This window comes from Bradyrhizobium sp. 179 (assembly GCF_023073535.1).
Classification (GTDB): domain Bacteria; phylum Pseudomonadota; class Alphaproteobacteria; order Rhizobiales; family Xanthobacteraceae; genus Bradyrhizobium.
In genome coordinates this window covers 173,015-287,622 of record NZ_JADPJR010000116.1, presented here as the reverse complement: position 1 = coordinate 287,622, position 114,608 = coordinate 173,015, and the positions used below count along the sequence as shown (strand labels likewise).

The following is a 114,608-nucleotide window of genomic DNA, read 5'->3' as shown; positions in this document are numbered from 1 at the left end:
ATGACGAAGTCGAGGATGATCGTGAATTGCGTGAACGCGAGCAGCGCGATGAGGAGCGCCTGATAGCGCGAAAAGCCGCGTTGGCGTTCCTGGGGGTCGTTGACGGCCGCGGCGAGCGTCTGTTCGGTCATGGCACCTGATTCAGCGTAAGCGCGGCGGGGCGCGCGAAACTGGCAGATAGGGTGGACGGCGACGATGTCCACGGGTGCAGGCAAAAGCTCTGCCGTAAGGGGAGGCGCGGAGCAGGTTGTGGGATCCGGGCAACAGGGCGCCCGCGCGAACCGCCCGCTCCTGTCTGGGGGAATTAAGCCGCCCTTAGCGAATGCTCCTCTAGGCTCGCGAGCATCCATTTCCCCTGCTCCCCGGCCTTTGGGCCGGTCATTTTGCGGCAAGTAAGAGCGTTTCCGGATGGAGCAGCCTGCCTGGCAAGATTCTGGCGCCCCAACACCGTCCGCAATTGCGGCGGCTGGGCCGACGCTTGTGATCGATCTGGAAGGCGCGCTGCTGCGTTCCGAACTGCTGATGGAAGCGCTGTTCAGTGCGCCCGGCCGCATGATGGCCCGCTTCGGCGCCGGCGGACGCCCGGGTATGGCCGCGCTCACGGACATCCTGGCGCAGGCCGAGATCGACTATGCCCATCTGCCCTATGATTCCGATGTGCTGAATCAGGCGCTGGCGGCGCGGGCGCAGGGCGCGAAGATCTATCTTGTCGCCGGACGCTTCGCCGATCATGCGGCGGGCATTGCCGCACATCTTGGCTTTGACGGCGTCGTGCCGCCGGCCGATCTGGCTGCGGGCCATACGCTGCCGTTCGATCGCGGCGCGATCGAGCGGATCGAGAGCCGCGGCCACAGCCACGTCAGCTGGAAAACCTGGGCCAAGGCCCTGCGCGTCTATCAATACGCCAAGAACACGCTGGTGTTCGTGCCGGCGCTCACCGCGCATCAGATGAACCTTGCAACGCTCGGCTATGCATTGCTGGCGTTCATGGCGTTCTCCGCCTGCGCGTCGGGCGCCTATCTGATGAACGATCTCCTGGATCTTTCGGCCGACCGGCAGCATCCGACCAAGCGCCATCGCCCGCTCGCGGCCGGCGATTTGCCGATCTCCGCGGCGCTAGCAGCGATTCCTGCGCTGTGGCTGTTCGCGCTCGTCGCCAGCCTCTGCATCTCGCCTCTCTTCCTGGGCGTGCTCGGCGCCTATCTCGTCACCACGATCGCTTATTCGCTCGCGCTCAAGCGCAAGATGCTGGTCGACGTCGTGACGCTGTCTGGCCTCTACAGCTTGCGCATCATTGCCGGCGCCGTCGGTGTCGGGGTGGTGCTGTCGGAATGGCTTTTGATCTTCTCGCTGTTCGTGTTCACCTCGCTGGCGCTCATCAAGCGTTTCAGCGAGCTCAGCATGCGCGAGAGCGCGGGCCTCGCCGATCCTTCCAACCGCGATTACAGGATCACTGATCTGCATGTCATCGCCGCGATGGCGGCGGCGAGCGCGATGAACGCGGCAACCGTGTTCTCGCTTTACGTCTCCTCCTCCGCGGTGACGCCGCTCTACAGCCGTCCCTGGATGCTGTGGCTGCTCAACCCGCTGCTGCTGTACTGGTTCGGCCGCGCCCTGATGATGGCGCACCGCCGCGAGATGCCTGACGATCCGATCATCTACGCTTTCCGCGACGGCCCCAGCCGCATCGCGGTGGCGGCGATGATCTGCATCATGCTGGCGGCGATCTGACCGGACCCGTAAGGTCACGGCCGGCGCTTGCGCGGCCCGCCGTGAGTGGATACATCGCGGGTAATCCCGATTAGCCTATTCTGCCGACAGACCATTCGAGGTTTTGAAACGCCATGACCGTACGCCTGCATCGCGGCGACCTGCCCGACCTGTCCCGCTACACCGCAGCGGTGGCGATCGACACCGAGACCATGGGCCTCAACCCGCACCGCGACCGGCTCTGCGTGGTGCAGCTCTCGCCCGGCGACGGCAGCGCCGACGTGGTGCAGATCCCCAAGGGGCACACCGACGCGCCGAATTTGAAGGCGCTGCTGGCCGATCCCGCCATCACGAAGATCTTCCATTTCGCGCGGTTCGATATCGCGGTGCTGTATCAGACCTTCGGCGTCATGACCGGGCCGATCTACTGCACCAAGATCGCCTCCCGCCTGACCCGCACCTATACCGACCGCCACGGTCTGAAGGACCTGGTGCGCGAGGTGCTCAACATCGACCTCTCCAAGCAGCAGCAGTCCAGCGACTGGGGGTCCGACAGCCTGAGCGAGCCGCAACTCGCCTATGCCGCCTCCGATGTGCTGCATCTGCACGGCCTGCGCGAGCGGCTCGATGCCATGCTGGTGCGGGAAGGCCGCTCCGCGCTGGCGCAAGCTTGTTTCGACTTCCTGCCGACCCGCGCCCTGCTCGACCTCCAGGGCTGGGCGGAAGAGGACATTTTCGCGCATTCCTGATGCCGCTCGTGGCCGCTAGGGTCAGGGCTGCCGCCCCGTTTCGGACACTTTCGTAACGGCCTGTCGCCGGCTGCATATTTTGGCGGCGCCGGGTACAATGGGGCGTCGTTCCACCGGACAAGGCGAGCGCCACTTCAGGAGCCCAGGTGAATCAGGAGTCCAGGTGAATTCGGCCCAGAATCCCACCTACGACGCCGCGCTTGCGGCGAAGTTTGCCAGCGCGGCGCGCCACAGCCGCTTGGTGCGGATTCTGCGCGTCGCGGTGCCGGGCGCGGTGCTGCTGTCCATGGCCGCCATCGTCGGCGTGTCGGTCTTCAATCCGTTCCGCATGCTGATGCCGAAGCTGCCGCTCGACTCCGGAAACCTGGTGGTGTCGGGCACCAAGATCACCATGGAAACGCCGCACCTCGCCGGCTTCACGCCGGACCAGCGGCCCTACGAGCTCTGGGCCAAGACCGCGACGCAGGACATCACCGACCCTGATCATGTCGACCTTTCGGATCTGCGCGCGAAGGTGCTGATGGAGGATCAATCCACCCTGTTCCTCGACGCCCGCACCGGCCGTTTCGACAACAAGCAGCAGCAGCTCGAACTGCACAAGGACATCTTGCTGCGCACCTCGACCGGCTACGAGGCGCGGCTGAACTCGGCCTTCGTCGACATGAACAAGGGCACGGTCACCTCCGACGAGCGCGTCGACGTCAAGCTGACCAACGGCACGCTGACTGCGGACCGGCTGCGGATCACCGAGGGCGGCGATCTCATCCGCTTCGAAGGCAATGTGGTGATGCACCTGGATAAGCTGGACGATCCCGCCGCCGCACAGCCTGCGCCCCCGGCCGAGCCTGCGCCACCTGCAAAGACGCGTATGCCTCAGAACAAGTCTGCCAATTCAAAGTGATTTCAATGATCAGTTTTTTTTCGCCCAGCGACAAGAAGCGGAGCGCCGTCCTCGGCACAGCCGTGCTTGTCGCCGCCGTCATAGCGGTGGTCGCTGGCGGGGCCGCCATTGCACAGAGCACGATGCAAGGCGTGCCCAACGCGATGCAGGGCTTTTCGCAAAACCGCGACCAGCCAATCCAGATCGAGGCCGCCTCGCTCGAGATGCGCGACAAGAAGAAGGAGGCGACCTTCGCCGGCAATGTGAAGGTCGTGCAGGGCGACACCACCATGACCTCGAAGACGCTGGTGGTGTTTTACGAATCGGGCGGCGGCGACAAGCCGGCCGCGCCGCAGCCGGCGGCGAAGGGCGCGAAGGCGGCACCGATGCAGTCGGCAACGCCCGGCCCAGGCGGCAGCTCCGCGATCAAGCGGCTGGAGGCGCGCGGCAATGTCGTGGTCACTCAGAAGGACCAGGTGGTAACGGGCGAGACCGCCGTGTTCGACACCAAGACCAACCTCATCACCATGCTCGGAGGCGTGGTCTTGACGCAATGCAAGAACGTGCTGCGCGGCGACCGCCTGATGGTCGACATGACCACGGGCGTGTCGCGCGTGGAATCCGAGAGCGGCCGGGTCCAGGCCCTGCTGCCGCAGGGCGGCGGCAATGATTGCGGCCAGGGCGCCAAACCCGGCAACGCGCCGCCTCTGCAGTTGCCAGGCGCAAGTAAACAAAAGTAAATTCAATCACTTGTCTCGGATGCTCCCGAGACGAGGTTGAAGCTTGCCCAGCAAGACTGTATCTAGCGCGAAGGGCTTTCGAAGCGGGGTTCGCCGCTTTTCGGGCGTGTTTCACTGGGCATGAGACATCCCTCACTCAGGCTGCAGCGGCGGATCGCAAAGGCCGGTGCGGCAGATCGCGGGATCACGCGCGGATCATCGTGCAGGATTGTCGTGCAGGATCGTCGTGAAAGGCTAGAAGGCGGGGATGGTCGATCTCTTCAGCATGTTCCGTCGGCGACCCGCCAAACGCGGCCGGCCAGGATTTGCGCGTCAGGACATCACCGCGCTCGGTGACAATGTCGGCGGTCTCGTCACCAGCCCGGTGCGGGATGCGCCGCCGACCGCCCGGAGCCAGCCGATGCGTGCGCCCGACCAGTTCCAAGGAGACCATCAAGCCGACTATCAAGCCGAGCCGCCGCGTCCACAGGCGGTTCACCCGGTCACGGCTGGCAGCAGATCCACTGGTACAGGCGGGCAGCTGCTGCGGCGGCCTGGCTTCCTGGCTGTGCACAGTGTGGAAAAGGCCTTCGGCAGCCGTCAGGTGGTGCGCGGCGTCAGCATCTACGTGCGCCGCGGCGAAGCGGTCGGCCTGCTCGGCCCGAACGGCGCCGGCAAGACCACCGTGTTCTACATGATCACCGGCCTGATCAAGGCCGATCGCGGCGCGATCGAGCTCGACGGGCACGATGTCACCAAGCTGCCGATGTATCAGCGCGCGCGGCTCGGCATCGGCTATCTGCCGCAGGAGGCCTCGATCTTCCGCGGCCTCACCGTCGAGCAGAACATCCGCGCGGTGCTCGAAGTGGTCGAGCCCTCGCGCAAGAAACGCGAACACCAGCTCGATTCGCTGCTCGACGAGTTCAACATCACGCGCCTCAGGAAATCTCCGTCGATCGCGCTATCAGGCGGTGAGCGCCGGCGCGTCGAGATCGCGCGCGCGTTGGCGACGCGGCCAAACTACATGCTGCTCGACGAGCCCTTCGCCGGCATCGATCCGATCGCGGTCGGCGATATCCAGGACCTCGTCCGCCATCTCACCAATCGCGGCATCGGGGTCTTGATCACCGACCACAATGTGCGCGAAACGCTCGGCCTCACCGATCGTGCCTACATCGTCTATGCCGGTGAAATCCTGACCGAGGGTACCCCGGATGAGATCGTCGCCGATCCGGACGTGCGCCGGCTTTACCTTGGCGAGGAATTCCGCCTCTAGTTTGTTTTTGCGCGGCGTCAAGGCGTGTACATCGGGCCCGGACTAGGATAAGCAAAAATCGGACCAATTTTGGGAACGGTTCTTGCTTCATGGCGCTTACGCAGAGATTAGAGTTCCGGCAATCGCAGTCGCTGGTCATGACGCCGCAGCTGATGCAGGCGATCAAGCTGCTGCAATTGTCCAATCTCGATCTCACGACCTTCGTGGAGGAGGAACTCGAGCGTAACCCCCTGCTGGAGCGGGCCAATGACGAGGCCGGCGGCGCTGAAGCGCCCGCGGAGGTCAGCCAGTTCGGCGATGGCGACGAAGGCGGCCAAGGTGAAGGAGTTGGTGACGACGGCTTTGGCGGCAGCGCGGAGGCGTTCGAGCCTGGGCAGGAAGAATGGATGAGCAAGGATCTCGGCACCCGCGCCGAGATCGAGCAGACCCTGGACACCGGCCTCGACAACGTCTTCTCCGAGGAGCCGGCCGAGGCGGCCGCGCGCAATGCCCAAGATGCCGCGCCGACCACTTACACCGAGTGGGGCGGTGGTGCCTCCGGCGATGAACCCTACAATCTCGAAGCGTTCGTCGCGGCAGAGAGGACCCTGTCGGACCATCTTGCCGAGCAGCTCTCGGTTGCCTTCACCGCGCCGGCGCAGCGCATGATCGGCCAGTACCTGATCGACCTCGTCGACGAGGCCGGCTATCTGCCGGGCGATCTCGGCCAGGCCGCCGAGCGTCTCGGCGCATCGCAACAGGACGTCGAGGAAGTCCTTGCCGTGCTGCAAAAATTCGATCCACCCGGCGTCTGCGCGCGCAATTTGAGCGAATGCCTGGCGATCCAGCTCCGCGAGCTCGACCGCTACGATCCGGCGATGCAGGCCCTGGTCGAGCATCTCGATCTTCTCGCCAAGCGCGACATCGCGTCCTTGCGCAAAGTCTGCGGCGTCGACGACGAGGACATCGCCGACATGATCGGCGAGATCCGCCGCCTCAATCCCAAGCCCGGCATGAAGTTCGGCTCGGCGCGGCTGCAGACCATGGTGCCCGATGTCTATGTCCGCCCCGGTCCCGACGGTGGCTGGCATGTCGAGCTCAACAGCGACACCCTTCCGCGCGTGCTTGTCAACCAGACCTACTATTCCGAGCTGTCGAAGAAGATCGGCAAGGACGGCGACAAATCCTACTTCACCGATGCGCTCCAGAACGCGACCTGGCTCGTGCGCGCACTCGACCAGCGCGCCCGCACCATCCTGAAAGTTGCAACCGAGATCGTGCGCCAGCAGGACGGCTTCTTCACCCATGGCGTGGCACATTTGCGGCCGCTCAATCTGAAGGCCGTCGCGGACGCCATCCAGATGCATGAATCCACGGTGTCGCGCGTTACCGCCAACAAATACATGGCGACCAATCGCGGCACGTTCGAGCTGAAATATTTCTTTACGGCCTCGATCGCCTCGGCTGACGGCGGCGAGGCGCATTCCGCCGAAGCGGTGCGGCACCACATCAAGCAGCTGATCGATTCGGAAGCGCCTACGGCAATCCTGTCGGATGACACCATCGTGGAACGCTTGCGCGCTTCGGGCATTGATATTGCCCGCCGCACGGTCGCGAAGTACCGCGAAGCCATGCGCATTCCCTCTTCGGTGCAACGCCGCCGCGACAAGCAGAGCGCTCTTGGTAACGTCCTCGCCACCGCAATGTCCGATCGCCCCCGCAACACCGAGCCGGCCTGATTGCGCTGGCGCGAAATCGCGCTACTCTCGATGTCCCATCGAGACCGATCCAAGCTAGGCACTTGAACCAAGCGAGGCATCACATGACTCTTCGAATTTCGGGAAAGAGCATCAGCGTCGGCGAGGCCCTGCGCGGCCGCGTTGCCGAGCGCACGGATGAGGTGCTGCGCAAATATTTCGACGGCAATTATTCCGGTCACATCACGCTGAGCAAGGACGGCTTCGGCTTCCGCACCGATTGCGCGCTGCATCTCGATTCGGGAATCACGCTGGAGGCCGATTCGAACGCGCCGGATGCCTATGCCAGCGCCGACCAGGCGCTGGTGATGATCGAGAAGCGGCTGCGCCGCTACAAGAATCGCCTCAAGGACCGTTCCGCCCGCAAGGCCCATGCCGCCTCCGAGGCGATGGCGGCGCTCGATGCCACGAGCTATGTGCTCGAGGCGCCCGAGGGCGAGGACGAGGTCGCCGGCTACAGCCCCGTCATCATCGCCGAGCAAACCACCTCGCTGAAGCGCCTCTCGGTCAGCGAGGCCGTCATGGAACTCGACCTGAGCGGGGCGCCCTGCCTGGTCTTCCAGCACGGCTCCTCGGGCCGGGTGAACATCATTTACCGCCGGGCGGATGGCAATGTCGGCTGGATCGACCCGCCGGGGGCCAAGGGGGACGGTAAGTCCGATGTTTAGGGCCGAGACCCGGGCTCCGTACCATCCCGGGCCTTTAACAATGTCCGTGGCAAAGCCGCACGCGGGAGTTGGCACCGGGATTGCGTTGGAGTAGAAGCGCCCCACATCAGGACCGGGGCTAAGTCCGCCTCCTGCTTCATGTTATTGACGTCGGCGCAGCTTGGTCTATCAAGCTGGCCAAATCGGAACCTGACGGCTTAATTCACCTCGGAAAGCTTCCATGCCGATTACCGATCTGGTCGCACCCGAGGCGATTCTCCCGGCATTGAAAGTCAACAGCAAGAAGCAGGCCTTGCAGGAACTCGCGGCCAAGGCCGCCGAGCTGACCGGGCAGAACGAACGCTCCGTGTTCGAGGTGCTGCTTCAGCGCGAAAAGCTCGGCACCACCGCAGTCGGCTACGGCGTCGCCATTCCCCACGGCAAGCTGCCCAAGCTCGAAAAGATCTTTGGTCTGTTCGCGCGCCTCGATCGCCCGATCGATTTCGAATCGATGGACGGCCAGCCGGTCGATCTCGTCTTCCTGCTACTCGCCCCCGAAGGCGCCGGCGCCGACCATCTCAAGGCACTCGCCCGCATCGCTCGCCTCTTGCGCGACCAGGACATCGCCAAAAAACTCCGCGCCTCGCGCGACGCCCAGGCGATCTATTCGGTGCTGGCCCTGCCGCCGGCGACGGCGGCGTAACAGACCGAGTGTTCAAGTTGTCCCGCACCTGCCGACGTAAGTGCGAGTCTAGCTGGGCGAATACGCCCGCGATCTGCCCCGTGGTGATCTTGAGCGGATCGCCCCTCTCTGTGAGATCGTCGCCGGAGCTGGTAAGCACCCGGGCCCCGCGCTCGATCAGCGCGATGATGCCGACCTCTTGGACGATCAGCTGGCCCAAACCTTGACGCTTCCTCGACCACAACGGTCCGCACGCCATTTGACTCAATCCGGTCCAGCAAGGCGGAAAACCCCCCGGCCGACTCTCGATCGGGTCCGCCCTGCTGACGCCCTGGCCGCTGCTCTTGTTTCGATTTCTTGAGCGTGATCGGCTGCCTCTGCTGCAGCCAGCTGGCCTGGTCTTGCTCGAAACGCAAAACGGGCACCTCTTCGCGTGAAGCCATATTTCAGAGAAGGGCGACGATCTTTTCGAGGGTGATGGGCGATGCCACTGATGCGTTCTTGTCTCGGTGGTGAAACGTGCTCGTCCACGGATCGAACGTAGGCACTCCTGCTTCGACAAACTCGCTTACATCGCGCGTCACGACAGCCAGATCTTGCAAGGCTGCAATTGTCGCGATGAACAAGTCCGGTTGACCGAAAGTGCGTCCGCGTTTCCGTCCATCGGCGACCATCGTCTTCCATCGAATGATCACTTCTTCGGTGATACCAAGAACTCGTCCACTGAAGAACGGTCGAAGAGAGTTATCGAGCCACGAGCGAAGATCGGCCCGTCGGGCCGGATCACCCAGCTGCTCGATGCCGTAGACGATCTCGGCAAAGGTGACGTCCGTGACGAACAGCGTTTCGCCTCGTTGAGCATTGATGAAGCCTACAACGGCGGGGTTGGCATTGGGCTTGCGCAGCTCAGAAACGACATTGGTGTCGAGCAGCCAACCTCTCAAAGTTCGATGTCCCGAACCCTGGACTTCACGGTAAGCCGGTCAAATTCGATGTCCGCCAAGGGAGAGTCCGCGAGCATCTTCACGAGATCGCGGCCGCTCGGGGGATTCTGAAGACGGTCAAAATCGTCGGCCCCGACGATTACCGCTGCGTCCTTGCCATGCAGGGTAACCCGCTGCGGTCCCGTGCGTTGAGCTTCCCTCACGACCTCGCTGAAATGCGCTTTCGCGTCCTGAAGGCTCCATCGCCCAGATCGGGAGCCCCTCTTGGAGGCGTTGCGCTTGACTGGGGGCATGTGGCTCTCGCATCTAGTCAGAACGACCAGAATCTAAAAGGTTTGAATTCATCCGTCAAAGCGAAATGGGCATGCTCTCGTGCGAGAGCATGCCCATTCGAATCTCTGCTGCTGTGCTTGGTCAGCTCACCGCTCAGTGCACGCTCACCGCTTGCAGCTCGTTGCTCCAGGCATTGGCGATCGCGGCTTCGCGGCTGTCGGTCAGCATGATCGGCGTGCCGTCGGCGGCGTGAAGCGCGAACAGCTTGAGGCCCGGCGCGATTTTCGGCGCTTCGGGAAACAGGCCCGGCACGTCCTCGGAGCGGATCTGCTTCACATAGGCGATATGGCCTTCGCCGAGGGTTGCCAGCGTCTCCGGCGAGACATTCTTGGCTTCGTATTCGAACGCAACGTGACCTTCACTCATGGTCTCGACTCCTCTGGAACACTAAGCGGTCGAGTCCGCTACTCGTTCCATTATTCGTGCTCATTGATAGCGATTGTCTTAACGATCCGCTCCGGCTCAGGCCGGGCCAGATCGACCGACAACAGCCCGTTCTTCAGATCCGCACCCAGCACCAGCATCCCCTCCGCCAGCACGAAGGTGCGCTGGAAGTGGCGCGCGGCGATCCCGCGGTGGATGTATTGCCGGGTCTTGTCGTCCTGCTGCCGCCCGCGGATCACGAGCTGGTTTTCCTCAATGGTTACATCGAGTTGGTCGCGGGTGAAGCCGGCGACCGCCAGCGTGATGCGCAAACGCTCGGGCTGGCCGTCCGACCGGTCGCACCTCTCGATATTGTAGGGAGGATAACCGTCGGCGCCTTTGACGACGCGATCGAGCACGCGCTCGATCTCGTCGAAGCCCAGCAGGAAGGGACTGGAGAGCGTTGGAACACGAGACATAGTTTACAAAGTCCTCGCAGAAGCGACTTTGGTGTGTCGGAGCCCGCAAGCGGCACCCCTTGGTCAGCAATATGGGCATATCCCCGTGTGGGTTCAAGCAGGTAGCACGAGCCCTGCACAGGTGGCATTCCCGCATGTGGTGCGGTTTGCTTCGCGTAGAGCGTTTGCGCATTGTCATGGCTGGGGCATGGCCGTCCGTAAGACGGCGCCGCTTCCGCTCGCCGATATTCCCACGACCGTTCTCTCGACACCAGGAGCAATGCCCGGGACAAGTTCGGGGACGGCAAAATGCAGGGCGATTTATGTCAATGAAAACAAGCCCCTTCTACTGTGCATGGGGTTGTTTTCGCACTTTTTGTTAGCTGCCCCTTCGGAACCCGGTCAGGCTTCCAACCGCTTCCGCCCATCGCCGCTGAACAAATGCAGCTTTTGGCGAACCGCTGCGACGCGGATCTGCTGACCGATGGCTGGCGCCTCGGTTCCGGGAAGGCGGACGATGACCTCGCCGGGCGGCAGCTCGCCGGGCGTGGCGGCGACGCGCTGGTCTTCCTGAGCCCGCGAGCCGTAGACGAAGGTTTCGGCGCCGACGCGTTCGATCGCTTCAACGGTGAGGGGCAGCGCGACGCCGCCGGCGGGCGCCTGCTCGGTGATGACGAAGTCTTCCGGGCGGATGCCGAGGATGCCGGCCTCGCTGCCGCCGAGCTGCGACTTGATCTCGTCGGGACGGGTGGACATCAGGTTCATCGGCGGCGCGCCGATGAAAGAGGCGACGAAGGTCGTAGCCGGCTGCTGGTAGATCGCGAGGGGATTGCCGACCTGCTCGACCTGGCCGCCATTCATCACGACCAAAATGTCGGCGAGCGTCATCGCCTCGAGCTGATCATGGGTGACGTAGATCGACGTCGTGTTGAGCCGGCGCTGCAATCTGCGGATCTCGACGCGCATCGCGATGCGCAGCTTGGCATCGAGGTTGGAGAGCGGCTCGTCGAACAGAAACACCTTCGGCTGGCGCACGATGGCGCGGCCCATGGCGACGCGCTGGCGCTGGCCGCCGGAAAGCTGGCGCGGCTTGCGCTCCAGCATGGCGGAGAGCTCGAGCACGCGCGCCGCTTCCCCGACGCGGGTCTTGATCTCGGCTTCCGCCATTCCGCGGTTGCGCAGACCATAGGCCATGTTGTTGTAGACGCTCATATGCGGATAGAGCGCGTAGTTCTGAAACACCATCGCGATGTCGCGATCGGCGGGCTCGACCTGGTTGACGATGCGGCCGCCGATGTCGATCTCGCCGCCGGTGACGGTCTCCAGCCCCGCGACCATGCGCAGCAAGGTCGACTTGCCGCAGCCGGAGGGGCCGACCAGCACGCAGAACTGGCCGTCGCCGACATCGACGTCGATGCCCTTGATGGCTTCGAAGCCGCCGGGATAGGTCTTGCGAACGTTGCGCAGGGTGACGTTAGCCATTGCTCGCTCCGCTCGCGCGAATGGCGAATCGTGAGTGGCGAGTAGTGGGGCTGTGTGGAATGCCGCAGCCATTCAATCGTCGGCGGACCATTCGCCATTCACTATTCGCCATTCGCCCCTCACTTTTCCGTCTCGACTAGGCCGCGCACGAACAGCTTCTGCATGGCGACGACGACGAACACCGGCGGCAGCATGGCCAGCACGGCAGTTGCCATCACGATCGGCCATTCGGTCAGCGCGTCGGTGGTGGTGATCATCTTGCGGATGCCGATCTGGATCGTCTGCATGTCGTCGCGGGTGGTGATCAGCAGCGGCCAGAGGTATTGGTTCCAGCCGAGGATGAACAGGATCACGAACAGCGCCGCCATGTTGGTGCGCGACAGCGGCAGCAGCGTATCCCAGAAGAAGCGCAAGGGGCCGGCGCCGTCGATCCGCGAAGCTTCCAAAAGCTCGTCCGGCACGGTCATGAAGAACTGGCGGAACAGCAGCGTTGCGGTGGCCGACGCGATCAGTGGCAGCGACAGGCCGGCATAGCTGTCGAGCATGTGCAGATCGGCGACGATCTTGTAGGTCGGATAGATGCGCACCTCGACCGGCAGCATCAGGGTGATGAAGATCAGCCAGAAGATCGGCATCCGGAACGGAAAGCGGAAATACACGATCGCATAGGCCGAGATGATCGAGATCGCGATCTTGCCGACCGCGATCAAGAGCGCCATCACCAGCGAGTTCAGCATCATGTTGCCGACCGGTTCGCGAGTCGAGCCGCTCGTGCCGATGAAGATCGTCTGGTAGTAAGTTTTGAAGAACTGACCGCCGGGCAGCAGCGACATCTGTCCGTTCGCGATCAGCGCGTTGTCCTGGGTCGAGGCGACGATCGCGATGTAGACGGGGAAGGCGACGATCGCGATCCCGATCCAGAGGATGATATGAGCGACGTAGCGCCGAAAGCCTTCTTCCTCGACCATCAGTAGGTCACCTTGCGTTCGACGAAGCGGAACTGGATTCCCGTCAGCACGATCACCATGATCATCAGGATCACCGATTGCGCCGCGGAGCTGCCGAGATTGCCGCCGAGCAGGCCGTCGGAATAAACCTTGTAGACCAGCGTCTCCGTCGACTTGCCGGGACCGCCGCGGGTCATGGTGTCGATGATGCCGAACGTGTCGAAGAAGGCGTAGACGATGTTGACGACCAAAAGGAAGAAGATGGTCGGCGACAGCAGCGGGAAGGTCACGGTCCAGAACCTGCGCATCGGGCGCGCGCCGTCGATCGCGGCGGCCTCCAGCACGCTTCGCGGGATGCTCTGCAGGCCCGCGAGGAAGAACAGGAAATTATAGGAGATCTGCTTCCAGGCGGCGGCGAGGATGATCAGCGTTGCTGCCTGGTCGCCGTCGAGCAGCGGATTCCAGTCGATGCCGAGGACGCGCAAATAGCGCGAGAGCACGCCCAGCGAGGGATGCAGCATGAAAATCCAGAGCACGCCGACGACCGGCGGCGCCACCGCATAGGGCCAGATCAGCAGCGTGCGGTAGAGCATCGAGCCGCGCAGCGGCTTGTCCGCCATCACGGCAAGGAGCAGCGCAAACGAGAGCGACGAGACCGCGATGGCGAACGAGAAGAAGAAGGTCCGCACGATCGCTTCGAAATAGGCGCGGTCCTGCAGAAGCTCGAGATAGTTGTCGAACCAGACGAAGCTCGTCGAAAGACCGAAGGCGTCCTGGAGCAGGAAGGACTGGATCACTGCCTGCAACGCCGGCCAGTAGAAGAAAATCAGGACGATCGCGAGCTGCGGCGCAACCAGCGCGTAGGGCAATAGCTTCGATTGGAAAATGGCTTGTTTTTGCATGATGCGCGCAGGAGCGGCAGGCCGGGTAACCGGCCTGCCGCCGATCGCCTTCACTTCACGGCGGTCTTTTCGAACTGCCGCAGCATCGTGTTGCCGCGTTCGACGGCGGCATCGAGCGCCTGCTTGGCGGTCTTCTTGCCGGCGAGCGCCTGCTCGATCTCTTCCGACCAGACGTCACGGAGCTGCACCATGTTGCCAAGGCGCAGGCCGCGGGAATTCTCGGTCGGCTCCTTGTTGGTCAGCTCGAGCAGCGGGGTCTCGAGATAGGGCTGATCCTTGTAGAAGCCTTCCGCCTTGGCCTTCTCATAGGCCGCTTTGGTGATCGGCAGATAGCCGGAGGCCTTGTGGATATAGACCTGGCGGTCGGTGTCGGAGAGGAAGCCCAGGAACTTCGCGACGCCCTTGTACTCGTCGGCCGACTTGCCGCCCATCACCCAGAGCGAGGCGCCGCCGATGATCGAATTTTGCGGTGCGCCCTTCACGTCGGGATAATAGGGCATCGGCACGGCGGTGAAGGCGAACTTGGCCTGCGCCTTGACGTTGCCGAAGAACGCCGAGGAGGTCAGATAGAGCGGGCATTCACCCGACGTGAAGCGGCCTTCGCCGGTGTTGGTGCGGCCGGCATAATCGTAAGTCTTGTCCTTCTGGAGCTCGACCAGCTTCTCGAGGTGCTTGACCTGAAGCGGGCCGTTGAATTCAAGCACGGTGTCGAAGCCGTCGAGGCCATTGGCCTTGGTCGATAGCGGCACGTTGTGCCAGGCGGAGAGCTGTTCGAGATTGACCCAGGTGACCCAGGAATTGGAGAAGCCGCAGGTGGGGTGGCCGTTGTCGTGCAGCTTCTTGGCGGCGTCGAACACTTCAGGCCAGGTCTTCGGGATTGCGACGTTCGCCTTCTTCAGCTCGTCGAGGTTGACCCACATCACCGTCGACGACGAGTTGAACGGGAAGGACAGCATCTCGCCCTTCGAGGTCGAGTAATAGCCGGTGATCGCGGGCAGGTAGGCCTTGGGATCGAACTTCTCGCCGGTCTCGGCCATCAGCTTGTAGACCGGCTTCACCGCGCCGGTCGCCGCCATCATGGTGGCGGTGCCGACCTCGAACACCTGCATGATGTGCGGCGCATTGCCGGCGCGGAAGGCCGCGATGCCTGCGTTCATCGTGTCGGGGTAGTTGCCCTTGTAGGTCGGGATCACCTTGTAGTCGCTCTGCGACGCGTTGAAGTCGGTGGCGAGCTTGACGATGACGTCGTTGTTGGCGCCGGTCATCGCGTGCCACCACTGGATCTCGGTCACGGCCAGGGCCGGCGAGGCCATCATGCCAACCGTGGCCGCGACAGCCGCAGCCGCACCAAAATGTCGAAGAGCCATCAAGAAAACCTCCCTTGCCCGTCAATAAAGAAGCGCTTGCGCTAGCAGTGCCATATGACGTTCACATGACTGTGTAAGCGGCCGAAACGAAAGCGGCAAGCGCTGGAAAAGGGAAGCCGGAAAATAGGCGAAGGCGTGCGGGAGACCGCGCCGTGCGTTCGCGCTGCACACGCGTGCTCGCGCCGCAGTGCGGCATTGGATGACGTGAGTTGTCTATCAGGCGGCGGTCTCGAACACCTCTCCCGCTTGCAAGCGGGGAGGGTGCGCACCGCCGTTGCGGCAACGCTGAGGTCTATTTCACGAGGCCTCAGCGCTTGCGCTCGGGGCCGCAGACCACGCCCTTTTCGACCATCGCGTCGATCTCCGCCCTGGAGTAGCCGAACTCGCCCAGCACCTCCGCCGCGTGCTGGCTGAATTTCGGCGGCAGGCGGCGCAGGCTCGGCTTGCTGCGGTCGAGCCGGATCGGCGAGGCGACGCCCTTGTACCAATCCTTCTCGATGATATCGCCGCGCGCGATCGTGTGGGGATTCGTGAGTGCCTGGTCGATTTTCTGCACCGGGCCAGCGGGCAGGCCCGCCGCGAGCAGGCGGTTGCACAGCGGTTCGGCCTCGTGCTGGCTGAACACCGCGGCGAGCTCGGCGCGCAGCGCCTCGCGATTGGCGATGCGGTCCTTGTTGCGGGCAAAGCGCGGATCGGTGCCGAGCTCGGGCTTGCCGATCTCCTTGGCGAGCTTGCGGAAAGTGCCGTCATTGCCGACGCCGATGAAGATGTTGTCGGTTTTCGTCGGGAAGATCGCGTAAGGCACGAGGTTGGGATGCTCGTTGCCGGTGAGCGCAGGTGGCTTGCCATGCATGAAATAATTGGCGGTGTGCGGATGCATGATGGCAAGGCCGGTCTCGTACAGCGTCGTCTCCAGGAACTGGCCCTTGCCGGAGCGCTGGCGCTCCGATAGCGCCATCAGGATGCCGATCGCCGCGTACAGGCCAGTGGTGATGTCGACCAGCGGCACGCCGATCCGCATCGGGCCGCTCTCCGGAGAGCCGGTCGCCGCGATCATGCCGGTCATGGCCTGGATGATGGCGTCATAGCCGGGATTGCCGCCGCGCGGACCGTCGGCGCCGAAGCCGCAGATCCGGCAGTGCACGAGGCGCGGGAATTCTGCGCGCAGCACCTCGTTGCCGATGCCCCATTTCTCCAATGTGCCCGGCTTGAAGTTCTCGATCAGGACGTCGGCCGTCTCCAGCATCTTCAGCAGCACGGCGCGGCCCCCTTCGGAGGCGAGGTCGAGGCCGATCGAGCGCTTGTTGCGGTTGATGCCGACGAAATAGGCCGCATCCTCCTCATGGAAGGGAGGGCCCCATTCGCGCACCTCGTCGCCCGCCGGCGGCTCGACCTTGATCACGTCGGCGCCGTGGTCGGCGAGGATCTGGGTGCAGTAGGGACCGCCGAGCACGCGCGTGAGATCGATGACGCGCAATCCACTCATGGCACCCAGACCGGCTTCAGAACCCGCGGCTTCAGAATTCATGCCTTCGCTTCCCCTGTGTCGATGCTTGATCACAGGCCTAGCGAGGTTCGTGCATCCCAGCAATGGCTCCGCCCGTGGGGCCGTATGCGCCGCCGCAGCGCAATCCCGCGGAACGGCAAACCAATGGAAAGCAGCCAGCCCGAGGGGGATCTCGGGCCAGCCAATCCGCAATTGCGGTCAGACGACCGTCAGGCGAACGTCGACATTGCCGCGCGTGGCGTTGGAGTACGGGCACACCTGGTGCGCCTTCTCGACCAGCGCCTCAGCCTCGGCGCGAGCCAGGCCCGGCAGCGAGACGGCGAGATCAATGTCGAGACCAAAACCGCCCTCGGAGCGCGGGCCGATGCCGACAATCGAGGTGACGGACGCGTCATTGGGAACCTTGGGGCCGCCCTGCGACGCCACGAACTTCATCGCGCCGATGAAGCAGGCGGCATAGCCCGCCGCAAACAGCTGCTCGGGGTTGTTGCCGGCGCCGCCTCCGCCGCCGAGCTCCTTCGGCGTGGTCAGCTTGACGTCGAACGCGCCGTCGAGCGTTGCAGCATGGCCGTCGCGGCCGCCGGTCGCCTTGGCACTGGTCTTGTAGAGGACGTTCACGGACATTTTCATCTCCCTCGGGTTCGGGTGGACGCGATCTGTATCGCAGACAATTAGATTGCGCGCAACTCAAATTGCAATGCCTCACATTTAATTGTTTGCAATTGAATTTACGGCCGCCCGGCCCCACAATACGGGCAAATCCCGCGAGAGTCCCCATGGCCCGGAAACCATCGGCAGCGGACGCGCCGCTGCGGCTCGACAATCAGATCTGCTTCGCGGTCTATTCGGCCGCGCATGCTTTCAATCGTGTCTACAAGCCGCTGCTCGACCGGCTCGGCCTGACCTATCCGCAATATCTGGTGATGCTGGTGCTATGGGAGCGCGACGACGTACCGGTCAGGGATATCGGCGAGAAGCTGTTCCTGGATTCCGGCACGCTGACGCCGCTGCTCAAGCGGCTCGAGGCCGCCCATCTCGTGAGGCGCACCCGCTCGAGCGAGGACGAGCGTCAGGTGCTGATCGCCCTGACGCCGCAGGGCCACGCGCTGAAGGACAAGGCACGCAGCGTGCCGCAATCCATTCTGGCGGCGTCGGATTGCTCGGCGTCGGAACTGGTCGCAATGAAGGACGAGATCGTCGCATTGCGCGACCGGCTCAATGCGGTGATCGGGGAGTAGGGAAGTTCGTCAGAGCCTAGGAAAGCCGCTTCTTCGTGAAGGCGCGGCCGGAATGAGACTTCAGGTACTTTTCAAACGCCAGAGCTTTGTACTTGTCGGGGAAGGCGCAGTACCAGATCAGTTTCCAAGGCTTATACTTAGCGGTGTGGCTAGATTTGCCGGCATTGTGTTCCGGAATTCGCCGCTTCAAATCTTCCGTGGCGCCGATGTATTCCTGATCAGGAAAGTCAACGCTTTGGAGAATGTAGACGTACCACATTGACGGCTATCGCCTGGGTAGTCGTTAAGTGGGCGTCGCACCAGTCCGTCTTCGCCCCTTCGGGCTACGCCGGACACCACGCTTCACCCTTCGGGCTCTGCGTGGCTGCGCCACGCAGAGCCCGAAGGGCGAAGCGTGGTGGAGCCAGGCGGGATCGAACCGCCGACCTCTTGCATGCCATGCAAGCGCTCTCCCAGCTGAGCTATGGCCCCTTAACTTAGACCGGATGAACCTGGTGGATCACCCCAACCGGCGAGCCCTGGTGACTCGCGCGGTGCACCCTTTTTCACAGATCAGGGCTGATCTCAAGTCTCTTCATCACCTCCGACATCACCAATGATGTCGGTCACGTCCTCATCGCCCTCTTCGTCGTCGGCAATGAAGGTCGAATCGTCGTCATCGTCGTCCTCGATGGTCTCGTCGACCTCGATGTCGTCCTCGGACTCCGGCACGACGGCCTTGACCTTGCCGGTGTTCTCCTCGGCGTCAGCCTCCTCGAGCGAGACCAACTCCTCGGCCTCTGCCGGCTCCGGCGTCGTGTCCGGGGCCATGCTGCGGGCCTCGGCGCCGCGCGACGCACGTGCGGGCGCAACCGGGGCGATCGGCACCACTTCGCCGGTATAGGGCGAGATCACCGGATTCTTGTTGAGGTCATAGAACTTCTTGCCCGTGGTCGGGCAAATACGTTTAGTTCCGAGTTCGGACTTGGCCACGGCAGGAATCCTGGGAATGTCTGAAAAGCGGTGCTTCACTTGGCTAGTTGGCGGCCCGCTGTCAATAGCGCATTACGGGAGAACGACATCCCCGTGACGGGGCACGGACCATGTGGTACCTGCCCCCAGCCCCTTAGGGGCGCATCCAAGGACACAATCTTGACCCATTCCGACCAACCGCGGCCGCTGCAGTCTCGCGCCAGCGGCCCCCTGACCGGGAAAGTACGGGTACCCGGTGACAAGTCGATCTCCCACCGCGCCCTGATCCTGGGGGCGCTCGCGGTCGGCGAGACCCGGGTTTCGGGCCTGCTCGAGGGCGAAGACGTCCTCAACACCGCCAAATCCATGCAGGCGCTGGGCGCCAGGGTTGAGCGCACCGGCGATTTCGCCTGGACGGTGAACGGCGTCGGCGTCGGTGGCTTCGCCCAGCCCAAGGCGGCGCTGGATTTCGGCAATTCCGGCACCGGCTGCCGCCTGGTCATGGGCGCCGTCGCGGGATGCCCGATCTCGGCGGTGTTCGACGGCGACGCCTCGCTGCGCAGCCGCCCGATGCGCCGGATCCTCGATCCACTCGAACAGATCGGCGCCAGGGTCGTGTCGGGCAGCGAGGGCGGCCGTCTGCCGCTGGCCCTGCAGGGCGCGCGCGATCCGCTGCCGATCACCTACAAGACCCCGGTCGCCTCGGCCCAGATCAAATCGGCCGTGCTGCTCGCGGGCCTGGCTGCGCCGGGCACGACCACGGTGATCGAGACCGAGGCGAGCCGCGACCATACCGAGCTGATGCTGCAGCATTTTGGTGCCGCCATCACCTCCACGAAGGAAGGGCAGCACAGCCGCCGCATCACGCTTCAAGGCCAGCCAGAGCTGCACGGTGCCAACGTCATCGTGCCGGCCGACCCGTCCTCGGCGGCCTTCCCCGTCGTTGCCGCGCTGATCGCCGAGGGCTCCGACGTCGTCCTGTCGGACGTAATGACCAATCCGCTGCGCACCGGCCTGTTCACCACGCTGCGCGAAATGGGCGCCTCGATCGAGGAGAGCGACGTGCGACGCGACGCCGGCGAGCCGATGGCCCAGCTGCGCGTGCGCGCGTCGAAGCTGCGCGGTGTCGAGGTGCCGCCGGAGCGCGCGCCCTCGATGATCGACGAATACCTCGTATTGGCCGTCGCGGCCGCTTTCGCCGAGGGCACGACCATCATGCGCGGCCTGCAAGAGCTGCGCGTCAAGGAATCCGACCGGCTCGAGGCCACGGCCGACATGCTTCGCGTCAACGGCGTCAAGGTCGAGGTCTCCGGTGATGATCTGATCGTTGAAGGCCGCGGTCACGTGCCCGGCGGGGGCGTTGTTGCCACCCACATGGACCATCGCATCGCGATGTCCGCGCTGGTGATGGGTTGCGCGTCCGACCAGCCGGTCGGCGTCGACGACACCGCCTTCATCGCCACCAGCTTTCCGGATTTCATTCCGATGATGCGTTCGCTAGGGGCCGAGTTTTCATGATCATCGCCATCGACGGGCCCGCAGCCTCGGGCAAGGGGACGCTCGGCAAGCGCCTCGCCCACCATTACGGTTATCGTCATCTCGATACCGGCGTCATCTATCGCGCAGTGGCTTACGAGCTGATGCAGTCCGGTCACGATCTCCGCGACGAGGCAGCCGCGGTCGCGGCGGCGCTGGAACTCGACCCCGAAAAGTTCGGCAATCCCGTCCTCAAGACCCAGACGGTCGGCGAGGGGGCCTCCATCGTCTCGGCCATTCCGAGAGTCCGCGAGGTCCTGGTCAATTTCCAGCGGCAATTCGCCGCCGATCCGCCCGGCGCCGTGCTCGATGGCCGGGACATTGGAACCGTGATCTGCCCCCATGCCGACGTGAAGATTTTCGTCGTCGCCGACCCCAGGGTCCGCGCTCACCGCCGGACCATGGAGGCGCGGGCGCGGGGGGAAGAGGCGGACGAGGCGGCCGTGCTCGCCGACATCATCCAGCGCGACGAGCGCGACAAGAACCGGCCGATTGCGCCTTTAAAGCCGGCGCCGGATGCTTACTTGCTTGATAACTCCCAACTGGATATAGAAGGCGGCGTCCGGGCCGCCATCGACATTATCGAGGCCGTCCGAGCGGGCCGGTCGCGGGGTTAAGCCGCAGCCGTCATTGGAGGAAGCGCCCGCTCCCGCTCTTTGAGGTCGATAACCTTCGGTCCCTATTTGGGGCCGACGCGATCCAGGCTCCGGACAAGAATTTCCACGTATCGAACGCGCGGGCCTCAGCCGGCCCGCTTCCGCTGCTCCAGCACCGAGCCGGAGCCGCGAGCGGTCGCTCGAAGGTCTTGCGGACCTTCCGACACTGCGTGTGCGATGCGCCCATGAACCCAACGGCCGGCAAGACTTCCGCAACTGGAGAACAAATGGCTTCGACTTCTGCTGATACCTATAGCCCCTCGCGCGACGATTTCGCCGCGATGCTCGACGAGTCCTTCGCAGGCGGCAACCTGCAGGAAAGCTCCGTCGTCAAGGGCAAGGTGGTTGCAATTGAAAAGGACATGGCCGTCATCGACGTCGGCCTGAAGACCGAGGGCCGCGTTGCCCTGCGCGAATTTTCCGGCCCCGGCCGTGACAGCGAGATCAAGGTCGGCGACGAGGTGGAAGTGTTCCTCGATCGCATCGAGAACGCCCTCGGCGAAGCCGTGCTGTCGCGCGACAAGGCGCGCCGCGAAGAGAGCTGGGGCAAGCTCGAGAAGGCGTTCCAGAACAACGAGAAGGTCAACGGGGTCATCTTCAACCAGGTCAAGGGCGGCTTCACCGTCGACCTCGACGGTGCCGTGGCCTTCCTGCCGCGCTCGCAGGTCGACATCCGTCCGATCCGCGACGTCGCGCCGCTGATGAACAATTCGCAGCCGTTCCAGATCCTCAAAATGGACCGCCGTCGCGGCAACATCGTCGTGTCCCGCCGCACCGTGCTGGAAGAGACCCGCGCCGAGCAGCGTCAGGAGCTGGTGCAGAATCTCGAAGAGGGTCAGGTCATCGACGGCGTGGTCAAGAACATCACCGACTATGGTGCGTTCGTTGATCTCGGCGGCATCGACGGCCTCCTGCACGTCACCGACATCGCCTGGCGCCGCGTCAACCATCCGACCGAGGTGCTCTCGATTGGCCAGACCGTGAAGGTCAAGATCATCAAGATCAACCACGAGACGCACCGCATCTCGCTGGGCATGAAACAGCTCTTGGATGATCCGTGGCAGGGCATCGAAGCCAAGTACCCGCTGGGTGCCCGCTTCACCGGCCGCGTCACCAACATCACCGACTACGGCGCGTTCGTCGAGCTCGAGCCGGGCATCGAAGGCCTGATCCACGTCTCCGAGATGTCGTGGACCAAGAAGAACATGCACCCCGGCAAGATCGTTTCGACCTCGCAGGAAGTCGACGTGCAGGTGCTGGAAGTCGATTCCGTCAAGCGCCGCATCTCGCTCGGCCTCAAGCAGACCATGCGCAATCCCTGGGAGGTCTTCGTCGAAGCTCACCCGACCGGTTCGGTGGTCGAAGGCGAGGTCAAGAACAAGACCGAGTTCGGTCTGTTCCTGGGTCTCGAAGGCGACGTCGACGGCATGGTCCACCTCTCCGACCTCGACTGGAAGCTTCCGGGCGAGCAGGTGATCGACAACTACAAGAAGGGCGACATGGTCAAGGCCGTGGTGCTCGACGTGGACGTCGAGAAGGAGCGCATCTCGCTCGGCATCAAGCAGCTCGAAGGCGACCCCTTCGCGGAGCCCGGCGATGTCAAGAAGGGCGCGGTCGTGACCTGCGAAGTGCTCGAAGTGAAGGAGAGCGGCATCGAGGTGAAGATCGCCGGTACCGACTTCTCGACCTTCATCAAGCGCTCGGAGCTCGCCCGTGACCGCAACGACCAGCGCGCCGAACGCTTTGCCGTCGGCGAGAAGGTCGATGCCCGCGTGATCCAGTTCGACAAGAAGGCCCGCAAGGTCCAGGTGTCGATTAAGGCGCTCGAAGTCGCCGAAGAAAAGGAAGCCATCGCGCAGTACGGCTCCTCCGATTCGGGTGCGACGCTCGGCGACATCTTGGGCACCGCGCTCAAGAACCGCGACAACAAGTAAGCGAAACGCACGTTTCGCTGCATCGAAGCCCCGGCGCGAGCCGGGGCTTTTTGTTGCGTGCTCGCGGCCCGGATGGAGCGCAGCGTCACCCGGAAAGTCCTTCCTCGGCCGACGATCCCGGATTGCGCTTCGCTCCATCCGGGCTCGGACGGGCCTTGTTTTCTTCAAATTGCGCCGCAATTGATGTATCGAGAATAAGCCGATGGTTACGCTGTGACGGCACAACGCGCTCCGTCTTTCATTTTGGAGATATTCCGATGTCGCTCGATTCGGACATCATCGTCGATCGCCGCAGGATCCGCCGCAAGCTAACGTTCTGGCGCGTGATGGCCGCGTTGATCGCGGTCGCGGCGATTGCGAGCTTTGCACTGATCGCGACACCAGGTGCGCGCGGCACGTTCGCGTCTGCCGGTTCGATCGCGCGCGTCCACATCGAGGGCCTGATCCGCAGCGATTCCGATCGCACCCAGGCGCTGGAGCGGCTGGAGAATTCGCAGGCCGCTGCCGTCATCGTTCACGTCAACTCCCCGGGCGGCACCACCGCCGGCTCCGAGCAGCTCTACGATTCGCTCACCCGGTTGAAGGCGAAGAAGCCGCTCGTCGTCGTGGTCGAGGGCCTCGCCGCCTCCGGCGGCTACATCACCGCGATCGCCAGCGACCACATCATCGCCCAGCAGAGCTCGCTGGTCGGCTCGATCGGCGTGCTGTTTCAATACCCCAATGTCTCCGAGTTGCTGAAGACCATCGGCGTCAAGGTCGAGGAGGTGAAGTCGTCGCCGCTGAAGGCCGCGCCCAACGGTTTCGAGCCCACCAGCCCCGAGGCGCGGGCCGCGCTCGATGCGCTGGTGAAGGATTCCTACGCCTGGTTCAGAGGCCTGGTGAAGGAACGGCGTGGCATGGATGACACGCTGCTCGAGAAAGTGGCCGATGGCCGCGTCTTCACCGGCCGTCAGGCGATCGATCTCAAGCTGATCGACCAGATCGGCGACGAGAAGACGGCGGTGACCTGGCTGGTCGAGCAGAAGGGCGTCAAGAAGGGGCTCAGCGTGCGCGATTACAAGCTCGAGCCGCGCTTCGGCGATCTGCCATTCCTCAAGACGGCCGCCGCTGTGACGCTGGAAGCGCTGGGTTTGAGCTCGATTGCGCATCAAATCGGGCAAACCGGCGTCGCGCAGGCGGTCGATCGGTTCGGAATGGATGGAATGCTGGCCCTGTGGCAGCCGGCCGCGTCAAACTGACTGGAACCGAGGCGAGCGTGCGGGGGTTTTCCCGCGTGACGGGTGCCGGCACAGCCTGCTTTTTCGGCATTTGTCACGTATTTTCACGACGCTCAATCTTGATTTAGCGTCTTGACAGATCAAGGTATTTTCACGGAAATGGTCATCCGCACGCTCCCGGGTCCTATCTCTCGATGATCAAATCCGAACTTGTTCAGCGTATCGCCGAGCACAACCCGCATCTGTACCAGCGGGATGTCGAGAACATTGTGAATGCGATTCTCGAAGAGATCGTAGCGGCCCTCGCACGCGGTGATCGCGTCGAGCTGCGCGGCTTCGGTGCCTTCTCGGTCAAGCATCGCCCTGCACGCGCCGGGCGTAATCCGCGCACCGGCGCTCATGTGCCTGTCGACCAGAAGAGCGTTCCGTTCTTCAAGACCGGCAAGGAAATGCGCGAGCGGCTGAACCGCGACCATCCGGATCCCGGCGCGGCAGATTGAGCCCGGCGTCAGGATTTTCTGCGGTCGCGCATGATGCGGCCGCAAGCTTGATTCAAGGCGAGCGAAGCGAGATGCGAAAGTTCCTGACCGCGCTGATCGTGATTCCGCTGGGCCTGCTCCTGCTGGTTTTCGCCATCGCCAACCGGCATTTCGTCACCGTCTCCTTCGATCCCTTCATGTCGGCCGACCCGTCGCTGTCGGTCACCTTGCCGCTGTTCCTGCTTTTGATCCTGGTCGCTGCCCTTGGCGTGCTGACGGGTGGATGCGCGGCCTGGCTCGGCCAGTGGCACTGGCGGCGCGCGGCGCGCCGGAATGAGGCGGATGCACGAGCTGCCAAGGGCGAACTGGCCGATCTGCGGGCCCAAATGGCCGCGGCAAGGGCCGAGTCCCAGCGCCTCCCCGTCCCCTCGGGGGTCGGCCTTTACGGGCCCATCGGGCGAGACAAGCAGCGCGCGACGTTGTAGAAGCGGCCGCAACCGAAGCCCTGTTTTCCGGCCGCGGGCCCGCGGCCTCCATCCGCTTTGAGACCATGTCCCTGCTCGTCAAAATCTGCGGCCTGTCCACGCCCGAGACGCTTGAGGTGGCGCTCGAGGCGGGTGCCGACATGGTGGGGTTCGTGTTCTTTCCGCCGTCGCCGCGGCACCTGTCGCTGGAAGCGGGACGCGATCTCGGCCGCCAGGTGAAGCGCCGTGCGCTCAAGGTCGCGCTGATCGTCGATGCCGACGATGCCATGCTCGACAACATCATGGACGCGCTGTCGCCGGACATTCTGCAGCTCCATGGCAAGGAGAGCGTGGCGCGGCTGCGCGACATCAAGCAGCGGTTCGGCCGTCCGGTGATGAAGGCGTTGCCGGTCGCCACATCTGCCGATCTCGCGGTGCTGCCCGGCTACGCCGCAGTCGCCGACCGCATCCTGTTCGATGCGCGCGCACCGAAAGATGCAACCCGCCCCGGTGGTCTCGGCGCCCCCTTCGACTGGCACCTGCTCCAAAATCTCGATGTGAGCCTGCCCTATATGGTCTCGGGCGGGCTTCACGCCGATAACGTTGCGGAAGCCATCCGCGTCACCGGAGCCGGCGGCGTCGACGTCTCCTCCGGTATCGAGAGCGCTCCGGGCGTGAAAGATCCGGAGATGATCAAGGCCTTCATCCGCGCCGCGCGCGCCAGCCAAGATACGAGCCAAGAGTTGAGTGTCCGATGAACGTCGCCAAACCCAATTCCTACCGTAGTGGCCCCGACGAGCGCGGCCATTTCGGCATTTTCGGCGGCCGCTTCGTCGCCGAAACCTTGATGCCGCTGATCTTCGATCTGGAGAAGGCCTATACCGAAGCCAAGGCCGATCCGGCGTTCCAGGCCGAGATGAACGGCTACCTCAAGAACTATGTCGGCCGGCCCTCGCCACTTTATTTCGCTGAGCGCCTGACCGAGCATCTCGGCGGCGCCAGGATTTATCTCAAGCGCGAGGAGCTCAACCACACCGGCTCGCACAAGGTGAACAATGTGCTCGGCCAGATCATGCTGGCGCGGCGCATGGGCAAGAAGCGCATCATCGCCGAGACCGGCGCCGGCCAGCACGGTGTTGCCACCGCGACGCTATGCGCTCGCTTCGGCCTCGAATGCGTGGTCTATATGGGCGCTGTCGACGTCGAGCGGCAGCAGCCCAACGTCATCCGCATGGAGATGCTGGGCGCCAAGGTGATGCCGGTGCAGTCAGGCACGCGCACGCTGAAGGACGCCATGAACGAGGCGCTGCGCGACTGGGTCACCAACGTGCACAACACGTTCTATTGCATCGGCACGGTGGCGGGCCCGCATCCCTATCCGACGCTGGTGCGCGACTTCCAGTCGATCATCGGCAACGAGACCAAGACGCAGATGCAGGAGATCGAGGGCCGCTTGCCGGACTCGCTGGTGGCCTGCATCGGTGGCGGCTCGAATGCGATGGGCCTGTTCCATCCGTTCCTCGATGATCCCTCCGTCGAGATCTTCGGCGTCGAAGCCGCCGGCCACGGGCTCACGCAGCTGCACGCCGCCTCGATCGCGGGCGGCCGTCCCGGCGTGCTCCACGGCAACCGCACCTATCTTCTCATGGATGCGGACGGTCAGATCCAGGACGCGCATTCGATCTCGGCCGGTCTCGACTATCCCGGCATCGGCCCCGAACATTCCTGGCTGCACGAGGTCGGGCGCGTCAAATATCTCTCCGCGACGGACGACGAAGCACTCGCTGCGTTCCAATTGCTGTCGCGGCTGGAAGGCATCATTCCCGCGCTCGAGCCGGCGCACGCCATCGCCAAGGTGATGGAGCTCGCGCCGAAGCGGCCTGGGGATCACCTGATGGTCGTCAATCTCTCCGGCCGCGGCGACAAGGACGTCCCGCAAGTCGGCGACATCCTGAGGGGCAAGAAGTGACCACGCGTATCGACACCCGTTTTGCCGAGCTGAAGAAGCAGGGCCGCCCGGCGTTCGTGACCTTCCTGATGGCCGGCGACCCTGATGCGGCGACGTCGCTCGAGATCATCAAGGCGCTGCCGAGGTCGGGTGCCGACGTGATCGAGATCGGCATGCCCTTCACCGATCCGATGGCGGATGGTCCGTCGATCCAGGCCGCGGGTCTGCGCGCGCTCAAGGCCGGCATGACGCTGAAGAAGACGCTCGAGCTCGTGCGCGGCTTCCGCAAGGACGACAACGCGACGCCGATCGTGCTGATGGGCTATTACAATCCGATCTACATCTACGGCGTCGACAAGTTCCTGGCTGACGCGAAGAGCGCAGGTGTCGATGGCCTCATCATCGTCGATCTGCCGCCGGAGGAAGACGACGAGCTGTGCCTGCCGGCGATGAAGGCCGGCCTCAACTTCATCCGCCTGGCGACGCCAACCACCGACGACAAGCGCCTGCCGGCCGTGCTCGCCAACACCTCGGGCTTCGTCTACTACGTCTCGATCACCGGTATCACCGGAGCGGCGGCTGCGGACTCCTCGGCGGTGGGCGAAGCCGTTGCCCGCATCAAGCGACATACCAAGTTGCCGGTCTGCGTCGGCTTCGGCATCCGCACGCCGGAGACAGCCAAGGCGATCGCCTCGCATGCCAATGGCGCCGTAGTTGGCACAGCGCTGGTCGATGCGCTCAAGAACAGCCTCGACGCCGAGGGGCGAGCGACCGATAAAACCGTTGACGCCGTCGCCGAGCTGACGGCGGCCCTGGCCCGGGGCGTCAAGGGGGCGCAGCAAGCGGCGGAATAGGCCATAGTTCCGCTTTAGCTCTTAAGTTTGAGCATGATCTTGTCGGAAAACCGCTTCACACTTTTCCGGATCATGCTCTAAGGCAGGCGATACGGCGGCTTGCCGGGCAGCGGCCCGGCCGCCATATATTCTTCAGGCGACCCGCGAGGCGGTTCGCGCATCGGAGCAAAGCATGAACTGGCTTACCAATGTGGTCCGGCCGAAGATCCGCAACATGCTGCGGCGGGAGACGCCGGAGAATCTGTGGATCAAGTGTCCGGATTCCGGACAGCTCGTGTTCTACAAGGACGTCGAGGCCAACCAGTTCGTCATCCCCGGCTCGAACTACCACGTGCGCATGGGCGCGGTGGCGCGGTTGAAGTCGATCTTCGACAACGAGACCTGGTTCGACGTCGCGCTGCCCGAGGTCACGCCCGATCCGCTCAAGTTTCGCGACGAGAAAAAATACGTCGACCGCATCAAGGATGCGCGCGCGCGCACCAACCTCAACGACGCGATCAAGGTCGGCTACGGCAAGCTCGAAGGCTCCGCCGTCGTCGTCGCCGTGCAGGACTTCGATTTCATGGGCGGCTCGCTCGGCATGGCCGCGGGCGAAGCCATCGTGCGCGGAATGGAGCTCGCGGTTGAGAAGAAGTCGCCATTCATCGTGTTTGCCGCATCGGGCGGCGCGCGCATGCAGGAAGGCATTTTGTCGTTGATGCAGATGCCGCGCACCACGGTGGCGGTGCAGATGCTGCGTGAGGCAAAACTGCCCTATATCGTCGTGCTGACCAATCCGACCACCGGCGGTGTCACCGCGTCCTACGCCATGCTCGGCGACGTGCACATCGCCGAGCCCGGCGCGTTGATCGGTTTCGCCGGCGCGCGCGTGATCGAGCAGACCATCCGCGAAAAGCTCCCCGAGGGGTTCCAGCGCGCCGAGTATCTGAAGGAGCACGGCATGGTCGACATGGTCGTACATCGCCACGAATTGCGTCCGACCCTGGCACGGCTCTGCCGCCTGCTGACCAAGGCGCCGGCGCAGGAAGGCGCGTCGAAATCGGTGCAGCCGGTCGCGAGCCCCGCGCAGATCGTATCGGCCGCCGAGACGGCGCCGGCTGCGCCCCACGCGTGAACGCGTCCTCTGACAGCACAAAGCCGCCGCTCGGCGAACTGATCGGGCGGCTGTCGGCCCTGCATCAGAAACGCATCGATCTCGGGCTCGAGCGGATGCATCGTCTGCTCGCGCGGCTCGGCCATCCCGAACGCAAGCTGGCGCCGGTGATCCACATCGCCGGCACCAACGGCAAGGGCTCCACCCTCGCCTATCTGCGCGCGACGCTGGAGGCCGCGGGCTTGCGCGTCCACGCCTATACCTCACCCTATCTCGTCCGCATCAACGAATGCTTCCGGCTCGGTCGCGTCGGCGGCGGCGTGCTCGTCAGCGACGATGAACTGCGCACTGCTCTGGAAGAGATCGAGCGCGTCAATGCCGGCGAGGCTGCGACATTGTTCGAGCTGAAGACCGCCGCGGCTTTCCTCTTGTTCGCACAGAATCCGGCCGATGTCGTGCTGCTCGAAGTCGGCCTCGGCGGCCGGCTCGATTCGACCAATGTGGTCGATGCGCCGGCGGCCTGCGTGATCACGCCTGTCAGCATGGACCACATGGACTTCCTTGGGTCGACCCTGACATCGATCGCCGGCGAGAAGGCCGCGATCATCAAGCGTGGCGTGCCCGTGATTTGTGCCGAGCAGGCTGCCGAGGCGATGACCGTGATCGAAGCACAGGCCAGGCGCATGCGCGCGCCGCTGTTTGCGGCGAACGAAAGTTGGCACGTCAATGTCGAGCGCGGACGTCTGGTCTATTCCGACGATCGCGGCCTGATGGATCTTGCGGCGCCGCGCCTGTTCGGACGCCATCAGTTCGACAATGCCGGCCTTGCAATCGCGACGCTGCGCGCCCTCCCGGGGTTCAAGATCAACCAGACGGCGTTCGAGGCCGGTATCGTCGGGGCGGAATGGCCGGCACGAATGCAGCGCATCACCTCGGGGGAGCTGCTCTCTTGGGGACCGCACGGCTCGGACATCTGGCTCGATGGTGGGCACAATGCGGAAGGCGGCCGCGTGGCCGCCGCCGCGCTCGGTGATCTCGAAGAGCGGGTGTCGCGGCCGCTGGTCGTCATCGCCGGCATGATGGCCAACAAGGACGCGCGGGGTTTTCTTGCCAATTTCGCCGGGCTTACCCGTCACATCATCGCGGTGCCGATCCCTGATGCCGAGAACGCGATGCCGGTCGACCGCCTGGCGGACGCCGCGCGCAGCCTCGGCATGCGCGTCGAGCCCGCGCCTGGCATCGAAGCTGCGCTGCGCGCATTGGCGAAGCTCGCCTACGAGGTGCCGCCACGCATTCTGATCACCGGCTCGTTGTATCTGGCCGGCCACGTGCTCGCAATCAACGGCACGCCTCCTGCATAGCGACTACGGTGACCACGATGCGTTTTGCTGCGATTGCCGACGTCCACGGAAACTACCTCGCGCTCGAAGCGGTGCTCGCCGATATCCGCACCCTCGGCGTTGCCGACGTCGTCAATCTCGGCGACATGCTGAGCGGGCCGCTCGATGCGCGCAGGACGATCGAGATCCTGATGAGGCTCGACGCCGTGCACGTGCTTGGCAATCACGACCGCTATCTGCTCGACCGCGCTCCGGAAAAGATGGGCTCGTGGGATCGTCCCGCCCATGCGCAGATCGACGCCGCGCAGCTCGACTGGCTGCGCGCGCAGCCGATGACACGGGTCTTCCGAGAACAGGTGTTCCTTTGCCACGCGACGCCCGGCAGCGACGAGGTGTACTGGCTCGATACCGTGCGTCCCGACGGCACGGTGGCGCTGTCGCCGCTCGATCGCATCGAACCATTCGCGCAAGGCATCACGCAGTCGTTGATCCTCTGCGCCCACACCCACCTTGCACGGGCCGTGCGCCTGCGCGACGGGCGGCTGATCGTCAATCCCGGCAGCGTCGGCAGTCCCGGCTTTCGGGACAAGCATCCATTCCCGCATGTCGTCGAAGCCGGCACGCCGCACGCGCGTTATGCCGTTCTCGAACTCGCTGACGGCGCTTGGCAGGTGACGTTGCGCCACGTCACTTATGATCACGAGGCCATGGCCGCGCTGGCGCGACGCAACAATCAGCCCGAACTGGCGAATGCGCTGGCGACGGGGTGGATCAAATAGCTGTGGCTACTTCACTTCAATAACTTCATCGGATCGGCCACTTTCTGCGCCAACTGCTCGAATGTGCATTGCCGCGGTGCCTTGTCGGGACGCCAGCGCAGGATCGAGGTGCCGTGGCGGAAGCGTTCTCCGCTGAAATGGTCGTAGCAGACCTCGATCACCAGCTTCGGCTTGAGCGGACACCATTTGGCCGAGCGCTCGGTGGACCAGCGGCTCGGTCCGCCCGGCGCGTTGCCGGTAAAACCGGGCTCGCCAATCAATGCCTCCAGGCAATCGGTCAGCGCCGGCTTCTCCTGCGCCTTGATCGCCGAGGTGAAGCCGACATGGTGCAGCAAGCCCTTGTCGTCATAGAGCCCGAGCAGCAGCGAGCCGACCACGTTGCGGCCGCCGATCTTGTTGCTGGCATAGCGGAAGCCGCCGACAACGCAATCGGCGCTGCGAAACTTCTTGATCTTCTGCATGCCCTCGCGCGTTCCCGCCTGGTAAGGCAGGTCGACGCGCTTGGCGATGACGCCATCCGAGCCGCCGCCCGACTGCGCCAGCCATTTTTGGGCGGTGGTGTAGTTCGTCGTCGCCGGCGAGAGACGGAAAAGGCTGTTCCTCAAATGATCTTTCGCAAATGCTTCCAGGACCGGGCGCCGCTCGCTCAGCGATTTTGCGGCAAGCTGCTTCTCCTTGGCTGTTTCGAGCAGGTCGAAGACGAGGTAGAGCGCCGGCGTATCCTGCGAGAGTTTCTTCACGCGGCTTGCCGCGGGATGGATTCGTTGCAGCAATGCGTCGAAGGAAAAGCCCTTGCCGTGCGGCACGACGATCTCGCCGTCGAGCGTGAAACGATCCGCTTTCAGGCTCAGCGCGGCGGCGACGATCTCAGGAAAATAGCGCGCGAGATCCTCGCCGGACTTCGAGCGGAGATCGACGTCGCTGCCACTGCGCGCCAGCAAGCAGCGGAAGCCATCCCACTTCGGCTCGTACTGCCACTCCTTGCCGCGCGGGATCGCCTCGACCGACCTCGCCTCCATTGCTACGAGTAAGGTCGATTTTCGGGCGCGTTTTGCGGGAGGGGCTGGCAAGGGAAGGGACTCGTCCTACGCTGAACATGTCCCGTCAACGCAAAACGGCCGGCTTTCGCCGGCCGCTTTCGAAAATAATCCTGCGCGAGGCGGATCAGACCGCGGAGGTGATCCACTGCTGAAGCTTCGCCTTCGGCGCCGCGCCCACCTGGCGGGAAGCCATCTCACCGCCCTTGAAGATCATCAGGGTCGGGATCGACATGACGCCGTACTTGGACGCGGTCTTCGGACTCTCGTCGACATTGAGCTTCACGATCTTGACCTTGTCGCCCATCGCGCCGGCGATCTCGTCGAGGGCGGGCGCGATCATGCGGCAGGGGCCGCACCATTCGGCCCAGAAATCGACGACCACGGGGCCGTTCGCCTTGAGCACTTCGGTTTCGAAATCGGCGTCGGAAACCTTGCTAACGGCCATTGGAGTACCTCACTCTGTTGAAAGAATCGGCGCGACCTGGAATCGCGCTTGGGATCATGGGGTCAACCTATGAACGGCCCCTTGCCGGGTCAAGGACGCTCACACCGAGATGAAGGGATGCCAGCGCCGCGTCCAGCGCGGGGGCCGAAATCTCCATATATTCAAGGGCCTCGGTCCAGAGCAGGACGGCGCGGACCGGCTTTTGGGGATAAAGCCGCGATAGCACTGCCCGGTACAGCGCGAGCTGCCGGACATAGGCGGCGGGTGCCTCGGCCGCGCTTCCGGGCGCCGCCCGGTTGGTCTTGAAATCGACGATCAGGACCTCCTCGGGGCGAACGACCAGCCGGTCGATCTGCCCCGACACCAGCACCGGGACGCCGCCCGGCCGCTCCAATTTGCCGATGATGGCGACCTCGGCCCTGCTGCCGGCGGCAAAGACCGGGGCGAAGCGCGGCTCAGTGATCAAGGCGAGCACCTTGTCGGCCAGCGCGGCGCGGTCGGCCTCCGGCCAGTCCGGGGCATTGCGGGCCATGAAGTCCCGTGCGGCCTCGCGCCGGCGCTCGGCGGCGATATCAGGCAGGGATTGCAGCAGCCGGTGCACCAGCGTGCCGCGTTGCAGCGCCAGCGCGCGCGACTGCACCGATTCGCCTGATCGTACGCTGCGGCCCTGTTCGGCCGACTGGCCGGAGGGGCGCAGGGCATCATCGTCGACGGTCTCGCGCGGAGCCGGCGTCCGCAGCCAGCCCGGCAGCGTGATCGTCTGGCGGACCGATGCCGCCGGTGCGCCCAGTGCCACGACATCCTCCGGCCGCGAGAACCGCGTCACCTTGCCGAGCGGCGTCTCGATGACCTGCTTGTCCAGGCCCGAGCCGGCGAGACCGGTATCGACCAGATCGTACCAGCTCAGCTTGCGGACGGTCTTCATATTGCCGGGCATGCAGCCGCCGACGATCAGGCGGTCGGCCGCGCGCGTCATCGCGACATAGAGCAGGCGGCGATATTCGTCCTCGGTCTCCTCCAGCATCGCCTTGCGCGCCTCGGCGACCGGCTTCGGGTCGTCCGCCTTGCGACCGGCCCAGACCACCACCTCGCCGCCATTGCCGCGCGGCACATGGATCAGCCGCAGCCGCTGCGAGTCCGCGGGCGAGGACGTAGTGTCCACCATGAACACGACCGAAGCCTCCAGGCCCTTGGCGCCGTGCACCGTCATCACCCGCACCTCGTCGCGCGAGATTTCCATGTCGCGCTTCACCTCGGTGTCGGCCGAACGCAGCCAGGCCATGAAGCCTTGCAGCGAGGCCGGCGCCTTGCGCTCGTAGTTCAGTGCCAGCTCCAGAAATTCGTCGAGCGCATCGTTGGCCTCAAAGCCGAGCCGGCGCAGGATGCGCGCACGGCCGCCATCGCCGCCGAGCAGCCAGGCGTAGAACGCGAACGGCGTCTCCTCGCGCGCGCGTGCCTCGCAGGCTTCCAGGCGCCGCAATGCCGTGGCGAACTTCTCGCTTGTGGCTGCATGCTCGCGAAGCGCACGGCGCAGCGATCCTTTGCGATCCCAGGCGAGGGTAAAGAGGTCGTCGTCATCGAGCCCGAACAGCGGGCTCTTCAGCGCCACCGCGAGCGCGAGATCGTCCTGCGGCAGCAGCAGCGCATCGGCGAGATTCATCAGATCGATGATGGCGATGTGCTCGGTGAGCTTGAGCCGATCGGCGCCGGCGACCGGCACGTTGGCATGCTTCAGCGCCTGGATCACGGCATCGAATGCGTTGCCGCGTCGCCGCACCAGGATCAGCATGTCGCCATAGCGCAGCGGCCGGCGTTCGCCTTCGTGCCCCGTCAGCGTGCCGCTCTCGACCAGCCGCTTGATTTCGGCCTGGATGCGATGCGCGAGCTTTACTTCGGGGCTGGTGACGGCGACGCCGTCGAAGGGGGCGCGCCAGCCTTCGATGTCCTGCCGATCGTCGGCCTCCGCGAGATCCCACAGCTCGATCACGCTCGGCCCTGCATCGGCGAGGGCGTTGTGCAGGGGGTGGCCGATCTCGACCGAATGGATGCTCTTGTAGATCTGGGGATCGCGGAAGACGTGATCGACCGAGTGCAGGATCGTGGCGCCCGAGCGGAACGAATAGGTGAAGGCGACCGGGTCGAATTTCAGCCCGGCCGCGGTGAACTTGCGGTGCAGCTCGCGCCGTCGGGCATCGAATTCGTGGGGAGCCGCGCCCTGGAACGAGAAGATCGATTGCTTCTCGTCGCCGACGGCGAAGATGGTGCGGTTCAGCCCCTCCCGCGCGCCTTCGCCTGCGGTGAACTCGGAGATGATGTGCGCGACGATGTCCCATTGCCGCGGGCTGGTATCCTGGGCCTCGTCGATCAAGACGTGATCGACGCCGCGATCGAGCTTGTAATGCACCCAGCCCGCGGAGACGCGGTCCAGCATCGCCAGCGTCTTGTCGATGAGGTCGTCGTAGTCGAGCAGGCCGCGCTCCTGCTTCTCGCGGCGGTAGTTTTGGGCAGCAGCGGTCGCGATATGTAGCAGGGCCGCGGTGCGGTCGCGCATGGTCACCGCGCGGCGCTTCTCGATCAACCCGCCGAGCCGCTGCGCCTCGGCCTCGAACAGCCGGGCCACGGACGGGTTGTGATCGCAAAACTTCTTGGTCAGCACCACCTTGCGCGGCAGCTTGTCGTCGGTAAGGAAGACGCAGAGATAGGCATCGACCTGCGCGCTGCCGGAAAAGACTTTTGCTTCGCGGAGCCGGCCGGCCTGGTCCTTGTCCGACTTGCTGCCGTCCTCCAGCGCAAGCGCGATATCGTCCCAGCGCGACCGCGGCAGGAAAGGGCCGTCGAGAATCTCCATCTCGACATCCTCGATCTGGTCGCCCGCATCGACGCCCAGCACAGCCGCCATCTGTTCGACCGCCGCTCCGGCATCGCCAGCTTGGTCGGTCCAGGCCATGAAATGATCGCGGCTGAGGCACGCCTCGCGTACGACCTCCTTGAAGGTGACGTCGGCGGCGCTCGCCATTGCCGTCAACAGTGCGCGGCCGGTGACGCTCTCGGGATCGCGCGCGGCCTCCAGCAGCACCTTCAGATTGGCGCGTTCCATCATGTCGGTCTGGTCGCGCTCGTCGATCACGGCGAAGCGTGCCGGCACGTTGGCTTCGAACGGGAACTGCTGGAGCAGGCGTGTGCACAGCGCGTGAATCGTTTGCACCTTCAGCCCGCCCGGCGTTTCCAGCGCGCAGGCGAACAGCTTTCGCGCCTCGCGCCGCAGCTTTGCACTGGGATGCGGGATGCCGACCGCGCGAATGGCTGCGTCGAGCGCAGCGTCGTCCAGCGTCACCCAATGGCCGAGCGTGGTGAACACGCGCTCGGCCATGTTGGCGGCCGCGGCCTTGGTGAAGGTGATGCAGAGGATCTTTTCCGGCGGCACGCCCGCGAGCAGCAGACGGATGACCCGCTGCACCAGCACATGCGTCTTGCCCGAGCCCGCGTTGGCCGACACGAAAGCCGATGCGGTCGGATCGGATGCACGCGCCTGCCGCGCGCGCACCTCGTCGGGGATGGGGCGCGGTGCCTTCACCATTCCTCGATCCCCAATCCGCCGGCCGCCGACCATTCCTTGATCCGGGCGAGATCGTCATAGGTGCCGTAGCGGTTCGCCCACATCGGCAGGTTCAGCGAGGTGTAGGCCTGGTTCTCGTCCTCGAAGGCGCGGATCAGCGCCTCCAATTTGGCGCGCGCCTCGGCCGCCGCAGTGTCTGGTGGTTGCGGCTCGTCGCCTGGCTTGAACTTGAGCTCGAGAACCCGCTCCTCGCCCGGCGGATTGTTGCCGCTGAGGCGGACATAGACGAGCTGGCTCACGGACGCGCCGGCCTCGATGTCGGGGAAGCCTCCCTCGCGCAGGATCGCAGCTTCCAGCGTGAGCTGGGGCGACAGGCCCATGCGGACCTGCTTGCCGGTGGGCGGCTGCCCGGTCTTGTAATCGAGGATGGCATAGCGGCCGCCCTGGCGCCGTTCGATGCGGTCCGCGCGCGCGGAGAGGCGGAAGCTGCGCGCGTTGTCGAGCGTGATCGAGATCTCGCCGTGGGTCTCTGCCGTGATGGCCTCGATCGCATCGCGCCGCGCCGTCTCCCATTCGCCGAACCAGCGCGCGATGCGCTGGAAACGCGGCCACCACAGCGCCCGCGCCTCGGGCCGCTCCATCAGCGGGGCAAAATGTTTTTCGCCAATCGCGCGCAGCACGCGCGCGGGATCGTCCGGCAGGCGTGCCGCATAGGTTTCCGTGAACTCGCCGAGCGCGCCATGGATTGCCGAGCCGCGGTCGGCAGCCGAGAGCGGCATGTCGACGGGATCGAGCGCATCTAATCGCAAGATGCGCTTGGCGTAGATCGTGTAGGGATCGCGCAGCCAGTCTTCGATTTCGGTGACCGACATCTTGAGCGGCCGCGTCGCGCGCGGCGGTCGCGGCTCCGGCTGCTTGATCGGCCTGACCTCGTCGGGCTGGTCCATTGCGCCGGCGAACTGCACGTATTTCTCGCCGGCGCGAACTGCCGCCTTCCAGTGATGGTCGCCCGCAACCGCCTCTAACCGGTGCAGGAAGCGCGACGCCACCGCCGGCGCGCCGCCGGCCTTGGCGGAATGGGTGAGGATCACCTCGTCGGCGCCCAGCAACTGTGCGAAGTCATGCGCGGAGAGGCCGATGCGGCGCTCCGGCAGATCGAGACCGAGCTCGTGCCGCATCGGCCGGCTGAGCCAGGGATCGATGCGTGGTGCCGGTGGCCAGACGCCCTCGATTAAGCCGCCGACGATGATGCGGTCAGCCTGCATCAGGCGCGATTCCAGGGGGCCGTAGATTTGCAGCCGCGCGCCCGGCCTATCCCGCCGCCGCACCGCGCGGTCGCCGAACGCGGTCTGGAAGACATCGGGATAGTCAGGCAACGGCACCATCAACCCGCTGGTCGTTCCGCCGCGCAGCAGATCGTCGAACGCGCTGGCGAGGGCGAGGCCCTCGCGATCCTCGAAGCCGAGCGGAATGCCCTGCTCATCGCGCGACAGCTCGATCAGGATTTCGCGATGCCGGTGCGCGAGCTCGGTGAAGTCATAAGGTTTTGATGAGGCCAGGCTCTCGATCGGCGCCAATGCGTGTCGCAAGGCATCGATCAGCGCCTGGATGCGATCGAGATCCTCCGCCTTGAGCCGCGCGCGGGGCTCCGCGCGATGGAGCGCGGAGACTTCGCTGCGCCACAGCTTTGCCAGTTCGTCGCGAAAACGGTTGAATTCGCGCAACAGGCCGGCCGTGCCGGCGGGTGGGCGTGTGCCGCGCAAGACCGCGAGCTCGAGTCCTTCGATCGCCGCCTTCCATGCGCCAGGCAGCCGGCCGAGCCGGCACAGCGGATGCTTCAGCATCGCCAGGAGCGTCGGCGGCTCCAGGCCCTTGGTCGCGGCCTCTGCCGCGAGGCGGGCAAAGACACCGGCCGATGTTTCCATCAACACGTCGCCGCCGGAATCGTCGAAGGCGAGGTCCCATCGGGTCAGCGCAGCCATTACCCGCCGCGCCAGCGCGCGATCGGGCGTCACCAGCGCCGCCGATTTGTCGAGATGCCGCGCCTCGCGCATCGCGATGGCGATCGCGAGGGCTTCCATTTCGGGGTTGGGGGCTTCTACGACCGCCAGGTTCTTCATGCCGCCGGCGATCTTTGCGGCGACATCCGGCTGCTTCAGCCGGTCATGCCAAACTTCCGTCTTGACCGAGGGCCGCATCGATTCCGATGCGAGCAGATCACGCCCGCCTTCTGCCGGCGGGTGGAGAATGTCGACGTCGCTGCGCTTGATGCCAAAACGCTGCAACAGCGCATGCATGGCATATTGCGGATGGTTCGACGCCGGATGCTCCGCGAACTTGCCGAGCGCATCGCGCACGCCGCCGATGGTGCGCCAGGCGTCCTCGTCGAGATCGGTGTCGAGGCCCGGCAGAACCACGGCGCCATGCGGCAGCAATGCGACCGCATGGAGGAATTTAGCGGTGGCCGGCATCGAGCCGGTTGAACCGGCCGCGATCACCGGCCCGTTCGGATGCGCGGTCAGCCGCCTGGCTTCCGCCGCGATGAGGAGATCGCGCCGTGCCGCCGGCTCGATCCGTTTGATCTCGGCGAGGTGGCCGGGCCAGGCAACGCGCGCGATGCGCAAAAATTCGAGCGAGTGCTGCCAATAGCGGTCGAGATTATCAGGCACGAGCCCATCGAGCGCGCTCCAGTCGACACCGCGCGTCACCATATCGTCGATCAGCCGTGCAAGATCGGACGCCAATGCAAGCGTCGAGGCGGGGCCGCCGACCACCAGCGGGGACAGCACCGGGCGCTTGGCCCAGGCCGCCACCAGTTGCGCCAGTGTCAGCCGCCGTTCGAGCTCGCCGAGCCGGGGCGGAATGTCGAGCGGCGTCGTGCCGGAGAACTGTTCGCCCTGGTCGGCGAAGGCGAGCTCGTCCTCGTCGATGTCGCCGAGTGCGACGATGCGCGGCAGCACCACAGCATCCGCCTTCATCTCGTCGAGGAAGATCTCGCGGACCACGCGCATCGCGCGTCGGGTCGGCAGGTACAGAGTCGCATCCGCAAGCCGCGCCGGTTCTTTGCGCGCTTCGAAGCCTTCGACCAGCCGGCCGTCGAGCAGGCTCGCGACGACAGTGCGCAGGAACGGAACTGAGATGGGAATGCTGAAAACGCGCATGGGCTGCCTGATTCGATCAGGCGCCAATATAGGCAGACAAGGTCAAATGGTCATGGGTCCGGTGAGGATCTTCCCCGCTGTTCGCTGCACCAAGACAGTGTCATCATCCGCGACAGCGGATGATCCAGTATTCCAGAGACGCCGGTTGCAAGAACCTCGCCGCCGCGGCGCACGGGATGCCCCGCCTTCGCGGGGGCATGGAAGTGGTGCAAGTGGCTAAGTCTTACGCCACGCTCTCCAGAAACGCCTCTTCAGCTGCATGCACCGCATCAGGCGTGCCGACATGCATCCAGACGCCGTCGAGCCGCAGGCCGAACAGCCGCTCCTGCTCGTTGGCGCGATCGAACATTTTTGTCAGCGAGAACTCGCCCCTGGGCGCATCGGCAAAGATCGCGGGCGACATGATCGCGGCGCCGGCATAGACGAACGGAACGACCTCCTTTTCCTTGCGCTTGCGCAAGGCCCCGTCGGGCAGCATGCCGTAATCGCCGCGGCCGCTATAGCCGATGCTGGTTGCGGTCGGCGCCATCAGCAGCAGAATGTCCATGCGCGCGGGGTCGAAGTTTTCCGCAAGCCGCGTCAGGTTCGAGCGCACGCCGTCGATCCACAGCGTGTCGGAATTGACGTGGAAGAACGGCGCATCGCCGAGCAGCGGCAGCGCCTTGACGACGCCGCCGCCGGTGCCGAGCACCTGGTTGCGTTCGTCGGAGATGGTCACGCGCGGATGCTGGCGCGATGCGGTGTGATTTATGATCTGGTCCGGCAGATAGTGCACGTTGACCACCGCCTCGGTCACGCCGGCATGGCCGAGCTTGTCGAGCACGTGGTCGAGCAGCGGCTGGCCAGCCACCGGCACCATCGGCTTCGGCATCTTGTCCGTCAACGGGCGCATGCGCAGGCCGAACCCTGCGGCAAGCACCATGGCTTTGGTCGGTTTGACGGACATTCTTCGCTTTCTCAAATCCCTCGATTTCGCTTTCGCGGCAATCCTAGCATGAGCCTCGGCCAGCCGCACCGCATCCCAACCGCCTTAATCGCCCGTCGTGACGGTTGTACGACGGGTGTTGCCGTCACGCCCCGATGGCTGTGGAGCGCACCTTTCTCTTCTTGTCGCCGAGCTTGAGGAAATTGACGCCGATCTGGTCGCCATTGACCCAGGCCAGCTCGCAGCGCCGGTACGCAAGTCCGGTGGACGACAGCAGGAGAAAAAATTCCTTCAGGTGCAGGCCTTCGACCGAGCCGTCGATGGTCAGCTTGGCGCCGGTGTCGGAAACGTCCTCCATGGTGCAATCACGCCGCCAGGTGCCGTCGATGCCCATCATCTGGGCCGGAACCCCGCGCTCGAAAACGACCCGGTTATTGCCGCGCTGATCCGCTTTCGCCGTCATCACCCTTGCTCCAGCCCCGTAACGATCCGGCTGCCTCGCGGCCAGAATAGCGACATCTTGGCTAACGGCTGGTAAATCGGACGCGGATCAGGGTTGCGGCGGCGGGACGTTGGCGAGATACCAGTCGCGCAAAGAGCCGAGCGCGGGATGCGCCAGCGAGCGCTGGAGATAGGTCCAGATCCGCGGCTGGTGACGCAGATAATGCGGCTTGCCATCGCGGCGATTCAGCCGGGCGAAGGTGCCGAGCAGGCGGGTGTTCCGCTGCGCCGACATGATGGCGTAGAGCTCGGCGAAGCCGGCGGCGTCGAAGCTTGCGTCGTTGGCGCGGCGTGCCTTGATATAGCGCGACAGCAGCGTCAGCTCGAGGCTTTCGGGCACGTCGATGCGGGCGTCCTGGAGCAACGACACCACATCGTAGGATTTCGGTCCAAGCACGGTGTCCTGGAAATCGATCACGCCGACGCGTTCGATGCCGCTGCGATTCCCAAGCCAGATCAGATTGGGCGAGTGGTAGTCGCGGATGATCCACGTCCGCGGCGCCGCCAAGGGCTTCTTCAGCAGCTCGCGCCACATCGCGAGAAACTCGGCGCGCGCCTCTTGGCTGAGCGGAGCATTGCGATCGGGCAGATACCATTCCGGCATCAGGCCGATCTCGATCAGCAGCGCCTCGGCGTCGAAGATCGGTATCTCGTAGCTCTGACCGGCGAGCGGCAAGGTTTCCGGCAGCGTCCTGCTGTGCAGCATGGCCAGCACATCGATCGCAGCCTCATAGCGTTCGGGAATCGGGCGCGGCGGATCGCCTTCGATCACGCCTTCGCTGCCGAAATCTTCGGTGATCAGAAAGCCGTGGTCGAGATCGGAATGGTGGATCGCAGGCGCAGAGATTCCCTGTGCACGCAGGCCTTCGTCGATGGCGACAAAGGGCTTTACATTTTCGGCGAGATGCACTGCGGCGCTGTAGGATTTTCCGCCATAAAGGGCCGCGCCGTCGGGGCGCTGCGGAAAGTTCATGAGAATGACGCTCTCGCCGTCGCGCCGCAGCCGCGCATAAGAGCGGGTCGAGGCATCGCCGGCCATGCGCCGACGCGTCGCATCGAGATAGCCGGAGACGTCGAGGAATTCGCGCAGCGCCTTCAGTCGCACGACTTGCGCGGCGCCCTTGCCGTAACCGGTGATGTCGGCCGCGCGCGCATTCGAGCCCAGCGCCGGCCGGTGCGTCAGCGCGATGTCGATGCGGTCTTCGGGCATCGCCGACGGCGCACGCTCTGGCCATTCGATCAGAACGAGGGTTGCGTCGGGCAGCGGCGACAGCCCGATCTCCTCGAGCTCGCTCTCGTCCTCGACGCGGTAGAGGTCAGCATGCATCACGGGGAAGGGCGGCAGCTCGTAGCCCTGCACCAGCGTGAAGGTCGGGCTCGGAACCTCCAGCGTCTCGTCACCGGCGAGATAGCGGATCAGGGCGCGCGCGGCTGCGGTCTTGCCGGCACCGAGATCGCCAGTGAGCGTGACGGCGTCGCCGGGGCCGACCAGCAGCGCGAGGTCGGCCATCAATTGCGCGGTAGCCGTCTCGTTGTGGAGCGCGACCGAGAATGTGGTTGCTTCGGTCATTCGGCGGCGTCGCGATGCGCCGCCTGGTCGGTCGGGAAGTCGCAGATCACGACCGTGCCCCGGCCGACGATCGAGTCCACCCGAACTTTGCCGCCATGCAGCTCGACGAAGGAGCGCACCAGCGAAAGGCCGAGCCCGGCGCCGCGGTGACGTGAGCCCTGCGAGCGGCTTTCGAACCAGTTGAACACCTTGTCCTTCATGTCGGCAGGTATTCCAGGCCCTGAATCTGTCACGGTGAAGACCACGCTGCGCTCGGTGCGGCGTGCGCTGATGCCGACGGTGGAATCCTGTGGAGAAAACCCGACTGCGTTGGCAAGGAGGTTATAGAGCACCTGCACCACGCGCTTCTCGTCGCCGATGAAGCTGCCGATGTCGGGCGCGATCTCGACCTTGAGGCGGATGCGGTCAGTGGCGAGGCGGTCCTGGATACCCTCGGCCGCGAGCTCGATGGCCTTGCTGACGTCGACCGGGCCGAGTTCCAGCTTCATCGCGCCGGCGTCGATGGTGGCGAGATCGAGGATGTTGTTGGTCAGCGCCAGCAACGCATTGGTCGATTTGGTGACGTAGTCGAGATATTCGGCCTGCTTCGGCGTCAGCGGTCCGGTCGAGGGATCGCTGAGGAAGTGCGCGAAGCCGATGATGGTGGTGAGCGGCGAGCGCAGCTCGTAGGAGACGTGGTGGACGAAATCCACCTTCATCTGGTCGGCGGCCTCCAACGCCTCGTTGCGCTCGCGCAGCGCGCGTTCGACATTTTCGGTGTCGGTGATGTCCTGGAACGTCAGCATGGTCGCGCCGTCATGCAGCGGGCGGATCATGCCATCGAGCACGCTGCCGTCCTTGCGTTCCAGCTTCAGCGGCACGTCGGCGCGGTTCTCGATCGAGGTGATGGCTTCGCGGATCTGGCGCCAGACCACGGGATTGTCGTAGAGCTGATGACACCAGGCTTCGACCGTCTGGATGTGCGGCTCGTCGCGCATGGCATCGCTGGACAGCTTCCACATCCGGACAAAGGCCGGATTGAACAGCTGCGCCTTGCCGTTGCTGCCGAACACCGCGACGCCTTCCGCGAGGCTGTCCAGCGTCTCGCGCTGAACCCGGATCATGCCGTCGAAGCGGCGGGCGAGCTCGAGGCTCTCGGTGACGTCGTCGAACAGATAGGTGACGCCGCCTTCGGGGTTCGGCGTGGTGACGACCGAAAGCGCGCGGCCGTCGGGAAGGTACCAGGTGTCCTTGGCGGTCTCGACCGCGCGATAGGCTTCGTGCAGCTTGGCCTTCCAGGCGCGGAAGTCCGGCTGCTCCGGCAATTTGCGCGCGGCGCGGAGCTGGTCGAGCACACTGGAATCATCAGGGTTGGCGTCGAGGAAGGTGCGGTCGAGGTCCCACAGCCGCCGATAGGAATCGTTGTAGAAGGCGAGGCGCCGCTGGCCATCGAACACGGCAACGCCCGAGGAGAGCTGGTCCAGCGTGCGGCGATGCGCTTCCGCCATGCGTACGAGGGCCGAGCTCAGCGCGTCTGCCTCGCTGGCATCGATGGCGACGCCGACACTGCCGCTGCCGACATTGACCGCGCGCACGTCATACATGCGCCGCTCACCACCGATCACGATCGGCAGCCGCGAGGTGAAGTTGGCGGCGTCCTTCAGCCCCCGGTCCATCGCGGTGCGGTTGGCGCTGTCGAGCAGCTCGAGCTTGCGCTCCTGGGCATCGATGATGCTGTTCGCCTCAGTCGCTCGGACATAGGCGGGGTTGGCGTAGGTCAGTGCGCCATTCTCCCCCTTGGCCCAGATCGGCCAGGGTGCTGCGGCGGCGAAGCCACGCAGCATCTCGGTCTCGTCGGAGAGCGCCTTGTAACGCAGATTGGTCTCGGCCAGATCGCGCCGGAGCCCGGAGAGTTCGCGAATCCGGACAATGGCCTGGCCGCCGATGGCGCGGCCGATGGCCTCGAGCGTGTGGCCATGCGCAGTCGTCAGCGTCAGTTGGAACCCATCGCCGCGCTCGCGCAGCGCATCGACCGCATGATCCATCTGGAGCGCGGGTTCCGGCGGCAGCCAGGTTCCGAATGCGAGCACGCGTTGCGGCGAGGAATCGCGCGGCAGCACCATGGAGATGTCACCGGAAATCTGCGCGCGATTGTCGCCGGCCGCCCAGGAGATCAGGATCTGCGGCTCGGCGAACAGCAGGGCGCCGAAGCGATCGGCCTGAAGTTGCAGTTCCCCGATTCGCGCGCGCAGCCGCGCCTCGTTCTTCGCCGTGCGCACGCGCGTGCGCATCAACAGGATCGCGGCCATCACCGAGAAGCCGAGCAGGGCCAGCGCAGTGGCGAGCACCGCGAGTTCCTGCCGGTTGAAATCCAGCATGATGGAGAGAGTGTCGACGAGGTCGGCGGCCTCAGCCGGCGCAGCCGGCAGCAGCGCCGCCAAAGCGCCTCCCAACAAGCCGTTGCGCACCAACGATGTGCACGACAGCAGCGTCCGACGCATCGACACGATCACGCCTGACATAGTTGCCCCAAGATCGCACGGATTTGCGCGCGACGACCCCCGTCGCGCGCGAATCAAAAGACAATACCCTCACCGTGACTCCGCCGGTAAGAGTCCAGATCGTGAACGCAAAGGCGGCCCCCCAAAAATGCCGGGCACGTTGTTCCAACGCACGTAGTTCCTCGGGTGATTCGGCCGGAGCTATCGTGCCTTAGCGGCCGGTCGAGCCGAACCCGCCGGCGCCGCGATCGGTCGCCGACAAGGTGGCGACGGGAACCAGCGCGGCCTGCACCACGGGCGCGATCACCATCTGGGCGATGCGCTCGCCGCGCTTGATCACGAAGGGGGCCTGGCCATGATTGATCAGGATCACCTTGATCTCGCCGCGATAGTCCGCGTCGATCGTGCCGGGCGAGTTCAGCACGGTGACGCCGTGCTTGGCCGCAAGCCCCGAGCGCGGCCGCACCTGCGCCTCGTGCCCGGGCGGCAAGGCGATCGCGAGGCCCGTCGGTACCGGCGCATATTGACCGGGCGCGAGCGTCAAGGGCTCGCTGTCCGGAACCGCAGCCATCAGGTCAAGGCCGGCGGCCTCGGCGGTCTGATAGGCCGGCGGCGGCAGGCCGTCGGCATGCGCGAGGCGTTGCAGTTCGACCGTGACTTTCGTGCTCAAGATGCCGGCTCCCGGGATTTGTCGGTCACGGTCTTTGCGACATGCGCGACCAGTTCGATGGCGACCTGTTCCTTGGTCATCACCGGCCAGGAATCAACTGCAAACTCGCCGTCCTTCGCGCCATTCTTGCGGCTGATCAGGTGCACGGTGTTGCGATCGCCGCCCATCACGCCGGTGGCCGGCGAGACGTCGTTGGCGACGATCCAGTCGCAGCCCTTGCGGGCAAGTTTTGATTTGGCGTTCTCAATGAGATGCTCGGTCTCGGCGGCAAAGCCGATCACCAGCGGCGGGCGCTTGTCGGCCAGCTTGGAGATGGTAGCGAGGATGTCGGGGTTTTCGACGAGCTGAAGCGGTGGCATGCCGGCCGAGGTCTTCTTCAGCTTCTGTTCGCCCTGGTTGGCGACGCGCCAGTCGGCGACCGCGGCGGCGAAGATCGCGACGTCGACGGGAAGCGCCGCCTGCACCTGCTCCAGCATCTGCTGTGCCGATTCCACATGCTTCACCGTCACGCCTTGGGGGTCGTCGAGGTCGACCGGACCGCTCACCAAAATCACCTCGGCGCCCGCGGCCTGCGCGGCGGCGGCAATGGCAAAGCCCTGCTTGCCGGAGGAGCGGTTGGCGATGTAGCGCACCGGATCGATCGGCTCATGCGTGGGACCTGCGGTGATGAGCACGCGCTTGCCGGCGAGCGGGCGCGGCACCGGCGGCCGCAGCAGCCGCTCGGCGGCATTGGCGATCTCGATGGCTTCCGACATACGGCCGATGCCGGCCTCGCCGGCTTCCGCCATCTCGCCGGAATTGGGTCCGGTCAACACCGCACCGTCGCGCTGAAGCTGCGCGACGTTGCGGCGTGTCGCCGCGTTGCTCCACATCAGCGGATTCATCGCCGGCGCCAGCAGCACCTTGCGATTGGTGGCGAGTAGGACGGCGCTGGCGAGATCATCGGCGTGACCATTTGCCATCTTGGCCAGGAGGTCGGCGGTCGCCGGCGCCACCACGATCAGGTCGCAGTCGCGCGCCAGCCGTATATGGCCGGCGTCGAACTCGCTCTGCGGGTCGAACAGGTCGGTGTAGACGCGCTCATGCGACAGCGCGCTCACCGCCAGCGGCGTGACGAATTGCTGCGCCGCCTTGGTCAGCACGCAGCGAACCTCGACGCGGCGTTCCTTCAGCCGGCGGATCAGGTCGAGCGATTTATAGGCCGCGATGCCGCCGCCGATGATCAGGGTGACGCTGGCCTCGGGAACGGCGCCGGTACGTTGCGGTGTCGGAGCTGAGGATGATGCCGCAGGTGGGACCGCAAACGGCGTCAGCGGCTCCTCGCGGCCCTCGATCAACTCCCGCAGGATGACCCGGACCTCTTCCTCGACCGACCTGCGGTTCTTGGCCGAGCGCAGCCGCAGATAGGTTTTGACGGCGTCGTCGAGCTTGCGGATGGTCAGGCTTGCCATGACGCCCTCCAACACGGAATGATCGCGATGCTATCATTCGTGTGATTGCAGTGCAATCATAGATTCCGGACGGCGATCAGGATGCCGATGAAGGTCGCGGCGATGATCCAGAGCGCCACGGTGCGCCAGCGGTTCTTGCGGCCCTCGCTGCGCCCCATCGCCGCGATGCTCTCCGGCGACAGCCTTATGCCGTCCCGCGTCATGGTCTCGAGCTGCTCCAGCACCTTCACCGACCGCTCGGCAATCTCCGGCAGCCGCATCAGCACCCGCGCAATGTCCCCGGTCCCCGCCATCGCGCCCTGGACCCGGCCGATCGGACCGAGGTTGCGCTGGATCCATTCGCGCACCACGGGATCGGCAACCTTCCAGATATCCAGCTTGGGATCGAAAGCGCGCGCCACGCCCTCGACCACGACCATGGTCTTCTGAAGCAGGATCAGCTCGGGCCGCGTCGTCATGTCGAACAGGCCGGTGACCTCGAGCAGCAGCGTCAGCAGCCGCGCCATCGAGATTTCCTCGGCGGTGCGGTTGTGGATCGGCTCACCGATGGCGCGGATCGCTTGCGCGAAGTTCTCGACCGAATGATGCGCGGGCACATAGCCGGCTTCGAAATGCACCTCGGCGACGCGGCGGTAGTCGCGGGTGATGAAGCCGAGCAGGATCTCGGCGAGGAAGCGCCGCTCCTTCATGCCGAGCCGGCCCATGATGCCGAAATCGACTGCGACGAGACGGCCGGCATCGTCCAGGAACAGATTGCCCGGATGCATGTCGGCGTGGAAGAAGCCGTCGCGTAGCGCGTGCCGCAAAAAGCTTTGGATCACCTTGCGGCCGAGATCGGGCAGGTCGACCTGCGCCTCCGCAAGGCGCTTGTGGTCGTTCAGCGCGATGCCGTCGATCCACTCCAGCGTCAGCACGTTGTGTGTGGTGCGGTCCCAGTCGACGGTCGGCACGCGGAAGTCAGGATCGTCGCGCGTGTTCTCCGCCATCTCCGACAGCGCGGCGGCTTCGAGCCGGAGGTCCATCTCCATCGCGACCGAACGCGACATGGTGTTGATGACTTCGACGAGGCGCAGGCGCCGCGCCTCGGCCGAATAGGCTTCGGCCTTGTGCGCGACGAAGAAAAAGTCGGAGAGGTCGCGGCGGAAACGTGCGGCGACATTGGGCCGGAGCACCTTGATCGCCACCGGCCTACGGATGCCGCCCCGCAAGACCTCGCCGCGATGCACCTGTGCGATCGAGGCGGCGGCGACCGGCGGGCCGAAGCTTGCAAACACATCTTTCAGCGGCCGTTCCAGCGATATCGTGATCGTGGCTTCCGCTTCGGCTTGCGAAAACGGCGGCAGGCGGTCCTGGAGGCTTTCGAGGTCGCGCGCGATGATGACGCCGACGACGTCGGGGCGCGTTGCCAGGAACTGCCCGAGCTTGAGATAGGCCGGGCCCATGCGGGTGAGGGCGCGCGATATCCTTGGGCCGTGCTTGACGCCGCGCCGCTCGATGAGGCGCGCAAGCTTCAGCGCGAGTTGCCCGGGCGGCGGCACCAGGCTCGGATCGACCGAACCGAACACGCCCTCGCGCGCGAACACGAACGCGGCGCGGATCAGGCGCGAAATGTGGGTGATGGCAGAGATCACAAACGCCAGCCTGAATGCAGTGCGACGATACCGCCGGTGAGTGTCTGCCAGCTGACGCGAGAAAAGCCGGCGTCGCGGATCATGTCGGCGAAGGCGCCGGGCTTTGGAAACTTGCGGATCGATTCGACGAGGTACTGGTAGGACTCGGCGTCGCCCGTGACCATGCGGCCAAGCGGCGGGATCACCTTGAACGAGAACAAGTCGTAGAGGCGATCGAGCCCGGGCATGTCGACGGTCGAGAACTCCAGGCACAGGAAGCGGCTGCCCGGCTTCAGCACCCGATAGGCCTCGCGCAGCGCCAGATCGATCCGCGGCACGTTGCGAATGCCGAAAGCGATCGTGTATGCGTCGAAGCTGCGATCGGCAAAGGCGAGTGCTTCGGCGTTGCCCTCAACAAAATCGACCTGAGTCTCGAGATGCCGCTTGGAAGCGCGCTCGCGGCCGACGGCCAGCATGTCGGTGTTGATGTCGCAGACGGTGGCGTGGAAGCCAGCGCCTGCCGCCTTGGCGGCGCGGAACGAGATGTCGCCGGTGCCGCCGGCGACGTCGAGCAGTGCGAACGGCCGCTCGCTCCTCGGCGGGTCGAGCGCGTTGATCATGATGTCCTTCCAGACCCGGTGCAGGCCACCGGACATCAGATCGTTCATCAGATCATAGCGCGCGGCCACGCTGTGAAACACGTCGTTCACCAGCGTCTGCTTGTCTCCCAAGGGCACGTCCCTGAAGCCAAAATGCGTGGTTTCGCCCGGCCGATCCATTACTCTACTCCACTGGCGGACCATAGCGCGCCCGTCGCAATGGCGCTATCACACCGCTCTCATAAGGTGAATGCCCGAACATGCCTGAATTGCCCGAAGTCGAGACTGTCCGCCGCGGCCTTCAGCCCGTCATGGAGGGAGCGAAAATCCTCAAGGCGGAGGCCCGGCGGGCGGATTTGCGCTTTCCGTTCCAGCCGGACTTCGTCGCGCGGCTCAAGGGGCAGGTCGTCACCGGCCTCGGCCGCCGCGCAAAATATCTCATGGCCGATCTCGCCTCCGGCGACGTGCTCTTGATGCATCTGGGCATGTCGGGTTCGTTTCGTGTCATCAGACCGGACAACGACGCGCAGCCTGGCGAGTTTCACTATCCGCGGGCCAAGGATTCCGCGCACGACCACGTGCTGTTTCGGATGTCCTCCGGCGCTGACATCGTCTTCAACGACCCGCGCCGCTTCGGTTACATGAAAGTGATCGCGCGCGATGCGCTTGATGAAGAGCCGCTGCTGCGCGGACTCGGTCCCGAGCCGCTCGGCAACGAGTTCGATGCCGCGATGCTGGCACGGTCCTGTGCCGGCAAGACTACGAGCTTGAAGGCGGCGCTGCTCGACCAGCGTGTGGTGGCGGGGCTCGGCAACATCTATGTCTGCGAAGCGCTGCACCGCTCGCATCTTTCGCCGCGCCAGATCGCCGCGACTCTATCGACCAAGAAGGGTGAGCCGACGGACCATGCCAAGCGCCTGGTCGGCGCGATCCACACCGTGCTGAACGATGCGATCAAGGCCGGGGGATCGAGCTTGCGCGACCATCGCCAGACCTCGGGCGAGCTCGGCTATTTCCAGCACTCCTTCAAGGTCTACGACCGCGAAGGCGAGAAATGCACGACGCCTCGCTGCGGCGGCACGATCAAGCGGTTTACGCAGAATGGCCGGTCGACCTTCTGGTGCCCGAAATGCCAGAAATAACTGGCCGTGCTGATCGAGACACGGTGCGCGCCCTCTCGCGCTAGAGGGTCGGGAGCTCGCGGCTACATCGGTCTCACCACTGCCATCAACGCCTGCAGCGCGTCCGGGACACGAGAGTGGAGATGCTTGCAGCACCCTACTTCCGCACGCAGATCACGCGGACGACCGCGGCTTTGGCATCCGTCGATGTGCCATTCGCCGCGACACCGTTCGCCTTGAGGAAATCGCGCACCGTCTCCGCGGCGATCAGCACCGCCTGTGACGCCGGCACCGATGTGGCGGGACCTGCGACCGTCACCGGCTTCAGCAGCGCGATGCCCGCAAACCTGCCGTCGGCGCCGATGGCCGGGCTGCCGGAGAAGCCGAGCGCCGGCGGAGGCGACAGCGCGGAACTGCCGTTTGTCACCCGCGCCAGCGCAGCCTTGAGGCTCGACACGCCGGCCGCGCCGCCCTGGCTCTGTGGATCGGCGATGCCGATGACATCGACACTCGCCTTCGCTGCGCCGCCGGCGAGGCTGAGCGGCTTCAGGCCGCGTGCGCCGTAGACGTGCAGGAGCGCCAGATCGTGCTCCTTGTCCTCGGCGAGACGGTCGGCACTGCCATAGCCGCCGATCGTGATGGTGAGACAGCCATCGGTGACGAGGCGGTCGGCGACGATCGCGCCATCGTCGCTGACGACAATTCCGGTGCCGTAATCGACGGTCTTGCGCGGCGGCGGCGCGGCTTGTGGCCCCGACGGAAACGCATTGAAGGCGCTCGACATCGCGATCACGACCGGCTCGACAATGGTCTCGGCTGCCTGGTCGTAGAGGATCGTCATGGTGCGAACCTCGTCGCCTTTGAAGGTGCCGCGGACGTAGAACTTCTTCAGACCCTGCAATCCCGACAGCACGAAGAAGTCGGGCTTGACCACGGTGTAATCGACCTTGCGCCCAGACGGCTCCTTCTCCAGATCGGCGAGCTTCGCCGATGTCGGCTTCACCTCCTTGCGGCGGCTGAGCAGCACCTGAACCGTGCCGGTCGGGGAAGTCCATTTCGCGCCGCTGGCGTCGCTCGCCTGCTGCGGCACCAGCTTGCCGGGGATGCCGAGCCGGGCGCCGGTGGTCGGCTCGGTCACGATCTTCCAGCCGACGCTCTCCTGTTTCTTTCGTGCCGCCTCGGCCAGCGCGGCGCGCTCCTGCGGATTGAGCACGCCGGTCGGCTTGCCGCCCTTGGCCTTCTGGTACTCCTTGATAGCATTGACCATGCGCTCACTGGCGTCGCCGGTGATGGCGCCATTATACTGGCCGACCCAGGCGAGGTCTGACTGAAGCGCCAGCCGCTCAGCTCTTGCCATGGCATCCATTGTGGCCGACGGAGTCTGCATCGCGGGAGGCTGGGTCGGCACGGTCTGGACCGTCTTCGGCTTGGTACCGGCGACCTGTGGCGCCGTCATCTGGGCGTTCGCGCCTGTGGCGGCCGCAAACATCAGTGTTGCCGCAAGCATCGATCTCATGACAAATCCAGCCAGCCCATTGAACGCCATGTCATTGAAGCACATCTCGTTGGTCGCGACCAATCTCGCGGTGGTTCAGACGGTGCCGCTCATCCTGAAGGAGCCGCGCAAGCGGCGTCTCGAAGAATGGCCGCAGGCGAGATCCGGGCCCTCATGGTTCGCCGGGCGATGCGAAGCATCGTCCGGAGAGCGCGTTCCGCGCTCCGCACCACGAGGGTCGATAGCGAGGGTGTAGAGAGGCGGACGACGATGCTGAGCCCGGACGAACTCGAACGCTATGCCCGTCATATCGTGCTGCGCGACGTCGGCGGTCCCGGACAGGCTGCGCTGAAGCGGGCCTCGGTGCTGGTGATCGGCGCCGGCGGGCTCGGCGCGCCCGCCTTGATGTATCTGGCCGCCGCCGGCGTGGGCACGCTGGGCGTGGTCGATGACGACGTGGTGTCGCTGTCCAACCTCCAGCGACAGGTGATCCATACGACGCCCGACATCGGCCGGCACAAGGTCGAAAGCGCGGCCGAGCGGATCGCGGCACTCAATCCGCATGTCCGATTCGTCGGCCACGCCACCTGGCTCAACGCCGACAATGCACTCGGCCTGATCGGCGATTACGACCTCGTGCTCGACGGCTCCGATAATTTCTCAACGCGCTATCTGGTCTCAGACGCCTGCTTCTTTGCAAAGCGGCCGCTGATCACGGCGGCGCTCGGCACCTTCGACGGCTCGCTCACCACCATCCGTGCACATGAGATGAACGAGCAGGGCGAATTTAATCCGACCTATCGCTGCCTGTTTCCCGAGGCGCCGCCGCCTGGCACGGTGCCGGCCTGTGCGGAGGCCGGCGTCATGGGAGCGCTGGCGGGCGTGCTCGGCTCGATGATGGCGCTGGAGGCGATCCGCGAGATCGTCGGCTTTGGCGACGGCCTCATCGGCCGCCTCCTGATGATCGATGCGCGCGCGATGCGCTTCGAGACGCTGCGCTATGGGCGCGATCCCGCCAATCCGCTCAACGGCGATGGGCCCGTCATCACTGATCTCAGCGCCCATCGCACCTGATCGCCGCTACCGCGTGGCCGGCTTCTCGCTGTCGAGATGCGCCATCTGTTCGGCCGCATAGCGCGTGCCGGCGGCGACATCCGGCGGAAATGCCTTTGCCAGCGCTGCGAGATGAGCCTGTGTCAGCGTCACCTTGGTTGCGCCGAGTGCTTCGGCCAGACGGGTGCGGGTTCTCGCGCCGACCAGCGGTACGATCTCCTGGCCCTGCGCCGCCACCCAGGCGATCGCAACCTGTGCCGGCGTTGCGCGGATCTCGTTCGCCACCGCGCGAAGCTGCTCCACCAGCGCGAGGTTGGCGTCGAGGTTCGCGCCCTGGAAACGCGGTGTCATCAGCCGGTAGTCCTTGCCGGCCTTGCCGCTGTCCTTCGTCCAATGGCCGCTGATCAGTCCGCGCGCCAGCACACCATAGGCCGTGATGCCAATGCCGAGCTCGCGGCAGGTCTTGAGGATATCGCGTTCGATGCCGCGCTCGATCAGCGAGTATTCGATCTGGAGATCGGCGATCGGGTGCACGGCATGCGCGCGGCGGATGGTGTCGGAGCCGACCTCGGACAGGCCGATATGCCTGATGTAGCCGGCCTTCACCAGTTCGGCGAGGCCGCCGATGGTCTCCTCGATCGGTACGTTCGGATCGAGCCGCGCCGGGCGGTAGATGTCGATATACTCGGTGCCGAGACGTTGCAGCGTATAGGCCAGGAAATTCTTGATCGCTATGGGGCGGCAATCCATGCCGGCGAATTCGCCGGCCGGGCCGCGCAGCGCGCCGAATTTGACGCTGATCTGGACCTTGTCGCGTGACGTATCCTTCAGCGCCTCGCGGACCAACATCTCGTTGTGGCCCATGGCGTAGAAGTCGCCGGTATCCAGCAGTGTGATGCCGGCATCGAGCGCCGCATGGACCGTGGCGATGGCCTCGCCGCGATCGGCGGGGCCGTAGAGGTCTGACATGCCCATACAGCCGAGCCCAAAGGCGGAAACGGTGGGGCCGGTTGAACCGAGTTTGCGCTGTTCCATGATGGCTCTCCTCGAAAGATGCGGCAGGCTGCGCCGCGTGACGAGGCCAGATATGCCCTTGGGCCATTGCGCCGATAAGCTGGACAATCCAGAATAGCTTGTTCATTCTAGCGAATAATGGCCGAGCCTGACCTGCGCGATCTCGATGTCTTCGTGGCGATCGCCCGCACCCGCAATTTCCGGCGTGCGGCGCAAGATATTCGCGTGTCGGTATCGAGCCTTAGCCAGCGGCTTCGGGACCTGGAGGGGCGCCTCGGCGTCCGCCTGATGAACCGCACCACCCGCAGCGTCGCGCTGACCGAGGCGGGCGAACTGCTGCTATCGCGCGTCGCACCCGCCTTGCGCGACGTCAGCGAGGCCTTGGATCTGGTGCGGGGCCTGCGCGAGGTCCCCTCGGGCCGCCTGCGTATCAATGCGCCGCCGCCGGCGGTCGACCTCGTGCTGGCGCCGATGGCGGGGCCGTTCCTCGCAGCATATCCGCAAATCGATCTCGACATCGTTTCCGAGAGCGGTTTCGTCGACATCGTCAGTGCCGGCTACGATGCCGGCGTGCGCTATGGCGAACATCTCGCGCAGGACATGGTGGCGATTCCGCTAAGCGGCTCGCAGCGCTATATCGTCGTCGCATCGCCCGACTACGTCGCGCGCCGCGGCAGGCCGAAACATCCGAGGGACCTGCTCGACCATGATTGCATCCGCGCACGCTACTCGAGCGGCGTCATGCACGATTGGGAATTCGAGAAGGCCGGCCAAATCGTGAAGGTGGATCCGCCGGCCAAGCTGATTTCGACCAATATGAATCTTGCCATGCGCGCTGTACTCGACGGCGCCGGCATCTGGGCAACGCTCGATGGCTACGTCCATGACGCCGTGAAGTCCGGCGCGCTGGTCAGCCTCATGGAGGACTGGTGCGAGCCGTTTCCCGGACCGCTCCTCTACTATCCGAGCCGCCGCCAGGTGCCGCCGGCGCTGCGGGCCTTCATCGATTTCGTCGCAGGTTGGCGGAAGCGCAAGACGGATGGATCCTAGAGCATGCTCGGCAGCACGCGATCCGGCGGCTTGTGGGCATCGAGGAAGGTGCGGATGTTGATGATGACCTTCTCGCCCATCTCGACGCGGCCTTCGATGGTGGCGGAGCCCATATGCGGCATCAGCGTCACCTTGCCCGCCTTGGCGAGCCGCACCAGTTTTGGGTTGACCGCGGGCTCATGCTCGTAGACGTCGAGGCCGGCGCCGCCGATCTCGCCGCCTTCGATCAGCTTGATCAGCGTGTCCTCGTCGGTCACTTCGCCGCGAGCGGTGTTGACGATGTAGGCGTCTTTCCGGATCAGCTTCAGTCGCCGCGCCGAGAGCAAATGATAGGTCGCCGGCGTGTGCGGACAGTTCACCGAGATGATGTCCATCCGCGCCAGCATCTGGTCGAGGCTCTCCCAATAGGTCGCGCCCAGCTCCTCGGCGATCTTCGGCGCGACCGGGCGGCGGTTGTGATAGTGGATCTGCAGGCCGAAGGCGCGGGCGCGGCGCGCCACCGCCTGGCCGATGCGGCCCATGCCGATGATGCCGAGCCGTTTTCCCCCGATGCGATGGCCGAGCATCCAGGTCGGCGACCAGCCTGCCCAGGGCTTTCCTTCCGTCAGGATCGAAGCGCCTTCGATCATCCGCCTGGGTACGGCGAGGATCAGCGCCATGGTCATGTCGGCGGTGTCTTCGGTCAGAACTTTTGGCGTGTTGGTGACGGTGATGCCGCGGGCATGCGCGGCTTCGACGTCGATATTGTCCACGCCATTGCCGAAATTGGCGATCAGGCGGAGCTTGCAGTCTGGCTGATTGATGACATCGGCACTGATGTGGTCGGTCACGGTCGGAACCAGCACGTCGGCGGTGCGCGCGGCTTGCGCGATCTGCTCGGCCGACATCGGCGTGTCGTCGAGATTGATCCGCGCGTCGAACAGCTCGCGCATGCGCGTCTCGACCGAGTCCGGCAGCTTGCGCGTTACAACGACGAGGGGCTTTTTCTTCACCGACATGTCCTGCCCTCATGAGGCCTCGCAGCCCGCCTCTGTCACCAAAAGCCGGCCGTTGAGGCCTCATTAACCCGGTTGTTCGACACTGCCCTTGCCGTGTCGTCCCCGGCGTTTCCTTCAAGCTCTCCCGATATTTCCGGCCGGAAAATCGGGGCAAACTGGTTGTTCAAAGCGTCCGTCCTCTCTAGCAGAAGGCCGGGCCAAGACAAGAACCACGGGTCAGGGCTTGCGGACCTGGCTCTGGGGAACATCCGCGTGGGGCGGGACAGGGGCTGACGCGGCAGGGTTTTGGATTTTGGGGTGAGGATCCGCCTCGGGCGGGTCTTCGACAGGAGACGGGTTGATGGCGTTGGGGCGTTTTTGTTCGGTGATGGCGCTCGTTTGCACCTGGTTGATTGCCTCGGTCAGCCCCTCGCATTCGGCGAAGGACAACACCCCCCAGACCGCCAGCGGGCTGCCGGTGCCGCGCTATGTCAGTCTCAAGTCGGATCACGTCAACGTTCGCGCCGGTCCGACCAAGGACAATGACGTGGCCTGGGTCTATACCCGTGCCGGCCTGCCGGTGGAAATCACTGCTGAATTCGAGAACTGGCGCCGGGTGCGTGATTCCGAAGGCGCCGAGGGCTGGGTCTATCACTCGTTGCTGTCGGGCCGCCGTACCGCGGTCGTCACCATGAAGCACAAGGACGACCTCGCGCCGATCTACGACCGTCCCGATCCCGACAGCGCGGTCGCAGCCAAGCTCCAGGCCGGCGTCGTCACGCAAGTGAAGAAGTGCAGCGCAGGCTGGTGTCACGTCACCGGCAACGGCTTCGACGGCTGGATCCAGCAGGAGCGCCTCTGGGGCGTGTACTCGGACGAGCAGGTGAATTGACGCCGCAGGTGTCATCCCGGAACGACGGGGCAAACGAAAAATGGCCGGGACAAGCCCGGCCATGACGATCTCAGATTATCTCAGCAAATCTCAGCGCTTCTTGCGCAGGCGCACGACCATGTCGATGCGCGAGATCTCGTAACCCTCGGGCACCTCGGGCATCTTGGACAGTGCCAGATGCGGATCCTCGATATCCACCAGCTCATGGCTGTTCTCGAGGTAATAGTGGTGGTGGGTGGTGACGTTGGTGTCGAAATAGGTCTTGGTGCCGTCGACGCTGACCTGACGGAGCAGGCCGGCATCGGTGAGCTGGTTCAGCGTGTTGTAGACGGTCGCCAGCGACACCGGAACCTTGGCCAGCGTCGCTTCCTCGTAGAGCATTTCAGCCGTGAGGTGGCGCGCACCCTTGCCGAACAGGAGCCAGCCGAGCGCCATGCGCTGGCGCGTCGGACGGAGCCCGGCGGACTGGAGCATTTCGTTGACGTCGTGCCACGGGCAACCGGTCAGGGCCGGCTGGCGGCCGGACAAGAGGGCTGCGGAATGCACGTCGTCGTCGTGAGGGGGCGCGGTATTCTCGCTCATTATCCAGATTTCGGGCACGCGTGAACTATATGTCTCTGCAATATAAGGACAGAAAGATGCAGGTGCAAGTTTCTCGCAAGTAGAGAGGTTCTAATCAAACTTGGAACCGCGCGAAGCGCCGGTCATTTTACCTTCATAGACGCGCTTTGCCACTCGAAATGGCCTGTGTTAGAGAGCGCGCGGTTCCGCCTAGCCGATTTGGCGCAGCCAAGCATGGTGGCCCGGTCCGCAGTCCATCCGGGCTTGCGGGAGGTACCCCTGACGATGGCAATTGGCGTTGCTCTCCGACCGAGACGGGGCCCATTTTCGCCAAAAAACGCCGCTCAATCGGGATTAGAACAGAGGCTCGTGCATGCTGAACAGGCGCAACGGTTACGAATACGAAGATCTGCTGGCGTGTGCCCGCGGCGAAATGTTCGGCCCGGGCAATGCTCAGTTGCCGCTGCCGCCGATGCTGATGTTCGACCGCATCACGGAAATTGCCGACAATGGCGGGGAGTTCGGCAAGGGCTTGGTGCGCGCCGAGCTCGACGTGAAGCCCGACCTCTGGTTCTTCGGCTGCCACTTTAAAAACGACCCGGTGATGCCCGGCTGCCTCGGACTTGATGCGCTGTGGCAGATGGTCGGCTTTTATCTCGGCTGGAGCGGCGGCGAAGGTCGCGGCCGCGCGCTCGGCCTCAGCGAGCTGAAGTTCGGCGGCCAGGTGCTGACCGACGCGCGCAAGGTTGTGTACAACGTCGATATCAAACGCGTGATGCGCGCAAAGCTCGTGCTCGGTATCGCCGACGGGTGGCTTTCGGTCGATGACCAGATTATTTATCGCGCCAAGGATCTGAAGGTCGGCCTGTTCAAGCAGGGCACGAGCCTGGGCTGAGCGCATCACCAAGAAGGCAACGATTGAGGCGAGGCTGTCATGAGGCGGGTTGTGGTCACCGGGATGGGCATCGTCTCGTCGATCGGAAACAACACCCAGGAAGTGCTTGCGAGCCTTCACGAGGCGAAGTCGGGCATTTCGCGGGCTGAGAAATATGCCGAGCTCGGCTTCCGTTCGCAGGTACAAGGCGAGCCCACACTCGATCCATCGACGGTGGTCGACCGCCGCGCCATGCGTTTCCTCGGTCAGGGCGCGGCGTGGAATCACGTCGCGATGGAGCAGGCGATCCAGGATTCCGGTCTGTCGCCCGACGAAGTCTCCAACATCCGCACCGGCATCATCATGGGCTCCGGCGGCCCCTCGGCGCGAACCATCGTCGAGTCCGCCGACATCACCCGCACCAAGGGGCCGAAGCGCGTCGGCCCGTTTGCGGTGCCTAAGGCGATGTCCTCCACGGCCTCCGCGACGCTGGCGACCTGGTTCAAGATCAAGGGCGTGAACTACTCGATCTCCTCGGCCTGCGCGACCTCGAACCATTGCGTCGGCAATGCCTACGAGACGATCCAGATCGGCAAGCAGGACGTCATCTTCGCAGGCGGCTGCGAGGAGCTGGACTGGTCGCTATCGGTGCTGTTCGATGCCATGGGTGCGATGTCCTCGAAGTACAATGACACGCCCGCCACGGCCTCGCGTCCCTACGACGTCAATCGCGATGGATTCGTCATCGCCGGCGGCGCCGGCGTGCTGGTGCTGGAAGAGCTCGAGCATGCCAAGGCGCGCGGTGCGCGCATCTATGGCGAGATCGTCGGTTATGGCGCGACCTCGGACGGTTACGACATGGTTGCACCATCAGGCGAAGGCGCCGAGCGCTGCATGCGCATGGCGATGTCGACGGTGAAGACCAAAGTCGACTACATCAATCCGCACGCGACCTCGACGCCTGCCGGCGATCCGCCGGAGATCGAGGCGATCCGAAGGGTGTTCGGCGTCGGCGAGAAGTGCCCGCCGATCTCCGCGACCAAGGCGCTGACCGGCCACTCCCTGGGCGCCACCGGCGTGCAGGAGGCGATCTATTCGCTGCTGATGATGAACAATGGCTTCATTTGCGAGAGCGCGCACATCCAGGAGCTCGATCCCGTGTTCGCGGATATGCCGATCGTGCGCAAGCGCATCGACAACGTCAAGATCGGCACCGTGCTGTCGAACTCCTTCGGCTTCGGCGGCACCAACGCCACTCTGGTGTTTAGCCGGCTGGATGTGTGATTTAGCGATGCTGTCATGCCCGCGAAGGCGGGCATCCAGTACGCCGTGGCTTTCTCGATCTATCACATACGCCTCGGGAATTACTGGATCGCCTGCCTGCGCGGGCGATGACCCCGGAATAGTGGGAGCAAAGAAGCAATGGAAGGTTTGATGAAAGGCAAGCGCGGTCTGATCATGGGCATCGCCAATGATCATTCGATCGCCTGGGGCATGGCGAGGACGCTGCATGCCCAGGGCGCCGAGCTGGCCTTCACCTTCCAGGGCGAGGCCTTGGGCAAGCGCGTCAAGCCCTTGGCGGAGCAGCTCGGTGTCGATCTGGTGCTGCCTTGCGATGTCGAGGACATCACCAGCGTCGATGCCACATTCGCAGCGCTCCGCGACAAGTGGGGCCAGCTCGACTTCGTGATCCACGCGATCGGCTTCGCCGACAAGAACGAGCTGAAGGGCCGCTACGCCGACACCAGCCGCGAGAATTTCTCGCGCACCATGGTGATCTCCTGCTTCTCGTTCACTGAAGTCGCCAAGCGCGCCGCCGAGCTGATGACAGAGGGCGGCAGCATGATCACGCTGACCTTCGGCGCCTCGATGCGGGCGATGCCGAATTACAACGTGATGGGTGTGGCCAAGGCGGCGCTGGAAGCCTCGGTGCGCTATCTCGCCGCGGATTTCGGGCCGCGCGGCATCCGCGTCAACGCAATCTCCGCAGGCCCCATCCGTACGCTCGCCGGCTCCGGCATCGGTGAGGCGCGGGCGATGTTCGCGTTCCAGCAGAAACATGCGCCGCTGCGCCGCGGCGTCACGCTCGACGAGCTCGGCGGCTCGGCGCTGTATCTGCTGTCGGATCTGTCGGGCGGCGTGACCGGCGAGATTCACTACGTCGATTCCGGATACAACATCATCCTGATGCCGAAGCCGGACGACTTGAAGTCGCCGGACTAAATTTAGCCGGCCGCGATCTTCTCCGCGCGCTGGAACGCCGGCCGGGCCATGCAGCGCGCGAGATAGGCGTCGAAGACCGGACGCGACGGCACCATCTTGAACAGACGCACTGCGAAGTTCAGGCCCGAGCCGATGGTGATGTCAGCAGCGGAAAAATCCTCGCCCAAGATCCACGGTCCCTTCTGAAGCGCCGCTTCCAGCACGTCGAAGACCTGCGTCGCGCTGCCCCAGGCGGCGGTCGAGGTCGGGATCTCGATCTTGGTGAAGATCTGGATGATGGCGGGCTCGATGCAGCTCGGCGAGAAGAACAGCCATTGCAGATAGCGCGCGCGGCGCGGATCGGTCACAGCGGGAGCGAGCTTGGTCTCGGGATAGCGATCGCCGATATAGGCGCAGATCGCAGCGGCCTCGCCGAGCGCGGCGTCGCCGTCGGTCAAGGCCGGCACTTTGCCCATCGGGTTGATCTTCAAATAATCCGGCGCCTTCTGCGCGCTGATCGAGATGTCGGTCAGCACGCGCTCGTAAGGCAGACCGCTCTCCTCCATCAACCAGAGCGTCGTGAACGAGCGCGAGCGGGGTGACCAATAAAGCTTGATCATGGCGCGTCTCCCTTGTTCTTCCATCGATAATATTTCATCACGAACCCGTTCGAGGGTTCGATCTCTTCCTTCTCGAACACGAAACCTTCGCGCTCGTACCAGCGCCAAGCCTTTTCGTTCTCGCGCACGCAGCGCAGGTACATCTCGTCAGGCAGTTGCGTGCGTGTGAAGGCGAGCAATCGCCGGCCGAGCGATTGGCCCTGATAAGCGGGCGCGACGAAAAGCATGTCGAGATAGCGCTTCGGCAGATGCAGCGCCAGCATCGCGGCGATCGTGCCGTTGTCGTCGGCGACGAACAGGCTCCAGCCGTCCTCGATCTCGCGTCGGATCCGGGCGCGGAGATTCGCCAGCAGGAAATCGCTGACCTCGGCGAGGCCGGTCGAGACCCAGCTCAGCATCCAGACGCGGGCGATCTCGTCATGTTCGTCTGCGCGCGCGGTGCGGATGATCGGTTGCGACATCCGGCAACTCAGGCTGTGAGGCTGCGCGCCGCCTGACGTGGGCGCGCCTTGCCGGCCGACAGGCACACCACTTCGGAGATTTGCAGCAGCTGTCGCGCCAGCGGGCTGGTCTTGCGCCAGACCATGCCGATAGTGCGGGATGGCTCGGGATCGCGGAAGCGCGCCAGCGAGACCGAGGCCGATCGCGTCTCCACCGGCACCGCCATCTCCGGAATCAGGGTGACGCCGATGCCGGCGCTGACCATCTGGACCAGCGTCGAGAGCGAATTCGCATCCAGCATCTCGCGCGGCGGCGCCGATTGCATATTGCAGAAGGACAGCGCCTGTTCGCGGAAGCAGTGCCCCTCTTCGAGCAGCAATAGCCGCATCTCGCGCATCATCTCGCGCGACGGCACCGGGGTGCCCTCGTCCGCGCCCGGCCGCACCAGCAGGAATTTCTCGTCGAACAGCGCGACCTCGGTGAGCGAGGGCTCGGACACCGGCAGCGCGACGATGGCGGTGTCGAGCCGGCCTTCGACCAGCTCCTGGATCAGCCGCGGCGTCATGGTTTCGCGCACGCGGATGTCGAGCTCGGGATGCATGCGCGTGAGATTCTTGGTGATCTTGGGCAGGAGGTACGGCGCGATGGTCGGGATCATGCCAATGCGCAGGCGGCCGGCGAAGCGATCCTGTGAAGCCCGGGCGAAATCGCCGAGCTCATCGACCGAGCGCAAAATTTCGCGGACGCGTTGCGCGAGCTCCTCGCCAAACCGGGTCAGCGCCACCTGCCGCGCGCTACGCTCCAGCAGCAGGCCACCGAGGGTCCCCTCCAACTCCTTGATCTGCATCGACAAGGCTGGCTGTGAGATCGAGCAGGCCTCGGCGGCGCGGCCGAAATGGCCGTGGCGCGCCAGCGCATCGAAATAGCGAAGCTGACGCAGCGTCAGGTTTATCATCAGAAAATCCTATCGCAGCGATCATTAAAGTCAACTTCCCCTGATAGGAGGCGATGCTTAGAGTGGTTCTACCTGGTCAAGGGCGCGAGTTCGCCGCCGCCAGAGGAGGTATTCATGGACGACACTTCGAAGTGCCCGTTTTCGGGCGGAAAACCCGCGCGCTCAAACCGCGACTGGTGGCCGACGCAGCTCAATATCGAGGTGCTGCACAAGAATTCCGACCTGTCCGATCCGATGGGTAAAGAATTCGACTATGCCAAGGAGTTCAAGTCGCTCGACCTGAACGCGGTCATCAAGGACCTGACCGCTCTGATGACGGACTCGCAGGAATGGTGGCCGGCCGACTTCGGTCATTACGGCGGCTTGATGATCCGCATGGCCTGGCACAGCGCGGGCACTTACCGCATCACCGACGGCCGCGGTGGCGCCGGCGCCGGTCAGCAGCGCTTCGCGCCGCTCAACAGCTGGCCCGACAACGCCAACCTCGACAAGGCGCGCCGGCTGCTGTGGCCGATCAAGCAGAAATACGGCCGCAAGCTTTCGTGGGCCGACCTGATGGTGCTCGCGGGCAACGTCGCGCTGGAATCGATGGGCTTCAAGACGTTTGGTTTCGCGGGTGGCCGCGCCGACGTTTGGGAGCCCGAAGAGCTCTATTGGGGCCCCGAAGGGACCTGGCTGGGCGATGAGCGCTACAGCGGTGAGCGTCAGCTCGCCGAGCCGCTGGGCGCGGTGCAGATGGGCCTCATCTACGTCAATCCGGAAGGTCCGAACGGCAAGCCGGATCCGATCGCCGCGGCCAAGGATATCCGTGAGACCTTCTTCCGCATGGCGATGAACGACGAGGAAACCGTCGCGCTGATCGCCGGCGGCCATACGTTCGGCAAGACCCACGGCGCGGGCGATCCGTCGCTGGTCGGTCCGGAGCCGGAAGCGGGCGCGCTCGAAGATCAGGGCCTCGGCTGGAAGAGCAAGCACGGTACGGGCCTTGCGGGCGATTCCATCACCAGCGGTCTCGAGGTGACATGGACGACCACGCCGACAAAGTGGAGCAACAACTTCTTCGAGAACCTGTTCAAGTACGAATGGGAGCTGACGAAGAGCCCCGGCGGCGCGCACCAGTGGACGGCCAAGAATGCCGAGGCGATCATTCCTGATGCCTTCGACAAGTCGAAGAAGCATCGGCCGACGATGCTGACCACGGACCTCTCGCTCCGCTTCGATCCGGCCTATGAGAAGATCTCGCGACGCTTTCTCGAGCATCCCGATCAATTCGCGGACGCCTTCGCCCGCGCCTGGTTCAAGCTCACGCACCGCGACATGGGTCCGATCCAGCGCTATCTCGGCCCGCTGGTGCCGAAGGAGACGCTGATCTGGCAGGATCCAATTCCGGCCGTGAATCACGAGCTGGTCGGCGAACAGGACATCGCCTCGCTGAAGACGAAGATCCTCGCCTCGGGTCTGTCCGTGTCGGAGCTGGTTTCGACCGCCTGGGCGTCGGCCTCGACGTTCCGCGGCTCGGACAAGCGCGGCGGCGCCAACGGCGCGCGCATCCGTCTCGCCCCGCAGAAGGACTGGGAGGTGAACCAGCCCGCTCAGCTCTCCAAGGTGCTCGGCAAGCTCGAAGCGATTCAGAAGGACTTCAACGCCTCGTCCGGCGCGAAGAAGGTCTCGCTCGCAGACCTGATCGTGCTCGGTGGCACCGCCGCGGTCGAGAAGGCCGCAAAGGATGCCGGCGTCGAGGTCAAGGTCGGCTTCACGCCGGGCCGCATGGATGCCTCGCAGGAGCAGACGGATGCAGCCTCTTTTGCACCGCTGGAGCCGCGCGCCGATGGCTTCCGCAACTATATCGGCAAGCGGCATCAGTTCATGATGCCCGAGGAGGCGCTCGTCGATCGTGCGCAGCTGCTTCGGCTCACCGGCCCGGAGATGACGGTGCTCGTCGGCGGCCTGCGCGTGCTCGGCGCCAATGCGAACGGTTCGAAGCACGGCGTCTTCACCGCCAAGGTGGGAACGCTAAGCAACGACTTCTTCGTCAACCTGCTCGACATGAGCACGCAGTGGACGCCGGCCGGCGCTGACGGCACCTATGAGGCCCGCGACCGCAAGACCAACGCGGTCAAGTGGACCGGCACGCGCGTCGATCTCATCTTCGGCGCGCACTCGCAGCTCCGCGCCTTCGCCGAGGTCTACGCCACGTCAGATTCCAAGGAGAAGTTCGTCAAGGACTTCGCCAAGGCCTGGACCAAGGTGATGAATCTCGACCGGTTCGATCTCACGGCTTGAGGCTCTGCACCTCTCCCGCTTGCGGGAGAGGGAGCGCAGCGCTCCCGGGGCGAGTACAAACAAAAGGGCGGCCTCTCGGCCGCCCTTCATGTTTTTGTCCGTGTGGCGAGACTTACTCGCCCGCCGCTTCGCGCGGGGCCTTCTCGCCCTCGGCGGCCTTCTCCTTGGCCTCGAGGTCCTCGCCGGTGGTCTGGTCGACCACCTTCATCGACAGGCGGGTCTTGCCGCGGTCGTCGAAGCCGAGCAGCTTGACCTTAACCTTGTCGCCTTCCTTGACGACATCGGAGGTCTTCTGCACGCGGTTGGACGCGAGCTGGCTGATGTGGACGAGGCCGTCCTTGGAGCCGAAGAAGTTCACGAAGGCGCCGAATTCCATCACCTTGACGACGGTGCCGTCATAGATCTGGCCGACTTCCGGCTCGGACGCGATCGACTTGATCCACTTGATCGCGGCCTTCATCGCCTCGCCGTCGCTGGAGGCGACCTTCACGGTGCCGTCGTCCTCGATGTTGACCTTGGCGCCGGTCTTCTCGACGATCTCGCGGATCACCTTGCCGCCGGTGCCGATCACTTCGCGGATCTTGTCGGTCGGGATCTTGAACGTCTCGATCCGCGGCGCGTATTCGCCGAGCTCGGCGCGGGCGTTGGTGAGCGCCTTGGCCATTTCGCCGAGGATGTGGATACGCCCATCCTTGGCCTGCCCGAGGGCGACGCGCATGATCTCCTCGGTGATGCCCTCGATCTTGATGTCCATCTGGAGCGAGGTGATGCCCAGCTCGGTGCCGGCCACCTTGAAGTCCATGTCGCCGAGATGGTCCTCGTCACCGAGGATGTCCGAGAGAACCGCGAAGCGCTTGTCTTCGAGGATCAAGCCCATCGCGATGCCCGCGGTCGGCCGCTTCAACGGCACGCCGGCGTCCATCAGCGCCAGCGAGGCGCCGCAGACCGACGCCATCGACGAGGAGCCGTTGGATTCGGTGATCTCCGACACCACGCGGATGGTGTAGGGGAACTCGTGATGCGGCGGCAGCACCGGGTGGATCGCGCGCCAGGCGAGCTTGCCGTGGCCGATCTCGCGGCGCTTGGTGCCGCCGAGGCGGCCGGTCTCGCCGACCGAGTAGGGCGGGAAGTTGTAGTGCAGCAGGAACGTTTCCTTGTACGTCCCCGACAGCGCGTCGATGTACTGCTCGTCCTCACCGGTGCCGAGCGTGGTCACGACCATCGCCTGGGTCTCGCCGCGGGTGAACAGCGCCGAGCCGTGGGCGCGGGGCAGCACGCCGACTTCGGCGACGATGTTGCGCACGGTCTTGGAGTCGCGGCCGTCGATGCGCTTGCCGGTGTCGAGGATGTTCCAGCGGACGATTTTGGCCTCGAGTTCCTTGAACACGCCGGCGATGCGGAGCTTGTCGTATTTCGGCTCCTGCCCTTCCGGGAAGTAGTGGGCCATCACCTTTTCCTTGGCGAGGCCGACGGCGGCATAGCGCTCCTGCTTCACGGGGATTGCGTAAGCGGCGCGCAGCTCCTGCTCGATCAAGCCGAGCATTTCCTTTTCGATCGCCGAATTGTCGATCACGGTGACTTCGCGCGGCTCCTTCGCGGCCTTCTCGGCGAGCTCGATGATCGCGTTGATCACCGGCTGGAAGTGGCGATGACCGAACATCACCGCGCCGAGCATGATGTCTTCGTTGAGCTCCTTGGCTTCTGATTCCACCATCAGCACGGCGTCGGCAGTGCCGGCCACCACGAGGTCGAGCTGGGTGTCGACCATCTCGTCCAGCGTCGGGTTGAGGACGAATTCGTCATTGGCAAAGCCGACGCGGGCTGCGCCGATCGGGCCTTTGAAGGGCGCGCCGGACAGCGTCAGCGCGGCGGAGGCCGCGACCATCGCCACGATATCGGGATCGTTTTCCATGTCGTGCGAGAGCACGGTGACGATCACCTGGGTCTCGTTGCGCCAGCCGTCGACGAACAGCGGGCGGATCGGGCGGTCGATCAGGCGGGAGACCAGCGTCTCCTTCTCGGTCGGACGGCCCTCGCGCTTGAAATAGCCGCCGGGAATGCGGCCGGCAGCGTAGGTCTTCTCCTGGTAATCGACGGTGAGCGGCAGGAAGTCGACGCCTTCGCGCGGCGCCTTCGCCGCGACGACGGTGGCAAGCACCACGGTCTCGCCATAGGTGGCGACGACGGCGCCGTCGGCCTGGCGGGCGATCTTGCCGGTTTCAAGCTTGAGAGGGCGTCCGCCCCAGTCGATCTCGACTGAATGCTTATTGAACATAGGAGGTCTTCTTTCATGGGTTCTCGAAAGAAGGGACGCTTCGAAAAACAAAAACCATGCGCAAGATTGCGGGACGCTGATCGGCGTGATGACCAGCGGCCTGCGATCCTGCCATGGTTTTTGGATTTCGGATGGCGTCCATCCTTTCGGGTCATACGGGCGCCTTGCCCGTTGTGCCCAGCCGCCGGATTGCTGCTGGACTGTCAGTCGGCACGAACGCGAACACCGAACCGTGGTCTTCGTCATCATGCCCCGGATGCCAACCGTCGACGGCTCGCATCCGACGCGCACGCAGCCTCAATCAAAAACCTTTAAAGAAGCGCTTTCGTTCGAAACCACGCGCGAAAACGCGCGCCAGTGGCGCGCGCAGGAACTCTTTAGCGACGAATGTTGTGCTTCTCGAGCAGCGCCTTGTACCGCGCCTCGTCCTTCTTCTTGAGGTAGTCGAGGAGCGAGCGGCGGGTGGAGACCAGCTTCAAGAGGCCGCGACGCGAATGGTTGTCCTTCACGTGGGTCTTGAAATGGTTGGTGAGATTGTTGATGCGTTCCGACAGGATCGCGACCTGAACCTCGGGCGAGCCGGTGTCACCGGCTTTGGTGGCATTCGTCTTGATGACTTCCGCTTTGCGTTCTGCGGCAATCGACATCGTCAATTTCTCTCGTTGCGACCGGGGCTGGCAGTCAGGCCGGTCAGGTTGAACACACGCTTGGGGATGATTTCGCCATTGCCAACTTCGGCAAGCGCCAAAAGACGGCCTGCCACCGTGACATAGACTGTGCCGCTACAAGTGGGCGCATCCCGTCCGCGCAACAAAACGGCCTGGCCCCGGTGGAGCCTTGCCGCATCAGCCCGAGTGACGGCCAGTGCCGGGATGTCGTCCAGCGCGGTCTCAACGGGCAAAAGCGCGTCGGCGAGGCTGCCCTCGCCGGACGCGGCTCTATGGCACAAAGCCTCCAACTGATCCAGCGGAATCATGTCGTTTTCGCCAAATGGGCCGACCAGGGTCCGCCGCAGCGCGCAGATATGGCCAAAAGTGCCGAGAATCCGGCCCATATCGCGGGCCAGCGCCCGCACATAGGTGCCCTTGCCGCACTCCGCCTCGAACACGGCCCGGTCGTTATCCGGTTGATCCACAAGGGCTAAATGATGAATCTCGACGGGGCGGGGCGCCAGCTCCACGACCTCGCCGTCGCGCGCGAGGTCATAGGCGCGCTCGCCCTGGACCTTGATCGCGGAATAGCGCGGCGGGATCTGCTCGATCACCCCGGTGAACCGGGGCAACAGGGCCAGGATGGCGTCCCGGGTCGGGCGCTGGTCGGAGGTCGCGGTCACCCGCCCTTCGATGTCGTCGGTATCGCGCTCCTCGCCCCAGCACACGGTGAACTGGTAGCGCTTGCGGCCGTCCATCACGAAGGGGACGGTCTTGGTGGCTTCGCCGAGTGCGATCGGCAGGCCGCCCGAGGCGAGCGGATCGAGCGTGCCGGCGTGTCCCGCGCGCTTGGCGTTGAACAGGCGCTTGAGCACCGCGACAGCTTGCGTCGAGGTCATCCCGATCGGCTTGTCGAGCACCACCCAGCCGTGGACGTCGCGCCGGTCGCGGCGCGGCTGGTTGCCCTTCTGCTGCTGCTTGGCGCGGGGATCGTTGTTGACGCGGCGCGGCTCCTGGTACGGCTGAGACTTGCTGCCCAGATCCGCAAAATTATTTGTCTGCACGTCGCGTTGATCGGCCTGTTCGCCGCTGATCGTGTCGTGAGCCGGGTCCATCGTCATCGTTCTTCTTCCCGATCCGAATCCTGTTCCAGGTCCTTCTGCACCGCAGGTGTTCGCAAAAGCTTCTCGATCCGTTCCGCTTCATCGAATCGCTCATCGACGCGGAAGCGAATGTCAGGTGCAAATTTCAGGTTAACGCGCCGCGCCACTTCGCCACGCAGGAACTTCTTGTTGCGCTCGAGTGCGCTGATGACGATCTCGGTGTCGCGGCCACCGAGCGGCATCACGTAGATCGTCGCGAGCTTCAGGTCGGGCGACATCCGCACCTCCGGCACGGTGATGATGTGACCTTCGAGATCCGCATCATGCACGTTGCCTTGCGCCAGAATCTCGGCCATCGCATGGCGAACCTGCTCGCCGACGCGCAACTGGCGTTGCGAGCCTCCGCCGGGCGCGGAACTCTTCTTCTGATGATGGCGTGGCATTCTCGAAAATCACCTCGTCATGCCCGTGTTTGGGACACGGGCATTGTCGTTTGTCCTGTTGAAACGAAGAGGGGTGGATGGCCGGAAAATCCGGCCATCGCACTCCCGCAATCTCAGTTCAAAAAGGATCCGAACGCTTCGGTAAGATTTGGACTTACAGGGAGCGCTGGATCGTCTCCACGCGATAACACTCGATCACGTCACCGGCTCGCATGTCGTGATAGTTCTCGAAGGCCATGCCGCATTCCTGGCCCGACTGGACTTCCTTCACTTCGTCCTTGAAGCGCTTCAGCGTCGAGAGCTTGCCTTCGTGCACGACCACGTTGTCGCGGATCAGGCGCACATTGGCGCCGCGTTCCACGGTGCCGTCGGTGACGCGGCAGCCGGCGACCTTGCCGACCTTGGAGATGTTGAAGATCTCCAGGATCGCGGCATTGCCCAGCATGGTTTCGCGCAAGGTCGGCGCGAGCAGGCCGCTCATCGCCTTTTTCACGTCGTCCACGAGGTCGTAGATGATGTTGTAGTAGCGGATCTCGATGCCGTTGCGCTTGGCCGCCGCGGCCGCTTCCTTGTTGGCGCGAACCGAGAAGCCGATGATCGCGGCGTTGAAGCCTTCCGCGAGCGTCACGTCGGATTCCGAAATGCCGCCGACGCCGGCATGCAGGATGCGGGCTGCGACTTCGTCGGTGCCGAGCTTCTCCAGTGAGCCGAGGATCGCTTCCAGCGAGCCCTGCACGTCGGCCTTGATGATCAGCGGGAATTCCTTGCGGCCCGCGGTCTTCAATTGGGACATCATCTGCTCGAGCGAACCGCGCATGCCGGAGATCGAGGCAGCCGCGTTCTCGCGCTTCTGATGCGCGCGATAGCTGGTGATCTGGCGGGCGCGGGCTTCGTTCTCGACCACCGCGAGACGATCGCCGGCTTCCGGCGGACCGTTGAAGCCGAGCACCTCGACCGGCACCGAAGGACCGGCCTCCTGCACCGTCTCGCCCTGATCGGAGATCAGCGCGCGGACGCGGCCCATCTCGGCGCCGGCGACGATGATATCACCGACACGGAGCGTGCCGCGCTGGACCAGCACGGTCGCGACCGGACCACGGCCGCGATCGAGCTTGGCCTCGATCACAGTGCCTTCGGCCGGACGCTCCGAATTGGTCTTGAGGTCGAGGATTTCGGCCTGCAGCGCGATCATCTCGAGCAGCTTGTCGAGATTGGTCTTGTTCTTGGCGGATACCTCGACGTCGACGACTTCGCCGCCGAAGGATTCGACCTGAACCTCGTGCTGGAGCAGCTCGGTGCGGACGCGCTCGGGCTTGGCATCGGGCTTGTCGATCTTGTTGATGGCAACGATGATCGGCACGCCTGCCGCCTTGGCGTGGTTGATGGCTTCGACCGTTTGCGGCATCACGCCGTCATCGGCCGCGACCACCAGCACGACGATGTCGGTGACCTTGGCGCCGCGGGCGCGCATCGCAGTGAACGCAGCGTGGCCGGGCGTGTCGATGAAAGTGATCTTCTTGCCGCTCTCCGGCGACAGCACCTGATAGGCGCCGATATGCTGGGTGATGCCGCCGGCTTCGCCGGAAACCACGTTGGCATGGCGCAGCGCATCGAGCAGCGAGGTCTTGCCGTGGTCGACGTGACCCATCACGGTCACGACAGGCGAACGCGGTTCGGTATCGGTGGAATCGTCGACTTGGTCGAACAGGCCCTCTTCCACGTCCGAGGCGGCAACGCGCTTGACCGTGTGGCCGAGCTCTTCCGCGATCAGCTGCGCGGTGTCGGCGTCGATCACGTCGGTGATCTTGTGCATCGCGCCCTGCTTCATCAGCATGCGGATGACGTCGACCGCGCGCTCGGACATACGGTTGGCGAGCTCCTGGATGGTGATCGCTTCCGGAATCGTCACCTCGCGGATGAGCTTTTCCTTGGGCTCGTTCGAGGCGTGGCCCTTGAGGCGCTGGGTGCGGCGGCGGAACGAGGCGATCGAACGCTCGCGCACCTCATCGGCATTGAGCGCGGTGACGACGGTGAGGCGGCCGCGCTCCTTCTGCGGGCCGGGCTTGTGGGTGGTTTTGGGGGCGGCCGCAGGACGCGCGACACCGCCGGGACCGCGACGGATCTGGCGCGGACCATCGTCCTCGTCGGGTCCGGCCGCAACCGCGGGAGCGCGCCCCGCCGGGCCAGCCGGCCGCTGAGTGGTCGTTGTCGGGCGCGCAGTGGTGGTCGCCGCAGGTCGCGCCGTACCTGGCGCGGAGCGGGGAGCGCTAGTCGCCGGAGCTGCCGTTGCGGGACGTGCGGCAGAAGGCTGCTCGCCTTCGCCAAAACGCTTCTTGGCCTCGGTCTCGGCCTTCCGCTTGGCTTCGTCCTCGTGGCGATGACGCTCATCCTCGGCCTTGCGACGGGCTTCGGCGGCTTCGCGCTCGGCGCGTTCGGCAGCCTCGCGGGCAGCGCGGCGCTGCGCCTCTTCCTCGGCCTGGCGGCGTTCCTCGACCTCGCGCAGCTTGGCATCGGCCAGCGCGCTGGCGCGGGCCGAACGCTCGTCTTCGGTCAGGGTACGCAGCACCACCCCGGAACCGGCGTTGCGCGGTGGGGCGGGCGGCGGGGCGGAGCGCGAGGGCGCGGGCACGGCCGGTGCCGGTTTCGCGGTCACCTCGGGCGCGTGCGGCTCGGGGCCGTCGCCAATGCGGCGCTTGCCGCGCTTCTCGACCACGACCTGCTTGCTCCGGCCGTGGCTGAAGCTCTGGCGCACGGTGCCCGTTTCGACGCGCGGCTTGAGCGATAGCGTCTTGCTCGGAACGCTCAGCTTCTTGTCGCCAGGGGTCTTGGTATCAACCATTCAGCAGTCCTAATCCTGATCTGTTGTCGTTGTGCGTTGCCGCACCGTCATATCGGTTCGTCGTTGTCTCTCAGAAATCCTGGCCGTGTTTTTCGGCCGTCTTGTCATCGTCCGCCATCCGGTATCGGACCAGCATCTGGCTACGTGACAGGAATGACCTGCTCGCCGGGCCCGCGAGCAGCGCAGCATGTATCACATTTGACCGGGTCAGTGCCAAATCCAATTCTATCGATTTCAGCGCGGTGACGACGGGAATCTGCGGCTTGGCGCCGCGATTTCCGGCATTTTGACGCGCCAGCATGTCCAATTTGCGGATTCCGTCCGCGGCCCCGTCGCTGGCGTGGATCAGGACCTCGACCGTACCTTCCCGAAGGGCGCTCTCGACCTTGCCGAAGCCGGCCACGACCTGGCCCGCCTTGGCAGCGATCCCAAGGGCTTCCGTCACGCTCCGAACCAGGAGCGCTTCGATGTCGGCGGGAAGCGTCTGAGGGGCCCGCAGCTCGCGCTTGAAGGCCTTGTTAAATTGGTGACGCCGCACGGCTTCCGCAACCACCTGGCGTGAGGCGGTGATCCACATGCCGCGTCCGGGCAGCTTACGCTTGAGATCGGGAACTATGTCGCCTTGCGGCGAGACGACGAAGCGGATCAGCTCGTCGATCGGCCGGACCTTGCGGCTGACCGCGCACATGCGCATGGTCGCGGACCTTTCGGTCCGCGGCCCATGGTCGAGTTCGCTGTCAGTGCTGGCGAGCATCCGGGTGACATCCTCCTTCGCCTTCTAAGTCGCGTGTTCTTTACGCAAAACCGGCCTCCACTTTTGCTGAACACGCCTTAAGCCGGCTGATCTTCAGTCGCCTCAGCCTCCTCAGCGGGCTTGGCAAGATCGGCCTCGGTGATCCAGCCGGCCTTGACGCGGGCCTGCATGATCATCGCTTCGGCATCGTCGCGGGAGATGTCGATGCCGTCGAGCGCACCAACGTGCTTGGTTGGCTCGCTGCCTTCCTTGCGCTCGGTCCAGCCGACCAGATCGTCGGTGGCGCAGCCGGCGAGATCGTCGACCGTCTTGATGTCGTTCTCGCCGAACTTCACCAGCATTTTCGAGGTCACGCCGGGCACGTCCTTGAGGGCGTCCTCGACGCCGAGTTCCTTTCGCTTGGCCTCGAGCTCGGCTTCCTGCTGCTCGAGATGTTCGCGGGCGCGGTTCTGCAGCTCCTGCGCGGTCTCCTCGTCGAAGCCCTCGATGCTGGCGAGTTCCTTGACGTCCACCATCGCGAGTTCCTCGACCGAGGTGAAGCCTTCGGACGCCAGCAACTGGCCGACCACTTCGTCGACGTTGAGCGATTCCATGAAGACGCGGGTGGAATTTTCAAAGTCGGCCTGGCGACGCTCCGATTCCTCCTGCTCGGTCAGGATGTCGATGTCCCAGCCGGTGAGCTGCGAAGCCAGACGCACGTTCTGGCCGCGGCGGCCGATCGCCAGCGAGAGCTGGTTGTTGGTGTCGGGCACGACGACCTCGATGCGCTCGCGGTCTTCGTCGATGACGACCTTGGAGACTTCGGCCGGTGCCAGCGCGTTGACCACGAAGGTCGCGATGTCGGGCGACCAGGGAATGATGTCGATCTTCTCGCCCTGCAACTCGTTCACCACCGCCTGCACGCGCGAGCCGCGCATGCCGACGCAGGCGCCGACCGGATCGACCGAGGAATCTCGGGAAATCACGCCGATTTTCGCGCGCGAGCCGGGATCGCGGGCGACCGCCTTGATCTCGACGATGCCATCATAGATCTCCGGCACCTCCTGCGCGAACAGCTTCGCCATGAATTGCGGATGAGTGCGGGAGAGGAAGATCTGCGGGCCTCTCGTCTCGCGGCGGACGTCGAAGATATAGGCGCGGACACGGTCGCCGTTGCGGAAGACTTCGCGCGGCAGCATCTCGTCGCGACGGATGATGGCTTCACCACGGCCGAGATCGACGATCACGCTGCCATATTCGACGCGCTTGACGACGCCGTTGACGATGTCGCCGATGCGGTCCTTGAATTCCTGATATTGCCGGTCGCGCTCGGCCTCGCGCACCTTCTGCACGATCACCTGCTTGGCCGACTGGGCGGCGATGCGGCCATATTCCAGCGGCGGCAGCGTGTCGGCGATAGTGTCGCCGACCTGGGCACCGGGATTGGCGCGCTGTGCATCCACCAGCGAGATCTGGTTCGAAGGGTTTTCGACCTTCTCGACCACAAGCATGTGGCGCGACAGCCGCAGCTCGCCCTTCTTCGGGTCGATCTCGGCGTGAACGTCAGTCTCGCTGCCGTAACGGGCCCGCGCCGCCTTGGCGATGGCATCCTCCATCGCGGCGATGACGATGCCGCGGTCGATCGATTTCTCGCGCGCAACGGCGTCCGCGATCTGGAGCAATTCAAGTCGATTGGCGCTGACTGCCATGGCTAGTCTCCTTCGTCAGGCTCGATCTCGCCCCGTCGCGCACGTTCGGCGGCCAGGCGATGCTTCTTTGTATTGGTCGGTGCCGGCTTTTTTTTCGGCTTGGTGTTCTTGGTGATCTTCTCGCTGATCTGGGCGTGCGGCGCCGGAGGCGGCTCGAGGCCGAGATTGCGACGCATCTCGCGCGCCTCGGCCTTGCCGCGGCGCATGGATTCCGCAATCAGCTCATCGGTCAGCACCAGCCGCGCCTCGCCAATATCCTCCATGGTCAGGAGAACGTCGGCGTCATCGCCGGCCTTGACGTCATCGCGATGCAGATGCACGCGATCGCCTTCGACAGCACCGAGCGTGCCGCGGAACCGCTTCCGCCCCTCATGGGCGACCGCCATCTCGACCTTCACCAGATGTCCAGCATAGCGCTCGAAATCGGAGCGGCGCACCAGCGGCCGGTCGATTCCCGGTGAGGAGATTTCCAGCCGGTAGGCGCGATCGATGGGGTCGGCGACGTCGAGCACAGGCGACAGCGCCCGCGAGATCGCCTCGCAATCCTCAATCTGCATCGAGCCGTCCGGCCGCTCGGCCATGATCTGCACCGTGCAGCCGGCCTCTCCGGAAATACGGATACGCACCAGCCGATAGCCCATGCCCTGGAGCACGGGAGCTGCGACCGCGGCCACCCGGGCCGCGACGCCCGGCTCGACCACGAGCCGCGGCTCGGCCAGCAATTCGGCATCCGTGGAACCAGGGTTCGGTTCGGTCATAGCAGGGGTCAGGCGCTCGATGGTTAAGGCTGGGTTAATGTCAAAGCCCGCTTCGGAACTCTCCCGACAACGCATCGGGCCGCATCCTCCGCCAAGCCGCGTTCAGGTAATAAAAAAGAGCGGGTCCTTTCGGGCCCACTCTCACTACGCGGATCGTATGAGAAGATGAATTGCCGCTGATATAGCCCTTTCGCCCCTCCCGGACAAGGCCCATTGCAGGGCAGAGGACGCTTTTTGCGTCCTTTGGGCGGCTCGCCCCGCAACGCTTCCTTCATCAAGCAGGCCTAGATTCCCCGATTGTGGGGCGGCTTGAGCTATGGCGCGCCCACGGCGTGCCAGATCCCCGAGTTGCGTTTCATGATCGTTGCTACCTCGCTGATTCCTGGATTGGACGATATCGTCAAACGCGGCGATCCCCGACGTCGCGGCGAGATCGCGCGGGCCATCTCCGCATTATTTTTCCGGGATGCCGAAAAACTCCGTCCCGAGCTGATCGATCTGTTCGACAATCTCCTGATCGATCTCGTCCCGCATGCCGAACTCGCTTCGCGCGCCGATCTCGCCGAGCGCTTCTCGCGCCTCGGCAACGCGCCGCCGCATCTGGTGAACCAGCTCGCGCGCGAAAACGAGATCACGGTGGCCGGCCCCGTGCTGCGCCGCTCGCCCGTGCTCGATGAGGCAGCCCTGGTCGAGATCGCGCGGCTGAAGGGCCAGGGCCATCTGCTGGCGATAACGGAGCGCCCCACCTTGCCGGCGGTCGTCACCGACGTGCTGGTGGAGCGGGGTGATCGCGACGTGGTGCGTCGCGCAGCCGGCAATGCAGGTGCTGTCTTCTCGCCCGGCAGCTATTCCGAGCTGATCAAGCGTGCCGCGCAGGACGGCGTGCTGACGCTCAAGATCGGTCAGCGCAACGATCTCTCCGGCGAGCACCTGAAGGAGCTTCTCAACGGCACGCTCGACGTCATCCGCCGCCGCCTCTCCAGCGTGGTCAATCCCGCGCGCCAGGTCGAGATCAAGCGCGCGATGGAGGCCATCGAGGAGGCGGCGCGGCCGCCGGGGCCGCGCCGTGACTTCTCGGCGGCACAGCGAACGGTGACGGCCCTGCATCGCGAGGGCCATCTCGGTGAGAGCGCGCTGCTCGGTTTCGCCAAGGCGCTCAAATATGAGGAATCGATCGCCTCGCTCTCGGCGATGACCGGCGTCCGCCTCGCGATTCTCGACCGCCTGATCGCGGGCGATCGCTACGATCCGATTCTGATCCTGGGGCGCGTGCTCAATCTCGGCTGGCCCACGGTACGCGCGCTCATCCTGCTGTGGTACGGGCCGCATCGCACCCCGGCCGATGCCGACATCGAGGCCGCGCGCATGAACTTCACGCGCCTGATGCCGACGACCGCCGAGCGCGTCGTGAATTTCTGGCGCAACCGGCGGACGATTTGAAGTTCTCTCTCTTGTCATTCCGGGGCGGGCGAGGCCCGAACCCGGAAGCTCGAGCTTCCGGGTTCGATGCTGCGCATCGCCCCGGAATGACGACTAGACCCGCTTGAACCGCAGATAGGCCGCCTTGCGTCCTTCGCGCGCGGCCTTCCGGCCGTAGCGCGTCATTGTGTAGCCCACCCATGGCTGCCGAAAATCGTCGGCGCGTTCGGCAAGCCAAACGAAATCCGAAGAGCGGGCAAGATGCGACAGCGTCCAGGCGCAGTAATCGTCGACGTCGCAGACGAAACGGAATTCGCCGCCAGGCTTCAGCACGCGCGCCATTGCGGCAATGGTCCTGTCCTGGACGAAGCGCCGCTTCCAGTGCCGCCGTTTCGGCCAGGGATCGGGATGGATCAGGTCGATCCGCGACAGCGAGGCTTGCGGAAGCCAGGCCAAGAGCTCGGCGGCATCGCCGGCGAACAGGCGGATGTTGCTGATGTTGGCGGCGTCGATCTGCGCGAGGATTTTGGCCATGCCGTTGACATAGGGCTCGCAGCCGATGAAGCCGGTGGCGGGAAAGCTTTGCGCCTCGGCCGCCAGATGCTCGCCGCCGCCGAAACCGATCTCGAGCCGCACCTCGCTTGCCGCGGGGTCGAAGATCTCGCCGGCATTCGCCGGTGCCTCGCTCGCGATGTCGAGCGCAAGATGCGGCAGCAGCTGATCGATCAGCCCGGCCTGGTGCTGCCTGAGCTTGTGACCCTTGCGGCGTCCGAAGAAGGCGCGCTCGCTGTCATCGCGCGCGGAATCTGATTTGCGCTCGCTCATCGCAGCGTCTGGTACAGGCGATGGAGCAGCCGCGCGCGCGGCGCGAGCGAGGAGACGTAGAGCTGCTCATAATGCGTGTGTGCGCCCTTGCCGTCGACGCCGAGCCCGTCGAGCGTCGCGGTGTGCGCGGCGGTAAAGTTACCGTCCGAGCCGCCGCCGGTGTGGGTGTCGATCAGCTCGAAGCCGATCTCGGCGGCAAGCGTCTTCGCATGCTCGTAGAGCGCCGCGCCGGCATTGCTCTTCTCGTAAGGCGGGCGATTAAGCTCGCCGGCGACCGCAACGGTGACGCCGTCGGTCTTCGACGTGAGCGCGAGGATCTTGCCGACGAACTCGTCCGCATCCTTGAGGCTCAACACACGCAGATCGACTTCGGCATAGGCCTCTTCCGGCGTCACGTTGGGGCGCGTGCCGCCGCGCACCACGCCGACATTGACGGTGACGCCACGCTTGACGTCGTTCATCCCTTCCAGCGCCAGGATCACGTTGGCGAGCTCGCGGACGGCGCTGCGGCCGTCCTCCGGTCGGGAGCCCGCATGCGCGGGCACGCCTTTGATGAAGACGCGGAAGCGTCCGACGCCCTTGCGTCCGGTGACGATCCTGCCGCCGTCGCGCGCCGGCTCCGTCACCAGCACGTATTTGGCCTTGCGACCTTCCTGCTCGATCAGCGCACGTGAGGTCGGGCTGCCGATCTCCTCGTCGGAGGTGAACATGTGGGTGATGCCGAGCGGCGAACGGTCGCCGGCGGCGCAGAGCGCGCGAAAGGCATGGTAGGCGATGTAGGCGCCGCCTTTCATGTCGTAGATGCCGGGGCCGAACGCGCTGTCGCCTTCGATCTTGAACGGCAGGCGCTCGATGAAGCCCATGGGATGAACGGTATCGAGGTGGCTCAGCACCAGGATGCCCGGTCGGTCCTGGCCCCAGGTCGAGCGCGCCACAAGATGATCGCCGCAGCCATTGACCCCAGCGACGCGCTCGAGCGTGGCGGGCAGCTCGCGGTATTGCTCCGCGACCACGGAGATCAGCTTGTTGACCTGCTCGGGCGCTTCCGTCGGCGTCTCGATCTCAACCCAGCGGCGGATGCCATCGAGAATGGTTTGGGAATCGAACCAATTGGAGCTGGCCATGAACGCATCTATGCCCTTGAACTGCATCATCGGAGTGGACGCGCATCGAGGGCGCGGTCGCAAATGACGACATAGGCCAGATTTGGCGCAGTCTCAAATCGCCAATTGCGATGGGCGCGTCAGCGCTTGTCGGGGCCTTCGCGCGCGGCGATCTGCTCGACGAGATCGACGATGGAGCGGCGCATCTTGGAATCGGTGATTCGGGTGAACGCCTTGGTCAAGGCGAGTCCCTCTGATGTCGCAAGGAAATCTGAGACGTAAGAGGGCGAGGCGCCTTCGCTGAAGCCATCCGGGCCCGGCACACCGCTCGGCCCGCCCTCGAACAGGAACGACACAGGTACCTGGAGAATCTCGGCGATCTGCTGAATGCGGCTCGCGCCGACCCGGTTGGTGCCCTTCTCGTATTTCTGGATCTGCTGAAAGGTCAGGCCCAAAGCTTCACCGAGCTTTTCCTGGCTCATGCCCAACATGATGCGGCGCATACGCACGCGACTGCCGACATATTTGTCAACAGGGTTGGGCGCTTTCGACATTTCCTCAGCCCTCCAAACATCACCCTCGGCGCAATCATCAGGCCTGCCTCGGGTGCCAGCACCGTCAAATCGAACCCTCTTATTGGGAAACATTGCGGAGAAATTTAGCAATGTACCGCTGTCTTTCGCAGCCGGTGCAGAATGAGGAGCCCGCCTGCAGTCTGTCAACCGTGGGACTACGGTTGTCAAGGATTCCAGCCACGTCCGCTGCGAGGCGATCAGGGGTGCCGTTTGGCGACACGCCGGCGGACCGCCACAATCACCGCGAGCGCGACGAGCATGGCTGCGGGCACGTCGCCGACGCGCGCATAGACAGTCGATGGGATCGCGGCGGGCAGGTTTGCATCCAAAATGCCCTCGATTCCGAGACCGAGGCTGGCGATGGTGCGTCCCATCGGATCGATCACTGCGGAGATGCCGGTGTTGGCGGAGCGGACCAGCGGCAGGCCGAGTTCGATCGCGCGCATCCGCGCCTGCTCGAGATGCTGATAGGGGCCGGTCGAGATGCCGAACCAGCCGTCATTGGTGAGGTTAACGATCCAGCCCGGACGTTCGCTGCGTGCAGCCACCTCACCGGGAAAAATGGCTTCATAACAGATCAGCGGCAGCGCGGGCGGCGCGCTGGCGACCGGCAGCGCATGCCGCACGGTGCCGGCAATGAAGCCACCGCGCACGCGCGTCAGCTGCTCGAAACCGAGCTTCTCCATCAGCTCCTGATAAGGAAGAAATTCGCCGAACGGCACCAAATGCAGCTTATCGTACACTGCGAGCACGCTGCCATCGTGGTCGATCACGTAGATCGAATTATAGGCGCGCGTGATCGGTGTGCCCCGCGGCAGGTCCGGCGCGCGGACCGACCCCGTGATCAGCACAGTGCCCTTCGGCAGCAGATCGGCGATTTGCGCCATCGCGTCGGCTTCGCGGGTCAGGAAGAACGGAAAGGCGGATTCCGGCCAGATCAGGATGGTGGCATCGCGAACGCCGGTCGATTGCGGACCAGAGGCGCGGTCGGACAGCGCCAAATATCTCTTCATCACCTCCGCTTTGGCGGCGTAGTTGAATTTCGCGTCCTGCTGCAGGTTCGGCTGCATCAGGCGCAGCTTGGCGCCAGCAACCATCGTGGTCGGAGGCAGCGACAGGCGGATCGCGCCGAAAATGCTCATGACGATCAGAAGCGCGATTGCGGCGGCCGGTGCGCGCCATTGCAGGCGGCCATCGGGCGCGCGATCGATCAGCGTCGCAGGGCTCGCGAAGATCGCGACGGTCAGGAACGTCATGCCCCACAGGCCGATCAGCGATGCCGTCTGCGCCAGCGGCAGCGGCTCGGACAGCGCGTAGCCGAACGCGTTCCAGGGAAACCCGGTCAGCGCGTGGCCGCGCAGCCATTCGCTAATGGTGAGACTTGCTGCGAGCGCCAGCACGCGCGTGGCGTTCTTGGTCCAGAGCAGGCGCGCCAGCGCAAAGCCCATTGCCGTGAAGATCGAGAGATAGGCCGGCAGGCCCAGCACGGCGAACGGTGTGAGCCAGGCGAACACGTCGGCGTCGACGAAGAATGCGTAGCCGATCCAGTAGAGACCGGGGACGAAATAGCCGAGCCCGAACCAGTAGCCAGTCAGCGCCGCGGCAGGAACGCCGCCATATCGTCCGGCGCCGGCGCCGTCGATCAGCCAGACCAGCACCGGGAAGGTGAGGAACAGCACCGGAAACAGGTTGAACGGCGCCAGCGCCAGCACCGACAGCGCCCCGGCCGCCATGGCGATGACGGCGCGCTTCCATCCCCAGGTGAGGATGACGGCAAGCGCAATCTGCCGGAGTCGTTGCAATGGGCTCACTGCGGACCGGTCCCGTCGCTTGGCGGCGGGGTAGGCGTGTCACTGGCCGGTGGTTGGCCGCTCTCCGGCGCAGCCTCGCGGCGTCGGCTCTCGCGCTGGGTGCGGGGCGCGGGACGTTCCTTCCGCGTCGAGATGCGCAGCCGCTTGACGCGGCGCGGATCGGCATCGAGCACCTCGACCTCGTACGTGCCGGGGCCCGAGATCACTTCGCCGCGCACCGGCAGGCGCCCGACGAAGCTGACGAGATAGCCGCCCAGCGTCTCCACTTCCTCGCCGGCCTCGCCGGTGACGAAATCCTCGCCGATCACCGCGCGGACGTCGTCGAGGCTGGCACGGGCATCGGCGATGAAGGCGTTGTCGGGCAGGCGCACGATCGAGGGCGGCTCGTCGCTGTCGTGCTCGTCGTCGATCTCGCCGACGATCTGCTCGACGATGTCCTCGAGCGAGACCAGCCCGTCGCTGCCGCCATATTCGTCGACCACCAGCGCGAGGTGGATGCGCGTGGCCTGCATCTGCGCGAGCAGGTCGATCGCCCGCATCGAGGGCGGCACGTACAGCAGCTTGCGGATGATGCGCGCATCGTGAAGCGGCAGCGCGAGATCGACGGCGCGCAAATCGAGCCCGGCCGGCAGCGGTTTCTTGCGCTTGGTCTTGGTGGCCTCCGACACGCGCGCACGGGCGGTCATGAAGGCGAGCAGGTCGCGGATGTGGACGATGCCGACGGGATCGTCCAGCGTCTCGTTGTAGACGACGAGACGCGAATGGCCGGCGCTCTCGAAGCGGTCCATCAATTCGCCAAGCGGGATGTCGCGCTTCACCGCGACGATGTCGGCCCGATGGACCATGACGTCGGCGATGCGGCGCTCGTGCAGGCCGAGGATGTTGCGCAGCATGGTGCGCTCGACCGCGGAGAAGCCGGTGTCGTCGGGGGTGGCCGCGTTGAGCACGACCTGGAGATCGTCGCGCACCGATCCCGCCTTCCAGCCGAACAGCGTCCGGATGGCGCGCAGCAGCCAGCCTTCCGCGGTCGGCCGCATCACCTCACCTTGGGTCACGACGGCGGGTAAATTGCGCGTGTTGCGCGGGTTGTCCTGGATTGGATCGGAATCCGGCATCTCAGTTCGTCCCCGGGCGGTCAGCATAGGGGTCGGGGATGCCGAGATGCGCCAGGATCTGCGTCTCCAGCGCTTCCATCTCCTCCGCGTCGTCGTCGTTCTCGTGATCGTAGCCGATCAGATGCAGGAAACCGTGGACGGCGAGATGGCTCAAATGATGACCGAACGGCTTGTGTTCCTCGTCCGCCTCGCGCCGCATGGTCTCGTAGGCGATCGCGATGTCGCCGAGCATGCGCGGCGCATCGCCCGGCTTCCATTCGCCTTCGGGCTGGAGCGCGGGGAATGACAGCACATTAGTTGGCTTGTCGATGCCGCGCCAGTTGCCGTTGAGGGTGCGGATGCCGGCGTCATCGGTCAGCATCACAGCCACTTCCGCGTCGGCGAGGTCTTCGTCGACGCTCTCGGCGGCTGCCGCAAGCGCGCGCTGGATCACGGTCTCGGAATCGGGCTCGCTCTGCCAGCAATCGGCGACGACGAGGACCTCGGTGATGGGAAGGTTGGGATGGGACATTGTGCTGTCTGGGACGAAAAGGCGCCGTCCGCGCCCGCTTGGTCCGGCTGTTGTCTCGTCAGGATTGACCGCTGGCCGGCCGCTGCGGCGACCCTTCGTAGGCGGCGACGATCCGCGCCACGAGCTCGTGGCGGATCACGTCCTCGGCTTTGAAATGCACTTGCGCAATCCCCTCGACCCCGTTCAGGAGCCGGGTTGCTTCCGCCAGTCCCGAGGTCTGGCCGTTCGGCAGGTCGATCTGAGAGGGATCACCCGTCACGATCATGCGGCTGTTCTCGCCAAGGCGGGTCAGGAACATCTTCATCTGCATCGACGTGGTGTTCTGCGCCTCGTCCAGGATGATGGCGGCGTTGGTGAGCGTGCGGCCGCGCATGAAGGCGAGCGGCGCGATCTCGATCTCGCCGGTCTGGAGCGCCCGCTCGACGATGCGCGCATCCATGAGATCGTAGAGCGCGTCGTAGATCGGGCGCAGATAGGGATCGACCTTCTCGCGAAGATCGCCTGGCAAAAAGCCGAGCCGCTCGCCGGCTTCCACCGCCGGGCGTGACAGGATGATCTTGTCGACCTCCTTGCGCTCGAACAGCTGCGCGGCATGCGCGACCGCGAGCCAGGTCTTGCCGGTGCCGGCGGGACCGATGCCAAACACCAGCTCGTGGCGCTTCAGCGCGCGGATGTAGGAATCCTGCGCGGCGGTGCGCGCGCGCACCGGGCGCTTGCGCAAATTGATGCTGTCGAAGGTCGATTTGGCCGATTTGGCGTCGAACTCGAACAGCGAGCCCTGGGCGATCACGGCCCGGATCGCGCCCTCGACCTCGCCCTGGTCGAGATCCTGTCCCTTCACGGCTTGCGCGTAGAGCGCCTCCAGCACGCGGCGTGCGGCATCGCAGCCGTCGCGCGTGCCGCCGATGGTGATGTGGTTGCCCTTGGAGTCCACGACCACGCCGAGGCGCCGCTCGATCTGCGCGAGATGCTGGCCGTAGGGGCCGACCAGCGCGGAAGCGGCACGGTTGTCATCGAAATCGATGACGACCTGGGTCTCGGGCGGAACTTGCATGTCGCGGTCAAATTTGCGGCTGGGAGCGAACGAAGGCGAATCCGATGCGCTTTTTGGCAAGGGTTCAGGCTCCAGTGGCTTGCGATGAAGCGGGCTCGCGCGCGTTGCGCGGCGTCGCGAGGTCGCCGAGAAAGCTGTAGCGTTCGAGGCTGTCGATCCGGACCGGCAGGATCTGCCCGATGATTTCGGCCGAGGCCATCACATGCGCGGGCTGGAGGTAAGCGGTGCGGCCGACGATCTGGCCTTCCTTGCGGGCCGGACGCTCGAACAGCACGTCCACCGTTGAGCCAATCGCAGCCTTGTTGAAGGCCGATTGCTGGCTGTCGATCAGTTCCTGGAGCCGCTCCAATCGCTGGTCCATCTCGGCGGGGGACACCGTCTCCTGCATATCCGCGGCCGGCGTTCCCGGCCGGGCGGAGTATTTAAACGAATAAGCCGCAGCGTAGCCGATTTGCGTGACGAGCGCGAGAGTGGCGAGAAAATCTTGCTCGCTCTCGCCGGGGAAGCCGACGATAAAATCTGATGAAAAAGCAATGTCTTGGCGTGCGGTGCGGAAACGGTCGATGACCCGCCGGTAATCATCGGCGGTATGTTTGCGGTTCATGGCGGCCAGAATCCGGTCCGAGCCCGACTGCACCGGCAGGTGCACGAACGGCATCAGCGGGCCGAGATCGCGATGGGCCGCAATCAAACTGTCATCGACGTCGCGGGGATGGCTGGTCGAATAGCGCAGCCGCGCGATGCCCGGGATTTGCGCCAGATGCTCGAGCAATCGGCCGAGCGGCCAGGTTTTTCCGTCCGGCCCCTCGCCGTGATAGGCGTTGACGTTCTGCCCGATCAGCGTCAGCTCGCGCACGCCGTTGTCGGCGAGCCGCTTCACGTCCTCCACGATCTTCGCCACCCGACGGGAGACCTCGGCACCGCGCGTATACGGCACGACGCAGAACGTGCAGAACTTGTCGCAGCCTTCCTGCACCGTGACGAAGGCGGAGATGCCGCGCGCGCGAATCGCGTCGGACTTCGGCTGGGCCAAGAAGCCGAACTTGTCCTGAGCGGGAAATTCGGTCTCGATCGCGCGACCTTCGTCGCCCGCGCGCTTCAACAGCTCGGGCAGATGATGATAGCTCTGTGGTCCGACCACGACGTCGACGACGGGCGCGCGGCGCACGATTTCTTCGCCCTCGGCCTGCGCCACGCAGCCCGCGACCGCAATCTGCATCGCGCGGCCGCCCCGCGCCGCCTCGTCCTTGGCCACGCGCAGCCGGCCGAGTTCGGAATAGACCTTTTCCGAGGCCTTCTCGCGGATATGGCAGGTGTTGAGGATGACGAGGTCGGCGTCATCAGCGCTGGCCGTCTCCACGAATCCTTCGGGGGCCAGCGTGTCCACCATGCGCTGGGCATCGTAGACGTTCATCTGGCAGCCATATGATTTGATGTGCAGCTTGCGCGGCGGCGTCATGGAACCCGGAATTGAGGTGGAGGACGGCCCTCAGATATAGGTTGGAGCGGCGAAAATCCAGCGAATGGCGCCCCCTTGGGCCGTCATTCCGGCGCGACGCAGTCGCAAAGTCCGGAATCCAGAGGTTTTGGCGCGATTCCGGGTTCACGCGCCTCGCGCCGACCCGGATGGCGGTCAGAGACCGAAAATCAGCCTGCCAGGGCCTTCGCCTCGGCCGGCCGGATCAGCTCCGGCAGCCGATGCATGTCGGCAAAGAGCAGGTCGGCGCCGGCTTGGCGCAGCGTTTCGGCATAGCCCTCGCGGCAATGGCTGCCACCATAAAAGCCGAACACAGTCATTCCGGCCGCCCGGGCGCCGGCAATCCCGGCCAGGCTGTCCTCGATCACGACACAGCGCCCCGGCGGCACGCCCATCTGCTTTGCCGCGAACAGGAACAGATCGGGCGCCGGTTTGCCGTTCTTCACCTGCGAGGCCGAGAAGATGTTCGGCGCGAGGCGTTCGTAGAGGCCCGTGCTCCCCAGGCTCACGCGCATGCGCTGGTGCGAGCCGCTCGAGGCGACGCAGACGCGTTGAGCGACGATATCGAGCACATCATGGATGCCGCGGATCGCTTCGAGGTCGGCCTCGAAGGAGCGGAATAGCTCGTCCTGCAGATCGCCGTGATAGGCCTCGGGCAGCTTGCGACCGAGCTCGGTCTCAATCTCGAGATTGGCCTGCCGCGTCGAGCGGCCAAGGAAGCGCTCGAACACCTGCTCGGACGTGATCGGATAGCCGTGCCTGGTCAGCACATCCGCATGCGCACGACAGGAGATCACCTCGCTGTCCACGAGCACGCCGTCGCAGTCGAAGATGATGAGCTCGATGGGCACTAAACTAAGACGTCGGCTTGTCGTCGTCGAGCGGGACGCAATAGAGCTCGAGCCGGTGATCGACCAGCTTGTAGCCGAGCTTGCGGGCGATCTCGGCCTGGAGCTTCTCGATCTCCTCCGAGGTGAACTCGATCACCTTGCCGTCGCGCAGGTTGATCAGGTGGTCGTGATGGCTGTCGCGCATCGTCTCATAGCGCGCGCGGCCTTCGCGGAAATCGTGGCGTTCTATGATGCCCGCATCCTCGAACAGCTTCACCGTTCGGTAGACCGTTGAGATCGAGATCTTGTCGTCGACGGCGACGCAGCGCCGGTACAGTTCCTCGACGTCAGGATGATCGACCGATTCCGCGAGCACGCGGGCGATGACGCGGCGCTGCTCGGTCATGCGCATGCCGGTGGCGGCGCACCGTGCCTCGATGCCGGACGCCTTGGATGCGGAAGAAGTTTTCAGTGCGGTCATGATTGTCTGCCTGACGGGGCGCTTTCTGCCATCAATGTTACGCCAAGTCACGTCGCATCAGAAGGGCGTTCAGCTGTTCCCCGGTCGGCTGCTTATAGTAGCGTTCGCGGCGTCCGACCACCGTGAATCCGGCCCGATCGTAGAGTCGACGCGCCGCTTGGTTATTTTCCTCGACTTCGAGAAATATTGTGCGCACGCCGCGTCCCGCGAGATGGCCGAGATGGGTCATCAGCAGCGTGCGGGAGAGACCGCGGCCGCGATGGGCCTGATCGAGCGCGATCGAGAGGATTTCCGCTTCGTCCGCGCCGATCCGCGACACCGCAAAGCCGATCGTCTTGCGGCCGAGGCGCAAGCGATGCACCAGCGTGTTGCGCTCGCTGATCATGCTCTCAAACTCGCCTTCGCCCCAGCCGCGTGCGAAACAGGCGCCGTGAAGCTGCGCCAGCCGTGCGGCATCGCGCGCGGACGCGGGCTCAACGGCGGCGGTGCCGCCGCGCCACCATTGCGAAAACCATCTCATCATGAGGTTGCGGCTTTTGCTGCGAGCTGTGGCTGCGCGGCCGGCTTGGCATCGGGTGCGCGCAGATAGAACGGCCGCGCTGGGGTCGCGTCGGGATTGGCCGCGGCGCCAAGCCAGGCGACCCAGGCGATATCAGGCGCAGCCTGTGCGTCGACCGCGACGGGTTGCGGTGCATCCTTCGGCCAGCGCTCGGCGAGAATGTTTGCGGCATTGCCGACCAGATGCGGCGCGCCGAATTGCGAGGCCGCGATCGCCTCATCGATGCCGGCGACCCTCGGTCGCACCAGCTGGCTGCCGTCGCCGGCGACGATCTGGAAATAGACGTGGGCGTGCCGCGCGTCGATCGCGGAGATCACGGGCGCCGATCTGTTCTGGCCGACGACGGCGGCGGCATAGGCCGACAAGGTGGTCAGGCCGATGGCCGGCCGCTTCGCCGCCAGCGCAAAGCCGCGCGCCGCCGAAATACCGACGCGCAGGCCGGTGAAGCTGCCGGGACCGACCGTGACCGCGATGCGGTCGAGCGCGGTGAAGCTGAGCTCTGCCGATTTCATCACCCGCGCGATCAGCGGCATCAGCGCTTCGGCATGCCCGCGCTTCATCGGCACCGATTCCTGCGCGCGAAGCTCGGCCGTTTCGGTGTCGAGCACCGCGGCCGCGCAGGCGTCGAGCGCAGTATCGATGGCGAGGATCAGCATAACGCGATCATAGCATTGGCAATTGGATGATGCCTAAAGTTCTGGCGGCCATGGCCGGGCTTGACCTGGCCATCCACGACTTTGCGGCCCCAAAAACGTGGATGCCCGGGACAAGCCCGGGCATGACGGAGCGAAATCGGTGCGCAGACCGTGCAACTCACATCGGCCGGACTTCGACGACGTCGGGCACGAAATGCTTCAAGAGGTTCTGGATACCGTGCTGGAGCGTTGCGGTCGACGACGGGCAGCCCGAGCAGGCGCCCTTCATGTTGAGATAGACGATGCCGTCCTTAAAGCCGCGGAAGGTGATGTCGCCGCCGTCATTGGCGACCGCCGGCCGCACCCGGGTCTCGATCAGGTCCTTGATCATATCGACCGTCTCGGCATCGGCCTCGTCGAAGAACTCGTCCTCGTCCTCGATCTCGGCATCGCTTTGCGCTGTGCCGTCGGCGAGCAGCGGCGCGCCGGACATATAGTGCTCCATGATGGCGCCGAGGATCGCGGGCTTGAGCTGCTGCCACTCACCGCTCGCCTTGGTCACCGTGATGAAGTCCGATCCGTAGAACACGCCGGTGATGCCGGGCACGTCGAACAGCTTTTCGGCGAGGGGCGAGCGGCTTGCGGCTTCGCGGCTCGAAAATTCCATTGGGCTGCCGTCGACCACGACGCGGCCGGGAATGAACTTCAGCGTGGCGGGATTGGGGGTGGCTTCGGTTTGAATGAACATGGTTCTCTCCAGACGTCGCCGGTTCAAGGCCGGCGCGTGCTCTCTTCCCTAGCAGATGGCGATGGCGAACGCACGATCAAGGGGAGAAGAGACATTAGTCAATGAAAATCAGAGGCTTGGGCCATTTACCCTGCCCTGGAGGGGGAGGCACCGCGCTACGATAGCGAATCCACGCTCTGGTCACTCAGCGCGCCGGAGATGATCGTCACCGGAACGGGAAACGTTCCAAGCGCATGCGCAAGCAGCGAGACCAATGGCCCCGGTCCCTCCGCACCAGGACTTGCGGCCAGCACCAGCATGGCGATGTCGGGGTCCTCGTCGATCACTGCGAGCAGCTGTTCCATCGCGGCGCCTTCCCGGATCACCCGTTCCGGCGTGATCGCGGCGATCCCGTTGGCGCGGCCGGCGGCGCGGTCGAGCGCGGCTTCCGCCGCTTCATGCGCCTCGGCGCGCATGATGTCGGCGACACCCAGCCATTCCTGGCTCTGCTGGTCGGGCTCGATGATGCGAAGCATCACCACGCCGCCGCCGCCGCGGATCGCCCAGCGGCTGGCGTAATAAACCGCCCGATCCCATTCGGCGGTGTCATCGACGATGACGAGGCATTTGGGCTTGTGACCCGGCTCGAAGCAAAGTCGCTTGCTGGTCATGCATGTCCCGCGTGTGCACGGCTGGCATGCTGCCACACTCCCGCAATGTTTGGGAGAGGGGAGTGGCCGGCGCTATGACGCCGGCCAGACGCGTTGATCAGCGCCGGCGGATGAAGCCGACGATGTCTTTCGAAAGCTTCATCGTTTCGTCGGCGATGGCGCGGGCCCGGTCCGAGCCTTCGTTCAGGATTGCGTCGATATGGCCGGGGTCGGCCACGAGGCGCTTCATCTCGCCCGCGATCGGCGCGAGCTTGGTGACGCACAGCTCGGCCAGCGCGTTCTTGAAGCTGGAGAATTGGCCGCCGCCGAAATCGCGCAGCACGTCGGCCTTGGAGCGGCCGGAGAGCGCGGCGAAGATGCCGACGAGATTGTCGGCTTCGGGGCGTGCCTCCAGGCCCTTCTCCTCGGTCGGCAGCGGCTCCGGATCGGTCTTCGCCTTGCGGATCTTCTGCGCGATGGTGTCGGCATCGTCGGTCAAATTGATGCGCGAATTGTCCGACGCATCGGACTTCGACATCTTCTTGGTGCCGTCGCGCAGGCTCATCACGCGCGTTGCCGGACCCGTGATCAGGGGTTCCGGCAGCGGGAAAAACAGGCCGTCATTGCCGCCCTGGCTGCGGATCGAGTCGCCGAAATCGTTGTTGAACTTCTGCGCGATGTCGCGCGACAGCTCGAGATGCTGCTTCTGGTCCTCGCCGACGGGCACGTGGGTGGCGCGGTAGAGCAGGATGTCGGCCGCCATCAGCACGGGATAATCGAACAGCCCGACCGAGGCGTTCTCGCGGTCCTTGCCGGCCTTCTCCTTGAACTGGGTCATGCGGCCGAGCCAGCCCATGCGCGCGACGCAATTGAAGATCCAGGCGAGCTCGGCGTGTCCCGAGACCTGGCTCTGGTTGAACACGATGTGCTTCTTGGGATCGATGCCGGCAGCGATGAACGCCGCGGTGACCTCGCGGGTGTTGCGCGTGAGCTCGGCCGGCCCGCCCCAGACGTCGACCCCTTGCGTGATCGCGTGCATGTCGACGACGCAATAGATGCAGTTGTGGGTCTCCTGCATCTTCACGAAGTTGACGATCGCGCCGAGGTAATTGCCGAGATGCAGATTGCCCGTCGGCTGGACGCCCGAAAAGACCCGTTCAACGAATGGCATGGTTAGTTTTCCTGGCAAGCCTTCCTGAAGCTATTCGGCCGTCGTTTCCAACAGCGGCGCAGCCCCGTCAAGGGCAATTCGAGGGGCTCGCGATTTAGGTCGGTCGTTTCAACGCGTTCACCGCCTCGCGCCAGGAGGCTGCGCCGAGAATTTGCAGGAGCAGGCCGTAGACGACGATCCCGGCCGCGATCTGCACACCCAGCGCGACGAATTTGATGAAGCCATAGGTCTCGGCAGGTACGAGACCCATGGTCAGCCAGAGCAGGGCGCCCATCGCCGAGGCGGCCAGCACGATCCGCGGCAATCGCGTGCGGGCGCTCGCGTCGACCGAGAAGCCGAACTCGCTCGTGCCTTTCCGGAGCAGCGAGAGCGCGCTGCTCCAGGCACCGGCCGCGATACTCGCCGCGATCCCACTCGCGCCGAAGATATGACCGAGCAGGAGCGCGAGCACGACCGTCACCACGACGCCTTTGGCGGTTGCGCGCAGCGGCGTCATCGTGTCGCTGCGGGCATAGAAGGCCGGTGACAGCGCCTTGATCAGCACATGCGCCGGCAGGCCCAGCGCCAGCCACACCAGTGCGTGCGCGGTGGCCGCGCTGTCATCGGCGCTGAAGGCACCGTGCTCGAACAATAGCCGTACGATCGGGTCAGCCAGCACGATCAGACCGAGCGTGGCCGGCACGGCGAGGCCAGTCGCCAGCTCCAGCGCACGCGATTCCGCGTGCGCCACCGCGACGCGGTCGCCGCTACCGACCGCGCGGGTCAGTTCCGGCACCAGCACCGTACCCATGGCGACGCCGACGATGCCAAGCGGTAGCTCGATCAGGCGGTTGGCGAAATAGAGCCAGGATACGGCCGACGGTGTTGCGGAGGCGATGATCGCACTCGCGACGATCAGCCATTGCGGGCCCGAGCTTGCGATCATGCCGGGGATAGCCTTGGCGAAGAAGGCCCGCATCTCCTTGTCAAAACTCACGCGCAGTGGCGTCGCAAGGCGCGCGCTTCGCTGCGATAGCAGCATCAGCAATTGCAGCAGACCGGCAATACCGACGGTGGCGGCGAGCATCCACGCCGCGAGGGCCGCATCGGCGTGCCACAGCAGCAGCGCCGCGATCGCGGCGATCAGCGCGATGTTGAACAGCAGCGGCGAGAACGCCGTCAGCGCAAAGCGCCCTTGCGCGTTGAGCAGTCCCATCAGCACGGTCACGGGTCCGGCGAAGGCGAGATAAGGCAGCATCAGCCGCGCGTTCTGCACAGCGAGATCGAGCGTGCCGCTTCCGAGAAATCCCGGCGCGATCACTGTGATGATCAGCGGCATCAACACTGCAATGCCGATCGAGATCGCAACCAGGGCCGCGCAGACCGTGCCGAGCACCCGTCCCGCGAATGCCGCCGCAGCCGTCTCGTCATCGCGGTCGCGGACCCGCAACCAGGCCGGGACCAACGCCGCATTCAGCGCCCCCTCGCTGAGCAGCCGGCGCACCACGTTGACGAGCTGAAACGCCGCCAGGAACGCGTCCGCCACGGCGCCGGTGCCGAGCAGCGCCGCAATCAGGGAATCGCGGGCAAAGCCCAGCAGCCGCGAGGCCAGCGTTCCCGTCGAGACGGTCAGGAAGGAGCGGATCATCGGGCGCAATATTACCGTTGCTTGCCCGCGAAGGGCTGGTCGTGATAGGCCGCGAGCCGGATTTCGGGCCGACAGGAAGCGGATTTCCCCGGTAATCGCAATCGGGCAACAGGATCAAGGTGAATGGCTGACGTGAAATATGACGTTCTCGGCATCGGCAACGCGCTGTTCGACGTGCTGGTCAGGACCGACGAGGCCTTTTTGGCCAAGCATGGCATGACCAAGGGCAGCATGTCCCTGATCGACGAGGCACGGGCGGCCGCCATCTACAAGGACATGGGCCCGGCGACGGAAGTCTCGGGCGGCTCGGCCGCTAACACCATCGTCGGCATCGGCAGTCTCGGCGCACGCGCCGCTTATGTCGGCAAGGTTAAGGACGACCAGATCGGCAAGCTCTATGTCCACGACATCCGTGCCGCCGGCGTCGCGTTCAACACGCCAGCCGCAACGGACGGCCCCGCCACCGGCTGCTCCTACATTCTGGTCACCGGCGACGGCGAGCGCACCATGAACACCTATCTCGGCGCGGCGCAGGACCTGTCGCCCGCCGATATCGATCCGGCCGATGTCGCTGGCGCTGGCATCGTCTACCTCGAAGGCTATCTCTGGGACCCCAAGAACGCCAAGGACGCCTTCGTCAAGGCGGCCAAGATCGCCCATGACGCCAAGCGCAAGGTGGCGCTGACGCTGTCGGATTCCTTCTGCGTCGATCGCTATCGCGACGAGTTCCTGTCCTTGATGCGCAACGGCACCGTCGACATCGTGTTCGCCAACGAGGCCGAGCTGCATTCGCTCTACACGACCTCCGACTTCGATACCGCGCTGAAGCAGCTGCGCAACGACGTCAATCTCGGCGTCGTCACCCGCAGCGAGAAGGGCTGCATCGTGGTGTCAGCGGAAGATTCCGTTGCCGCGCCGGCATTCCCGGTCGAGAAGGTGGTCGACACCACCGGCGCCGGCGACCTCTTCGCCGCCGGTTTCCTCTATGGCCTGGCGCGCAACCTGCCCTACAAGCAGTGCGGCCAGCTCGGCGCGCTCGCGGCCGCCGAAGTGATCCAGCACATCGGCGCCCGCCCGCAGGTATCGCTGAAGGAGCTGGCCGGCCAGCGCGGGCTGACGGACTAGCTTTTACCCTCCCCTGGGGGAGGTCGATCGCGCGCAGCGCGAGCGGGGTGGGGTGACGGTCTTTCAGCACGTTCGGTGCTGCGTTCTGGCCCGCGTGCATTCGCGGCTGTTACGTTGGCCTTCTATATGAGATCTTCGCCGCGGCCTCACCCCACCTCGGTTCGCATGCAGCTTTGCTACATGCGAACCTATCCTCCCCCTCCAGGGGAGTATGGGAGGAGGTTCACGTCTCTGCCGCCGTCTCACTTCGACACGGCCGATCCGCCGCGAATGGCGAGAGCATCAGCTCCTCACGCCGCCTTCTGCCCGCTACCAGCAGCATCGAGCCCGGCGTAAACCCCGCGCTCGAAGCCCGCGAACGCCTCCAAACACTTCGCGTCGGCGAACGGCAACAGCTGCATCAGGATCACGCCGGTGACGTCGCGCGAAGGGTCGATCCAGTAATAGGTGTTGGCGAGGCCCGCCCAGGCCAGGCTACCTGCGCTGCGCCCTTCAGCGGTCTTGGCGGTGTTGATCATGAAGCTGAGACCCCACTTCTTGATTTGCTCAGGGTAGAGATCGACGTCATTGGTGTACATCGGCGCCGCCGTGGTCATCTTGCCCATGGCAAGATCGCCGATGTGGTTCTGTCCCATCGTCGCGACCGTCTCCGCCTTCAGCACCTGGTTGCCGTTGCCGCGGCCCTTGTTGAGAATCATCTGGGTGAATTTGATATAATCGCCGGCGGTCGAATAGAGGCCGCCGCCACCCATGTGGAATTCCGGCTCCTGTTCGAGCTCGAATGGGATCGATGCGAGCTGGCCGTCCTCGCCGCGCGCATGCATGCCGACCAGGCGCTTGCGCATGCTATCGGTGATCTTGAAAGCGGTGTCGCTCATGCCGAGCGGCGCGAACATATTATCGCGCAAATAGGCATCGAGCCGCTTGCCGCTGACGGCCTCCACCGCCTTGCCGACGAAATCGATATTGGTGCCGTATTCCCAGCGCGTGCCGGGATCGGTCATGATCGGCGTCTTCAGCGCCGCGTTCTGGCAGGTGGTAATGGCGGGAATGCCGGTCTTGTCCAGATAGACGGCGAGATCGCCGTTCCACATGTTGTAGCAGAAGCCGGCGGTGTGGGTCATGAGCTGGCGCAGCGTGATCGGCCCCTTGGCCGGCCGCAACTTCGGCTCGCCCTTGGCGTCGAAACCTTCGAGCACTTGCGGCTCGGCAAGATCGGGCAGCACTTCACCGATCGGCGCATCCAGCGACAGCTTGCCCTGTTCGACGAGTTGCATCGCGCCGGCGGTCGTCACCGCCTTCGTCATCGATGCGATCCAGAACACGCTGTCCGCAGTCATCGCATCGGGCTTCGACAGGTCGCGCTTGCCGAACGCACCCTGATACAGCACGTCGTTGCCGCTGGCGGCGATGGCGACGACGCCGGGAATCTCCTTGGCGTCGCTCTTCTGACGCAGAACTTCGTCGATCTGGGCTTGGCTTTGCATGCGGGTTTCCTCCGGTTTGATTATTGTTGGAAGTGATCGATTGTCCTCCCGGAGGTCGCGTGCAGCAAGCATCTCGGCTGCCGCGGCGGTCGCGATGTCGTGACTTGACGGCCCGCGACCAGCGCAGCACGAGAGCGGCTGAACGGTGACGCAATCTGCGGTGGACGACCGCACCTCGCGCTCACCTTGGATGGCTTGAGGCAATATGTTTCGTGAGTTTTCGAACGCTTGAAACATTTCGTGAGCTGTCGCGTTCAGAACCCGGCCCGATCGATGGACCGATTAAGACTTGATGCAAATGTTGCCGACCGGCGAGGGGGACCTCAGATGATTTCGACCTGGAGTGAATGGAAGCGCTATCCCCGTCCCGGGCGGGGCGAGAATCTGGAGGCGCCTATTTCGCCAGGGATCTACGAAGTCCGCATCGCCGGTACCGGCGCGCTGTATTCCTTCGGCGCGGTCGACAACCTGGCGCAAGCGCTCGCACTGCTGCCGGTCGGTTCAAAATCCTGGTTCGGTCGCCGCGACACCTCTCATGTCCCCGAGCTTGAATACCGCACCTGTGCGACATCCTCGAAGGCGGACGCCAAGGCAGCAGCCGAGCGCATGATCGGCCGCCGCGAGACTTACCTGAGCGGCGCGGCCTAGCTAGTGCGGTGATCGCGATGCCTTACCTCTCCCCGCTGGAGAGAGGTAAGGGACCTGCGGCTCTCAGTTTAACTCCCAGCAGATGTGCGTTGCGGGGCGGTGCATTGCGCGCCGTCTGCCCCTATATTCCGGGCCAATCCGATCGCGCCCTGAGGAGTAACGCCATGACCCCGACCGCCGCCGCCCGCGCCCCGCAAGCCTCGTCCAATCTGCGCGACCGGTTGAAGGACCCGTCGCTGCTGAAGGAAGCCTGCTACATCGATGGCGTCTGGGTCGGCTCGCCGGTTTTCGCCGTCAACAATCCCGCCACCGGCGTCGAGCTTGCAAAAGTCCCGCAACTTGGCGCGGACGATACCACCAAGGCGGTCGAAGCCGCCGAGCGCGCGTTCCCGGCCTGGGCCAAGCTCACCGCCAAGCAGCGCTCCAACATCTTGCGCAAATGGTTCGAGCTGATCGTCGCCAACCGGGAGGACCTTGCGCTGATCCTCACCTCCGAGCAGGGCAAGCCGCTCGCCGAGGCGCTCGGCGAGGTCGACATCGGCGGCGCCTATGTCGAGTTCTTCGCGGAGGAAGCTCGCCGCGTCTATGGCGAGACCATTCCGACGCAGCGGAGCGATGCGCGGCTGCTCGCGATCAAGCAGCCGATCGGCGTCTGCGGCGCGATCACGCCGTGGAATTTCCCGAACTCGATGATTACGCGAAAGGTCTCGCCGGCGCTCGCAGCCGGCTGCACCGTGGTGCTGAAGCCCGCGAACGAAACGCCGCTGTCGGCGCTGGCGCTCGCGGCGCTTGCCGAGAAGGCTGGTGTGCCCAAAGGCGTGTTCAACATCATCACGGGCGACGCGCCGCCGATCGGCAAGGTGCTGTGCGAGCATCCGGCGGTGCGCTTCGTCGGTTTCACCGGCTCGACCGCCGTCGGCAAGATTCTCTACCAGCAGGCCTCCGTCGGCGTGAAGCGGCTCGGCCTCGAGCTGGGCGGCAACGCGCCGTTCGTGGTGTTCGACGATGCCGACATCGACGCCGCAGTCGAAGGCGCCATCGTGTCGAAATACCGCAACATGGGCCAGACCTGCGTCTGCGCCAACCGACTCTATGCCCAGGACGGGATCTACGACGAGTTCGTGCAGAAACTGTCGAAGAAGGTCGCGGCGATGAAGATCGGCGACGGGACCGAGAGCGGCGTCACGCAGGGTCCGCTGATCAACATGAAGGCGGTCGACAAGGTCGAGCGTCACATCGCCGACGCCGTCAAGCGCGGCGCCAAGGTCGTCACCGGCGGCAAGCGCAGCGATCTCGGACGCTCGTTCTTCGAGCCGACGGTGCTTGCCGACGTCAAGCCGGACTCGCTGGTGTCGCAGGAGGAAACCTTCGGTCCGCTCGCGCCCGTCATCCGCTTCAAGGACGAAGCGGATGTCATCGCGATGTGCAACGCCTCGCCGTTCGGCCTCGCCTCTTACTTTTACTCCCGCGATCTCGGCCGCGTCTGGCGCGTCGCCGAAGCGCTGGAATCAGGCATGGTCGGCGTCAACACCGGCCTCATCACCACGGAAGTCGCACCCTTCGGCGGCGTCAAGGAGAGCGGCCTCGGGCGCGAAGGCTCACATCACGGCATGGACGAATATGTCGAGATCAAATACGTGATGATGGCGGGGGTGTAGGCCGCCGCCGGTGTTGTCTTGAATATGAAGCAGGCGAGCGCCACGCCAGAGAGGCAGCCTCGCCCCTCAAAGTCGTTGCGAAATCGCTCCGCGGAGGCAGTCTGGATTTGCTTCGTCGCAAGAGCTCCTCGCAATGGCGGAGCGAGGTGCAAGAGCAGAGGCTAAATCTTCAGCTCTTTCCCAGTCACGCGGCGATACGCCTCAAGATAGCGCTTGCTGGTCGCCTCCACCACGCTCGCCGGCAGCGGGGGCGGGGGGGCGTCGCCGTTCCAGCGGCCGGCGCGGCGCTCAACGTCGAGATAGTCGCGCAAGGGTTGCTTGTCGAAGCTCGCCTGCGGCTGGCCGGGCTTGTAGGTATCGACCGCCCAGAAGCGCGAGGAATCCGGCGTCATGACTTCGTCGATCAGGATGATGCGGCCGTCCTTGTCGCGGCCGAACTCGAACTTGGTGTCGGCGATGATGATGCCCTGCTCGCGGGCCAGCTCCTCGCCAAGCGTGTAGATCGCGCGCGTCATGCCCTCCAGCGTGTAGGCAACCTCGTCGCCGACCACGGCGCGCATCTTCGCGATGGTGATGTTCTCGTCATGGCCGCTCTCGGCCTTGGTTGCCGGGCTGAAGATGGCAGGCTCCAGCTTCTCGCTCTCGACGAGCCCTGCCTTCAGCTTCTCGCCGGCCAGCGTGCCGCTCGTGGCATATTCCTTCCACGCCGAGCCCGAGAGATAACCGCGGATCACGCATTCGATCGGGAACACGGTGGTGCGCTTGCACAGCATGGCGCGACCGAGAATCTCGGCGCGGTGGGGCATCAAGGCCGGCACGGCCGAGATGATCGCGTCGGTGTCGGCGCTGATCATGTGATGCGGCACCACGCCTTCCAATTCGTTGAACCAGAACGCGCTGATTTGAGTCAGCACCGCGCCCTTCATCGGGATGGTCTCGGCCATCACAACGTCGAAGGCGCTGATGCGGTCGGTCGTGACGAGCAGCAGACGGTCGTCGTCGACGGCGTAGATGTCGCGCACCTTGCCGCGTCCGATCTTGGAGAGCGGCAGGTCGCTGGAGAGCATGTTGGTCATCGGCACAGCCTTCGCACAAGGAATCCGGCCGCGGCTGACAGCGCGGCCGAAAACCGGGATAGCCTATTCCGGCAGCGGAATGAACTCATGTTCCTGCGGAACTGCGGCGAAGCGGCCGGTTTTCCAGTCCTGCTTGGCCTGCTCGATCCGCTCCTTGCTGGAGGAGACGAAATTCCACCAGATGTGGCGCGGGCCCTCCAGTGCATCGCCGCCGAGAAACATCATCCGCGTGGCCTTCAGTGCCTTCACCGTGATGCGGTCGCCGGGGCGGAAGATCAAGAGCCGCGGCCCCTCGTAGCGCTCGTTCGCGATCTCGATCTCGCCGTCCACCACGTAGATCGCGCGTTCCTCGTGATCGGGATCGAGCGGCACGCTCGCGCCCGCTACCGCCGTGACCTCGGTGTAGAACCAGGGCGACACCATCGTAACAGGCGAGGCGATGCCGAACGAGGAGCCCGCGATCACCCGCGCGGTGAAGTCGCGCTCGGACACCATCGGCAGGTCGCCGGCGGCATAGTGCTGAAATGACGGCGCGATCTCTTCAGATCCGGCCGGCAGTGCGATCCAGCTTTGCAGGCCGAGCATCTTCTGACCCGCGGCGCGCTGCGCGTCGGGCGTGCGCTCGGAATGGGCGATGCCGCGCCCTGCGGTCATGAGGTTCATCGCGCCGGGCGCGATCTCCTGGACATTGCCTTCGCTGTCGCGATGCATGATCGCGCCGTCGAACAGATAGGTGACGGTGGCAAGCCCGATGTGCGGATGCGGCCGCACGTCCATGCCCTTGCCGGAGACGAACTGCACCGGGCCAAAATGATCGAAGAAGATGAAGGGCCCGACCATCTGCCGCTTGCCATGCGGCAATGCGCGCCGCACCACGAATCCGTCGCCGAGATCGCGCGTGCGCGGCACGATGACGAGATCGAGCGCATCGCAGGACATGGGATCGCCGAGCACGGGATCATTGGAGGGTTGCCAGCTCATGGATGGACTCCTTTTTGTCTTTATTCGGCGCGATCGTAGCACGATTTCGCATCGCCGTCGCGTCAGAGCCTGCTGCCATGCCCCGCGAAGGCGGGGCATCCAGTGCGCTGCAGCCTTTCGGTTGAATCGCAACCGTCTCGGAGTACTGGATCGGCCGGTCCCGTCTCCGCAACGCTGCGCCGGGCCCACAGCAATGCTCGGCCGGCGAAGCTTGAGCGAAGACGGCAAGCCGGACGAGCTGGAGCGCGAGAAGAACGTCATCGTGCAGGCCTGGCATCTGCCGCTGATCGCATTGTCGACGGGCAACATCGTGGTGTTTTGGCTGTTCACGCGCGCGCTGTTCGACGACGAGTTTCGCCTGCGCTGGTGGCACGGATTGATCTGGGGACTGGTGACCGCGTTCAGCCTCGTCAACTGTCTCTGGATCGCGCGGAGCGGAAACGTCCGGCCTGCTGTGACCATCGTCAATCTGATCGTGCTCGGTTTCATTGCGCTCGCGGTGGTGCAGACGATCAAGTCGTGGTCGGCCGATCTGGTCGAGCGTCGTCGCCGCGTTCGCGTCTTCATCGTCTGCGCGGCCGCGCTCTGTGGCGGGGTGAACGCGCTGCTCCAGATTGGCGTGGCCGGCACCGAGATTGGCGATATCGCCAAGATGATCAATGCGGGCGTGCTCGCCTGCATCGTTGCGGCCATCGCCTGTGCGATGATGCGCGTCGATGGCGCCGACCTGTTTCCGATTGCCGCTGAAACAGCGCGGCCTATTGTTTTGAGCCAACCCCCAGCGGCAGAGGACGCCGCCGACCAGAAGCTCACCGACGCCCTGATGCGGCTAATGGCGGACGAGCGGATCTATCGCCAGGAGAACATCACTATCGGCGCGCTGGCGAACCGGCTGAAGTTTCCCGAATACCGGCTGCGCCGGCTGATCAACCAGCGGCTCGGCTACCGCAACTTCAATGTGTTCCTGAATAATCACCGGATCGAGGGTGCCAAGGCCGCGCTCGCCGATCCCGCCCAGGCCGAGGTCCCCGTCATCACCATCGCCATGGATGCCGGCTTCCAGTCACTCGGTCCCTTCAACCGCGCCTTCAAGGCGGTGACCGGCATGACCCCGACGGAATATCGGCGGCTCAAGGCCAGCCCGGCGTGATGGGCTCTTCGCTTCTCCCCGCAAGCAGCGCGAGGGGACTGAGCGCCGTTGCCGCGGCATTCCCTATAGTTCTGAAATAGCTCACTTATTTCAAAATCGGCCAGGCCATGCGCAATTCCGGCGAGGCCGTTTTCCAAATCCGGCGAGCAGTCCTCCCACGCCTCCTGCTTCGTCTCCGGCACACGCCCCAAAGCCGGAGACAGCCCGTGACCCGTCGCCGCAAGATCGTCCTCCTCACCGCCATCGCCTGTGCCGGCCTCGCGCTCGGTGTCGCGCGCGCCGGCGACGTGCCGAAGGTTGCCACCGGCTTTGTCGCCGGCATCCTGTGTTCGGAGACCTTCGTCTCCGGTCTCGATCCGCGGCGCACCTTCACCGAAACCAACGATGCGATGCCCGGGACCGGCCTGATCAGCTGGGCGATGGACTACCGGATCGATCGCGTGCGCAAGGACGTTACGGTGACACTGTTTGGCTCGGCCGCAGCCATGCCGTCTATCGCGAGCGGCTCGGCTGCACGCTCGCGCATGGCGAGCCGCTTGCCGAAGTCATACCGCCGCCGGACGACAGGCAGCCCGCGCTGCTTTCAGAGATCGCCGGCCCCGCGATCGTGCCGCCGCAAAGTCCCGAGCTTGCTGCCGCGCTCGACCGCGCCTTTGCCGAGCCGGTGCAGCCGCCCTATCGCCGCACCCGCGCAGTCGTCGTGGTGAAGGCGGGCCGCGTCATCGCCGAGCGTTACGCCGACGGTATCGGACCGGAGACGCCGCTGCTCGGCTTCTCCATGACCAAATCGGTGATATCGGCGCTCACGGGCGTACTGGTGCGCCAGGGCAAGCTGAAGCTCGACGTGCCTGCGCCGGTCGTCGCCTGGAACGATCCGGATGATCCGCGCCATGCCATCAGCGTCGATCAATTGCTGCGCCACACCGCAGGGCTCGCGCTCGGCAGTTCGTTGCAGATCTCGCTCGGCTCCGCGTTCGAGCCGGTCAACCGCATGAAGTTCGTCGAAGCCGACATGGCGGCCTATGCCGCCAGCATGCCGCTGGCAACCACGCCGGGCGCGGCGTGGAATTATCACGACGGCAACACCATCATGCTCTCGCATCTGATCCGCAATGCGGCCGGTGGAACTCCCGCAGATGCACTGCGCTTCGCGCGCCGCGAATTGTTCGCCCCGCTCGGCATGCGCCATGTCACGCTCCAGCTCGACGGTGCCGGCACGATCGAGGGCTCGAGCGAGATGCTGGCATCGGCGCGGGATTGGGCGCACTTCGGCCAGCTCTATCTCAATGACGGCATCGCCGGCGGCAAGCGCATCCTGCCCGAGGGCTGGGTGAGCTATTCGTCCTCGCCCACGCCGAAGGCCTGGGTCGGCATCGGCGCCGGCTTCTGGACCAACCTGGGCGACAGTTTTGGCGCGAAGTTTCGCATCGCGCGCGGCTGGCCGCGCGATGCCTTCTTCGCCAAGGGTACGATGGGACAGTACACCATCGTGATCCCCTCGGAGCGGCTGGTGATCGTGCGGCTGGGACGTTCGCCGAACTGGCCGCCTGAAGCGGACGGCGTGTTCGATCTCGTGCGCGACGTCGTGGAAGCAACGCGCGAGAAGGGGAAGGTAACCGGGATGAATTGATGAAAGCAGAGCGAAGTGCCGCCTTTTCTTCCTTCTCCCCTTGTGGGAGAAGGTGGCGCGAAGCGCCGGATGAGGGGTCTGCATCGGCGAGTTCAACTGCTGAAGAGTTTGCGGAAGCAGACCCCTCACCCGTCTCGCCGCTATCGCGGCGAGCCACCCTCTCCCGTAAGGGAAGTAGGGTGCAGCGTTCGTGTGCGAGAGCTTACGACCTTCCCAGCTCCGTGGCCTTCGCCACGCGGTCGAACCGCTCCAGCGTCATGATCGCATCCGCAAACTTCTGCGCCCGCGCGTTCAGCACGGGCCGCGCCAGCGTCAAAAACTTCTGCTGCATCGCCTGCGTGTCCGGAAACGAATTCGGTTCGCCCGACGGGTCGGCATAGAGCCGCTCATGCACGCCATCGTCCGTCGTGATGCTGACGCGGGCGCCGAACGGATGGGTGCGGCCGATTTCGAGCCGGTCGTCCTGCACGACGTCGAACTTGTCGGCGAGCGCGTCGATGGCGGCATCGCCCAGGCGGCTGTAATCGTCCCAACCAAATGAGCCCTGGTCCAGCGCGAGCGCGCCGGTGAAGAACATCGAGAACTGACCGCCGACGATCGAGGTCGGATGCCGCTTGGTTGCGGCATCGCCGGTCAGCGTGATGCCGTTGCGATGCAGGCCGATCTCGACGCGCTTGACCTGGTCCGGCGTCAGATTGTGCTCGCGCCGCATCGCGATCAGCGCGTCGATCGCGGCATGGGTGTAGCGGCAGCTCGGATAGGGTTTGACGCCGATCTTCATGGTCTCGTAGCTCTTGCCGAGCGCGGCGACCGCCTTGTCCGGATGCGCGTCGTCAGTGTAGCCGGCGAGCAGGCCGTGCTTGCCCTCGACCGATTCCGTCGCGCCGACGAAATCGTTGCGCGCCAGTGTCGCGGCGATAACCCCGTTCATTGCGGCAGCGCCGACCTGGTAGCGCTTGTTCCAGGCGCCGTTGACCAGGAATTGCAGCGATCCGGCGGCCTGGCTGCCGGAGACGCCGAAGGCGGCGATGATCTGTTGCTCGGAGAGGCCGAACAGTTTTGCGGCGGCCGCGGCCGCACCATAGGTGCCGGCGGTCGCAGTCGGATGAAAGCCGCGCGCATAATGCGAGGTCGGATCGAGCGCATTGCCGAGCCGGCAGCAGACCTCATAGCCCGCGACGATCGCCGTCAGCACGTCGCGGCCCGACGCGCCAACCATCTCGCCGACCGCGAAGGCGGCCGGCACCACCGGAGCGCTCGGATGCAGCGAGGAATCGGCGTGGGTGTCGTCGAAATCGAGCGAATGTCCTAACGCGCCGTTGAGCAGGGCCGCCACCGCCGGCGTCCAGGTCTTGCTGTCGCCGAATACGGTGGCCTCGCCCTTGGTGTCGAGCGCGAGGGCTTCTAGCGTCTTCAGCATCGACGGGGTCGATTCCGCCTCGCTGCGGGCGCGGATGGCGCTGCCGAGGAAGTCCAGCGTCAGCACTTTGGCGCGATCCAGCACCTCCGCCGGAATATCCTGGTATTTCAGATTGAAGATATAGGCGGCGAGCGTTGCGGTTTCGTGGGCCATCGTGTTTCCTCGTTTTGGCCGGCAAGTTAGGCGGGCTGATTTCGCCTTTCAAGCGGCCATGCGGGGGCGGGCATCAGCCATGCTTTTGCCTGGCTCAAGAGGATTGGACCGGGACGTTGACGATGACACGCGCAAGAGAGCTGTTCGACCGGATCCGGTCACGACGGACGCAATTGGGGCTGGCGATCCGGGTCACCGTGGCGGCGGTCGCGGCCTATGCCATCGCCACCGCGCTGCATCTGCTCTTGCCGCTCTGGGCAGTGCTAACCTCACTGATCGTGACGCAGATGAGCGTCGGCCGCTCGCTGAAGGCGACGCGCGACTACATGCTCGGTACCATCGGCGGCGCCATCTATGGCGGCGCCATCGCGATCCTGATCCCGTACTCCAGCGAAGCGGGCCTGTTGGGGCTTCTGGTGCTCTCGGTCGCCCCGCTCGCCTTCATCGCCGCGATCAATCCGAGCCTCAGCGCCGCGACGGTCACGGCCGTGATCGTGCTTCTGGTTCCGACCATGCATCACTCCGATCCCATGACCTCGGCGATCGATCGCGTCAGCGAGGTCGCGGTCGGCGCCATCACGGGGCTGCTCGTTTCGTTCCTGGTGCTGCCGTCGCGCGCGGTGCGGCAGATCCGCGCCAGCGCAGCAAAACTGCTCGAGCTGATCGCCGATGCCTTTACCGAGCTGCTCGCGGGCCTCACGCGCGGGCGCGACAACGATGCCCTGCACCGGATCCAGGACGGCATCGGCGCTGCCATGGTCAGCCTCAACGCCATTGGCGCCGAAGCCGAGCGCGAGCGCGCCGCGCGTCTGTCGAGCGGGCCGGACACCGGTCCCTTGCTGCGAACCATCCTGCGGTTACGGCATGACGTCGTGATGATCGGCCGCGCCACCGTGGTGCCGCTGCCGGCCGAAGTGCAGATGCGGCTCGCCGCCCCGCTGATGGAGGTCTCGACGGTGATCGCGCGTTTCCTGCGCTCGGCCGCCGCCGCCTTGCGCGAGGGCGCCGGTGCGCCGCCGATCCATCCCGTCCACGTCGCGCTCCAGCACTACGCGGAGGCCGTCGCCGCCGTTCGCCACGACGGCCTGATCCGCGGCCAGCCCAGCGATACCGCCGAGCGCTTCTTCGCGCTCGGGTTCTCGCTGGAGCAGATGCACCAGAACCTTTGCGATCTCGACCGCGTTGTCGGCGAATGGTCGGAGGCTGCGGCCGACAAGCCGGCGCGGTTGGCGGAATGAGTTAGGGTATGTCCTCGTAGCGTGGGCCTCCGGCAGCAAAAGCGAATACGTTCAGCTACGAACCATGCTTGCAGGACAGGAAGAAAAAGGAAGGAGAGAGCATGTTAGGGAACGCAAAGGTAGCAACCCGGCTTCCGGCCAAAGACCTAAACCGCGCGCGGGCGTTCTACTCCGAGAAACTCGGGCTCGAGCCGGTTGAAGAGCGTGTGGGCGGGCTGCGCTATGTCTGCGCGGGAGGCGAGTTTGCGATATTCATCTCAGCCGGAATGCAATCCGGCACACACACACAGATGGGCTGGGAAGTCGAGAACATCGAGGCAACGGTACGCGAGCTTCGCACGCGCGGGGTCGAATTCGAGGAGTACGATCTGCCCGGCCTGAAGACGGTTGATGGGATCGCGGAGATTGCCGGGAATTATCCCAGCAAAGGAATAGGAGAGCGGGGTGCGTGGTTTCGCGACAGCGAAGGTAACCTCCTGGGTATCGGTCAGCCGACGTGAACTCGACGGACGATTGCATCGCATAACGACGCGCTCAAGTCTTTCCAACAAGCGACGTCGTGACATCTCGTGCGCAGCGTACAAATGCGCTGACGGCCGGGCTGAGCGTCCGGCCTTTCAAGACCACGATTTCCGCCGAAATTCGCGGCCCCGTGTCTTTCATCGGCAAAATTCTCAGGGCAGCTCGATGTGCACTTAGTGCCGCGACGGATTTCGGAAGAATTCCAACAAAGTCACCGCTGGCGATTAGCGACACCGTCAGCTGAATGGCTATCGTCATCACCAGCGGCTTCGGCGGTGCAAGCCCATTCGCCTGAAAGACCGCTGCGACGAGCGCGCCCGGCGCGCTGTCATAGGAGGGCAGAACCCAATTCGATGTCATGATGTCCTTGAGGGTCGTCCGCCGGTTTTGCGCGAATCCGCTGTTTGCGCCCACGACAAAGACAAAAGGCTCTTCGAAAAGAGCCTCGGAATGGAAGCCTTCCCGCACTCCTGTCGCCCTCGTAATCAGCAGATCTATCCTACGCTCGCGCAACTGTTGGATCTGATGCTCTCCGGGATTTGCGAGGTTCACCTCCAATTGCACGCCGGGATATTGCTTCGAAAATCTCCGGACGATCGGCGGCACCAGGCTGTTCAGGATGATGTCGGTGCACCCCAATCTGACCTGGCCGATAGTCGGATCGGATAGATATTCCAGGGAACGGAGACCCTGCTGCATCTCATCGAATATATTGATGCCGCATCGAAGCAGAACTTCGCCATGCGGTGTCAGCTCGGTCCCTTGCGATCCGCGGTCCAGCAATCGGACGCCGAGGGTACCTTCGAGATCCGATACCGTCTTTGAGATCGCCGGGTGCGAGATCCCGAGTTTGGCCGCTGCTTTTGCCATGCTGCCGCTGTCGGCGATCGCCATCAAGATGCGGAGGTCACGCAATTTGATCAGGCTGGCGACGCGGTCGGGCCGGTGGTGCATGCGAGGCAAGGCCTTAACCGAGAGGTTACAGGGATGTCGTGAGATTTAGCCTACCAGATAAGGGGCTCATCGACCAGAGTGGGCGGGTACACGACACGAGGTCGACGGAGGTCCCGATGACGACGCGACGGACGGCCATATCGCTGGCCTGCGGTAGTGCTCTTGCTTCGGTGTTTGCGGGCTTACCGTTTTCAGCGCGGGCGCAAACCAGCCACAATGTGGCACGTTTGCTGGTCGGATTTGGCGCGGGCGGCGCCATCGACGTGATCGCGCGTATGCTTGCCGGCGGAATGAAGGATTATCCAGCTTCATTCATCGTCGACAATCGCAACGGCGCGGGCGGTCGTGTCGCGCTTGGCGCTCTCAAGACCGGTCCGGCCGACGGCACGTCGATGATCCTGACACCGGCGTCCGCCATCACAGTATTTCCCCATGTCTACAAGAAGCTCTCCTACGACGCCTTCAAGGACTTCGCTCCGGTCAGTACGGTTTGCTCATTTCCCTTCTTGATCACCGCAGGACCATTGGTGCCCTCCGACGTGAGGTCGCTTGCGGATTTCGTCCGGTGGTGCAGGACCAATCCGAATTTGGCGACTTATGGCACGGCTGCAGCGGGTTCGATGCTGCATTTTACCGGCGTGAGCCTGGCCAAGGCAGGCGATTTTCAATTTGTGCATCTGCCTTATGCCGGACCAGCCGGTATTCAGGACCTCATAGGAGGCCGCATTGCCGCGACGATCTATCCTATCGGTACGGCGTTGCCGCACGTGCAATCCGGCGCTATTCGGGCGCTAGCCACAACGGGGCTTCAGCGATCACCCCTGCTTCCCGATCTGCCGACGGTTCGGGAAGCCGGATATCCTGGTCTGGAAGCGACCGAATGGTTCGGCGTATTTGTCCCGGCGAGCACTCCGCCCGAGACCGTGAGCCGCCTCAACGGCGCTATCCGCATGGCAGTCAATACTGAGGCGTTTCGGACGGGCCTGGCTAAACTCGCCGTCGATGCGATGGCCCTCACGCCGGAGGATTTTGCGCAGCTGATCAGGTTGGATTTCGAGCGCTGGGGACCCATTGTCCAGACTTCCGGGTTTTCACCGGAGGATTGAAGCTCATGACCACGCCGCCGGACTTGCCCGCCAATCGCATCGCGAGGCACCGAACGCCGGACCAGATATTAGGTCCATACTTCCCGCTTGGACGCCGTCATGTCGAACGCTGCGACCTGACCGCAATCGAAGGAGCGAACGGGATCGCGCAAGGGGAAATCATCGAAGTGGCCGGCCGCATCCTCAATCGCGAGGGTGAGCCTGTCTCCGGCGCGAGCGTGACGATCTGGCAAGCCAACACCTTTGGCCGCTATACCCATCCTGACGACACCAACCCAGCCCCGCTGGATCCGAATTTCGTCGGCAATGCCGACGTTCGGTCGGGCGCGGATGGAAGCTATCGCATCAAGACAGTGAAACCGGGTGCCTATCCCGCAGGTCCGGACTGGAAGCGTCCGCCGCACATTCATTTTGAAGTTCACGGGCAATTTGAACGGCTCATCACTCAAATGTATTTCCCCGACGAGCTCTTGAACGCGAGTGACCGGCTGCTCAATGCCGCACTCCGTCCTGATCTGCTGATCGCGTCCGTTTCTTCGCAGGATCAAAGTCGTCATCGCGTGTTCAGGTTCGATATCGTGCTTTCGCGAGGGTAAACCCTTATCCCCTCATCGAGCCGGCTCCACGATGCATCCCATCATGCTGCGCGCCACGAGCTTGTGGAATGGCTTGATGAGGGTGAGATAGGTCCGGCCGAATCGATTGTGCGTCTGCACCAGTGTGGTCAATGTTACGTGCCGGCTTGCGGCATCGCCGCTGACGTCGACGACGATGCGGAAGTTCAAGTGAGAATCGTCAAAGCCCGCGATCAGCCGCTCCGGTGTTTCGCTCCGCACTGGAAACAGGCCGATCATCCCGCCCGGCGCCGGAGCGCCTTCGCCCGATGTTTTCAGCCCGAACGGCGTCACCAGGATGTTGCGCAGGCGAATCAGCACACCGATCCAGCGCGGCCCGTGCAGCACCATCCGGATGCAGGCCTCACGGGCATTCACGGTCGCAGCGCCGATCTCGACGCGAAACGCGTCGACGAACTGCGCGCCTGACAGCAGCGTGCCGGCATCGACATTGGGGGTGACTTCGCGGACTGTCCCGATCATCCCGCCAATCTGCGCGTCAGCGTGCGGAAGCGCAAGATCAGGAGACCGGCATAGACGAAGGTCCCGACCGAGAACCCGATCCAGACGCCGACTGCGCCAAGGGCGGCGTTGAAAGCCAGCAGCCAGGCGATCGGGAAGGCGACGCACCAATAGCCGATCACCGCGAACAGCAGCGTCATCCGGGTGTCGTTGATGCCGCGCAGCGCGCCGCCCATGATGGTCTGGAGGCCGTCGGCGATGAAGAAGGTCGCGCCGACCACCAGCAGTGTCGCCGTCAGCTCGACGGTTGCCGCGCTTGTCTCGCTGCTGCCGAAGAACAGCCGTCCGAGCTGGTAGCGGCCGAGGATGATGGCGACCGTCAGCGCGGAGATCAGGACGATTCCGAGCACGGCCGCGACCAGCCCTGCGCGGTTCACCGCGAGCGGGTCGTGGCGACCGAAGGCGTGGCCGACCCGCACGGTGGCGGCCATGCCGATGCCGAGCGGCACCATGAACAGCACGGCGGTGACCTGGAGCGCGATCTGATGCGCGGCGAGCGCGGTGGTCGAGATCAGTCCCATCAGCAGCGCCGCCGAGGAGAACAGGCCGTATTCCATCAGCAGCGCGAACGAGATCGGCGCGCCGATCGCGATGAGCTGGCGCATCAAGGGCCAGTCGATCCGCCACAGTCGGGCGAGCGGGTGATAGTCTGCGAACGGTTTTCGCCATGCGGCAATGGCGAGCGCGGCGAGGAAGGTGCCGAGATTGACCAGCGTGGTCGCAAGCCCCGCGCCGAACAGCCCGAGCTTTGGCAGGCCGAACAGACCGTGGATCAGGACGTAGACCAGCGCGGCATTGGCGGGAATCGCGGCGAGCGTGATCCACAGCGGCGCCTGCGGCCGGTTCACCGCGCTCATCATGCTGCGCAGCGCGATGAAGCCGAGCGCCGGCGCAATGCCCCAGGCCAATCCGTTGAGGTAGCGCTGCGCCAGCGCGGCCGAATCCGGCGCTTGCCCGAGCGCGAGCAGGATGTGCTCGCCATAAAGCGGCGAGGCCATCATCGGCAGCGAGATCAGCAGCGCGACCCACAGCCCAACGCGCAAGGAGCGGCGTATCAGCCTGACGTCGCCGGCGCCAAACGCCTGCGCGGCGAGCGGCGACACCGCCGACATCAATCCGAGCCCGAAGGTGAAGCTGACGAAATAGACCGTATGCGCCAGCGCCGCCGCGGCCACCGCGTCCTCGCCGAGCCGGCCGATCATCGCCAGATCGGTCGTGATCATCGCGATCTGCCCGAGCTGGGTCAGCATCAGCGGAACAGCCAACCGCAACGTCTCGGCGAATTCCACGGCGAGATGATTTGACGGCACGCCGGCTTGCGGCTGCGAATGATGGACGGTGTCGAGCATGGCCGTCCTTAGCACAGCCACACGTCGAAAACATGGCCTGCGTTTTTCCCCTCTCCACTTGTGGGAGAGGGTGGCTCGCCGCGATAGCGGCAAGACGGGTGAGGGGTCTCTCTCCGCGAATTCAAATCAGAGTTTAGTTCACCGATAGAACCCCTCATCCGGCGCTTCGCGCCACCTTCTCCCACAAGGGGAGAAGGGAAGAAAAAATCACCCCTTCCTCTCCGGCACGCGCTTGATCTTGGCGCCGAGCGCGTTCAGGCGTTCCTCGATGCGCTCGTAGCCGCGCTCGATCTGGTCGGCGTTGTTGATGGTGGAGGTGCCCTCTGCGCAGACGGCCGCGAGCAGCATGGCCATGCCGGCGCGGATGTCGGGCGAGATCATCGATGCGCCGCGCAGACGGCTAGGACCGGCGATGATGGCGCGGTGCGGATCGCACAGAACGATGCGCGCGCCCATCGCGATCAGCTTGTCGACGAAGAACATCCGCGATTCGAACATCTTCTCGAACATCAGGATCACGCCCTCGCATTGCGTGGCGGTGACGATCGCGATCGACATTAGATCGGCCGGGAAGGCCGGCCAGGGCTGGTCCTCCAGCTTGGGCACGTGGCCGCCGAAATCGTCCTGGATCTTCAGCGTCTGGTTCGAGGGCACGATGAGGTCGTCGCCCTCGACGCGGCAGAGGATGCCGAGCCGCTCAAACCCCATGCGGATCGAGCGCAGATGCTCGACGCCGGCACGGGTGATGCGTAAGGATGAACGCGTCACCGCCGCAAGCCCGATGAGCGAGCCGACCTCGATATGGTCGGGCTGGATCCTGTAGGTCGCACCGCCCAGCGTGGCCTGACCGTGCACGATCATGGTATTGGTGCCAATGCCCTCGATCTTCGCGCCGAGCGCGACCAGGAAGTTGGCGAGGTCCTGCACATGCGGCTCGGACGCGGCATTACGCAAATAGGTGACGCCGTCGGCGGAGACCGCCGCGACCAGCGCGTTCTCGGTCGCGGTGACGCTCGGCTCATCCAAAAATACGTCCGCACCGGCGAGCTTTGGCGCGCGGAATTCGAGCCGGTCGGTTGCGGTCACCTTGGCACCGAGCTGTTGCAGCGCCAGCACATGGGTGTCGAGCCGGCGCCGGCCGATGACGTCGCCGCCGGGCGGCGGCAGCATCACTTCGCCGCAGCGGGCGAGCAGAGGACCTGCGAGCAGGATCGAGGCGCGGATGCGCACGCACAGCTCCGGGTCGAGATCGGCGGCACGGATGCTCTTGGCGTGGATGTGCAGCGTATTCCGCTCGGTCCACTCCGCCGCGGCACCGACCGAGCGGACCAGCTCGACCAGTGTCTCGGTGTCGCGGATCCGCGGCACGTTCTGAAGCGTCACCGGTTGCTCGGTGAGCAGCGCGGCCGCGATGATCGGCAGCGCCGAGTTCTTGTTCCCGGACGGCTCGATCGAGCCCGAGAGCCGGTGACCGCCCTCGACGATGTATTGGATGGGCGCCAAATGGGGTCTCGCTGTCTTGTTGGTGGGGGGCGGTTTTCGAGCCGGAAACTACAGAGAATTGAGTGCGGGAGCAATTGCGCTTGCTGCCGCTGACGTCCGTCCGTCAGCCCCCGAAAGGCTCAAAGCAGGCCGATGATATTGCCGACCAGATAGAGAATTGCGATCAGGATCAGCGCACCGATCATGACGAAGGAGATCTCGATCGCAATGGCGCCGGTGCCGAGAATGGCCGCACCGGCCAACGGTTCATGCCACTTCGTCGCGATGGCAGGTGGGCAGGTTCACCTTTCCGCCGGGGAGAGGTGTGCCCGCACCGAGCGCCAAGGAGAGGTGTGCCCGCACCGAGCGCCAAAGCGCAGCACGCCTCAGATATCGATCGTCGCGCTGAGCGAATGTTCCTGGATAAAGTCGCGGCGCGGCTCGACCACGTCGCCCATCAGCTTGGTGAAGATGTCGTCGGCCTCGTCGACCTCCTTGACCTTCACCTGGAGCAGCGAGCGCCCGTCGGTGTTCAGCGTCGTTTCCCAGAGCTGTTCCGGGTTCATCTCGCCGAGGCCTTTGTAGCGCTGGAGCGTGATGCCCTTGCGGCCGGCGTCGGTGACGGCCTCGAACAGATCGACCGGACCGTAGACCATGTGCTCGACATCTCTGCGCCGCAGCTTGCCTGGGCGGGCATAAACATCTTGAAGCTTTACCGTGTACTCGTCGAGCTTGCGGGCCTCGGCGGACCCCAGGAAGGCGTCGTCGATCACAGCGGCTTCCTTGACGCCGCGCACCGTGCGCTCGAACTGAAAGCCCTGGCCCTCGACATATTGCCCGACCCAGCCGCGCTCGACCTCCTCGGCCTGGTTGTCCAGCCGGCCCGCAATGTATTGCGCCGCAGCCGCGGCCTTCTCGGGATCGCCGTAGATCGCCTTGTTCAGCACGCCGGTAATGGCGGCCTGCTCGATGACCTTGCGGTTGTAGCGGCTGTGCAGGTTGCGCAAAATGCTGCGGACCACGCGGGCGTCGTCGACCAGCGAGCGCAGGTCGCGGCCCGTACGGTCGCCGCCGGTTCCGGGAACGAAGACGCAATCATCGAGGCCGGTGTCGATCAGATAATCCTCCAGCGCGCGTTCGTCCTTCAGATATTGCTCGGACTTGCCTCTGGAGACCTTATAGAGCGGCGGCTGGGCGATGTAGAGATAGCCGCCGTCAATGATGTCGCGCATCTGCCGATAGAAAAAGGTGAGCAGCAGCGTGCGGATGTGGGCGCCGTCGACGTCGGCGTCCGTCATCACGATGATCTTGTGATAGCGCAGCTTCTCGATCGAGAACTCGTCGCTGACGCCGGTGCCCAGCGCGGTGATCAGCGTGCCGATCTGCTCCGACGACAGCATCTTATCGGGACGGACGCGCTCGACGTTGAGGATCTTGCCGCGCAGCGGCAGCACCGCCTGGAATTCGCGGTTGCGGCCCTGCTTGGCGCTGCCGCCTGCCGAGTCACCCTCGACGATGAAGAGTTCGGATTTGGCCGGGTCCTTTTCCTGGCAGTCGGCGAGCTTGCCGGGCAGCGAGGAGACCGACAGCGGGCTCTTGCGGGTCAGCTCGCGCGCCTTTCGCGCAGCCTCGCGGGCCGCGGCCGCCTGGATCACCTTGCCGACGATCACCTTGGCTTCGCTCGGGTGCTCCTCGAACCAGGCCTGGAGCGCCTCGTTGAGGATGTTCTCGACCACGGGACGCACCTCCGAGGACACCAGCTTGTCCTTGGTCTGAGACGAGAATTTCGGGTCGGGCACCTTCACCGATAGCACGGCGGTGAGGCCTTCGCGGCAATCGTCCCCGGTCAGCGCGATCTTTTCCTTCTTGGCGTTGGCCTCGGCATAGCCGTTGACCTGGCGCGTCAGCGCGCCGCGGAAACCGGCCAGATGGGTGCCGCCGTCACGCTGCGGGATGTTGTTGGTGAAGCACAGCACATTCTCGTGGTAGCTGTCGTTCCACCACAGCGCGGCCTCGACGCCGATGCCGTTGGCTTCCGCGCGCACCATGATCGGCGCCGGCACGATCGCCTTCTTGTTGCGGTCGAGATATTTGACGAACTCCTCGACGCCGCCGGAATAGTGCATCTCCTCGCGCTTCTCGACCGCGTGGCGCATGTCGGAGAGGGCGATGTTGACGCCGGAATTGAGGAAGGCGAGCTCGCGCAGCCGGTGCTCGAGCGTGGCGAAATCATATTCGATGTTCTTGAACGTCTCGGTCGAGGCGAGGAACGTCACCTCGGTGCCGCGCTTGCCTGGGGCATCGCCGACGACCTTGAGCGGTGCGACGGCATCGCCATGGGCGAACTCGATGTAGTGCTCCTTGTTGTCGCGCCAGATCCGCAAGCCCAGCTTGCTGGACAGCGCGTTGACGACGGAGACGCCGACGCCGTGCAGGCCGCCGGAGACCTTGTAGGAATTCTGGTCGAACTTTCCGCCGGCATGGAGCTGGGTCATGATGACCTCGGCCGCCGAGATGCCTTCGCCCTTGTGGATGTCAACCGGAATGCCGCGGCCGTCGTCGCGCACCGTGACGGAATTATCGGCATTGAGGATGACGTCGACGCGCGTCGCGTGGCCCGCGAGTGCCTCGTCGATCGCGTTGTCGACGACCTCGTAGACCATGTGGTGCAGGCCCGAGCCGTCGTCGGTGTCGCCGATATACATGCCCGGGCGCTTGCGGACGGCGTCGAGACCCTTGAGCACGCGGATCGATTCCGCGCCGTAATCGCTCGCGTTGGAGAGCTCGTTTTCGGCAGCGGACTGCCGAGCAGGTTCTGTCATGAGAGGCCTTCGAGATGTCGCCCGAATCAGCGGCGCAAAAGGCGCTGATTTGCGGGCTATTTGTGCCATGAAAGAGGGTTTGCGCCTAGCGCAAAGTATGCTGTCGCAACCCTTTGAGCAGATAGGGTTTTTCGACCGATTTTCAAGGCTCGTGAGAGCCGATTCCAAGCCTCAAAAAAAGCGCGATTCGGGGAGGCGTTTACGGGCCCGGAAGGGCGTTCAATGCCGCTTTTGGCTTCGGGCAGAGACTCGTCCGTTTTCGACGTCAAAGACTTCGCCGCTGGCGCCGATCTCGGCGAAGGCAGCGGGGTCCGCGCCGGTCAGCCAGACCTGCGCGCCGAGCTTTTTCAGCTCCTCGAACAGCGCCGCGCGCCGGTTCGGATCGAGATGCGCGACGACTTCGTCGAGCAGCAGCAGCGGCGCGATGCCAGTCATCTCGGCAACCAGACTCGCATGCGCCAGCACGAGACCGATCAGCAGTGCTTTCTGCTCGCCGGTCGAGGCGTCGCGCGCCGGCATGCTCTTGGGCGCATAGACCACCTGGAGGTCGGTGAGATGCGGGCCGTCGGTGGTGCGGCCGGCGATGGCATCGCGCGGACGGTTATCGCGCAGGATCTGGCGGTAGCGGTCCTCGACCGACGTCGCGGTCTCGCTAAGCAGCGCGTTCTCCATCCAGCCGTCGAGCGCGATGTGCGCCGACGGGAAGGCGGAGGCCTGCGCGCGCGCATTGAGCATGCCGGTCAGCCGTGCCGCGGTCTGTCCGCGCATTGCGGCGACCGCGACCGCAAGCTCGGCGGTCTCGCGCTCGATCGCGTCACACCAATGGTCGTCGTAATTGCGCGTCTCGAGCAGGC

105 protein-coding genes, 1 tRNA gene and 1 pseudogene (2 of these 107 running past the window's edge) are annotated in these 114,608 nt (G+C 64.7%); 39 read left to right on the top strand and 68 right to left on the bottom strand.

The genetic code is table 11. From position 1 onward, the window contains the following. Positions 1-131, bottom strand: the 5' end (the start) of a protein-coding gene (locus tag IVB12_RS28090) for an MFS transporter (protein ID WP_247303948.1). Its footprint begins 1,141 nt before the window's first position; only the first 131 of its 1,272 coding nucleotides appear in the window; it begins with the start codon at positions 129-131; its stop codon lies beyond the left edge, outside the window. Between the two features lie 349 nt (positions 132-480). Between IVB12_RS28090 and IVB12_RS28085 the strand changes: the two genes are divergently transcribed. The 8 genes from IVB12_RS28085 (at position 481) to ptsN (ending at position 8,420) form a co-directional block, all read left to right on the top strand. Next, complete coding sequence (locus IVB12_RS28085) at positions 481-1,731, top strand: UbiA family prenyltransferase (RefSeq protein ID WP_247303946.1); 1,251 nt, start codon at positions 481-483, stop codon at positions 1,729-1,731. Positions 1,732-1,844: 113 nt separating this feature from the next. Beyond that, a complete protein-coding gene (locus tag IVB12_RS28080; RefSeq protein WP_247276537.1) occupies positions 1,845-2,459 on the top strand; it encodes a ribonuclease D in 615 nt (204 codons plus the stop codon). Between the two features lie 163 nt (positions 2,460-2,622). Then, positions 2,623-3,360, top strand: coding sequence for an LPS export ABC transporter periplasmic protein LptC (gene lptC, locus IVB12_RS28075; protein ID WP_247303943.1), 738 nt, complete (start codon positions 2,623-2,625; stop codon positions 3,358-3,360). 5 nt (positions 3,361-3,365) lie between these two features. Beyond that, on the top strand, positions 3,366-4,079 hold the full coding sequence (locus tag IVB12_RS28070; RefSeq protein ID WP_247303941.1) for an LptA/OstA family protein: 714 nt from the start codon (positions 3,366-3,368) through the stop codon (positions 4,077-4,079). A 247-nt stretch (positions 4,080-4,326) separates the two neighbouring features. Then, positions 4,327-5,334, top strand: coding sequence for an LPS export ABC transporter ATP-binding protein (gene lptB, locus IVB12_RS28065; protein ID WP_247303939.1), 1,008 nt, complete (start codon positions 4,327-4,329; stop codon positions 5,332-5,334). Positions 5,335-5,423: 89 nt separating this feature from the next. Beyond that, positions 5,424-7,052, top strand: a complete 1,629-nt coding sequence (gene rpoN / locus IVB12_RS28060) for an RNA polymerase factor sigma-54 (RefSeq protein WP_247303936.1) — start codon at positions 5,424-5,426, stop codon at positions 7,050-7,052. A gap of 83 nt (positions 7,053-7,135) precedes the next feature. Beyond that, complete coding sequence (gene raiA, locus IVB12_RS28055; RefSeq protein WP_247303934.1) at positions 7,136-7,738, top strand: ribosome-associated translation inhibitor RaiA; 603 nt, start codon at positions 7,136-7,138, stop codon at positions 7,736-7,738. A gap of 220 nt (positions 7,739-7,958) precedes the next feature. Next, positions 7,959-8,420, top strand: coding sequence for a PTS IIA-like nitrogen regulatory protein PtsN (gene ptsN / locus IVB12_RS28050; RefSeq protein WP_027514736.1), 462 nt, complete (start codon positions 7,959-7,961; stop codon positions 8,418-8,420). Between the two features lie 425 nt (positions 8,421-8,845). Here the strand turns inward: ptsN and IVB12_RS28045 are convergent, their stop codons facing one another. From IVB12_RS28045 to IVB12_RS28000, 10 genes are all read right to left on the bottom strand, one after another. Beyond that, positions 8,846-9,343 (bottom strand): type II toxin-antitoxin system VapC family toxin, encoded by a 498-nt coding sequence (locus IVB12_RS28045; RefSeq protein ID WP_247303932.1) that lies wholly within the window; start codon positions 9,341-9,343, stop codon positions 8,846-8,848. After that, entirely contained in the window at positions 9,340-9,636 is a 297-nt protein-coding gene (locus tag IVB12_RS28040; protein WP_247303930.1) for a type II toxin-antitoxin system Phd/YefM family antitoxin, read from the bottom strand. Before IVB12_RS28040 ends, IVB12_RS28045 begins: the two co-directional genes overlap by 4 nt. 133 nt (positions 9,637-9,769) lie before the next feature. Then, entirely contained in the window at positions 9,770-10,042 is a 273-nt protein-coding gene (locus IVB12_RS28035) for a DUF1150 domain-containing protein (protein WP_007598581.1), read from the bottom strand. Positions 10,043-10,092: 50 nt separating this feature from the next. After that, positions 10,093-10,518, bottom strand: a complete 426-nt coding sequence (locus tag IVB12_RS28030) for an Hsp20 family protein (protein ID WP_014438749.1) — start codon at positions 10,516-10,518, stop codon at positions 10,093-10,095. Between the two features lie 381 nt (positions 10,519-10,899). Next, a complete protein-coding gene (locus IVB12_RS28025) occupies positions 10,900-11,979 on the bottom strand; it encodes a sn-glycerol-3-phosphate import ATP-binding protein UgpC (RefSeq protein ID WP_247303929.1) in 1,080 nt (359 codons plus the stop codon). 119 nt (positions 11,980-12,098) lie between these two features. Then, positions 12,099-12,947 (bottom strand): sn-glycerol-3-phosphate ABC transporter permease UgpE, encoded by an 849-nt coding sequence (ugpE, locus tag IVB12_RS28020; RefSeq protein ID WP_247303927.1) that lies wholly within the window; start codon positions 12,945-12,947, stop codon positions 12,099-12,101. Next, a complete protein-coding gene (gene ugpA, locus IVB12_RS28015; RefSeq protein WP_247303926.1) occupies positions 12,947-13,828 on the bottom strand; it encodes a sn-glycerol-3-phosphate ABC transporter permease UgpA in 882 nt (293 codons plus the stop codon). The genes ugpE and ugpA overlap by 1 nt, the downstream gene beginning before the upstream one ends. A 50-nt stretch (positions 13,829-13,878) precedes the next feature. Continuing rightward, positions 13,879-15,195, bottom strand: a complete 1,317-nt coding sequence (gene ugpB, locus IVB12_RS28010) for a sn-glycerol-3-phosphate ABC transporter substrate-binding protein UgpB (protein ID WP_247303924.1) — start codon at positions 15,193-15,195, stop codon at positions 13,879-13,881. 307 nt (positions 15,196-15,502) lie between these two features. Beyond that, positions 15,503-16,723 carry a CaiB/BaiF CoA-transferase family protein gene (locus IVB12_RS28005; protein ID WP_247303923.1) on the bottom strand — a complete coding sequence of 407 codons (1,221 nt, stop codon included), beginning with the start codon at positions 16,721-16,723 and terminating at the stop codon, positions 15,503-15,505. A 177-nt stretch (positions 16,724-16,900) separates the two neighbouring features. Next, on the bottom strand, positions 16,901-17,326 hold the full coding sequence (locus IVB12_RS28000) for an organic hydroperoxide resistance protein (protein WP_247303922.1): 426 nt from the start codon (positions 17,324-17,326) through the stop codon (positions 16,901-16,903). 152 nt (positions 17,327-17,478) lie between these two features. On the opposite strand from IVB12_RS28000, the gene IVB12_RS27995 reads away from it, so the two are divergent. After that, positions 17,479-17,940, top strand: a complete 462-nt coding sequence (locus IVB12_RS27995) for a MarR family transcriptional regulator (protein WP_247303921.1) — start codon at positions 17,479-17,481, stop codon at positions 17,938-17,940. Between the two features lie 16 nt (positions 17,941-17,956). Here the strand turns inward: IVB12_RS27995 and IVB12_RS27990 are convergent, their stop codons facing one another. The 3 genes from IVB12_RS27990 to IVB12_RS27980 all read right to left on the bottom strand — a co-directional run bounded on the left by IVB12_RS27990 (position 17,957) and on the right by IVB12_RS27980 (position 18,912). Then, a complete protein-coding gene (locus IVB12_RS27990; RefSeq protein ID WP_247276524.1) occupies positions 17,957-18,199 on the bottom strand; it encodes a GIY-YIG nuclease family protein in 243 nt (80 codons plus the stop codon). Between the two features lie 136 nt (positions 18,200-18,335). Next, positions 18,336-18,411 (bottom strand) — tRNA-Ala (locus IVB12_RS27985). Positions 18,412-18,504: 93 nt separating this feature from the next. Then, positions 18,505-18,912: a TIGR02300 family protein gene (locus IVB12_RS27980; RefSeq protein WP_247303920.1), complete on the bottom strand. Its 408-nt coding sequence runs from the start codon at positions 18,910-18,912 to the stop codon at positions 18,505-18,507. Positions 18,913-19,071: 159 nt separating this feature from the next. Between IVB12_RS27980 and aroA the strand changes: the two genes are divergently transcribed. The 12 genes from aroA (at position 19,072) to IVB12_RS27920 (ending at position 31,191) form a co-directional block, all read left to right on the top strand. Then, positions 19,072-20,409, top strand: a complete 1,338-nt coding sequence (aroA, locus tag IVB12_RS27975) for a 3-phosphoshikimate 1-carboxyvinyltransferase (RefSeq protein ID WP_247303919.1) — start codon at positions 19,072-19,074, stop codon at positions 20,407-20,409. Then, on the top strand, positions 20,406-21,044 hold the full coding sequence (gene cmk, locus IVB12_RS27970; protein WP_247303918.1) for a (d)CMP kinase: 639 nt from the start codon (positions 20,406-20,408) through the stop codon (positions 21,042-21,044). The genes aroA and cmk overlap by 4 nt, the downstream gene beginning before the upstream one ends. Positions 21,045-21,310: 266 nt before the next feature. Continuing rightward, positions 21,311-23,017 carry a 30S ribosomal protein S1 gene (gene rpsA / locus IVB12_RS27965; protein ID WP_247276520.1) on the top strand — a complete coding sequence of 569 codons (1,707 nt, stop codon included), beginning with the start codon at positions 21,311-21,313 and terminating at the stop codon, positions 23,015-23,017. Between the two features lie 257 nt (positions 23,018-23,274). Then, entirely contained in the window at positions 23,275-24,255 is a 981-nt protein-coding gene (gene sppA, locus IVB12_RS27960; RefSeq protein ID WP_247303915.1) for a signal peptide peptidase SppA, read from the top strand. A 173-nt stretch (positions 24,256-24,428) separates the two neighbouring features. Next, a complete protein-coding gene (locus tag IVB12_RS27955; protein ID WP_008539997.1) occupies positions 24,429-24,734 on the top strand; it encodes an integration host factor subunit beta in 306 nt (101 codons plus the stop codon). A gap of 71 nt (positions 24,735-24,805) precedes the next feature. Next, entirely contained in the window at positions 24,806-25,198 is a 393-nt protein-coding gene (locus IVB12_RS27950) for a lipopolysaccharide assembly protein LapA domain-containing protein (protein ID WP_247303913.1), read from the top strand. A 65-nt stretch (positions 25,199-25,263) separates the two neighbouring features. Further along, on the top strand, positions 25,264-25,935 hold the full coding sequence (locus IVB12_RS27945; RefSeq protein ID WP_247303911.1) for a phosphoribosylanthranilate isomerase: 672 nt from the start codon (positions 25,264-25,266) through the stop codon (positions 25,933-25,935). Continuing rightward, positions 25,932-27,146: a tryptophan synthase subunit beta gene (gene trpB / locus IVB12_RS27940; protein WP_247303909.1), complete on the top strand. Its 1,215-nt coding sequence runs from the start codon at positions 25,932-25,934 to the stop codon at positions 27,144-27,146. Before IVB12_RS27945 ends, trpB begins: the two co-directional genes overlap by 4 nt. After that, complete coding sequence (trpA, locus tag IVB12_RS27935) at positions 27,143-27,979, top strand: tryptophan synthase subunit alpha (RefSeq protein ID WP_247303908.1); 837 nt, start codon at positions 27,143-27,145, stop codon at positions 27,977-27,979. The genes trpB and trpA overlap by 4 nt, the downstream gene beginning before the upstream one ends. Positions 27,980-28,151: 172 nt before the next feature. Continuing rightward, positions 28,152-29,093, top strand: a complete 942-nt coding sequence (gene accD, locus IVB12_RS27930; RefSeq protein ID WP_247303905.1) for an acetyl-CoA carboxylase, carboxyltransferase subunit beta — start codon at positions 28,152-28,154, stop codon at positions 29,091-29,093. Next, positions 29,090-30,433: a folylpolyglutamate synthase/dihydrofolate synthase family protein gene (locus IVB12_RS27925; protein ID WP_247303903.1), complete on the top strand. Its 1,344-nt coding sequence runs from the start codon at positions 29,090-29,092 to the stop codon at positions 30,431-30,433. Before accD ends, IVB12_RS27925 begins: the two co-directional genes overlap by 4 nt. Positions 30,434-30,450: 17 nt before the next feature. Further along, positions 30,451-31,191, top strand: a complete 741-nt coding sequence (locus IVB12_RS27920) for a metallophosphoesterase family protein (RefSeq protein ID WP_247303901.1) — start codon at positions 30,451-30,453, stop codon at positions 31,189-31,191. A gap of 11 nt (positions 31,192-31,202) precedes the next feature. Here the strand turns inward: IVB12_RS27920 and IVB12_RS27915 are convergent, their stop codons facing one another. The 12 genes from IVB12_RS27915 to ubiE form a co-directional block, all read right to left on the bottom strand. Next, positions 31,203-32,210, bottom strand: a complete 1,008-nt coding sequence (locus tag IVB12_RS27915) for an ATP-dependent DNA ligase (RefSeq protein WP_247303900.1) — start codon at positions 32,208-32,210, stop codon at positions 31,203-31,205. Between the two features lie 145 nt (positions 32,211-32,355). Then, positions 32,356-32,676 (bottom strand): thioredoxin, encoded by a 321-nt coding sequence (gene trxA, locus IVB12_RS27910; protein ID WP_074121876.1) that lies wholly within the window; start codon positions 32,674-32,676, stop codon positions 32,356-32,358. Positions 32,677-32,743: 67 nt separating this feature from the next. Beyond that, positions 32,744-36,253 (bottom strand): double-strand break repair helicase AddA, encoded by a 3,510-nt coding sequence (addA, locus tag IVB12_RS27905; protein WP_247303899.1) that lies wholly within the window; start codon positions 36,251-36,253, stop codon positions 32,744-32,746. Continuing rightward, a complete protein-coding gene (gene addB / locus IVB12_RS27900; protein WP_247303898.1) occupies positions 36,247-39,393 on the bottom strand; it encodes a double-strand break repair protein AddB in 3,147 nt (1,048 codons plus the stop codon). The genes addA and addB overlap by 7 nt, the downstream gene beginning before the upstream one ends. A gap of 223 nt (positions 39,394-39,616) precedes the next feature. Continuing rightward, a complete protein-coding gene (locus tag IVB12_RS27895; protein WP_247303897.1) occupies positions 39,617-40,339 on the bottom strand; it encodes a nucleotidyltransferase family protein in 723 nt (240 codons plus the stop codon). 124 nt (positions 40,340-40,463) lie between these two features. Further along, a complete protein-coding gene (locus tag IVB12_RS27890) occupies positions 40,464-40,781 on the bottom strand; it encodes a PilZ domain-containing protein (RefSeq protein ID WP_247303896.1) in 318 nt (105 codons plus the stop codon). An 87-nt stretch (positions 40,782-40,868) separates the two neighbouring features. Next, positions 40,869-42,389 (bottom strand): tRNA (adenosine(37)-N6)-threonylcarbamoyltransferase complex ATPase subunit type 1 TsaE, encoded by a 1,521-nt coding sequence (gene tsaE / locus IVB12_RS27885; protein ID WP_247303895.1) that lies wholly within the window; start codon positions 42,387-42,389, stop codon positions 40,869-40,871. Further along, positions 42,386-44,890: a PAS domain-containing sensor histidine kinase gene (locus IVB12_RS27880; protein ID WP_247303894.1), complete on the bottom strand. Its 2,505-nt coding sequence runs from the start codon at positions 44,888-44,890 to the stop codon at positions 42,386-42,388. The genes tsaE and IVB12_RS27880 overlap by 4 nt, the downstream gene beginning before the upstream one ends. Positions 44,891-45,080: 190 nt before the next feature. Then, positions 45,081-45,539, bottom strand: a complete 459-nt coding sequence (gene dut, locus IVB12_RS27875; protein WP_247303893.1) for a dUTP diphosphatase — start codon at positions 45,537-45,539, stop codon at positions 45,081-45,083. Beyond that, positions 45,536-46,990: a bifunctional phosphopantothenoylcysteine decarboxylase/phosphopantothenate--cysteine ligase CoaBC gene (coaBC, locus tag IVB12_RS27870; RefSeq protein WP_247303891.1), complete on the bottom strand. Its 1,455-nt coding sequence runs from the start codon at positions 46,988-46,990 to the stop codon at positions 45,536-45,538. The genes dut and coaBC overlap by 4 nt, the downstream gene beginning before the upstream one ends. A 56-nt stretch (positions 46,991-47,046) precedes the next feature. After that, a complete protein-coding gene (gene ubiB / locus IVB12_RS27865) occupies positions 47,047-48,621 on the bottom strand; it encodes a 2-polyprenylphenol 6-hydroxylase (protein ID WP_247303889.1) in 1,575 nt (524 codons plus the stop codon). Further along, positions 48,618-49,379, bottom strand: coding sequence for a bifunctional demethylmenaquinone methyltransferase/2-methoxy-6-polyprenyl-1,4-benzoquinol methylase UbiE (ubiE, locus tag IVB12_RS27860; protein WP_247303887.1), 762 nt, complete (start codon positions 49,377-49,379; stop codon positions 48,618-48,620). The genes ubiB and ubiE overlap by 4 nt, the downstream gene beginning before the upstream one ends. Before the next feature lie 80 nt (positions 49,380-49,459). On the opposite strand from ubiE, the gene mutM reads away from it, so the two are divergent. Further along, the gene (gene mutM / locus IVB12_RS27855) at positions 49,460-50,341 is read left to right on the top strand and encodes a bifunctional DNA-formamidopyrimidine glycosylase/DNA-(apurinic or apyrimidinic site) lyase (RefSeq protein WP_247303885.1); all 882 of its coding nucleotides are present in this window, start codon (positions 49,460-49,462) and stop codon (positions 50,339-50,341) included. 136 nt (positions 50,342-50,477) lie between these two features. Here the strand turns inward: mutM and IVB12_RS27850 are convergent, their stop codons facing one another. Further along, a complete protein-coding gene (locus IVB12_RS27850) occupies positions 50,478-51,836 on the bottom strand; it encodes a serine protease (RefSeq protein ID WP_247303882.1) in 1,359 nt (452 codons plus the stop codon). Positions 51,837-52,085: 249 nt separating this feature from the next. On the opposite strand from IVB12_RS27850, the gene moeB reads away from it, so the two are divergent. Further along, complete coding sequence (moeB, locus tag IVB12_RS27845; protein WP_247276499.1) at positions 52,086-52,889, top strand: molybdopterin-synthase adenylyltransferase MoeB; 804 nt, start codon at positions 52,086-52,088, stop codon at positions 52,887-52,889. Between the two features lie 6 nt (positions 52,890-52,895). Here the strand turns inward: moeB and IVB12_RS27840 are convergent, their stop codons facing one another. Continuing rightward, the gene (locus IVB12_RS27840; protein WP_247303880.1) at positions 52,896-53,903 is read right to left on the bottom strand and encodes an aldo/keto reductase; all 1,008 of its coding nucleotides are present in this window, start codon (positions 53,901-53,903) and stop codon (positions 52,896-52,898) included. Between the two features lie 117 nt (positions 53,904-54,020). Here IVB12_RS27840 and IVB12_RS27835 point away from each other — a divergent pair, with 117 nt between their 5' ends. Then, positions 54,021-54,932 carry a LysR family transcriptional regulator gene (locus tag IVB12_RS27835; protein ID WP_247303878.1) on the top strand — a complete coding sequence of 304 codons (912 nt, stop codon included), beginning with the start codon at positions 54,021-54,023 and terminating at the stop codon, positions 54,930-54,932. Here the strand turns inward: IVB12_RS27835 and IVB12_RS27830 are convergent. Beyond that, entirely contained in the window at positions 54,929-55,930 is a 1,002-nt protein-coding gene (locus IVB12_RS27830; RefSeq protein WP_247303876.1) for a D-glycerate dehydrogenase, read from the bottom strand. The two genes, IVB12_RS27835 and IVB12_RS27830, sit on opposite strands and share 4 nt — an antisense overlap. A 340-nt stretch (positions 55,931-56,270) precedes the next feature. Between IVB12_RS27830 and IVB12_RS27825 the strand changes: the two genes are divergently transcribed. Further along, entirely contained in the window at positions 56,271-56,801 is a 531-nt protein-coding gene (locus IVB12_RS27825; protein ID WP_247303873.1) for an SH3 domain-containing protein, read from the top strand. Between the two features lie 90 nt (positions 56,802-56,891). Here the strand turns inward: IVB12_RS27825 and irrA are convergent, their stop codons facing one another. After that, positions 56,892-57,383, bottom strand: a complete 492-nt coding sequence (gene irrA, locus IVB12_RS27820; protein ID WP_247276494.1) for an iron response transcriptional regulator IrrA — start codon at positions 57,381-57,383, stop codon at positions 56,892-56,894. A 352-nt stretch (positions 57,384-57,735) separates the two neighbouring features. On the opposite strand from irrA, the gene fabA reads away from it, so the two are divergent. From fabA to fabI, 3 genes are all read left to right on the top strand, one after another. Then, the gene (gene fabA / locus IVB12_RS27815) at positions 57,736-58,257 is read left to right on the top strand and encodes a 3-hydroxyacyl-[acyl-carrier-protein] dehydratase FabA (protein ID WP_247303871.1); all 522 of its coding nucleotides are present in this window, start codon (positions 57,736-57,738) and stop codon (positions 58,255-58,257) included. Positions 58,258-58,296: 39 nt separating this feature from the next. Then, positions 58,297-59,520 (top strand): beta-ketoacyl-ACP synthase I, encoded by a 1,224-nt coding sequence (gene fabB / locus IVB12_RS27810; protein ID WP_247303869.1) that lies wholly within the window; start codon positions 58,297-58,299, stop codon positions 59,518-59,520. A 138-nt stretch (positions 59,521-59,658) separates the two neighbouring features. Beyond that, positions 59,659-60,459 (top strand): enoyl-ACP reductase FabI, encoded by an 801-nt coding sequence (gene fabI / locus IVB12_RS27805; RefSeq protein WP_247303868.1) that lies wholly within the window; start codon positions 59,659-59,661, stop codon positions 60,457-60,459. Positions 60,460-60,461: 2 nt separating this feature from the next. Here the strand turns inward: fabI and IVB12_RS27800 are convergent, their stop codons facing one another. From IVB12_RS27800 to IVB12_RS27790, 3 genes are read right to left on the bottom strand one after another with little or no spacing between them, the layout of a single operon-like run. Then, a complete protein-coding gene (locus IVB12_RS27800; RefSeq protein WP_247303867.1) occupies positions 60,462-61,058 on the bottom strand; it encodes a glutathione S-transferase family protein in 597 nt (198 codons plus the stop codon). After that, positions 61,055-61,519 carry a GNAT family N-acetyltransferase gene (locus IVB12_RS27795; RefSeq protein ID WP_247303866.1) on the bottom strand — a complete coding sequence of 155 codons (465 nt, stop codon included), beginning with the start codon at positions 61,517-61,519 and terminating at the stop codon, positions 61,055-61,057. Before IVB12_RS27795 ends, IVB12_RS27800 begins: the two co-directional genes overlap by 4 nt. 8 nt (positions 61,520-61,527) lie before the next feature. Further along, a complete protein-coding gene (locus tag IVB12_RS27790; protein ID WP_247303865.1) occupies positions 61,528-62,454 on the bottom strand; it encodes a hydrogen peroxide-inducible genes activator in 927 nt (308 codons plus the stop codon). A gap of 114 nt (positions 62,455-62,568) precedes the next feature. Here IVB12_RS27790 and katG point away from each other — a divergent pair, with 114 nt between their 5' ends. Beyond that, on the top strand, positions 62,569-64,737 hold the full coding sequence (gene katG, locus IVB12_RS27785) for a catalase/peroxidase HPI (protein WP_247303864.1): 2,169 nt from the start codon (positions 62,569-62,571) through the stop codon (positions 64,735-64,737). Positions 64,738-64,849: 112 nt separating this feature from the next. Here katG and pnp read toward each other — a convergent pair whose 3' ends face one another. From pnp to rimP, 8 genes are all read right to left on the bottom strand, one after another. After that, positions 64,850-67,012: a polyribonucleotide nucleotidyltransferase gene (gene pnp, locus IVB12_RS27780; RefSeq protein WP_247303863.1), complete on the bottom strand. Its 2,163-nt coding sequence runs from the start codon at positions 67,010-67,012 to the stop codon at positions 64,850-64,852. Between the two features lie 377 nt (positions 67,013-67,389). Next, positions 67,390-67,659, bottom strand: a complete 270-nt coding sequence (gene rpsO / locus IVB12_RS27775; RefSeq protein WP_008540131.1) for a 30S ribosomal protein S15 — start codon at positions 67,657-67,659, stop codon at positions 67,390-67,392. 2 nt (positions 67,660-67,661) lie between these two features. Beyond that, positions 67,662-68,783 (bottom strand): tRNA pseudouridine(55) synthase TruB, encoded by a 1,122-nt coding sequence (gene truB, locus IVB12_RS27770; protein WP_247303862.1) that lies wholly within the window; start codon positions 68,781-68,783, stop codon positions 67,662-67,664. Beyond that, positions 68,780-69,208 (bottom strand): 30S ribosome-binding factor RbfA, encoded by a 429-nt coding sequence (rbfA, locus tag IVB12_RS27765; protein ID WP_247303860.1) that lies wholly within the window; start codon positions 69,206-69,208, stop codon positions 68,780-68,782. The genes truB and rbfA overlap by 4 nt, the downstream gene beginning before the upstream one ends. Positions 69,209-69,362: 154 nt before the next feature. Continuing rightward, positions 69,363-72,047: a translation initiation factor IF-2 gene (infB, locus tag IVB12_RS27760; RefSeq protein ID WP_247303858.1), complete on the bottom strand. Its 2,685-nt coding sequence runs from the start codon at positions 72,045-72,047 to the stop codon at positions 69,363-69,365. Between the two features lie 70 nt (positions 72,048-72,117). After that, complete coding sequence (locus IVB12_RS27755; protein ID WP_247276482.1) at positions 72,118-72,801, bottom strand: RNA-binding protein; 684 nt, start codon at positions 72,799-72,801, stop codon at positions 72,118-72,120. A gap of 77 nt (positions 72,802-72,878) precedes the next feature. Next, entirely contained in the window at positions 72,879-74,489 is a 1,611-nt protein-coding gene (gene nusA, locus IVB12_RS27750) for a transcription termination factor NusA (RefSeq protein WP_247303856.1), read from the bottom strand. Between the two features lie 2 nt (positions 74,490-74,491). Beyond that, a complete protein-coding gene (gene rimP / locus IVB12_RS27745; protein ID WP_247303854.1) occupies positions 74,492-75,247 on the bottom strand; it encodes a ribosome maturation factor RimP in 756 nt (251 codons plus the stop codon). A gap of 357 nt (positions 75,248-75,604) precedes the next feature. On the opposite strand from rimP, the gene IVB12_RS27740 reads away from it, so the two are divergent. After that, positions 75,605-76,687 (top strand): DUF2336 domain-containing protein, encoded by a 1,083-nt coding sequence (locus IVB12_RS27740; RefSeq protein WP_247303849.1) that lies wholly within the window; start codon positions 75,605-75,607, stop codon positions 76,685-76,687. 93 nt (positions 76,688-76,780) lie between these two features. On the opposite strand, the gene trmB is transcribed toward IVB12_RS27740, so the two are convergent. The 16 genes from trmB to murJ form a co-directional block, all read right to left on the bottom strand. Continuing rightward, entirely contained in the window at positions 76,781-77,491 is a 711-nt protein-coding gene (gene trmB, locus IVB12_RS27735) for a tRNA (guanosine(46)-N7)-methyltransferase TrmB (RefSeq protein WP_247303846.1), read from the bottom strand. Further along, on the bottom strand, positions 77,488-78,645 hold the full coding sequence (locus tag IVB12_RS27730) for a M20 family metallopeptidase (protein ID WP_247303844.1): 1,158 nt from the start codon (positions 78,643-78,645) through the stop codon (positions 77,488-77,490). Before IVB12_RS27730 ends, trmB begins: the two co-directional genes overlap by 4 nt. Before the next feature lie 89 nt (positions 78,646-78,734). Next, positions 78,735-79,148: a helix-turn-helix transcriptional regulator gene (locus tag IVB12_RS27725; RefSeq protein ID WP_018319423.1), complete on the bottom strand. Its 414-nt coding sequence runs from the start codon at positions 79,146-79,148 to the stop codon at positions 78,735-78,737. Between the two features lie 218 nt (positions 79,149-79,366). Then, entirely contained in the window at positions 79,367-80,980 is a 1,614-nt protein-coding gene (lnt, locus tag IVB12_RS27720) for an apolipoprotein N-acyltransferase (RefSeq protein WP_247303842.1), read from the bottom strand. Continuing rightward, a complete protein-coding gene (locus IVB12_RS27715) occupies positions 80,977-82,095 on the bottom strand; it encodes a hemolysin family protein (RefSeq protein WP_247303839.1) in 1,119 nt (372 codons plus the stop codon). Before IVB12_RS27715 ends, lnt begins: the two co-directional genes overlap by 4 nt. Position 82,096: 1 nt before the next feature. Continuing rightward, the gene (gene ybeY / locus IVB12_RS27710) at positions 82,097-82,606 is read right to left on the bottom strand and encodes an rRNA maturation RNase YbeY (RefSeq protein ID WP_247303837.1); all 510 of its coding nucleotides are present in this window, start codon (positions 82,604-82,606) and stop codon (positions 82,097-82,099) included. Positions 82,607-82,664: 58 nt separating this feature from the next. Next, positions 82,665-83,660: a PhoH family protein gene (locus tag IVB12_RS27705; RefSeq protein ID WP_247303835.1), complete on the bottom strand. Its 996-nt coding sequence runs from the start codon at positions 83,658-83,660 to the stop codon at positions 82,665-82,667. A 64-nt stretch (positions 83,661-83,724) separates the two neighbouring features. Next, entirely contained in the window at positions 83,725-85,119 is a 1,395-nt protein-coding gene (gene miaB / locus IVB12_RS27700) for a tRNA (N6-isopentenyl adenosine(37)-C2)-methylthiotransferase MiaB (RefSeq protein ID WP_247303833.1), read from the bottom strand. Between the two features lie 188 nt (positions 85,120-85,307). Beyond that, entirely contained in the window at positions 85,308-85,988 is a 681-nt protein-coding gene (locus tag IVB12_RS27695) for an HAD family hydrolase (RefSeq protein ID WP_247303831.1), read from the bottom strand. Between the two features lie 4 nt (positions 85,989-85,992). Continuing rightward, the gene (locus IVB12_RS27690; protein ID WP_247276470.1) at positions 85,993-86,448 is read right to left on the bottom strand and encodes a Fur family transcriptional regulator; all 456 of its coding nucleotides are present in this window, start codon (positions 86,446-86,448) and stop codon (positions 85,993-85,995) included. A 37-nt stretch (positions 86,449-86,485) separates the two neighbouring features. After that, the gene (gene rimI / locus IVB12_RS27685) at positions 86,486-86,971 is read right to left on the bottom strand and encodes a ribosomal protein S18-alanine N-acetyltransferase (RefSeq protein WP_247303829.1); all 486 of its coding nucleotides are present in this window, start codon (positions 86,969-86,971) and stop codon (positions 86,486-86,488) included. Beyond that, the gene (gene tsaB / locus IVB12_RS27680; RefSeq protein ID WP_247303826.1) at positions 86,968-87,663 is read right to left on the bottom strand and encodes a tRNA (adenosine(37)-N6)-threonylcarbamoyltransferase complex dimerization subunit type 1 TsaB; all 696 of its coding nucleotides are present in this window, start codon (positions 87,661-87,663) and stop codon (positions 86,968-86,970) included. The genes rimI and tsaB overlap by 4 nt, the downstream gene beginning before the upstream one ends. Positions 87,664-87,820: 157 nt before the next feature. After that, complete coding sequence (locus tag IVB12_RS27675) at positions 87,821-88,390, bottom strand: NifU family protein (protein ID WP_247303824.1); 570 nt, start codon at positions 88,388-88,390, stop codon at positions 87,821-87,823. A gap of 155 nt (positions 88,391-88,545) precedes the next feature. Then, positions 88,546-89,040 carry a universal stress protein gene (locus IVB12_RS27670; RefSeq protein WP_247303822.1) on the bottom strand — a complete coding sequence of 165 codons (495 nt, stop codon included), beginning with the start codon at positions 89,038-89,040 and terminating at the stop codon, positions 88,546-88,548. A gap of 97 nt (positions 89,041-89,137) precedes the next feature. Beyond that, the gene (trpS, locus tag IVB12_RS27665) at positions 89,138-90,190 is read right to left on the bottom strand and encodes a tryptophan--tRNA ligase (protein WP_247303820.1); all 1,053 of its coding nucleotides are present in this window, start codon (positions 90,188-90,190) and stop codon (positions 89,138-89,140) included. 94 nt (positions 90,191-90,284) lie between these two features. Next, a complete protein-coding gene (gene murJ / locus IVB12_RS27660; RefSeq protein ID WP_247303818.1) occupies positions 90,285-91,817 on the bottom strand; it encodes a murein biosynthesis integral membrane protein MurJ in 1,533 nt (510 codons plus the stop codon). Between the two features lie 123 nt (positions 91,818-91,940). Between murJ and IVB12_RS27655 the strand changes: the two genes are divergently transcribed. Beyond that, entirely contained in the window at positions 91,941-92,942 is a 1,002-nt protein-coding gene (locus IVB12_RS27655) for an adenosine kinase (RefSeq protein WP_247303816.1), read from the top strand. A 290-nt stretch (positions 92,943-93,232) separates the two neighbouring features. On the opposite strand, the gene IVB12_RS27650 is transcribed toward IVB12_RS27655, so the two are convergent. Then, positions 93,233-94,429 (bottom strand): serine hydrolase domain-containing protein, encoded by a 1,197-nt coding sequence (locus IVB12_RS27650; RefSeq protein WP_247303814.1) that lies wholly within the window; start codon positions 94,427-94,429, stop codon positions 93,233-93,235. Positions 94,430-94,756: 327 nt separating this feature from the next. Here IVB12_RS27650 and IVB12_RS27645 point away from each other — a divergent pair, with 327 nt between their 5' ends. Further along, positions 94,757-95,077 (top strand): hypothetical protein, encoded by a 321-nt coding sequence (locus IVB12_RS27645; protein WP_247303812.1) that lies wholly within the window; start codon positions 94,757-94,759, stop codon positions 95,075-95,077. 164 nt (positions 95,078-95,241) lie between these two features. Beyond that, entirely contained in the window at positions 95,242-96,735 is a 1,494-nt protein-coding gene (locus IVB12_RS27640) for an NAD-dependent succinate-semialdehyde dehydrogenase (protein ID WP_247303810.1), read from the top strand. A 161-nt stretch (positions 96,736-96,896) separates the two neighbouring features. Here IVB12_RS27640 and IVB12_RS27635 read toward each other — a convergent pair whose 3' ends face one another. After that, positions 96,897-97,811, bottom strand: coding sequence for a phosphoribosylaminoimidazolesuccinocarboxamide synthase (locus tag IVB12_RS27635; RefSeq protein WP_247303808.1), 915 nt, complete (start codon positions 97,809-97,811; stop codon positions 96,897-96,899). Between the two features lie 63 nt (positions 97,812-97,874). Then, the gene (locus IVB12_RS27630; RefSeq protein ID WP_247303806.1) at positions 97,875-98,792 is read right to left on the bottom strand and encodes a pirin family protein; all 918 of its coding nucleotides are present in this window, start codon (positions 98,790-98,792) and stop codon (positions 97,875-97,877) included. 211 nt (positions 98,793-99,003) lie between these two features. On the opposite strand from IVB12_RS27630, the gene IVB12_RS27625 reads away from it, so the two are divergent. Both IVB12_RS27625 and IVB12_RS27620 read left to right on the top strand, forming a co-directional pair. Then, complete coding sequence (locus IVB12_RS27625) at positions 99,004-99,942, top strand: helix-turn-helix domain-containing protein (protein WP_247303805.1); 939 nt, start codon at positions 99,004-99,006, stop codon at positions 99,940-99,942. Between the two features lie 206 nt (positions 99,943-100,148). Continuing rightward, positions 100,149-101,572 (top strand): annotated as a pseudogene (locus IVB12_RS27620) (serine hydrolase). Between the two features lie 202 nt (positions 101,573-101,774). Here the strand turns inward: IVB12_RS27620 and IVB12_RS27615 are convergent. Further along, on the bottom strand, positions 101,775-103,145 hold the full coding sequence (locus IVB12_RS27615; protein ID WP_247303803.1) for an MmgE/PrpD family protein: 1,371 nt from the start codon (positions 103,143-103,145) through the stop codon (positions 101,775-101,777). Between the two features lie 122 nt (positions 103,146-103,267). Here IVB12_RS27615 and IVB12_RS27610 point away from each other — a divergent pair, with 122 nt between their 5' ends. Further along, positions 103,268-104,383 (top strand): FUSC family protein, encoded by a 1,116-nt coding sequence (locus IVB12_RS27610; RefSeq protein ID WP_247303801.1) that lies wholly within the window; start codon positions 103,268-103,270, stop codon positions 104,381-104,383. A gap of 101 nt (positions 104,384-104,484) precedes the next feature. Beyond that, entirely contained in the window at positions 104,485-104,883 is a 399-nt protein-coding gene (locus IVB12_RS27605) for a VOC family protein (protein ID WP_247303799.1), read from the top strand. 34 nt (positions 104,884-104,917) lie between these two features. Here the strand turns inward: IVB12_RS27605 and IVB12_RS27600 are convergent, their stop codons facing one another. After that, on the bottom strand, positions 104,918-105,859 hold the full coding sequence (locus IVB12_RS27600; protein WP_247303797.1) for a LysR family transcriptional regulator: 942 nt from the start codon (positions 105,857-105,859) through the stop codon (positions 104,918-104,920). A gap of 116 nt (positions 105,860-105,975) precedes the next feature. Here IVB12_RS27600 and IVB12_RS27595 point away from each other — a divergent pair, with 116 nt between their 5' ends. Further along, positions 105,976-106,965 carry a tripartite tricarboxylate transporter substrate-binding protein gene (locus IVB12_RS27595; RefSeq protein WP_247303794.1) on the top strand — a complete coding sequence of 330 codons (990 nt, stop codon included), beginning with the start codon at positions 105,976-105,978 and terminating at the stop codon, positions 106,963-106,965. A gap of 5 nt (positions 106,966-106,970) precedes the next feature. Then, the gene (locus IVB12_RS27590; RefSeq protein WP_247303792.1) at positions 106,971-107,561 is read left to right on the top strand and encodes a protocatechuate 3,4-dioxygenase; all 591 of its coding nucleotides are present in this window, start codon (positions 106,971-106,973) and stop codon (positions 107,559-107,561) included. 12 nt (positions 107,562-107,573) lie between these two features. Here IVB12_RS27590 and IVB12_RS27585 read toward each other — a convergent pair whose 3' ends face one another. The 6 genes from IVB12_RS27585 to recF all read right to left on the bottom strand — a co-directional run. Further along, on the bottom strand, positions 107,574-108,062 hold the full coding sequence (locus IVB12_RS27585) for a DUF2867 domain-containing protein (protein WP_247303790.1): 489 nt from the start codon (positions 108,060-108,062) through the stop codon (positions 107,574-107,576). After that, a complete protein-coding gene (locus IVB12_RS27580; RefSeq protein ID WP_247303787.1) occupies positions 108,059-109,450 on the bottom strand; it encodes an MATE family efflux transporter in 1,392 nt (463 codons plus the stop codon). Before IVB12_RS27580 ends, IVB12_RS27585 begins: the two co-directional genes overlap by 4 nt. A gap of 207 nt (positions 109,451-109,657) precedes the next feature. After that, positions 109,658-110,953, bottom strand: a complete 1,296-nt coding sequence (gene murA, locus IVB12_RS27575) for a UDP-N-acetylglucosamine 1-carboxyvinyltransferase (RefSeq protein ID WP_247303785.1) — start codon at positions 110,951-110,953, stop codon at positions 109,658-109,660. 119 nt (positions 110,954-111,072) lie between these two features. Continuing rightward, positions 111,073-111,195: a hypothetical protein gene (locus IVB12_RS38210; protein WP_256466489.1), complete on the bottom strand. Its 123-nt coding sequence runs from the start codon at positions 111,193-111,195 to the stop codon at positions 111,073-111,075. A gap of 123 nt (positions 111,196-111,318) precedes the next feature. Continuing rightward, positions 111,319-113,754, bottom strand: coding sequence for a DNA topoisomerase (ATP-hydrolyzing) subunit B (gene gyrB / locus IVB12_RS27570; RefSeq protein ID WP_247303784.1), 2,436 nt, complete (start codon positions 113,752-113,754; stop codon positions 111,319-111,321). Positions 113,755-113,973: 219 nt separating this feature from the next. Then, on the bottom strand, positions 113,974-114,608 hold the 3' portion of the coding sequence (recF, locus tag IVB12_RS27565; protein WP_247303782.1) for a DNA replication/repair protein RecF. It continues 514 nt past the right edge of the window; 635 of the gene's 1,149 nt are visible here — the last part of the coding sequence; its start codon lies off the right edge, out of view; the stop codon is at positions 113,974-113,976.

Coding starts and splice junctions, on each gene's coding strand:
- IVB12_RS28080 (WP_247276537.1), top strand. CDS start 1,845: ATGACCGTACGCCTGCATCGCGGCGACCTGCCCGACCTGTCCCGCTAC.
- IVB12_RS28070 (WP_247303941.1), top strand. CDS start 3,366: ATGATCAGTTTTTTTTCGCCCAGCGACAAGAAGCGGAGCGCCGTCCTC.
- lptB (WP_247303939.1), top strand. CDS start 4,327: ATGGTCGATCTCTTCAGCATGTTCCGTCGGCGACCCGCCAAACGCGGC.
- rpoN (WP_247303936.1), top strand. CDS start 5,424: ATGGCGCTTACGCAGAGATTAGAGTTCCGGCAATCGCAGTCGCTGGTC.
- raiA (WP_247303934.1), top strand. CDS start 7,136: ATGACTCTTCGAATTTCGGGAAAGAGCATCAGCGTCGGCGAGGCCCTG.
- ptsN (WP_027514736.1), top strand. CDS start 7,959: ATGCCGATTACCGATCTGGTCGCACCCGAGGCGATTCTCCCGGCATTG.
- IVB12_RS28040 (WP_247303930.1), bottom strand. CDS start 9,636: ATGCCCCCAGTCAAGCGCAACGCCTCCAAGAGGGGCTCCCGATCTGGG.
- IVB12_RS28035 (WP_007598581.1), bottom strand. CDS start 10,042: ATGAGTGAAGGTCACGTTGCGTTCGAATACGAAGCCAAGAATGTCTCG.
- IVB12_RS28030 (WP_014438749.1), bottom strand. CDS start 10,518: ATGTCTCGTGTTCCAACGCTCTCCAGTCCCTTCCTGCTGGGCTTCGAC.
- IVB12_RS28025 (WP_247303929.1), bottom strand. CDS start 11,979: ATGGCTAACGTCACCCTGCGCAACGTTCGCAAGACCTATCCCGGCGGC.
- ugpE (WP_247303927.1), bottom strand. CDS start 12,947: ATGGTCGAGGAAGAAGGCTTTCGGCGCTACGTCGCTCATATCATCCTC.
- ugpA (WP_247303926.1), bottom strand. CDS start 13,828: ATGCAAAAACAAGCCATTTTCCAATCGAAGCTATTGCCCTACGCGCTG.
- ugpB (WP_247303924.1), bottom strand. CDS start 15,195: ATGGCTCTTCGACATTTTGGTGCGGCTGCGGCTGTCGCGGCCACGGTT.
- IVB12_RS28005 (WP_247303923.1), bottom strand. CDS start 16,723: ATGAATTCTGAAGCCGCGGGTTCTGAAGCCGGTCTGGGTGCCATGAGT.
- IVB12_RS28000 (WP_247303922.1), bottom strand. CDS start 17,326: ATGTCCGTGAACGTCCTCTACAAGACCAGTGCCAAGGCGACCGGCGGC.
- IVB12_RS27995 (WP_247303921.1), top strand. CDS start 17,479: ATGGCCCGGAAACCATCGGCAGCGGACGCGCCGCTGCGGCTCGACAAT.
- IVB12_RS27990 (WP_247276524.1), bottom strand. CDS start 18,199: ATGTGGTACGTCTACATTCTCCAAAGCGTTGACTTTCCTGATCAGGAA.
- cmk (WP_247303918.1), top strand. CDS start 20,406: ATGATCATCGCCATCGACGGGCCCGCAGCCTCGGGCAAGGGGACGCTC.
- rpsA (WP_247276520.1), top strand. CDS start 21,311: ATGGCTTCGACTTCTGCTGATACCTATAGCCCCTCGCGCGACGATTTC.
- sppA (WP_247303915.1), top strand. CDS start 23,275: ATGTCGCTCGATTCGGACATCATCGTCGATCGCCGCAGGATCCGCCGC.
- IVB12_RS27955 (WP_008539997.1), top strand. CDS start 24,429: ATGATCAAATCCGAACTTGTTCAGCGTATCGCCGAGCACAACCCGCAT.
- IVB12_RS27950 (WP_247303913.1), top strand. CDS start 24,806: ATGCGAAAGTTCCTGACCGCGCTGATCGTGATTCCGCTGGGCCTGCTC.
- IVB12_RS27945 (WP_247303911.1), top strand. CDS start 25,264: ATGTCCCTGCTCGTCAAAATCTGCGGCCTGTCCACGCCCGAGACGCTT.
- trpB (WP_247303909.1), top strand. CDS start 25,932: ATGAACGTCGCCAAACCCAATTCCTACCGTAGTGGCCCCGACGAGCGC.
- accD (WP_247303905.1), top strand. CDS start 28,152: ATGAACTGGCTTACCAATGTGGTCCGGCCGAAGATCCGCAACATGCTG.
- IVB12_RS27920 (WP_247303901.1), top strand. CDS start 30,451: ATGCGTTTTGCTGCGATTGCCGACGTCCACGGAAACTACCTCGCGCTC.
- IVB12_RS27915 (WP_247303900.1), bottom strand. CDS start 32,210: ATGGAGGCGAGGTCGGTCGAGGCGATCCCGCGCGGCAAGGAGTGGCAG.
- trxA (WP_074121876.1), bottom strand. CDS start 32,676: ATGGCCGTTAGCAAGGTTTCCGACGCCGATTTCGAAACCGAAGTGCTC.
- addA (WP_247303899.1), bottom strand. CDS start 36,253: ATGGTGAAGGCACCGCGCCCCATCCCCGACGAGGTGCGCGCGCGGCAG.
- addB (WP_247303898.1), bottom strand. CDS start 39,393: ATGCGCGTTTTCAGCATTCCCATCTCAGTTCCGTTCCTGCGCACTGTC.
- IVB12_RS27895 (WP_247303897.1), bottom strand. CDS start 40,339: ATGTCCGTCAAACCGACCAAAGCCATGGTGCTTGCCGCAGGGTTCGGC.
- IVB12_RS27890 (WP_247303896.1), bottom strand. CDS start 40,781: ATGACGGCGAAAGCGGATCAGCGCGGCAATAACCGGGTCGTTTTCGAG.
- tsaE (WP_247303895.1), bottom strand. CDS start 42,389: ATGACCGAAGCAACCACATTCTCGGTCGCGCTCCACAACGAGACGGCT.
- IVB12_RS27880 (WP_247303894.1), bottom strand. CDS start 44,890: ATGTCAGGCGTGATCGTGTCGATGCGTCGGACGCTGCTGTCGTGCACA.
- coaBC (WP_247303891.1), bottom strand. CDS start 46,990: ATGGCAAGCCTGACCATCCGCAAGCTCGACGACGCCGTCAAAACCTAT.
- ubiE (WP_247303887.1), bottom strand. CDS start 49,379: ATGGATCGGCCGGGCGAAACCACGCATTTTGGCTTCAGGGACGTGCCC.
- mutM (WP_247303885.1), top strand. CDS start 49,460: ATGCCTGAATTGCCCGAAGTCGAGACTGTCCGCCGCGGCCTTCAGCCC.
- IVB12_RS27850 (WP_247303882.1), bottom strand. CDS start 51,836: ATGAGATCGATGCTTGCGGCAACACTGATGTTTGCGGCCGCCACAGGC.
- moeB (WP_247276499.1), top strand. CDS start 52,086: ATGCTGAGCCCGGACGAACTCGAACGCTATGCCCGTCATATCGTGCTG.
- IVB12_RS27840 (WP_247303880.1), bottom strand. CDS start 53,903: ATGGAACAGCGCAAACTCGGTTCAACCGGCCCCACCGTTTCCGCCTTT.
- IVB12_RS27835 (WP_247303878.1), top strand. CDS start 54,021: ATGGCCGAGCCTGACCTGCGCGATCTCGATGTCTTCGTGGCGATCGCC.
- IVB12_RS27830 (WP_247303876.1), bottom strand. CDS start 55,930: ATGTCGGTGAAGAAAAAGCCCCTCGTCGTTGTAACGCGCAAGCTGCCG.
- IVB12_RS27825 (WP_247303873.1), top strand. CDS start 56,271: ATGGCGTTGGGGCGTTTTTGTTCGGTGATGGCGCTCGTTTGCACCTGG.
- irrA (WP_247276494.1), bottom strand. CDS start 57,383: ATGAGCGAGAATACCGCGCCCCCTCACGACGACGACGTGCATTCCGCA.
- fabA (WP_247303871.1), top strand. CDS start 57,736: ATGCTGAACAGGCGCAACGGTTACGAATACGAAGATCTGCTGGCGTGT.
- fabB (WP_247303869.1), top strand. CDS start 58,297: ATGAGGCGGGTTGTGGTCACCGGGATGGGCATCGTCTCGTCGATCGGA.
- fabI (WP_247303868.1), top strand. CDS start 59,659: ATGGAAGGTTTGATGAAAGGCAAGCGCGGTCTGATCATGGGCATCGCC.
- IVB12_RS27800 (WP_247303867.1), bottom strand. CDS start 61,058: ATGATCAAGCTTTATTGGTCACCCCGCTCGCGCTCGTTCACGACGCTC.
- IVB12_RS27795 (WP_247303866.1), bottom strand. CDS start 61,519: ATGTCGCAACCGATCATCCGCACCGCGCGCGCAGACGAACATGACGAG.
- IVB12_RS27790 (WP_247303865.1), bottom strand. CDS start 62,454: ATGATAAACCTGACGCTGCGTCAGCTTCGCTATTTCGATGCGCTGGCG.
- katG (WP_247303864.1), top strand. CDS start 62,569: ATGGACGACACTTCGAAGTGCCCGTTTTCGGGCGGAAAACCCGCGCGC.
- pnp (WP_247303863.1), bottom strand. CDS start 67,012: ATGTTCAATAAGCATTCAGTCGAGATCGACTGGGGCGGACGCCCTCTC.
- rpsO (WP_008540131.1), bottom strand. CDS start 67,659: ATGTCGATTGCCGCAGAACGCAAAGCGGAAGTCATCAAGACGAATGCC.
- truB (WP_247303862.1), bottom strand. CDS start 68,783: ATGACGATGGACCCGGCTCACGACACGATCAGCGGCGAACAGGCCGAT.
- rbfA (WP_247303860.1), bottom strand. CDS start 69,208: ATGCCACGCCATCATCAGAAGAAGAGTTCCGCGCCCGGCGGAGGCTCG.
- infB (WP_247303858.1), bottom strand. CDS start 72,047: ATGGTTGATACCAAGACCCCTGGCGACAAGAAGCTGAGCGTTCCGAGC.
- IVB12_RS27755 (WP_247276482.1), bottom strand. CDS start 72,801: ATGCTCGCCAGCACTGACAGCGAACTCGACCATGGGCCGCGGACCGAA.
- nusA (WP_247303856.1), bottom strand. CDS start 74,489: ATGGCAGTCAGCGCCAATCGACTTGAATTGCTCCAGATCGCGGACGCC.
- rimP (WP_247303854.1), bottom strand. CDS start 75,247: ATGACCGAACCGAACCCTGGTTCCACGGATGCCGAATTGCTGGCCGAG.
- IVB12_RS27740 (WP_247303849.1), top strand. CDS start 75,605: ATGATCGTTGCTACCTCGCTGATTCCTGGATTGGACGATATCGTCAAA.
- trmB (WP_247303846.1), bottom strand. CDS start 77,491: ATGAGCGAGCGCAAATCAGATTCCGCGCGCGATGACAGCGAGCGCGCC.
- IVB12_RS27730 (WP_247303844.1), bottom strand. CDS start 78,645: ATGATGCAGTTCAAGGGCATAGATGCGTTCATGGCCAGCTCCAATTGG.
- IVB12_RS27725 (WP_018319423.1), bottom strand. CDS start 79,148: ATGTCGAAAGCGCCCAACCCTGTTGACAAATATGTCGGCAGTCGCGTG.
- IVB12_RS27715 (WP_247303839.1), bottom strand. CDS start 82,095: ATGCCGGATTCCGATCCAATCCAGGACAACCCGCGCAACACGCGCAAT.
- ybeY (WP_247303837.1), bottom strand. CDS start 82,606: ATGTCCCATCCCAACCTTCCCATCACCGAGGTCCTCGTCGTCGCCGAT.
- IVB12_RS27705 (WP_247303835.1), bottom strand. CDS start 83,660: ATGCAAGTTCCGCCCGAGACCCAGGTCGTCATCGATTTCGATGACAAC.
- miaB (WP_247303833.1), bottom strand. CDS start 85,119: ATGACGCCGCCGCGCAAGCTGCACATCAAATCATATGGCTGCCAGATG.
- IVB12_RS27690 (WP_247276470.1), bottom strand. CDS start 86,448: ATGACCGCACTGAAAACTTCTTCCGCATCCAAGGCGTCCGGCATCGAG.
- rimI (WP_247303829.1), bottom strand. CDS start 86,971: ATGATGAGATGGTTTTCGCAATGGTGGCGCGGCGGCACCGCCGCCGTT.
- tsaB (WP_247303826.1), bottom strand. CDS start 87,663: ATGCTGATCCTCGCCATCGATACTGCGCTCGACGCCTGCGCGGCCGCG.
- IVB12_RS27675 (WP_247303824.1), bottom strand. CDS start 88,390: ATGTTCATTCAAACCGAAGCCACCCCCAATCCCGCCACGCTGAAGTTC.
- IVB12_RS27670 (WP_247303822.1), bottom strand. CDS start 89,040: ATGACCAGCAAGCGACTTTGCTTCGAGCCGGGTCACAAGCCCAAATGC.
- trpS (WP_247303820.1), bottom strand. CDS start 90,190: ATGCCATTCGTTGAACGGGTCTTTTCGGGCGTCCAGCCGACGGGCAAT.
- murJ (WP_247303818.1), bottom strand. CDS start 91,817: ATGATCCGCTCCTTCCTGACCGTCTCGACGGGAACGCTGGCCTCGCGG.
- IVB12_RS27655 (WP_247303816.1), top strand. CDS start 91,941: ATGGCTGACGTGAAATATGACGTTCTCGGCATCGGCAACGCGCTGTTC.
- IVB12_RS27650 (WP_247303814.1), bottom strand. CDS start 94,429: ATGCAAAGCCAAGCCCAGATCGACGAAGTTCTGCGTCAGAAGAGCGAC.
- IVB12_RS27645 (WP_247303812.1), top strand. CDS start 94,757: ATGATTTCGACCTGGAGTGAATGGAAGCGCTATCCCCGTCCCGGGCGG.
- IVB12_RS27640 (WP_247303810.1), top strand. CDS start 95,242: ATGACCCCGACCGCCGCCGCCCGCGCCCCGCAAGCCTCGTCCAATCTG.
- IVB12_RS27635 (WP_247303808.1), bottom strand. CDS start 97,811: ATGACCAACATGCTCTCCAGCGACCTGCCGCTCTCCAAGATCGGACGC.
- IVB12_RS27630 (WP_247303806.1), bottom strand. CDS start 98,792: ATGAGCTGGCAACCCTCCAATGATCCCGTGCTCGGCGATCCCATGTCC.
- IVB12_RS27615 (WP_247303803.1), bottom strand. CDS start 103,145: ATGGCCCACGAAACCGCAACGCTCGCCGCCTATATCTTCAATCTGAAA.
- IVB12_RS27610 (WP_247303801.1), top strand. CDS start 103,268: ATGACACGCGCAAGAGAGCTGTTCGACCGGATCCGGTCACGACGGACG.
- IVB12_RS27605 (WP_247303799.1), top strand. CDS start 104,485: ATGTTAGGGAACGCAAAGGTAGCAACCCGGCTTCCGGCCAAAGACCTA.
- IVB12_RS27600 (WP_247303797.1), bottom strand. CDS start 105,859: ATGCACCACCGGCCCGACCGCGTCGCCAGCCTGATCAAATTGCGTGAC.
- IVB12_RS27595 (WP_247303794.1), top strand. CDS start 105,976: ATGACGACGCGACGGACGGCCATATCGCTGGCCTGCGGTAGTGCTCTT.
- IVB12_RS27590 (WP_247303792.1), top strand. CDS start 106,971: ATGACCACGCCGCCGGACTTGCCCGCCAATCGCATCGCGAGGCACCGA.
- IVB12_RS27585 (WP_247303790.1), bottom strand. CDS start 108,062: ATGATCGGGACAGTCCGCGAAGTCACCCCCAATGTCGATGCCGGCACG.
- IVB12_RS27580 (WP_247303787.1), bottom strand. CDS start 109,450: ATGCTCGACACCGTCCATCATTCGCAGCCGCAAGCCGGCGTGCCGTCA.
- gyrB (WP_247303784.1), bottom strand. CDS start 113,754: ATGACAGAACCTGCTCGGCAGTCCGCTGCCGAAAACGAGCTCTCCAAC.